The 86,675-nt window shown below is 69.8% G+C and carries 70 protein-coding genes, 1 tRNA gene and 3 pseudogenes (1 of these 74 cut by a window edge); 35 read left to right on the forward strand and 39 right to left on the reverse strand.

What is annotated here, in order from left to right:
- Positions 1-449: the 5' portion of a DUF1990 domain-containing protein gene (locus QWI33_RS07880; protein ID WP_289956527.1), read on the reverse strand. 43 nt of this gene lie to the left of the window's left edge; only the first 449 of its 492 coding nucleotides appear in the window; it begins with the start codon at positions 447-449; the stop codon falls past the left edge of the window.
- Positions 450-451: 2 nt separating this feature from the next.
- Positions 452-976 carry a GNAT family N-acetyltransferase gene (locus QWI33_RS07885; RefSeq protein WP_289956528.1) on the reverse strand — a complete coding sequence of 175 codons (525 nt, stop codon included), beginning with the start codon at positions 974-976 and terminating at the stop codon, positions 452-454.
- 152 nt (positions 977-1,128) lie between these two features.
- Between QWI33_RS07885 and QWI33_RS07890 the strand changes: the two genes are divergently transcribed.
- Both QWI33_RS07890 and QWI33_RS07895 read left to right on the forward strand, forming a co-directional pair.
- Positions 1,129-3,213, forward strand: a complete 2,085-nt coding sequence (locus QWI33_RS07890) for a VWA domain-containing protein (protein WP_289956529.1) — start codon at positions 1,129-1,131, stop codon at positions 3,211-3,213.
- Positions 3,206-4,585 carry an extracellular solute-binding protein gene (locus QWI33_RS07895; RefSeq protein WP_289956530.1) on the forward strand — a complete coding sequence of 460 codons (1,380 nt, stop codon included), beginning with the start codon at positions 3,206-3,208 and terminating at the stop codon, positions 4,583-4,585. Before QWI33_RS07890 ends, QWI33_RS07895 begins: the two co-directional genes overlap by 8 nt.
- On the opposite strand, the gene QWI33_RS07900 is transcribed toward QWI33_RS07895, so the two are convergent.
- On the reverse strand, positions 4,560-5,108 hold the full coding sequence (locus QWI33_RS07900) for a GNAT family N-acetyltransferase (protein WP_289956531.1): 549 nt from the start codon (positions 5,106-5,108) through the stop codon (positions 4,560-4,562). The genes QWI33_RS07895 and QWI33_RS07900 overlap by 26 nt on opposite strands.
- A gap of 177 nt (positions 5,109-5,285) precedes the next feature.
- On the opposite strand from QWI33_RS07900, the gene QWI33_RS07905 reads away from it, so the two are divergent.
- Positions 5,286-6,404, forward strand: coding sequence for a sensor histidine kinase (locus QWI33_RS07905; protein WP_289956532.1), 1,119 nt, complete (start codon positions 5,286-5,288; stop codon positions 6,402-6,404).
- Entirely contained in the window at positions 6,401-7,069 is a 669-nt protein-coding gene (locus tag QWI33_RS07910; protein WP_289956533.1) for a response regulator, read from the forward strand. Before QWI33_RS07905 ends, QWI33_RS07910 begins: the two co-directional genes overlap by 4 nt.
- 5 nt (positions 7,070-7,074) lie before the next feature.
- Here the strand turns inward: QWI33_RS07910 and QWI33_RS07915 are convergent, their stop codons facing one another.
- Positions 7,075-7,779 (reverse strand): class I SAM-dependent methyltransferase, encoded by a 705-nt coding sequence (locus QWI33_RS07915; RefSeq protein WP_289956534.1) that lies wholly within the window; start codon positions 7,777-7,779, stop codon positions 7,075-7,077.
- 174 nt (positions 7,780-7,953) lie between these two features.
- On the opposite strand from QWI33_RS07915, the gene QWI33_RS07920 reads away from it, so the two are divergent.
- Together QWI33_RS07920 and QWI33_RS07925 are read left to right on the forward strand one after the other, a co-directional pair.
- Positions 7,954-9,687 carry an ABC transporter transmembrane domain-containing protein gene (locus QWI33_RS07920; protein WP_289956535.1) on the forward strand — a complete coding sequence of 578 codons (1,734 nt, stop codon included), beginning with the start codon at positions 7,954-7,956 and terminating at the stop codon, positions 9,685-9,687.
- Positions 9,684-11,444, forward strand: coding sequence for an ABC transporter ATP-binding protein (locus tag QWI33_RS07925; RefSeq protein ID WP_289956536.1), 1,761 nt, complete (start codon positions 9,684-9,686; stop codon positions 11,442-11,444). Before QWI33_RS07920 ends, QWI33_RS07925 begins: the two co-directional genes overlap by 4 nt.
- Positions 11,445-11,570: 126 nt before the next feature.
- Here QWI33_RS07925 and QWI33_RS07930 read toward each other — a convergent pair whose 3' ends face one another.
- On the reverse strand, positions 11,571-11,981 hold the full coding sequence (locus tag QWI33_RS07930; protein ID WP_289956537.1) for a hypothetical protein: 411 nt from the start codon (positions 11,979-11,981) through the stop codon (positions 11,571-11,573).
- Between the two features lie 262 nt (positions 11,982-12,243).
- On the opposite strand from QWI33_RS07930, the gene QWI33_RS07935 reads away from it, so the two are divergent.
- On the forward strand, positions 12,244-13,494 hold the full coding sequence (locus QWI33_RS07935) for an endo-1,4-beta-xylanase (RefSeq protein ID WP_289956538.1): 1,251 nt from the start codon (positions 12,244-12,246) through the stop codon (positions 13,492-13,494).
- Positions 13,495-13,558: 64 nt separating this feature from the next.
- Here the strand turns inward: QWI33_RS07935 and QWI33_RS07940 are convergent, their stop codons facing one another.
- On the reverse strand, positions 13,559-13,891 hold the full coding sequence (locus QWI33_RS07940) for a TfoX/Sxy family protein (protein ID WP_289956539.1): 333 nt from the start codon (positions 13,889-13,891) through the stop codon (positions 13,559-13,561).
- A 45-nt stretch (positions 13,892-13,936) separates the two neighbouring features.
- On the reverse strand, positions 13,937-15,847 hold the full coding sequence (locus tag QWI33_RS07945) for a glycoside hydrolase family 127 protein (RefSeq protein WP_289956540.1): 1,911 nt from the start codon (positions 15,845-15,847) through the stop codon (positions 13,937-13,939).
- Positions 15,848-16,155: 308 nt separating this feature from the next.
- On the opposite strand from QWI33_RS07945, the gene QWI33_RS07950 reads away from it, so the two are divergent.
- Positions 16,156-18,240 (forward strand): PhoX family protein, encoded by a 2,085-nt coding sequence (locus QWI33_RS07950; RefSeq protein ID WP_289956542.1) that lies wholly within the window; start codon positions 16,156-16,158, stop codon positions 18,238-18,240.
- Positions 18,241-18,397: 157 nt separating this feature from the next.
- Here the strand turns inward: QWI33_RS07950 and QWI33_RS07955 are convergent.
- From QWI33_RS07955 to QWI33_RS07965, 3 genes and pseudogenes are all read right to left on the reverse strand, one after another.
- Positions 18,398-18,739 (reverse strand): annotated as a pseudogene (locus QWI33_RS07955) (anthrone oxygenase family protein); the annotation flags it as partial.
- A gap of 59 nt (positions 18,740-18,798) precedes the next feature.
- On the reverse strand, positions 18,799-19,362 hold the full coding sequence (locus tag QWI33_RS07960; RefSeq protein WP_289956544.1) for a dihydrofolate reductase family protein: 564 nt from the start codon (positions 19,360-19,362) through the stop codon (positions 18,799-18,801).
- Between the two features lie 5 nt (positions 19,363-19,367).
- Positions 19,368-19,952 (reverse strand): dihydrofolate reductase family protein, encoded by a 585-nt coding sequence (locus tag QWI33_RS07965; protein ID WP_289956546.1) that lies wholly within the window; start codon positions 19,950-19,952, stop codon positions 19,368-19,370.
- Positions 19,953-20,035: 83 nt separating this feature from the next.
- Here QWI33_RS07965 and QWI33_RS07970 point away from each other — a divergent pair, with 83 nt between their 5' ends.
- Complete coding sequence (locus tag QWI33_RS07970) at positions 20,036-20,611, forward strand: TetR/AcrR family transcriptional regulator (protein WP_289956548.1); 576 nt, start codon at positions 20,036-20,038, stop codon at positions 20,609-20,611.
- A gap of 93 nt (positions 20,612-20,704) precedes the next feature.
- Here the strand turns inward: QWI33_RS07970 and QWI33_RS07975 are convergent, their stop codons facing one another.
- The 8 genes from QWI33_RS07975 to QWI33_RS08010 form a co-directional block, all read right to left on the reverse strand.
- Complete coding sequence (locus QWI33_RS07975; RefSeq protein ID WP_289956549.1) at positions 20,705-21,106, reverse strand: hypothetical protein; 402 nt, start codon at positions 21,104-21,106, stop codon at positions 20,705-20,707.
- 191 nt (positions 21,107-21,297) lie between these two features.
- On the reverse strand, positions 21,298-23,355 hold the full coding sequence (locus QWI33_RS07980; RefSeq protein WP_289956550.1) for a hypothetical protein: 2,058 nt from the start codon (positions 23,353-23,355) through the stop codon (positions 21,298-21,300).
- Between the two features lie 54 nt (positions 23,356-23,409).
- Entirely contained in the window at positions 23,410-23,733 is a 324-nt protein-coding gene (locus QWI33_RS07985) for a hypothetical protein (protein WP_289956551.1), read from the reverse strand.
- Positions 23,734-24,090: 357 nt separating this feature from the next.
- Entirely contained in the window at positions 24,091-24,972 is an 882-nt protein-coding gene (locus QWI33_RS07990; protein WP_289956553.1) for a carbohydrate ABC transporter permease, read from the reverse strand.
- The gene (locus tag QWI33_RS07995) at positions 24,969-25,880 is read right to left on the reverse strand and encodes a carbohydrate ABC transporter permease (protein WP_289956555.1); all 912 of its coding nucleotides are present in this window, start codon (positions 25,878-25,880) and stop codon (positions 24,969-24,971) included. Before QWI33_RS07995 ends, QWI33_RS07990 begins: the two co-directional genes overlap by 4 nt.
- Entirely contained in the window at positions 25,877-27,226 is a 1,350-nt protein-coding gene (locus QWI33_RS08000; protein ID WP_289956558.1) for an ABC transporter substrate-binding protein, read from the reverse strand. Before QWI33_RS08000 ends, QWI33_RS07995 begins: the two co-directional genes overlap by 4 nt.
- Positions 27,227-27,282: 56 nt before the next feature.
- Positions 27,283-28,344 (reverse strand): LacI family DNA-binding transcriptional regulator, encoded by a 1,062-nt coding sequence (locus QWI33_RS08005; RefSeq protein ID WP_289956560.1) that lies wholly within the window; start codon positions 28,342-28,344, stop codon positions 27,283-27,285.
- A gap of 88 nt (positions 28,345-28,432) precedes the next feature.
- Entirely contained in the window at positions 28,433-30,454 is a 2,022-nt protein-coding gene (locus tag QWI33_RS08010) for a glycoside hydrolase family 31 protein (protein WP_289956563.1), read from the reverse strand.
- 238 nt (positions 30,455-30,692) lie between these two features.
- On the opposite strand from QWI33_RS08010, the gene QWI33_RS08015 reads away from it, so the two are divergent.
- On the forward strand, positions 30,693-31,058 hold the full coding sequence (locus QWI33_RS08015; protein WP_289956565.1) for a VOC family protein: 366 nt from the start codon (positions 30,693-30,695) through the stop codon (positions 31,056-31,058).
- Positions 31,059-31,091: 33 nt separating this feature from the next.
- Here the strand turns inward: QWI33_RS08015 and QWI33_RS08020 are convergent, their stop codons facing one another.
- From QWI33_RS08020 to QWI33_RS08035, 4 genes are all read right to left on the reverse strand, one after another.
- Entirely contained in the window at positions 31,092-32,099 is a 1,008-nt protein-coding gene (locus tag QWI33_RS08020) for a LacI family DNA-binding transcriptional regulator (RefSeq protein WP_289956567.1), read from the reverse strand.
- A 114-nt stretch (positions 32,100-32,213) separates the two neighbouring features.
- Positions 32,214-35,807, reverse strand: coding sequence for a LamG-like jellyroll fold domain-containing protein (locus QWI33_RS08025; protein WP_289956569.1), 3,594 nt, complete (start codon positions 35,805-35,807; stop codon positions 32,214-32,216).
- 281 nt (positions 35,808-36,088) lie between these two features.
- On the reverse strand, positions 36,089-37,546 hold the full coding sequence (locus QWI33_RS08030) for a family 43 glycosylhydrolase (protein WP_289956571.1): 1,458 nt from the start codon (positions 37,544-37,546) through the stop codon (positions 36,089-36,091).
- A gap of 154 nt (positions 37,547-37,700) precedes the next feature.
- Positions 37,701-38,684 carry an aldo/keto reductase gene (locus QWI33_RS08035; protein WP_289956573.1) on the reverse strand — a complete coding sequence of 328 codons (984 nt, stop codon included), beginning with the start codon at positions 38,682-38,684 and terminating at the stop codon, positions 37,701-37,703.
- 179 nt (positions 38,685-38,863) lie between these two features.
- On the opposite strand from QWI33_RS08035, the gene QWI33_RS08040 reads away from it, so the two are divergent.
- Complete coding sequence (locus QWI33_RS08040; RefSeq protein ID WP_289956575.1) at positions 38,864-39,868, forward strand: TRM11 family methyltransferase; 1,005 nt, start codon at positions 38,864-38,866, stop codon at positions 39,866-39,868.
- A 9-nt stretch (positions 39,869-39,877) separates the two neighbouring features.
- Here QWI33_RS08040 and QWI33_RS08045 read toward each other — a convergent pair whose 3' ends face one another.
- On the reverse strand, positions 39,878-40,516 hold the full coding sequence (locus tag QWI33_RS08045; RefSeq protein WP_289956576.1) for a TetR/AcrR family transcriptional regulator: 639 nt from the start codon (positions 40,514-40,516) through the stop codon (positions 39,878-39,880).
- Positions 40,517-40,596: 80 nt separating this feature from the next.
- On the opposite strand from QWI33_RS08045, the gene QWI33_RS08050 reads away from it, so the two are divergent.
- Positions 40,597-40,974 carry a DUF1761 family protein gene (locus QWI33_RS08050; protein ID WP_289956579.1) on the forward strand — a complete coding sequence of 126 codons (378 nt, stop codon included), beginning with the start codon at positions 40,597-40,599 and terminating at the stop codon, positions 40,972-40,974.
- 14 nt (positions 40,975-40,988) lie between these two features.
- The gene (locus QWI33_RS08055; RefSeq protein ID WP_289956581.1) at positions 40,989-41,285 is read left to right on the forward strand and encodes a DUF1905 domain-containing protein; all 297 of its coding nucleotides are present in this window, start codon (positions 40,989-40,991) and stop codon (positions 41,283-41,285) included.
- Positions 41,286-41,341: 56 nt separating this feature from the next.
- On the opposite strand, the gene QWI33_RS08060 is transcribed toward QWI33_RS08055, so the two are convergent.
- Together QWI33_RS08060 and QWI33_RS08065 are read right to left on the reverse strand one after the other, a co-directional pair.
- Positions 41,342-42,382 carry a hemolysin family protein gene (locus QWI33_RS08060; RefSeq protein WP_289956583.1) on the reverse strand — a complete coding sequence of 347 codons (1,041 nt, stop codon included), beginning with the start codon at positions 42,380-42,382 and terminating at the stop codon, positions 41,342-41,344.
- A complete protein-coding gene (locus QWI33_RS08065; RefSeq protein ID WP_289956585.1) occupies positions 42,379-43,746 on the reverse strand; it encodes a hemolysin family protein in 1,368 nt (455 codons plus the stop codon). Before QWI33_RS08065 ends, QWI33_RS08060 begins: the two co-directional genes overlap by 4 nt.
- Before the next feature lie 200 nt (positions 43,747-43,946).
- On the opposite strand from QWI33_RS08065, the gene QWI33_RS08070 reads away from it, so the two are divergent.
- The 4 genes from QWI33_RS08070 to QWI33_RS08085 all read left to right on the forward strand — a co-directional run bounded on the left by QWI33_RS08070 (position 43,947) and on the right by QWI33_RS08085 (position 47,426).
- Entirely contained in the window at positions 43,947-44,528 is a 582-nt protein-coding gene (locus tag QWI33_RS08070) for a TetR/AcrR family transcriptional regulator (RefSeq protein ID WP_289956587.1), read from the forward strand.
- Positions 44,525-45,691: an FAD-dependent monooxygenase gene (locus QWI33_RS08075; RefSeq protein ID WP_289956589.1), complete on the forward strand. Its 1,167-nt coding sequence runs from the start codon at positions 44,525-44,527 to the stop codon at positions 45,689-45,691. The genes QWI33_RS08070 and QWI33_RS08075 overlap by 4 nt, the downstream gene beginning before the upstream one ends.
- Before the next feature lie 81 nt (positions 45,692-45,772).
- A complete protein-coding gene (locus QWI33_RS08080; protein WP_289956591.1) occupies positions 45,773-46,171 on the forward strand; it encodes a hypothetical protein in 399 nt (132 codons plus the stop codon).
- The gene (locus QWI33_RS08085; protein ID WP_289956593.1) at positions 46,158-47,426 is read left to right on the forward strand and encodes a caspase family protein; all 1,269 of its coding nucleotides are present in this window, start codon (positions 46,158-46,160) and stop codon (positions 47,424-47,426) included. Before QWI33_RS08080 ends, QWI33_RS08085 begins: the two co-directional genes overlap by 14 nt.
- Before the next feature lie 65 nt (positions 47,427-47,491).
- On the opposite strand, the gene QWI33_RS08090 is transcribed toward QWI33_RS08085, so the two are convergent.
- Positions 47,492-47,565: transfer RNA gene (locus QWI33_RS08090), tRNA-Pro, on the reverse strand.
- Between the two features lie 571 nt (positions 47,566-48,136).
- Here QWI33_RS08090 and QWI33_RS08095 point away from each other — a divergent pair.
- The gene (locus tag QWI33_RS08095; protein ID WP_289956597.1) at positions 48,137-48,637 is read left to right on the forward strand and encodes an HAD domain-containing protein; all 501 of its coding nucleotides are present in this window, start codon (positions 48,137-48,139) and stop codon (positions 48,635-48,637) included.
- Positions 48,638-48,671: 34 nt separating this feature from the next.
- Complete coding sequence (locus QWI33_RS08100; RefSeq protein WP_289956599.1) at positions 48,672-48,917, forward strand: hypothetical protein; 246 nt, start codon at positions 48,672-48,674, stop codon at positions 48,915-48,917.
- A 152-nt stretch (positions 48,918-49,069) separates the two neighbouring features.
- Here the strand turns inward: QWI33_RS08100 and QWI33_RS08105 are convergent, their stop codons facing one another.
- Entirely contained in the window at positions 49,070-50,050 is a 981-nt protein-coding gene (locus QWI33_RS08105) for a hypothetical protein (protein ID WP_289956601.1), read from the reverse strand.
- An 85-nt stretch (positions 50,051-50,135) separates the two neighbouring features.
- Positions 50,136-50,751: pseudogene (locus QWI33_RS08110) on the reverse strand (sugar nucleotide-binding protein).
- 163 nt (positions 50,752-50,914) lie between these two features.
- Between QWI33_RS08110 and QWI33_RS08115 the strand changes: the two are divergent.
- Both QWI33_RS08115 and QWI33_RS08120 read left to right on the forward strand, forming a co-directional pair.
- Positions 50,915-51,637 (forward strand): hypothetical protein, encoded by a 723-nt coding sequence (locus QWI33_RS08115; protein WP_289956606.1) that lies wholly within the window; start codon positions 50,915-50,917, stop codon positions 51,635-51,637.
- An 897-nt stretch (positions 51,638-52,534) separates the two neighbouring features.
- On the forward strand, positions 52,535-53,284 hold the full coding sequence (locus QWI33_RS08120; RefSeq protein ID WP_289956608.1) for a GNAT family N-acetyltransferase: 750 nt from the start codon (positions 52,535-52,537) through the stop codon (positions 53,282-53,284).
- A gap of 255 nt (positions 53,285-53,539) precedes the next feature.
- Here the strand turns inward: QWI33_RS08120 and QWI33_RS08125 are convergent, their stop codons facing one another.
- Complete coding sequence (locus QWI33_RS08125; RefSeq protein WP_289956610.1) at positions 53,540-54,289, reverse strand: phosphotransferase; 750 nt, start codon at positions 54,287-54,289, stop codon at positions 53,540-53,542.
- Between the two features lie 682 nt (positions 54,290-54,971).
- Here QWI33_RS08125 and QWI33_RS08130 point away from each other — a divergent pair.
- The 3 genes from QWI33_RS08130 (at position 54,972) to QWI33_RS08140 (ending at position 61,090) form a co-directional block, all read left to right on the forward strand.
- On the forward strand, positions 54,972-56,489 hold the full coding sequence (locus tag QWI33_RS08130; protein ID WP_289956611.1) for a non-reducing end alpha-L-arabinofuranosidase family hydrolase: 1,518 nt from the start codon (positions 54,972-54,974) through the stop codon (positions 56,487-56,489).
- A 406-nt stretch (positions 56,490-56,895) separates the two neighbouring features.
- Positions 56,896-58,275, forward strand: a complete 1,380-nt coding sequence (locus tag QWI33_RS08135) for a glycoside hydrolase family 43 protein (protein ID WP_289956618.1) — start codon at positions 56,896-56,898, stop codon at positions 58,273-58,275.
- Positions 58,276-58,879: 604 nt separating this feature from the next.
- Positions 58,880-61,090, forward strand: coding sequence for a rhamnogalacturonan lyase family protein (locus QWI33_RS08140; protein WP_289956620.1), 2,211 nt, complete (start codon positions 58,880-58,882; stop codon positions 61,088-61,090).
- Between the two features lie 97 nt (positions 61,091-61,187).
- Here the strand turns inward: QWI33_RS08140 and QWI33_RS08145 are convergent, their stop codons facing one another.
- The gene (locus QWI33_RS08145; RefSeq protein WP_289956621.1) at positions 61,188-62,960 is read right to left on the reverse strand and encodes an ABC transporter ATP-binding protein; all 1,773 of its coding nucleotides are present in this window, start codon (positions 62,958-62,960) and stop codon (positions 61,188-61,190) included.
- A 479-nt stretch (positions 62,961-63,439) separates the two neighbouring features.
- Between QWI33_RS08145 and QWI33_RS08150 the strand changes: the two genes are divergently transcribed.
- A complete protein-coding gene (locus tag QWI33_RS08150) occupies positions 63,440-65,479 on the forward strand; it encodes a hypothetical protein (RefSeq protein ID WP_289956623.1) in 2,040 nt (679 codons plus the stop codon).
- Between the two features lie 408 nt (positions 65,480-65,887).
- Here the strand turns inward: QWI33_RS08150 and QWI33_RS08155 are convergent, their stop codons facing one another.
- The 3 genes and pseudogenes from QWI33_RS08155 to QWI33_RS08165 all read right to left on the reverse strand — a co-directional run bounded on the left by QWI33_RS08155 (position 65,888) and on the right by QWI33_RS08165 (position 67,906).
- Complete coding sequence (locus QWI33_RS08155; protein WP_289956625.1) at positions 65,888-66,442, reverse strand: SH3 domain-containing protein; 555 nt, start codon at positions 66,440-66,442, stop codon at positions 65,888-65,890.
- A gap of 85 nt (positions 66,443-66,527) precedes the next feature.
- Positions 66,528-67,097, reverse strand: a complete 570-nt coding sequence (locus tag QWI33_RS08160; protein ID WP_289956627.1) for a permease-like cell division protein FtsX — start codon at positions 67,095-67,097, stop codon at positions 66,528-66,530.
- Positions 67,098-67,463: 366 nt separating this feature from the next.
- Positions 67,464-67,906: pseudogene (locus QWI33_RS08165) on the reverse strand (ASCH domain-containing protein).
- A gap of 163 nt (positions 67,907-68,069) precedes the next feature.
- Here QWI33_RS08165 and QWI33_RS08170 point away from each other — a divergent pair.
- Both QWI33_RS08170 and QWI33_RS08175 read left to right on the forward strand, forming a co-directional pair.
- On the forward strand, positions 68,070-68,432 hold the full coding sequence (locus QWI33_RS08170; RefSeq protein ID WP_289956631.1) for a hypothetical protein: 363 nt from the start codon (positions 68,070-68,072) through the stop codon (positions 68,430-68,432).
- Positions 68,433-68,626: 194 nt separating this feature from the next.
- A complete protein-coding gene (locus tag QWI33_RS08175; protein WP_289956634.1) occupies positions 68,627-69,319 on the forward strand; it encodes a hypothetical protein in 693 nt (230 codons plus the stop codon).
- 93 nt (positions 69,320-69,412) lie between these two features.
- Here the strand turns inward: QWI33_RS08175 and QWI33_RS08180 are convergent, their stop codons facing one another.
- From QWI33_RS08180 to QWI33_RS08190, 3 genes are all read right to left on the reverse strand, one after another.
- Positions 69,413-71,887 carry a tetratricopeptide repeat protein gene (locus QWI33_RS08180; RefSeq protein ID WP_289956636.1) on the reverse strand — a complete coding sequence of 825 codons (2,475 nt, stop codon included), beginning with the start codon at positions 71,885-71,887 and terminating at the stop codon, positions 69,413-69,415.
- Between the two features lie 111 nt (positions 71,888-71,998).
- The gene (locus QWI33_RS08185; protein ID WP_289956637.1) at positions 71,999-72,427 is read right to left on the reverse strand and encodes a GNAT family N-acetyltransferase; all 429 of its coding nucleotides are present in this window, start codon (positions 72,425-72,427) and stop codon (positions 71,999-72,001) included.
- A gap of 75 nt (positions 72,428-72,502) precedes the next feature.
- Positions 72,503-73,702 carry a chymotrypsin family serine protease gene (locus tag QWI33_RS08190; protein ID WP_289956639.1) on the reverse strand — a complete coding sequence of 400 codons (1,200 nt, stop codon included), beginning with the start codon at positions 73,700-73,702 and terminating at the stop codon, positions 72,503-72,505.
- 229 nt (positions 73,703-73,931) lie between these two features.
- Between QWI33_RS08190 and QWI33_RS08195 the strand changes: the two genes are divergently transcribed.
- Positions 73,932-74,738, forward strand: coding sequence for an HAD-IIB family hydrolase (locus QWI33_RS08195; RefSeq protein ID WP_289956641.1), 807 nt, complete (start codon positions 73,932-73,934; stop codon positions 74,736-74,738).
- 308 nt (positions 74,739-75,046) lie between these two features.
- On the forward strand, positions 75,047-76,534 hold the full coding sequence (locus QWI33_RS08200) for a serine/threonine protein kinase (RefSeq protein WP_289956643.1): 1,488 nt from the start codon (positions 75,047-75,049) through the stop codon (positions 76,532-76,534).
- A gap of 3 nt (positions 76,535-76,537) precedes the next feature.
- On the opposite strand, the gene QWI33_RS08205 is transcribed toward QWI33_RS08200, so the two are convergent.
- Positions 76,538-77,377, reverse strand: a complete 840-nt coding sequence (locus QWI33_RS08205; RefSeq protein ID WP_289956645.1) for an FHA domain-containing protein — start codon at positions 77,375-77,377, stop codon at positions 76,538-76,540.
- 169 nt (positions 77,378-77,546) lie between these two features.
- Here QWI33_RS08205 and QWI33_RS08210 point away from each other — a divergent pair, with 169 nt between their 5' ends.
- A complete protein-coding gene (locus QWI33_RS08210) occupies positions 77,547-77,885 on the forward strand; it encodes a hypothetical protein (RefSeq protein ID WP_289956647.1) in 339 nt (112 codons plus the stop codon).
- On the opposite strand, the gene QWI33_RS08215 is transcribed toward QWI33_RS08210, so the two are convergent.
- Positions 77,874-78,752, reverse strand: coding sequence for a phosphotransferase enzyme family protein (locus QWI33_RS08215; protein ID WP_289956648.1), 879 nt, complete (start codon positions 78,750-78,752; stop codon positions 77,874-77,876). The genes QWI33_RS08210 and QWI33_RS08215 overlap by 12 nt on opposite strands.
- A gap of 333 nt (positions 78,753-79,085) precedes the next feature.
- On the opposite strand from QWI33_RS08215, the gene QWI33_RS08220 reads away from it, so the two are divergent.
- From QWI33_RS08220 to QWI33_RS08240, 5 genes are all read left to right on the forward strand, one after another.
- Positions 79,086-82,322 carry a DUF4132 domain-containing protein gene (locus QWI33_RS08220; protein ID WP_289956650.1) on the forward strand — a complete coding sequence of 1,079 codons (3,237 nt, stop codon included), beginning with the start codon at positions 79,086-79,088 and terminating at the stop codon, positions 82,320-82,322.
- A gap of 130 nt (positions 82,323-82,452) precedes the next feature.
- A complete protein-coding gene (locus QWI33_RS08225; protein WP_289956652.1) occupies positions 82,453-82,653 on the forward strand; it encodes a hypothetical protein in 201 nt (66 codons plus the stop codon).
- A 170-nt stretch (positions 82,654-82,823) separates the two neighbouring features.
- Positions 82,824-84,062, forward strand: coding sequence for a D-mannonate dehydratase ManD (gene manD, locus QWI33_RS08230; protein WP_289956654.1), 1,239 nt, complete (start codon positions 82,824-82,826; stop codon positions 84,060-84,062).
- Between the two features lie 157 nt (positions 84,063-84,219).
- Positions 84,220-84,900, forward strand: a complete 681-nt coding sequence (locus QWI33_RS08235; protein WP_289956657.1) for a TetR/AcrR family transcriptional regulator C-terminal domain-containing protein — start codon at positions 84,220-84,222, stop codon at positions 84,898-84,900.
- Positions 84,901-85,005: 105 nt separating this feature from the next.
- Positions 85,006-86,016, forward strand: coding sequence for an NAD(P)-dependent alcohol dehydrogenase (locus tag QWI33_RS08240; protein WP_289956659.1), 1,011 nt, complete (start codon positions 85,006-85,008; stop codon positions 86,014-86,016).
- A gap of 54 nt (positions 86,017-86,070) precedes the next feature.
- Here QWI33_RS08240 and QWI33_RS08245 read toward each other — a convergent pair whose 3' ends face one another.
- Positions 86,071-86,274 (reverse strand): cold-shock protein, encoded by a 204-nt coding sequence (locus QWI33_RS08245; RefSeq protein WP_205324737.1) that lies wholly within the window; start codon positions 86,272-86,274, stop codon positions 86,071-86,073.
- Between the last annotated feature and the right edge of the window lie 401 nt (positions 86,275-86,675).

The following is an 86,675-nucleotide window of genomic DNA, read 5'->3' on the forward strand; positions in this document are numbered from 1 at the left end:
TCGGTGGCACGCGACTGCAGGAACCGCGCGACGGGCGCTCCGAGGCGGGCGGCGGTGCTGCCGGGAACGGAGAAGGACCGCAGTGAGAAGCGGACGCGGTCGTCGATGGCTTCGATGAGGAACCCGGCCTCGCCCCGTTCGGAGTGGCCGGGCATGGAGCCGTAGCCGAACCCGGCGCGCCCGGGCGTCTCCTCGGCCCACACGACCTGGCACGGAATGTGCAGGAGCCCGGCGAAGCGGAGCGTGACCTCGACGCCGGGGGCGGCGCGGGCGGCGGTCGCCTCGGGGTGGAGGCCGCAGCGCTCGTGCAGGCCCCAGGTCATCAGCACCTCGGCGGCCGCCGCGAAGGGCGCGTCGAGGTCGACCGAGCGGTGGAGGTGGCGGTAGCCGTGCGGGAGCGGGCCGGCGCGGGTCGCGCCGATCTCGGGGTAGTTGACTTTGCAGTCCACGGTCAGTCCATCTCGGGGTTGAGGACCTGGAAGAGCAGGTGGTCCTGCCACCTCCCGGCGATCTTGAGGTAGGCGGGGGCCATGCCGATCGGCTCGAAGCCGTTGCGCTGCAAGACCTTCTGGGAAGCGTAATTGTCGATGAGGGTCTCGGCCTGGACGCGGACGAGACGCAGGTCCTCGAACGCGATCCGCTTGGCGAGGCGCACGGCCTCGGTCGCGACGCCGCGCCCGGCCGCGGCCTTCGCCACCCAGTAGCCGGTGCTGCACGAGCGGAAGTACGGGCCGCGCACGATCGAGTTGAGGAAGACCTGGCCAGCGACGCGGCCGTCGTCCTCGATCGCGTAGGCGAGCGCGACGCCCGCGTCGGCGCGGGCGAACGCGGCCTCGATCTCCACCCGCACCCCTGCCGCGGTGAACGACGCCTCGCCGCGGACTGGTTCCCAGGGCGCGAGGTAGTCGCGGCCCTCGCGCCGCAGCGACGCGATCGGCTCCGCGTCCTCGAGTGCGATGGGGCGAATGGTGATCATGCCTTGATTGTGCCGGGTCGCGGGCGCGGCGGGGGTACGGGTGCGAACATCGACCTTCCCCGATGGGAGCGCGGTTGCGGCATACTGTTCTGCATCCTTCCCGGAACCATCCTCGGACGACACTCCCCCGCGACACGGCAACGGAGCCGCCAGTGCCCGCAGCAGAACCCGACCGGACCGAACCCTCCGAAGACGCGAACCCCGACAGCGAAGACGCGCAAGCCGCCTCGCCCCGGAAGGCGCCGCTCGACGAGCCCGCCATAGCGCGCATCGTGGAGGAGGCGCTCGCTTCATGGACGCCGCCGGCCGTCTACTTCAGCGGTGCCGCGGTGACCATCGGCGGCGCACTGGGGATGCTCGTCCAGCTGCTCCTCGGCACGGCCCCGCGGCCGTGGAGCAGCGTGCTGGTCGCCATCGGCATCGGCGTCATCATCCTCCAGCTGCTGTGGACCCGGTTCCAGATCGGCAGGGGCAAGCGCGCCACCGGGTTCGCCGGGTTCACGGCCCTCTCCTTCGCGATCGTGTGCGCCCTGATCCTCGGCTTCGTCCTGCACCCCGTGCTCAACCGGGTCTACGACCGGTACTTCTCGCACTGCGCCGACCCGGTGGAGCTCACGGTGCTCATACCGGCGGACGGCGCGGCCTGGTTCCAGGAGTCGATCGCCGAGTTCAACCGCCGGAACATCGACGGACACCGGTGCCGCAAGACGAACGTGACCGCCTTCAGCGCCTCGTGGCCCGATGTGGAACGGGCGATGGCCCAGGGCTGGAAGCCCGCCGGAGCGGACGACGAGGAGCCGTTCGAGCCGCTGCGCGACGTCGGCCCCCGACCCCACTTCTGGATCGCCGAATCGCAGACCCAGGTCGACCTGGCCTACGGCCTGCTGGACGATTCGGCGGTCAACTACCAGGTCTTCGCCCCCGAGGACACCGCGCCGATCGGCCGGACGCCACTGGTGCTCGCCGTCCCCGACAGCGTGTTCGAACGCGGGTTCAACGATCGCTCCCAGGCCGCCGACCGCCCGCTCCACGAACTCATCACCGAACTCGGCGACGCCTACGGCACCCCCGTGCTCCGATCCGACCCCGCCGTCTCGACCACGGGCCTGCTGTTCCTCCGCGCGCTCTACGGCCCGGACGCCGAGCCCGGCGGCATCGGCGCCCGCATGGAGAACCGGCTCGCCGACGCCGCCGCGGCGACCGGCATCGCCTTGTCCCCCAGCGATACCGCCGTCCTGTGCCAGCTCGCGAAGCAGGGCGCGAACCCCGCGGCGGCGGTGCTCACCACCGAAGCGGCCCTGGCGCGCTACAACACCGGCGGGTCCCTCGGCGACGAGTGCGCGCTCACCGAGAGCCCGCGCTCGGGGCTCGCGCCGATCTACGGCACCGAGCTGGGATCGCTCGACTACCAGGCGGTCGAGCTCGGCTGGAGCGACGACCCGTGGGCGTCCCGGCGCGCCGGCGCCGCCGAGGACCTGCGCGCCTGGCTCGCGGGCGAGGACGACCGCTGGAGCCCGACGGACATGGGCGTGCGCGACGTCCAGTACGACGGCGGCGTCATCGCCGGCGACGTCGCGTTCGACAACGACTTCCCGGTCGAGGCCGACCCGATCAGCGCCGGCGAGTTCCGTGCGCTGGAAGAGGTCTACGGGCACAACCGGGTCCCCACCGACGTGCTGCTCGCCATCGACCGCTCGGCGACGATGGACGAATCCGCGGGCGGCGGCGCGAGCCGGTTCGACCTCGCCGCCGACGGCGCCGCGGCAGCGCTCGACTACCTCGGCGCCGACGACCGCGTGGGACTGTGGACGTTCCCGGCCGACGGGTCGGCCTCGCACACCGAAGTGCTCGGCATCGGGCCCGACCCGGGCGAGGACGTGGCCGCGCGGCTCGACGCCACCGAGGTCAGCCACGGCGTGGACCTCCACCAGACGGTCGTCGACGGCATCGCCGCGCTCGAGGCCGCCCGCGAGGGCGAACGGGTCAGCGCCATGGTGGTCCTCACCGACGGCGCCGACGCCGACACCTCCGCGACCACGGCGGCGGCGGTCCGCGACCAGCTCGCGGACTCGCGGGTCGCGCTGTACCTCATCGCCGTCGGCGACGCCTCGTGCCGCTCGGCCACCTTCAGCGCCCTGGCCGAAGACCCGCGCGTGACCTGCTTCGAAGCCGAGCAGCAGCAGATCACCACCACGTTCGACGGGCTGTTCAACCAGTTGTGGAGCGGCGATGCCTGAGCTCACCAGAAGGCAGGCGGTCAAGCGCGCCTTGATGATCGGGACGGCCGGCGCGATCGCCGGATTCGGGGCCTTCAGCGGCGGCCACCTGTACGGCTCGCGCGAGCCCGCCCGGCCCTGGGAGGACCTCGGCGGCCGGCCCCTGCGCCTGCTGGCCGGCCGCGACGACACCGCGAACGGCCAGCGCCGGCTCCTGGTCGAGCAGTGGAACGCCCGGTACCCGGGCCACCCCGCCGAGATGGTGGAGCTCCCGGGGATCGCCGACCTCCAGTTCAGCGCCATCCACGCCACGCTCCAGTCCGGGAGCGCCGACGTGGACGCCGTGGAGCTCGACGTGCCGTGGATCGCCGAGTTCGCGAAGGCCGGGCACCTGGAAGCGCTCAAGGACGCCGACACGGAGGGGTTCCTGCGGCACCCCTTGGCGACCGGGCGCGTGGACGGCGAACTGTACGCGCTGCCGTTCCACACCAACGTCGGCATGCTCTACTACCGGGAGGGCGCCGACTCCGATTACGCCACCGGCACTTTGAGCGCCACCGAGGCCGCGTCCATCGGCGACTGGAACGGGCTGCGGGAGACCATCGGGTGGATGCTGGAGGCGAACCCGGATTTCGACGGCGGGATCGCGATGCAGCTGGCGCCCTACGAGGGGTTCACCGTGAACGTCTGGGAGTACCTGCTCGCCAGCGGCGTCGCCGTCGACGAGGCGGACGGCATGATCGACTTCGGGGAGCGCTCGGACGCGGCGGGCGTCCTGGAGGAGCTGTCCCGCGACCTGCACGAGGAGGTCCGCGAAGGCGCCCAGGTGATCCTCCAGGAGGCGTTGCAGCACGACGAGGCCGACGCGCTCGCGGCGTTCCAGACCGGGCGGGTGCCGTTCCTGCGGCACTGGCCGCAGGTGATCAGGACCCTGCAGGAGTGCGAACTGGACTTCGCGGTCGGGGTGGTGCCGATGCCGGGCGGCGTGCTCGGCGGCGGGAGCCTCGCGGTGAGCGCGCACTCGACGCGCCGCAACGCCGCCCGGGCGCTGATCGAGTTCCTGACCGGCCCCACGAGCGAGCAGCTGCTGTTCGAGCGCGGCAGTTTCGCGGCGACCCGCCACGAGCCGTACTTCGACGCGATCGCGCAGAACGCGAACGCCGTGCCGCCCTCGGGGGACGCGTGCGAGGCGGCGGCCGGGCCGAGGGTCGAGGCCGACGAGCTCTACGACGCGCTCACCGGCCAAGGGCCGGGGCGCCGGCCCGCGGTCGAGCGGTACACGCAGTTCAGCCGCGCGTTCCGGGACGCGCTCCATCCGGAGCTGGCGAACGACGCCGCTCCCGACCTGCGCGGTCTCGACCGGCGCCTCAAGGACGCGATCGAGGGGAAGTGACGTGCGGCGCGGGCCGCAGGTCGCGCAGGTGCCAGTCGAGGACCCTGCCGTCGGGCTCGCTGCGGCGCTGCAGGAACGCGAAGCCCGCCCGGGCGGCCACGGCCGCCGAGCGGGTGTTCGCCGGCTCGCACCGGATCACCGCCTCCGTGCATCCGATCGCGGCCGCGTACGAGCAGGCGAGGCGCACCGCGCGGGTCGCCAGGCCCCGGCCGCGCCACGGCGCGTAGAGCCCGTACGCCAGGTTGGCCTGGCCCTCCCGCAGGTAGTACTGGCCGGTCTGGACGTCCACGGTCCCGGCGAGCGCCAGCTCGGGCCCCGTGCGGATGCCGAAGGTGTGGAACGGCCCGCCGTCGCGCCACCAGCGGTCGCAGCATTCCAGGTAGTGGCGCAGGCCCTCCGGGGTGGCGGGGTCTCCGCTGAGCCAGCGCACCAGCTCCTCGTCCTCCCCCGCGTAATGGGCCGCGAAGTCGCCGGGTCCGAGAGGGAGGAGCGTGACCGTGCCGTCGGTGAGCGCCTCGTGCATGGCTCAAGCCTCGCGCAGTCCGTGGCCGCCCGCAACGGATTCAATGCAGCACGGACCGGCTGGACGGCGACCTCCGTCGCATCAGAGCGTGACCGACGGATCGTCAGGGCCGACGAAAGTATCGGATAGGGCCGCGGTGCTCGCCGCGAGCGGTGGGGGGCGGATAGGTTCGGGCGCATGAGCGGCGAGAAGACGAGGCGCGGAGCGCGCGGCGTGGCGGTGGACCTGGGCGTGTTCGCCGTCGGCGTGTTCGTCTACCTGTTCATCGCGGGGGAGCGCCTGAACGCCGGAATGCCCTCGCCCCCTTGGCTGTTCGACGTCGACATGGCCTCCGGGCTGCTGGCGCTGCCGTTGCTGTGGCTGCGGCGGCGCTGGCCGGTGCAGGCGGCCGTGCCGCTCGTCCTGGCCTCGACCTACTCCGAGACCATCGCGTTCCCGCTGCTGGTGATGCTGTACGCGGTGGTCGTGCGCCGGCCCCTGCGCACCGCCGCGTGGGTGTACGCGGCCTCGCTCGCGGCGGCGGGCGTCTACATCGTCGTCAGGCCCGATGAGATGCCCCTGGCGGTGTCGATCGGGTTCGGGCTGTCGCTGCACGCGGCGGTCGCCGGATGGGGCCTGTTCTCGCGGTACCGGCGCCAGCTGGAGGCCCGTGCGGCCCAAGCGGAGCAGGACGAGCGCGAGCGGGCCCGCCAGCGGGCGCGCGACGAGCTCGCCCGCGAGCTGCACGACATGCTCGGGCACCGGCTCTCGCTGCTCAGCCTGCACGCGGGCGGCATGGAGTACCGGCCCGACGCCCCGCCCGAGGAGCTGGCCCGCGCGGCCGGGGTCGTGCGCGAGCAGTCCACCCTGGCGATGCGGGACCTGCGGGAGATCATCGCGATCCTGCGCGCCCCGATCGGCGAGCTGCCGCAGCCGCGGATCGCGGACCTGCACGCGCTCGTGGAGGAGGCCCGGCCCGCGATGCGGATCGAACTGGCCGCGGACGTGGACGGCGACGTGCCCGAGCGCTCCGGGCGCACCGCCTACCGGATCGTGCAGGAGGCGCTGACGAACGCCCGCAAGCACGCCGAGGACGCGCCCGTCGAGGTCACTGTGGAGGGACGGGCCGCGGACGGGCTCAGCGTCACCGTGGTGAACGGGCCGGGCCGCGACGGCGGGCCGGCCCCCGCCTCCAGTTCCGGCCACGGCCTCATCGGCCTCGAGGAGCGGGCCGCGCTCGCGGGCGGGCGGCTCGAGTACGGGGCGACGGCCGCTGGCGGATGGCGGGTGCACGCGTGGCTACCCTGGACCGCATGAGCGAGCCGCCCCCCGTGAAGATCCTGGTCGTGGACGACGATCCGCTGGTGCGCGCCGGCCTGCGGATGATCCTCGGCGGCGCCGGGGACCTCGAGGTGGTCGGCGAGGCCGGCAGCGGCTCCGAGGTGCCGGAGCTGGTGGCGCGGCTGCGGCCCGACGTGGTGCTCATGGACCTGCACATGCCGGGCGTGGACGGCCTGACCGCGACCGAGCGGCTGCGGGCCGCGCCGAACGCGCCGGAGGTCCTGGTGCTCACCGCGTTCGAGGCCGACGGCCACGTGCGTCGGGCGCTGCGCGCCGGGGCGGGCGGGTTCCTGCTGAAGGACACGCCGCCGGCCGCGATCGTGGCGGCGGTGCGGCGTGTGGCGGCCGGGGAGCCGGTGCTCTCGCCCGAGGTGACGCGGCGGCTGATCGGCATCGTCGCGGGCGGCGCTCCGGTGGACCGCCGCGGCGAGGCCCGGGAGCGCTTGGGCGCGTTGAACAACCGCGAGACCGAGGTGGCCGTGGAGGTCGGCCGGGGCAGCTCGAACGCGCAGATCGCGGCGGCGCTGCACCTGAGCGTGCCCACGGTGAAGACGCACGTCTCGGCCGCGCTGAGCAAGCTCGGGCTCAACAACCGGGTGCAGCTGGCGCTCCTCGTCCACGACGCGGGGCTCGCGGACTGAGCGGGCTAGGCCCCGAGCGGGCGCCGCAGGCGCATCGCGAGGAACGACGGCCGGGCGCTGAGCTTCGCGAACGCCTCGGGGTCGACGACCTCCAGCTCGGGGACCGGGCGGGGCTCGACCAGCCGCTCGATCGCGAAGCCCGCGGCGAGGAGGTCGCCGGTGAGGGTCTCGATCGTCATGCGCTGGAAGTGGATCGGCGGCAGGTCATCCCGTACGTGCAGGTCGACCCACTCGTCCGAGAAGTACGAGTCGCCGAAGTGCCGCCAGTCGGCGGCCGGGTGCGTGGTCGAGACCAGGAACCGTCCGCCGGGCTTGAGGACGCGGAAGACCTCGGCGAGCAGTGCGGCGCGGTCGCGCAGGTGGTGGATGACGAGGGCGCTGAGCACCATGTCGAACGAGGCGTCCGCGGCGAAGTCGAGCGGCCGCTCCAGGTCGTGCAGGCGCAGGTCGGCGCGGTCGCCGACCAAGGCCTTCGCGTGGGCGACGAGTTCGGCGCTGCCGTCGACGCCCACGACCGTCGCGCCGCGGTCGAGGAGCGCGGCCGCGTAGAGGCCCGCACCGCAGCCGAGGTCGAGGACGCGCCGCCCGCTGACGTCCCCGGCGAGGCCGAGCATCGCGGGCCGGTCGGTGTAGGCGTTGTACGCGCCGGTGGCGGCGTGTTCGGCGAAGGCGTCGCCGAGCGCGCCGTGATAAGCGGTGTCCCGAGGCATCGGCACAGTATCCCCGCGCCGAGGCCGCGGCGCCACTGCTTTCGGTACTGGCGCAAGGGCATCCGAGGACGCGACGAGGAGATCGTCCAACCATTGAAAAAAGAGTGTCGCGGACCCGGGCGCGGCCGGTAGCGTTCACCCGCGCACGACCCCCACACCCGAAGGCAGCTCCAGATGGCACGCTTCACTCCCCCGCGCGACCCGGGCGGGCCCCTCCCGCACCCGAGACCGGCCGTCGCCGTCATCGGCTGGCTCTTCCGGTCCCAGTGGCGGATGCTCGCGATGAGCACGCTCGTGTCGTTCGCGTTCCTCGGCGCCCAGCAGTTCGTGCCCTATGTGGTCGGACGTGCGGTCGACGACGGCCTCGTCGCGGGCGACCGCGCCGCCCTCTACTGGTGGTCCGCGGCGCTCATGGCCTGCATCGGCGTCGCCACCGTCACGGGCGTCGCCAGCTTCTACTACATGATGTACACGGCGATGGACACCGACTTCAGGGTCCAGCGGCGCCTCGTCGACACCGTCGTCGCGGTCGGCTCCCGCATCCGGTCCCGGACCGACGCGGGCGAGCTCGTGGCGATCTCCGCGGCCGACGCGCACGCGCTCAGCTCCGTCTCGATGATGTTCGGCCGCCTGGCCTCCGCGCTCCTCGCGTTCCTGCTCGCACTCTCAATCCTCGCCACCCTCTCGTGGTGGTTCGTGCTCGCCGCCGGCGTCGGCGTCCCGGCCATGTTCCTGCTTCTGCGGCCCCTGTTCCTGCGCCTCGAAGCGCGCGGCCGCGAGTTCCGCGACCGCTTCGGCGAGCAGACCGGCATCGGCACGGACGCCGTCGCAGGCCTGCGGGTGCTGCGCGGCATCGGCGGCGAAGCGCACTTCACCGCCCGCTACAAGACCGCCTCGCAGGCGTCCCGCCGCGCCGGAGTCCGCGTGCGCCGCACGGCGGCCGGGCTCGAGTTCGCGCGCCTCGCACTGCCGGGGACGCTGCTCGTGCTCGTCCTGTGGATGGGCGCGGAGATGACCCTCGACGGCACCATCACCGCCGGCGAGTTCGTGGCCCTCTTCGGGTACCTCGTCGCCCTCACCCGCCCCCTCGGCTACACCATCCAGGGGGTCGACGCCCTGACCCGCGCCATCGTCGCCTCCGGTCGGTTCCAGAAGCTCCAGGACGAGCACCCCGAACCCGAACCCGAGGACGAGCGCCCCTGGCCCGCAGGCGAACCCCTGCACGACCCGGCCAGCGGCACCTCCATCGAGCCGGGCCTGATCACCGGCGTCGTCACCGGTGACGGGAAGGGCGCGACCGAACTCCTCGACCGCCTCGCCGGATACGCCGAGACCGGCGAACCCGCCCGGATCGGCACGACCCCCTTGGGCGCCTTCGGCACCGCCACCGTGCGGCGCCACGTGCACCTCCTCGAAGCCCGCGCACAGCTCTTCAGCGGCCCCCTCCGCGACCAGCTCGACGTGGACGGCCGGCGCACGGACGCCGACATCATGCGGGCCCTCCACACCGCCTCCGCCGTCGACATCGTCGGCGTCGACCCCTCCCTCATCGAGAGCGAGGAGGTCCCGAGCACCGGCTACGACCTCGACACCGTCGCGGGCGAACGCGGCCGCAACTTCTCCGGCGGCGAACGCCAGCGCCTCATCCTCGCCCGCGCGCTCCTCGCCGACCCCGAGATCCTCGTGCTCGACGACCCGGCGAGCGCGTGCGACGCCCAGACCGAGGCCCGCATCGCCGCCCGCCTCGCCCGGCACCGCCGGGGCCGGACCACCGCGATCCTCACGAATTCGCCGCAGCTCCTGGCCGTCTGCGACCGCGTCCAGTTCCTCGCGGGCGCCGAGGCCGTCGCGGGCACGCACGCCGAGCTGCTGCAGCAGGCCGAGTACCGAGAGGCGGTCACCCGATGAGCCGCGCGACCCTCCCCATCGCCGCCCCGGCCGAGACCCGCCGGTACCTGCGGGCCCTGGTCGGACGCCACCGCGTGCGGTTCGGCCTCGTCGTGATCCTCATCGTCGGCGCGGCCCTCGCGGGCATGTCGACGCCGTACGTCGTGGGGCTCATGACCGACGCGTTCGCGGCCTGGGCCCGCGGGGGCGCCGTCGACCCGGGCCCGGACCTGCGGTGGCAGATCCCGCTGATCCTCGCCGCGGTCCTCGCTCAGGCGACCTTGACGTGGGCGTCCTACCGGAACCTCGCGGTGCTCTCGGAGCAGATCGTGGCGGACGTGCGCGAGGAGTTCATGGAGCGGACGCTCGCCCTCCCGCCCGGGCAGGTCGAAGCGGCCGGGACCGGGGAGCTGCTGTCGCGCACCAGCCTCGACGTGGCGCAGGTGCAGCACTCGCTCGTGCAGGCCGCGCCGCAGTTCTTCACCGGGCTGATCACGGTGCTCGTGTACGTGGCCGGGGCGTTCTTCGTCTCGCCGGTGCTCGGCGCGGCGATCCTGGTCGCGGTGCCGCCGATGGTCCTGGTGCTGCGCTGGTACTTCAAGCGGGCGTTCAACGTGTTCCACGACGTGCAGGCCGCGAAGGCCGATCTGACCTCGGCGGTCGCGGAGACCATCGACGGCGTCAAGACCGTCGAAGCGCTCGGCTGGCAGGCGCGGCGGGTCGCCCACACCGACCGCGCGGTGGACCGGCTGTTCGGGGCGCAGACGCGGTCGATGCGCCTGCGCGGCACGCTGTTCCCGGTGCTCGACTTCTCGGCGTTCCTGCCGTGCTTCACCGCGCTCCTGCTCGGCGGGGTGCTCACCGCGACCGGGTACCTGACGATCGCGCAGACCACCACCGTCGTGCTCATCATGCAGCTCGCGGTGGCGCCGGCGATCGAGATGATCCTGTCGCTGGAATGGGTGCAGAACGGCACGGTCTCGCTGGCGCGGCTCATCGGCGTGCGGGGCGGGCAGGCCGCCGGCGGTGACGCGCGGCCGAGCCGCGACGACGACGAGATCATCGCGCTCAAGGGCGTCCGCTTCGGATACGACCCGGAGAAGCCGGTCCTGAAGGACGTGGACTTCGTGCTGCACCGGGGCGAGCGGCTCGCGCTCGTCGGCCCGACCGGCGCCGGCAAGTCCACATTGGCGCGGCTCATGGCGGGCATCCACCAGCCGAACGAGGGCGCGGTCCGCGTCGGCGGGGCCGAGACCCGCGAGATCGACGAGACCCTGTTGCGGCGCTTCGTGATCCTCGCGACGCAGGAGTACCACCTCTTCAACGACTCCCTCGGCTCCAACCTGCGCCTCGGCGCGCCCGGAGCCGATGACGCGCAGCTGCGCGAGGCCCTCACCGTGGTCGGCGCCGGGGACCTGCCGGACCGGCTCGAGGAGGGCCTCGACACCCTGGTCGGCGGCCGGGACCACGCCCTGACCCCGGCCGAAGTGCAGCAGGTCGCGCTCGCCCGCGTCATCCTGGCCGCGCCCGAGGTCATCGTCCTCGACGAGGCCACCTCCATGCTCAGTCCCAACGCCGCCAGCGACATCGAGCAGGGCCTCAACCGCATCCTCGCGGGCCGCACCGTCGTCAGCATCGCCCACCGCCTCAACACCGCCCACGACGCCGACCGCGTCGCGGTCGTCGAGCACGGCCGCATCACCGAACTGGGCTCCCACGACGAACTCATCGCCAGAGGCGGCGCCTATGCGGCCCTGTGGCAGCGCTGGCACGGCTGACCCGCGGTCGCCTCGTGCGCTCGTCCCACGGCTGTCGAACACCGAGCGGGCCGGCCGATCCTCGCGGATCGGCCGGCCCTGGTGCGCGGTGCGCCGAACAGTGCGGAACGGCGCACCGGGATCAGATCAGGATTCGCTGCTGAACCAGTCGGAGCAGTCCCACCCGTTGGCGGAGTCCCAGCAGAGGGACCACCTGATCGTGTGGTTCTCGGGGAAGTCCTTGTTGCAGTAGGTCCAGGCCTTGGCCTTCCCGAGCGAGTTGATGCACTCGCCCGAGCGGTCGCCGTCCTGGTCGTACCAGCGGAACTTGACGCCGTAGCCGTTGGCCACGTTGTCCTTGACCCACAGGTCGTCGCCGTTGGGCTGGAAGCAGCCGTCGACGTTCGGGGTGTAGCGGCGGTCGGTGCAGGAACCGGTCCAGTCGGCGTCCACGGCTTGGTTGATGTCGGAGGCCGAGGCCGGGGAACCGGTCCCCAGCACGGCGAACAGTGAAACGGCGAGTGCGGCCATGACGGCGGCGATTCGCTTTCGCATCATTGCGATCCTCTCTTGACTAAGGCTCCCACTCCGTTCGACTACGGAGCGGGGTGCCGCAGACACGCTGCGCGGCAGGGGGATCCGCGTCACACGACGTTGCCGCACTCTAAACGCGATCAGGCACCTGGGAGGTTGCGCAGGGACCGAAAGTTTCTGGTATCGATCCCACGCCACGGGAGCAGTAAAGAAAGCTCACTTGACGCAGCGCCTCCGGACTGCTGGAATACATGGCATTGAAACTTCCATGGAAAGAAGCCCACAAATGACTGAAACTTTCAGCGACGATCGGATCAGGCAGCACCGGAGCGCCGACGCCCGGGTCACGATCACCCTCGACGGCGAGCCGCTCGCCGGACGCGAGGTCCGGCTCGAGCAGACCCGGCACCGGTTCCTCTTCGGCTGCACCGGGTTCGAACTCATGGACCACGCCAACGGCACCGCCGCCGACCCCGCGGCCGAGGCCAGGAACGCCGAGCTGTGGGAGGGCCTGTTCAACTTCGCCACGCTGCCCTTCTACTGGGGCCGCTTCGAACCCGAGCGCGGCAAGCCCGCCACCGAGCCGCTGCGCAAGGCCGCGCAGTGGTTCACCGACCGCGGCCACCCGGTCAAGGGCCACCCGCTCGCGTGGCACACCGTCAGCGCCGACTGGCTGCTCGACCTCGACAACGAGGAGATCGCCCGCGTCCAGGTCGAGCGCATCAAGCGCGAGGTCGGCGAGTTCGCCGGCGTCATCGACATGTGGGACGTCATCAACGAGGTCGTCATCATGCCGATCTTCGACAAGTACGACAACGGCATCACCCGCATCTGCCGCGACATCGGCCGCATCCCCATGGTGCGCATGGTCTTCGACGCCGCCCGCGAAGCCGGGCCGAACGCGACGCTGCTGCTCAACGACTTCGACATGTCCGCGGCCTACGAGTGCCTCATCGAAGGCGTGCTCGAAGCCGGCGTCAAGATCGACGCGCTCGGCCTCCAGAGCCACATGCACCAGGGCTACTGGGGCGAGGAGAAGACCGAGGCGATCCTGGACCGGTTCTCCCGCTACGGGCTCCCGATCCACTTCACCGAGACCACCATCCTCTCCGGCGAGGTCATGCCGCCCGAGATCGAGGACTTGAACGACCACGTGGTCGACTCCTGGCCCTCGACCCCCGAAGGCGAGGCCCGCCAGGCCGACGAGATCGAACGCCACTACCGGACCCTGCTCGCGCATCCCTCGGTCGAGGCGGTCACCTACTGGGGCATGTTCGACAAGGGCATGTGGCTCGGCGCCCCGGGCGGATTCGTCCGCACCGACGGCACCCCCAAGCCCTCCTACGACCGGCTACACCACCTCGTCAACGAGGAGTGGGGCACCCCCGTCACCACCCTGGCGACCGACGACGAGGGCCGCCTGCACTTCAACGGCTTCCTCGGCGACTACCGCATCACCTGCGCCGACCGCGACGCCGCCTTCAGCCTCGATGAGGCGGGCACTGCGGACCTGACCGTCGCCCTGGACCGACCCTGAACCTCCGGTAGCGGAACGCGGCGGCGGACGGCCTCGAGCGGGCTCCCGCTGCCGTGTTCGGTGATCACTTGCGCGGCAAGGACTCCGCGTAGGCGAGACCGCGTTCGATCCAGGGGCGCAGCTGCTCGTCGGAGGCGCACACCGTCTCGTCGACGCGGATCCAGGTCTTGGAGTCGCGACCGCCCATGACCATCGGCTCGGCGCCGGGCTCCAGGACGAGGTCCGCGAAATCGTCGTGGCCGACGCGGATCATCGCGCCGCCCCCGCCGAGGACGGCTGCCGCCATGTTGCCGTGCGCGAAGAAGCAAGGGCCGCCGAACATGTGCTTCTCGGTCACATAGGGCCGGTTGTCCATGATCTCGCGCACCCGGTCGGCCAGCGCCTTGTCGTATGCCATGCGGCCAGGCTGCCACAGGGCACCGACAAGGCGCCGGTGAACGCCTTACGGCGTCTCGCGGATCCAGACCGCCATGGTGCCCTTGCCGCGGTTGGCCCAGGCGTAGTACGGAACGGTGCGGATCGCGGTCGGCGCGGCCGCCGGGGGCTCGGTGCTGTAGAGGCCGTCCGCGGCGGGGCCGTCGACGAGGCCTTCGGCGATCACCGTGTCCTGGCCGTCCACGTGCTCGGTGCGGAGTTCGCCGCCGCGGGCGACGGCCAGGCGCGGCACGGGGGCCGCGTTGTCGATCTCCTCGACGCAGTGGACGATCGGGCCGCGCTGGATCGCGACCTTGCCGTGGGCGGCGAGGACGCGGGGGTCGGCGCGGACCAGGACGGGGGCCATCGGCAGCGTCAGGTCGACGCGGTCGCCCTCGGTCCAGGTCCGGTCGACGACCGCGTAGCCGTTCTCGGTCCGGTACTCGGCGGGTGCGCCGTTGACCTGCACCGTGGCTCCGGCGGCCCATTCGGGCAGACGCAGCCGCAGTGCCATGGGAAGGGGCGCTTCGGCTTCGGTGACGCGGAGGGTGATGTCGCCGTTCCAGGGGTAGTCGCTCTCCTGGGTCACGGTGATCCGCTTGCCGCCGTGGGTGAGGCGGGCGGCGCCGGTGACGTAGAGGTTGACGTAGAGGCCCTCGGCGTCGCCGACGTAGACGTACTGCTCGAGCGAGGTGAGGAGCCGGGCGAGGTTGGGCGGGCAGCACGCGCAGTCGAACCAGTCGCTGCGTTCGACGGTGCCGTCGCTGGCGAGGGGGTTGCCGTAGAAGTACTCGGTGCCGTCGGCGGAGGCGCCGGCGAGGACCCCGTTGTAGAGGGCGCGTTCGAGGACGTCCACGTACTTGGCCTCGCCGGTGAGGACCATCATGCGGTGGGCCCAGAAGACGAGGCCGATGGCGGCGCAGGTCTCGGCGTAGCCGGTGTGGTCGGGCAGGTCGTAGGGCTTGCCGAAGCCCTCGATGGAGGGGTCGGCGCCGATGCCGCCGGTGACGTAGAGCTTGGTGGTGACCAGGTCGTCCCAGAGGCGTTCGCAGGCGTCGTGCAGGCCCTGGTCGCCGAGTTCGAGGGCGAGGTCGGCCATGGCGCTGTACTGGTACATGGCGCGGACGGCGTGGCCGACGGCCTCGGTCTGCTCGCGCACGGGCGCGTGGGTCTGGTGGTACTCGCGGTCGCGGCGGCTGGTGCGGGCGTAGGCCCCGCCGGGGCTCCAGTGGCCGCCGAAGTAGCCGGTGTCGCCGCGGCGCTCGGCTTCGGCGTCGAAGTAGAAGGGGGCCCGGCCGCGGTTGTCGGTGAGGAGGAGGGCGAGGTCGAGGTAGCGCTGTTCGTTGGTGGCGCGGTGGAGCTTGACGAGGGCGAGTTCGATCTCCTGGTGGCCGTCGTAGCCGCCTTCGCAGGGGCCGCCGGGGCCGAACTCGACGGCGATGAGGTCGGCGTACCGGCGCACGATGCCGAGGAGGGTGGTCTTGCCGGTGGCCTCGTAGTGGGCGACGCCCGCTTCGATGAGGTGCCCGGCGCAGTAGAGCTCGTGGGCGTCGCGCAGGTCGGTGAAGCGCTTCCCGGGCTTGACGGCGGTGAAGTAGCTGTTGAGGTACCCGTCCTCCTGCTGGGCGCCGGCGAGGAGTTCGATCGCCTTGTCAAGGGCGGCATCGAGTTCGGGGTGGTCGCCGTGCGCGAGGACGTTGCTGGCGGCCTCGATCCATTTGGCGACGTCGGACTCCCAGAAGATGGGGAAGCGCTCGCGGTCGTCGCCGTCGTGGCTGCGGGGCTCGAGGAGCAGGGCTTCGAACTGGCCGCCTTCGCGCAGGCGGGCCTCCTGGTGGGGGATGGTGCGGGTGCGCACGGTCTCGCGGCGCGGGGACCAGAACCCGTCGGCGATCGCGACGTCGGCGAGGTGGAGGGAGGTCCGGTGCGGAGCGGGCATGGCGGTTCCTTCTGGCGGGCCGTACGAAAGGGTCGGAAAAGGTTTTCGGTCAGGCTACCCGGGGCGGCCATTTACCGTTACATGGGTCTCATGCTGCGGAACGCCTGGTTTTTCGACGTGCCGCGCCGGCGTTTCCGAAATCAGGTGATGGTGCGCAATCCGAGAGCGCTCCTTCATTTCCCGTTCACTTACGGTTGGCGGGCGGGGTACCCGTGGCGCATAGCCTCCGGAATCGGAACGCGTCGATCCGTCGCCCCGAACCGCGCATCGGCGATCCTGTTCCGGACGTACTGCCATAGGAGTCCCAAATGAATCGTCGTGACGCCGCCCAGCGGCGCAAGCTGCCGCTCCTGTCCGACCACATCGGCGGCCGCTCGCAGCTGACCTGCCTCTACCGCTGCGGCGACGCCTGCAGCCACCCCGTGCCGAACACCTCGGACAACCCCTACATGGGCGACCTCATCGCCGCCGCCGTCTCCCGCCGCTCCATCTTCAAGGCCGGCGTCGTGGTGACCGCGGGCGCCGGCGCCGCGGGGGCGCTCGGCAACACCGCCTACGCCTCCGAGGCCGAGTCCGAGGCCCAGGCCTCCGGGTCCTGGGGCTCGGTGCCGCGCGGCCTGCGCTTCGACCCCGTGGAGCCGAACAGGGACGACGCCGTCACCATCCCCGACGGGTACGGGCAGCAGGTCGTGATCCGATGGGGCGACCCGATCCTGGACGACGCGAACGAGTTCGACCCCGCGGCCCAGACCCCCCAGGACGCGGCCGGCCAGTTCGGCTACAACTGCGACTTCCTGGCCCTGCTCGACCTCCCCGGCGAGCGGCGGAGCAAGGTGCTCGTCGCCAACCACGAGTACACCAGCGAATCGATGATGCACTACGGCTACGACTCGGCCGCCCCCACACGCGAGCAGGTCGAGATCGGCTGGGCCTCGCACGGCCTCTCCGTCGTGGTCCTGGAGGAGGACAAGCACTCCGGCGACCTCACCCCGGTCGTGGGCCACGAGCTCAACCGCCGCATCACCGCCACCTCCGAGTTCGTCCTCTCCGGACCCGCCGCGGGCGGCGACCTGCTGAAGACCACCGCTGACGCCGAGGGCACCCTGGCGCTCGGCACGCTGAACAACTGCGCCGGCGGCGTCACCCCGTGGGGCACCATCCTCTCGGGCGAGGAGAACTTCAACCAGTACTTCGCGAACGCCGGGCAGGTCGCGGACGCGACCGCGAAGGCCCGCCTCGCCCGCTACGGCCTCTCCGGGAACGCCAGCGAGCGCAAGTGGGAGCAGTACGACCCGCGCTTCGACGTGCTCCAGGAGCCCAACGAGCCCAACCGCTTCGGGTGGATCGTCGAGCTCGACCCGTACGACCCCGACTGGACCCCGCGCAAGCGCACCGCCCTGGGCCGCTTCAAGCACGAGGGCGCCGGGCCGCGCGTGGACCGCCAGGGCCGCGTGGTCGTGTACATGGGCGACGACGAGCGCTTCGACTACATGTACAAGTTCGTCTCCAAGCACAAGATGAAGTCCGGCTCCGGCCGCAGCGCGCGCGAGCACAACCGCAAGCTCCTCGACGAGGGCACCCTCTACGTCGCGAAGTTCACCGGCGACAGCCCCGGCGAGATCGACGGCACCGGCGCGCTCCCCGACGACGGCGCCTTCGACGGCTCCGGCGAGTGGATCAAGCTCGCCAGCGGCGACGAGTCCTTCGTGGACGGCATGACCGCCGAAGAGGTGTACGTGTTCACGCGCCTCGCGGGCGACAAGGTCGGCGCGACCAAGATGGACCGCCCCGAGGACGTCGAGGTGAACCCGAAGTCCGGCAAGGTCTACGCGGCCCTCACCAACAACACCCAGCGCGGCACCAGCGGCAAGGCCGCCGCCGACGAGGCCAACCCGCGCAACAGCAACAAGCACGGCCACGTGCTCGAGCTGGAGGAGAAGCACGGCGACGTCACCGCCGTCAAGTTCGGCTGGCGCCTGCTCCTGGTCTGCGGCGACCCCGAGGACCCGAGCACCTACTTCTCGGGCTACCCGAAGGACAAGGTCAGCCCCATCTCCTGCCCGGACAACGTCGCGTTCGACCCGCAGGGCAACCTGTGGATCTCCACCGACGGCAACGCCCTGGGCACCAACGACGGCCTCTTCGGCGTCTCGCTCACCGGTCCCACGCGCGGCCTGACCAAGCAGTTCCTCACCGTGCCGCTCGGCGCCGAGACCTGCGGCCCGGTCGTGCAGGACCGCCACATCCTGGTCGCCGTGCAGCACCCGGGCGAGGTCGACGGCGCCAGCGCCGAGACCCCCGCCTCCCAGTGGCCCGACGGCCCGGACGGGGCCCTCCCCCGCCCGTCCGTGGTGAACGTGGTGAAGGACCGCTTCGGCAGCATCGGCTGCTGAGCGACGCAACGGAAAACGGGGCGGCCAGTAATGGCCGCCCCGTTCTCGCGTTCGCTAAGGAGTTGCGGCCGTGCACGACCAGGGCCCACGCGAGGGCGAGGAGCGACAGGAGCGAGGCCACGCCGCGGACCGTGTTCCAGGCGATCCAGCGCGACTCGATGCTCGCGCGCAGCGCGGCCGGGTCGGTGACGGCGGCCGGGTCGCCCGCGGCTTCGAGGCGCTCGTTCATGGGCACGTTCACCGCCACGGTCCCGATGAACATGACCAGGGCCGACACGAGGGCCAGCAGGATCCACGGGGACGCGGCGCGGTCGCCCGAGAACCAGTCCAGCGCCAGGGCCGCGCCGGTGAACAGCACGGAGCCGAGGAACGCGGTCATGAACCAGCCGTTGAGGATCACCCGGTTGATCTGCTGCATCCCGGTGATCCAGCCGCGGTCGTCGAGGACCTTCAGGCCGGGCATCACCGCGTACGAGAACCCGGTGAAGAGCCCGGCCATGAGGCCGACGCTGAGGGTGGAGGCGAGGAGCGCGAGGAGCTGGAGGAGTTCCAAGGGGGCTAGGCCTTTCGGTAGGTCTGGATCGCCGCACCCGAATCGAAGGTGCGGTTCCCCGTGAGCCTAAAGGTCGTCGGTTCGTAGGCGCCCGCGAACATGGGGATGCCCCCGCCGAAGCGCACCGGGTAGCGCTTGACGACGATCTCGTCGATCTCGTCGATGAGCGCGGCGGCGAGCCGCCCCCCGCCGCAGAGCCAGATGCCGAGGCCCGCTTCGGTTTTCAGGTCGCGGACAAATGCGGCGGGGTCGGAGCCGACGACCTCGACGTGCCCGTTCGGCTCCAGCGTGCGGGAGCAGACGTACTGGCGCAGGTGGGCGTACGGGCTGGGAGTGCCGCCCGCCCGGTAGGTGGCCGCGCCCATGAGCACGGTGTCGTACAGCCGATTCGGGGCGTCGGCGAGGCCGGCGGCCTCGCGGAACGCGGTCGGCACGGTCTCCGGCCGTTCGGCGTTCATCGCGGCGGCGACGTCGAGCTCGATCGGCAGGGCGTCGAACTCCCCGTCGGGGCCCGCGATGCAGCCGTCCAGGGAGGTCCCGATGTAGTAGGTCAGGGATCGGTTCGTCAAGGAGGCTAGGCCTTTCGGTAGGTCTGGATCGTGGCTCCGGACTCGAAGGACCGGTGCTCGGTGAGCGTGAACGGCGTCGGATCATAGGCGCCCGCGAACATGGGGATGCCGCCGCCGAAGAGCACCGGGTAGCGCTTGACGATGATCCGGTCGATCTCGGGGGCCACCGCGGCGGCGAGGTTCGCGCCGCCGCAGAGCCAGATGCCCTTGCCTTCGCGCGCTTTGAGGTCGCGCACGAAGGCGAGCGGGTCCCCGGAGACGAAGTTGACGTCCTTGTCGGTGTCGGCGCCGAGGCTGTCGGTGAAGACGTACTGCTCCATGTGGGCGTACGGGCTCGTGATGCCCATCGCCAGGCCCGGGTCGTAGGTGCGGCGGCCCATGACGAGGGTGTCGAAATGGAGGTTCGGGGCGGCGTCGATCCCGAAGGACTGGCGGGCGAAGCCCGGGAGGGTCTCGGGCCACTCCTGTTTGATCGCCTCGAGGACGTCGGCGAACACCATGAGCGGTTCGACCTCGTCGTTCGGTCCGGCGATGAAGCCGTCGAGCGAGGTGCCGATGTAGTAGGTCAGTTCGCGGTTCTGCTCGCGCATGCACACTCCGTTTGAAGTACTATGAATGAAGTGGTTTGAACTTACCACTACACCCGAAGTGGTGTCAACTCTTGGAGTGGAACATGCGCCAGAACCCGGAGCGCCGGACGGCCTTGATCGACGCGGCCATAGAAGTACTCGCCGACCAGGGGGCGCGCGGCCTCACGTTCCGGGCCGTCGACGGCCAGGCGGGCGTGCCCGTGGGCACCGCGTCGAACTACTTCGCGAACCGCGACGCCCTGCTGACGCAGGCGGGGCAGCGGGTCTTCCAGCGGCTCGACCCGGGCCCGGCGGTGGTGGGCGAGGCGCTCGCGCTGCCGCGCACGCGCGAGTCCGTGGACCGCCTCATGCACGAGATGGTCGAGCGGATCACCGACTTCCGCTCGGGCTACCTGGCGATGCTGGAGCTGCGGCTGGAGGCCACGCGCCGCCCCGAGCTGCGCGAGGTGCTCACCAAGCAGATCCGCGAGAACGTGCAGGAGAACATCGACTTCCACCTCGACTCGGGGATGCCCGGGGACGCGGACACGGTCGTCATGCTCTACCTCTCGCTGAACTGGCTCATCCTGGAGCGGCTGACGCTCCCGGACGTCTTCGGCGAGGACCGTGCGGCGGCGCTCATCTCGGCCGCTGTCGACCAGATCGTGCCGCCGCAGTAGCCCGGCGCCACGACCGCCCCCGCCCGCCCCGCACGCCCGGTCACCTTGGCGTCCGCGGCATCGGATCCGGGACGGCGTCGAGCCCGGCCCCGGTCAGGAGGGCCGCTGCTGCAGCTTGGCCATCGTCTCGCTGATCTGCTGGCTCATCGCCGCGAAGTTGCGCAGCGAGCGGTCCTGCATCTCCGCGAACCGCTCGTTGACCGCGTTCAGGTCCGGCACCGGCTCGTCCGTGGCCGCGTGCTCGCGGTGCTTGTCGAGCGCCTCGTTGACCAGCCGCATGAGCTCGGGGCCGAGGTCGTCGGAACCGTCGCGGATCGCCCTGGCGCTCACCATGAGCTCCGAGAGCCGCCCGTCAGCGCCCACGGTGATGCGGATGCGGCCCTTCTCGTTCTCCACGGTGACCGGCTCGGGCGGGCCGACCTGGGTGCGGGCGGCGGCGCTCAACTCGGCGCGCGCGGCCGCCAACTGCTCGGCGATCTTGTCCTCACTGAACAATTCGGACTCCAGTCTCTCTCTTGCGGTGGAATGGCGATCGACGGTCGGACCTCGCCGACGCTTGCGAGCCGCAGGTCAGCGACCCCGGCGAGCCGCTGCGAGCGGCTGCGCCACAGCCGGAACCGCGGCACGGGGGCTTCGCCGAGGACGGCCCGCGAATGCCGCTTCGGCGACGCGGGCCCTCCGTTCGGCTACGCGTACGGGTCCTCTTCCTCGTCCTCGGGACCGCCGCCCCAGACGTCCTCGTCCTCGGCGATCCAGAACTGGCGCTCCATCTCCTTGTCCTCGCCGCCGGGACGCTGGCCGCCGCCCGCGACGCCGGGGGCCATCATGCCGCCCGCGCCCGCCGCACCGCGACCGCCGGCACCGGCCGCACCGGCACCCGCTCCGCCCGCGCCGAGGGCGCCGCCGAGGCCGCGACCGCCGCCGGCCCCCGAACCGAGGCCGCTGCCCCGGCCGCCCGTGGAACCCGGAGGGGCCCCGCCGCCGCTGGTGCCGCCCAGGCCCTTGCCTCCGAGGCCGCCCGAGGAGCGGCCCGAATCGAGCTTGCGGGGTCCCGTGCCGCCCGAGCCCGGGGTGAGCCCGGTGCCGCGGCCGGAGTCCAGCTTGCGCGGGCCCGAGGAGCGCGGCGGCGTGATGCCGCGCGTCCCGCTCGGTGTCGGCGTGACCATCGGGGGCGGCAGGTGGCTGCTGCCCGGGCCGAGCCCGGAACCGCCGATGCCGCTGGGCGGCAGCGTGGTCGGGCCGCCGCTGGCGAGACCGCCCGAGACGTCGTCAGGGTCGGGGGCCGAGTTCCACGGGTTGTCGTCGAGACCCTCGAGACCCGTGCCGCCCGAGTAGTCGCCCGGCGGGACGCCGCCGCCGTTCGGGCCGAGCCCGTTGGCGCCGCCCAGGGAGTCGAGGCCGCTCCCGCCGCTGTAGCCCGCCGGGAGGTTCCCGCCGCTGCCGGTGAGGTCGTCCGGGTCCGTGGCCTTGAACGGGTTCTCGTCGTTCAGCGAGCTGAGGTCCCCTGAGCCGTTGACGCCGCCCGGCGGCGTACCGCCGTTGAACCCGCTGCCGTTCAAGCCGTTGTCGCCCAGGCCGTTGCCGCCCAGGCCGCTCGAGTCCGGATTGGACCCCAGCGACTGCAGCGTCCCGGGCGGGGCCATGTCGTCCAGCCCCGCGCCCTCCAGGTCGGGCATGCCGCCGCCGTCGCCCGCGTCGAGCTCCGGCGGGTCGAACTTGTCGGTCTCGCCGTCGTTGAACGTGGTCTGCTCGCCCTTGCGCACGTCGGGAGCGATCTCCTGGACGTGGGCCTCGACGTTCGCGTGCCGCTCGGTCACCTCTTCGTTGACGCGGGCGGCCTCCTCCTCGAGCTGGTCGGAACCCTGCGCGCCCAAGGAGATCAGGCGCTCGTCGGCGAACTCGTCGGCCTTCTTGCGGGCCAGCTCCTCGCCCTTGAGACCGTCCACTTCGTACTCGGGGTTGGCGTTGACGTACTCGATCCACCGGTTGTAGGTGGTCTCGCGGCCCTCCTGGACCTCGTCGATCACCGTCGGGTCGAAACCGGCGAGTTCGACCGCCTTCGCGATCTCGTCGTTCTTGTGGATCTCGCAGTTCTTGAAGAACGGCGGCCGGATGTGGATCTGGTGCGAGCCGCAGCTGGTGCCCTGCATGTAGAACTTCGGCGCGGGGTAGACGCACGAGGTCCCGCCCTGCTGCTCGTAGATCTCCGCCTGCTTGTCGTCGAGCAGCTTGACCACGCCGCCCTTGCCGTCCTCGCCCGCGATGTCGCCGCTGACCGTCTTGCAGTTCTTGAGGACGGTCTCGGCCTGCTCCTCGAAGGCGTCGAAGTCGTCGCCCTTCCAGAAGCCCGACAGGGACGCCAGGCCCTCCTTGAGCTTCGGCGCGATCGACGCGAACTGCTCCTGGAACTCGACCCACTCGTCGCGGATCGTGTCGAGCGCGAAGTCCGCCTCGGGCTGCGGCCGGATCGAGGCGACCATGCTCTTGATGGACTTGCCCTCGGGGAGCATCATCGTGCCCTCGCGGGCGGCCTTGAGGCTGTCGATCTGCGCCGCCACGGGCACCGCGGACATGAGCTTCACCCAGGCCGGCTCGGCCGGGTCCTCAGTGGCGTTGGTGCACTCGTCGTGGCTGCACTGCGGGGAGACCTTGAGCGCGTTCTGCGCGGTCGTGAAGTCCGCGCCGCTCTGGCCTTCGGAGAGCTTCCCGTAGTCGGTGCGCTCGAACTGGTCCTCTTCGGACATGGCGGCTACTCGCTCTCTGCCTCAGGGTGGGTGGCGGTCGGGGGGCGCGGCGCGTCAGAGGAGGTCGGCATAGCCGTCCATCTCGCCCGCGGAGGTCGAGTCCGCCTCCTCGGCCAGGTCGGCGGAGTCGTTGAGGGTCTTGATCATCCCGTGCAGGGCCTCGCGGAGGTCCTGCAGGTTGTCCCAAGTGGTCTGGTGGAACGTCTGGTAGTTCGTGCGCGCGGTCGCGGAGGCGTCGAGCTGCCCGAACGCGGGCAGGAGGCCGAGGCGCTGGCCGTGCTCCATCCGGGGAATGAGGGACTCGAGGTGGTCAAGCTGCTCGCGGACGAGGGTGCGGTACTCCTCGAGCGCTTCGGTGTCGATTACTCGTTCGGCCATGAGGTCGCCTATCCGTTGGTGAACGGCGCCCTGACCCGGTGCCGGGACAGCGGATCGGTGAGCGCTCTCTGGGGCGCACACCCGCAGAGAGGGTTCGACTCGACTGGCGCGCGCGAGGAGCGGAGATGGCATCAATGATAAGCACACCTTCCCGAATACCGATGTTCGGCACCGGTCGCACCGAATGTACGTGAACGGATGCATACCAACGGGTTTCAATGTCTTCAGCAGGGTTGAGCTGCGGCGACGCCGAACCGCCGCCCGCCGTGGAGCGGACGGCGGCCCTCGAGTCCACAGAGGTGTGGTCGGATTCGTTACACGAAGTTCACTATTGAACGAGTTCGGTTCACCACTGGTTCACTGCTTCACCGCGCCCGCGACGAGGCCGGACTGCCAGTACCGCTGCAGGAACAGGAAGGCGATCACCAGCGGGACGATCGAGAGCAGCGAACCGGTGACCACCAGCGGGATCAGGTCCCCGCTCGCCCCGCCCGCCGCCGCGGCCTGGCCCTGCCAGCGCGCCAGGCCCACCGTGATCGGGTACAGCTCAGGGTCGTTGAGCATGATCAGCGGCAGGAAGTAGTTGTTCCAGGTGTGCACCAGGGCGAACAGCAGGACCGTCGCGAAGCCCGGTGCGAGGAGGCGCAGCACCACTTGGAAGAAGATCCGCAGCTCGCTCGCGCCGTCGATGCGGGCGGCCTCCAGGAGGCTGTCGGGCACCGCGGCCTCCACGTAGACGCGCATGAGGAGGAGCCCGAACGGGTTCACCAGCGAGGGCAGGATGATCGCCCAGGGCGTGTCCGCCAGGCCGATCTCGCTGAAGACCAGGTAGGTCGGGATCGCGAGCGCGGTGGTGGGGACCATGACCGCGCCGAGCACGATCAGGAACATGGTGCGGTTGCCTTTGAACCGGTACTTGGAGAAGCCGTACCCGGCGAGGGCGGCGAGGAGCGCGCCCCCGCCCGCGGCGGTGACCGCGTACAGGAGCGTGTTCCAGAGCCAGCGGAGGAAGACGCCGTCGTCCTGGGTGAGCGTGAGCTCGATGTTCGCGAGGAGGTGGAAGTCGTCGGAGAACCAGAGCCCGAAAGTGGAGAACAGGTCCTCGCTGGTCTTGCTGGAGGCGACGACGAGCCAGAACAGCGGGAGCAGGAAGTAGGCCGCGGCGGCGAGCATCCCGATGGTGAGGACGGTGCTGCGCCGGGGCTTGCGGCGGCGCGGCTTGATCGCGGTGGTGGTCATCGCCGGCTCCTGCGGTTGGTGGCGAACATGAAGGCGTACGAGCCGACCAGGATGACCAGGCCGAGCACGAACGAGACGGCGGCGGCGTAGTTGTACTCCTGGCCCACGAACGCGAGGTTGTAGGCGTACAGGTTGGGCGTGTAGGCGGCGTCGATCACGGTGGGCGCCAAGGACTGCATGAGCTGCGGCTCGTTGAAGAGCTGGAAGGCGCCGATGATGGAGAAGATCATGCAGACGGCCAGCGCCCCCTTGAGCGCGGGGATCTTGATGCTCCAGGCGGTGCGCCACTGCCCGGCGCCGTCGACGGCGGCGGCCTCGTAGATCTCGGCGGGCACCGAGCGCAGGGCCGCGTAGAGGATGACCATGTTGTAGCCGGTGAACTCCCAGAACACGATGTTGGCGAGGGAGCCGAGCATGAGGTTCGGCCCGAGGAAGTCGGGGGCACTCAGGCCGATCTGCTCGGCGATCTGCGCGAAGGGCCCGAAGTCGGGCCCGTAGAGGAAGCCCCACATGAGGGTCGCGATGACGCCGGGAACGGCGTACGGGACGAAGATGCCGAGCCGGGTGGTGCGCTTGAGGCGGACGAGGCCGGTGTCGAGCGCGAGCGCGAAGGCGAGCGCGGCGACCAGCATGATCGGCACCTGGATGAGGAAGAACAGGCAGACGCGGCCGATGCCGGTCCACAGCTGCTCGTCGCCGAAGGCGCGGGTGTAGTTCTCCAGGCCCACGAAGACGTTGCCGCCCACGAGCTGCTCGCGGAAGAGGCTGAAGTAGGCGGCGTAGAGGAGGGGGACGAGGAACATCAGGAGGAACACGATCATGAACGGGGCCACGAACATGTACCCGGCGAGCGTGCGCCTTCGCGCGCCGGCTTGGCGGCGGGTGCGGGTCTGGGTCGTCGCGGTCATGGCTTCCTCACCGTGAATCCTTGGTACTTCGCGTACTCTTCGATGCGCTCCTGCCACGCCTGCATGGCGGCGACGGCGTCGGCCTTCTCGGCCACGGCCGTGCCGACGGTGGCGGTGAAGTCGGCGAAGACCTTGTCCTGGAACGGGGCCCACTGGAAGTCGGGCGCGACGGTGGTGCCGATCTCGGCGAAGAGGCCGTTCACCTCCTGGCCGCCGTAGAACTCGAGGGGCTGACTTGTGAAGGCGGGGTCCTCGAGGAGCGCCTTGGTCGGCGGGTAGAGGAACTGCTCGTTCGCCATGGTCTCGGTCGACGCCGGGTCGGTGTTGATGAACTGGGCGAAGACGGCGGCGGCGATCGGGTTGCGGGTGGTGGCGAGCACCGCGGAGGTCGAGCCGCCCCAGTTGGAGGAGACCTCTTGTCCCGCATCCCATTGCGGGAGCGGGGCGACGCGCCAGAGTCCGGCGGTGGAGGCCGCGGCGGACTGGAGGAAGGTCGGGGCCCAGGCGGGGGCGATCCAGGTGGCGTACTTGCCTTTGTTGAGGGCCTGGTACCACTGGTCGGTGAAGTCGGCGTCGACCGCGATGAGGTCCTGTTCGGACAGGTCGCCCCAGTACCGGGCGACCTTCTCGGCCTCGGGCGAGGTGAGGTCGACGTTGAGGTCCGGGCCTTCGGAGCCGCCGAACGGATCGGCGCCGGCCTGCCAGAGCATCGCGGCGAAGAACGCGCCCTGCGAGGGCGCGAAGTTCGTCAGGTGCACCTCGGGGTCGGCCTCGCGCAGCCGCTGGGCGGCGGCGGCGAAGTCGTCCCAGGTCGCGGGCACTTCGATGCCGTGCGCGCGGAAGATGTCGTCCCGGTAGAGCATGCCCATGGGGCCGGTGTCCTGCGGGATCGCCCAGACTTCGCCGTTCGCGCCGCTCACCTGCGACCACGCGAACTCGACGAACTGGTCGCCGATCGCGGCGGCGCCGTAGGGGCCGAGGTCGAGCAGGTCTTCGGTGATGACGAACGAAGGGATCATCTGGAACTCGAGCTGGGCCACGTCGGGGGCGCCGTTCCCGGCGCGCAGGGCGGTGCGCAGCTTCGCGTAGTGCGGGTTGCCCTGGCCGGCGTTGACGACGTCGACGGTGATCGCCGGGTAGGCGTCCTGGAAGATCGCCACTTCCTTCTCGATGCCGGGGACCCAGGTCCAGAAGTTCAGTTCCGTGGGCGTCTGCATCGCCTCGTCGATCTGGGCCTGCGTCACGTGCTTCGGCGGGTCGACGGTGTGCCTGCCGCAGGCGGCGAGCGCCAGCGGGCCCGCCAACGCGGCCGTGAGGCCGGTCCTGCGACTGAAGCGGGGATTCATCCGGATCGGTCCTTTCCTGTTGCGCGCCATTGCGAATCAGGATTCGTCCAATGGCTCTACGGCGGGGACAGGGGTGAGGAGGTGGAGCGGGGCGGTGCGGTCGAGGAGCGGACGACGAGTCGGCGGCGCGGTGCGGCCGCCTTCGCCTCGGGTTCGGGGGCGGCGCCGGGCAGGAGCCGCATGAGGACGTCGAGGGCGTGGGTCGCATCGCCTTCGAAGTCCTGCTGGACGGTGGTCAGCGGCGGTGAGAGGTAGGCGGCGGCGGGGATGTCGTCGAAGCCGACGAGCGAGACGTCCTCGGGGACGCGTCGCCCGGCCTCGTGGAGCGCCCGGGCGACGCCGATCGCGGTGTCGTCGTTGGCGCAGAACACGGCCGTGGCCTCGGGCGGGAGGTCGAGGCCGGCGGCGTGGCCGCCGGCGGGGGTCCAGTCGCCCTCCAGGTGCGGGGGCGGTTCGATGCCGCGGGCGCGGTGGGCCTCGGCCCAGCCTTCGAGGCGTTCGCGGGCCTCCCACCAGTCGAGCGGCCCGGCCACGTGCCAGACCCGCTCGTGGCCCAGGTCGAGCAGGTGCTCGACGGCTTCGCGGCAGGACGCGGCGGTGCGGCCGCGGGTGAGGGCGACCCGCTCGGCGGGGAGGTCGCCGGCCTGGCCGAGGCTCACGATCGGCACCCCGGCGTCGGGGCGCACGTGCTGGCCCTCGTCGATGGGCTCGGAGAGGATGACGCCGTCCACGCCTTGGGCGAGCAGCCAGTCGATCGAGTCCTGGATCGCCTCCGGTTGGCCCTCGGGCGTGTTGGCGACCATGAAGGAGAGCCCGGCGGCGCGGGTGGCGCGTTCCAGGGCCACGAGCATGGAGGCCGGGCCGTAGAGGGCGGAGCCGAGCGAGACGACGCCGATGCGCTTGAAGCGGCCGGTGATGAGGGCGCGGGCGGCGGTGTTGGGGCGGAAGCCGAGTTCGGCGGCGGCGGCGAGGACCTTCTCCCGCAATGCCTCGCTCACGTAGCGCTCGTTGTTGACGACGCGGGAGACGGTCTTCTGCGAGACCCCGGCCAGGCGCGCCACATCGGTCATGCCGGGCGGGCGGCGCCGGGCATCGTCGGAGGTCGCATGGGCGGTCATAGGGCTCCAGAATTGAGACTGACTACGTTGTCAGACGTAACCTACGCCTCGCTCCGGAGCCCTGTCAAGCAACGGCCCGATGAGTCGGTCAGATAGTACCGACCAGTGCCGCCAGCGCGCCGTCGCGTGCGAAGACCGGGATCACCTCGATCGGCGCCGCGGCGTCGATCCACCGCCCGCCCGCGTGCACCGCTCCAGAGTGGAGGTCGGTCCAGGACGCGCCCTCGGGCAGGTAGACGCGGCGGCTCGTCGCACCGGCCTCGATCACGGGGGCCACGAGCACGTCGGGGCCGAACATGTACTGGTCGCCCAGGTCCCAGCAGACCGGGTCCTGCGGGAACTCGTGGAACATTCCGCGCATGACCGGCTGCCCGTCGGTGTGGGCCTCGTCCATGAGGCGGCGGGTGTAGGGGCGCAGGGCCTCGCGGAGGCGCACGTAGCGGACCAGGATCTCGTAGACGTCCTCGCCGAAGCTCCACAGCTCGTTGGGAGCGCCGGAGTTGTTGCGCGGCGAGCCGTCGGCGGCCAGGACCCGCTCGCTCGGCTGGCGGTCGCCGTGCATGCGCATGACCGGGCAGAACGCCCCGAACTGGAACCAGCGGACCAGGAGCTCCCGGAAGCCCGGGTCCTCGATGTTCCCGCCGCCGAAACCGCCGATGTCGGTGGTGAACCACGGGATCCCGGCGACCCCCATGTGGACGCCGGCGGTGATCTGGCGGCGGAAGTCGGCCCAGTCGGAGTGGATGTCGCCCGACCACACGAGGGCGCCGTAGCGCTGGCTGCCGGCCCAGGCGCAGCGCACCAGGTTCACGATCTCCTCTTGCCCTGCGGCCCTTTGGCCCTCGAAGCACATGCGGGAGAACGCCTGCGGGTAGACGTTGCCGACCTCGACGTTCGGGCCCGCGTGGTAGCGGTAGTTGTCGAAGTCGTAGACCCCGTACTCCGGTTCGGCCTCGTCGAGCCAGAACAGCTTGATGCCCAGGTCGTGGTAGTTGCGCTTGAGGATCTCCCAGGCCTGCTCGCGGGCACGGGGGTTCGTCGCGTCCAGGAACATGCTCGGCCCCTGGAAGCTCATCTGGACGCCGTGGCCGCGCTCGGTGCGGACGAGGAGGTTCTCCTTCCTGAACGCGGCGAAGTTCTCGGACTCGGTCGAGACCTGCGGCCAGACCGAGACCATGAGTTCGACGCCCATGTCCTGGAGCTCCTTGACCATCGCGGCGGGGTCGGGCCAGAACTCCTCCTCGAAGCGGAAGTCGCCCATCTTGGGCCAGTGGAAGAAGTCCGCGACGATCACGTCGAGCGGCAGGCCGCGGCGCCGGTGCTCGCGGGCGACGTCGAGGAGCTGCTCCTGGTTCCAGTACCGCAGCTTGCACTGCCAGTAGCCGAGCCCGTACTCGGGCATGGCGGGGGCGTGGCCGGTCGCGTTCGCGTAGGCGGCGCTGATCTGCGCGGGTGTCGAGCCGGCGGTGATCCAGTAGTCGAGCTGCCTGGTGGACTCGGCGATCCACTCGGTGCGGTTGGCGGCGAAGGTGGCCGTGCCGATCGCGGGGTTGTGCCAGAAGAACCCGTACCCGGCGCTGGACTGGACGAAGGGGACGCTCGCCTGCGAGTTGCGGTGCGCCAGCTCGAAGGTGGAGCCCTTGACGTCGAGGATGTCCTGCTGGTACTGGCCCATGCCGTACAGCCGCTCCCCCGCCGGGGGCTCGAATGCGGCGCGGAGCCGGTGGGAGCCGCCGGCCAGCGGCCGGAACTCGCGGGCGGTGAGCTTGAGCGCCCCGCCGTCCGGGATCTCGCGCAGCAGGGTGCGGCCCGAGGCGTCGCGGAATTCGAGGGTGCAGCGGTGGACGGCGTACTCGGTCTGCCAGTCCCAGCCGGCCCATGCGCGCATCACGACGGTGATCGCGCCGTTGACGATCGTCGCGGTGTCGCCGTCCACAGTGATCTCGACGTCGACCGGTTCGGGTTCGAGCAGCGCGAAGTCGGTGTCGGCCACGTCCCCCGAGGGGCTGCTGCGCACCCGCAGCGAGTCGCGGCCCCAGGCCTGCACGAGGAGGGTCTCGCCGTCGCCGCGCCAGACGACGGCGTCCGGGGAGGTCTCGAAAGTGTTCATCAGGCGCTCAACTTCCTCGTTGTCGGGCTCGCGCGGGGTTCGGCGCGCCGGACCGGGACCCGAGCCAGCGAACCGGTTCGCTGATGATCATGCCAAGTCGCGGGGCGCGCGTCAAGGCGTCGGGCTCCGCCGCCCGCCGTTTCGCGCAGCGGATGTCGGGGGTGGCCCATAGCATGGCGAAACCGGCCGCGGGTCGACTCCCGCGCCCCGGACATGACCGGCAATGAGGAGGCATGCAGTGTCCGACAAGGTCGAGGGCATCGGTGGAGTGGTCTTCCGGGCGAAGGACCCGCTCGCTCTGGCCCGCTGGTACGAGACGCATCTGGGCGTGGCCAACGGACTGGAGGGCACCGAGGTGTGGCGGCAGCAGGCCGGGCCGACGATCTTCGCCCCGATGACCGAGTTCCACAGGCTCGGCCCGCGCCAGGGCGTGATGCTGAACTTCCGCGTCGGGGACCTCGACCGGTTCCTGGACCGGCTCCGCGCCGAGGGCATCGCGATCGACGACGGCGTCGAGACCGAGGCCGGCGCCGGGCGGTTCGCGTGGATCACCGACCCCGAAGGCAACACGGTCGAGCTGTGGGAGCCCGAAGCCGGCTTGTAAGTGCGAGTGCCCCGCGACGCAGGCGGCGTCCCGTCAGGGCCTGGCCTGCACGCTCGACCTCTGGTCGAGCCGCGGCTCGATGAGCCGCTTTCGCGCCGGAGCCTGCGGGTGGGCGACGCGGTCGCACAGCATCTCCACCGCGGCCTCGGCCACGGCTTCGGGCCGGGATTCGACGGCCGAGAACGACAGGACGTAGAGGCGCGCCAGCTCGGCCGAGTGCAGCGAGACCACGTTCAGGTCCGCGGGGACCTCCAGGCGCAGGTCGCCGAGCACGAACGGCAGCATGGCGACCGCCGCGTCGTTGTGGATGAGCAGGGTCCGCGGCAGCGCCGGGTCCTGCAGCGCGGTGCGCAGCGTCGCGCGCACCTGCTCGGGACCCACGGGCACCGGCACGGGCACGAGCCGCAGCCCCCGGTCGGCCGCGCGGCGCAGCGCCGCCCGCTCGAAGCGGGTCGCGTACGTGGAGCCTGACTCGTACAGCTCCTCGGGCCAGCGCACGAACATGGCGTCCCGGTGGCCGGCGTCGGCCAGGTGGTCCACGAGCAGGTTGGCGGCGGCGGCGAAGTCGAGGTCCACGGCGTCGATGCCGCGCGGGTCCTCGGGGTTGCCGACGAGCACCGCCGGGTAGCCGGAGCGGCTGATCGGCTCCAGGCGCGGGTCGCCGTCGAGCACGTTGAGGAGGATCAGGCCGTCCACCTGGCGGGCCGCGATGACCCGCCGAACGGCTTCGGCCCCATCGGGTTCGGTGAGGAGCATGACGGCGTAGCCGCGCGCTCGCGCGGCGTCCGAGAAGGCCACCAGGTAGGTCGCCAGCGCGGGGCTGAACTCGGCTTCGTGGAAGCGGACGACGACGCCGAAGGTCATGGTGCGGGAGGTCGCGAGGGCGCGGGCGCCGGAGTTGACCGAGTACTCGAGCTTGGCGATGGCCGCTTCGATGCGGGCGCGGGTCTCGGGGGTCACGAACTTGCGTCCTGTCAGGACGGACGAGACGGTGCTGCGCGAGACGCCGGCCTCGCGCGCGACGTCGCCGATCGTCGCCACACCGGCTCCTCTCACTGCGTTCCTTCTCTGGTGCTGTCTGGGCGAGTGTATCGGCTCGCCCGGTCGGGTCGGGGGTGTCGGCGGCGGCCGGGGAGGCCCGGCCGCCGCCGCTCCTCAGTCGAACAGCGGGGTGAGGGTGATCCCGGCGGGGGTCGGCGCGGAATGCGAGCCCCCCCGGTCGCCGGGCCAGGTGTCGGAGCTGTAGCTGACCCCGTCGAACTGCGGTTTCTCCTCGCCGCTCACGCCGATCTCGTTCACCCCCTCCTCGAGTTCGACGACTACGGTGAGCTCCCAGAAGTTGTTCTCGTGGAACGAGTGCGGGAAGATCACGCGGATCGGCTCGGCGCCGTTGACGGAGACGAGCGCGTAGCGGGCCACCGGGTCGGGGTTGTAGTGCGTCGCCGGCGACTGCTCCTCGTTGGAGTAGCGGAAGGTCAGCGCGTAGGTCCCGGCCTCGGGGGCTTCGACGGCGTCGAAGGTGAGCGTGTTGCCGTTGCCGGGTTCGCCGCCGATGCCGGTGACGGCCTGGCCGCCGGAGGCGAGGGACAGGTCCGTGGCGGTGGCGGTGCCGGCGATCGTGCCGTCCTCGGCCTCGTAGGCGACCGGTTCGAGGGCGCCGGAGGGGGCGACGGTGAGCCGGTCGACCTGGAGGTGCTTGGCGCCCTTGACGACGATCTTGTTGACGCCGCCCAGGAGGAAGGCGTTCACGGTGCCGTCCTTGGCGGTGGTGACGCTCTCGCCGTTGACCTCCAGTTGGACCTTGCCCTTGCGGGCGGTGTCGAGGTCCAGGAGGGCCGCGGCGTCGGCGGGCGAGTAGACCCAGAAGGTCGCGGTGGCGCCCTTCGGGACCGAGGCGCCACTGGTGACGCTGTAGACCGGGGCCGCGCCTTGGAGTTCGGCGTACTCGGCCTCGTAGACGTCGGCGGTGTGCTCCGGGTTCGGCAGCGAGAGGTCGATCTTGTCGATGAGCACATCGCCGCTGATCGCGCCGCTGCCGTCGAGGCTCCTGGTGGCCAGGGTGATCTCGTGCTCCCCGGCGGTGAGCTCCACTGTGGTGTCGGTGTGGTCCCAGACGGTCCACTTGTAGCCCAGGGGCAGGAAGACCTCCTGCTCGGCGCCGCCGTCGACGCTGAGGAACATGTTGGTGGGGCCTTGGGCCTGCACCTCGGGGTCGGTGTTGAGCGAGCCCGCGAAGACGGAGAGGTCGTACTCGCCGGTTTCGGGGACGTCCACGGTGAACTTGAGTCCGTTGTCGGTGCCGGTGCGCATCCCGCCGACGTTGTAGCCGCCGGAGGTGTAGAACTTCGCGACGTTCGAGGGCGAGCCCTCCGGGCCGTTGACGTTCAGGCCGGCGCCCTGGAACTCGGCGTCCTCGGCCTCGTAGGAGGCCTCCCAGGCGGTGCGCGGTTCGGCGGCGCTGCCCGAGTTCGCGCCCGGGGTCACGATGACCTCGTAGGAGGATTCGGCGTCGAGTTCGGGCAGGTCGCCCGCGCCGAAGTGCACGGCCGCGTCGGCGGCGGGCGCGTCGAGTTCGGCGATCAACTCCGGTTGGGCGCTGTCGCCGAGCTGGCCGCTCCAGCCGATCTCGCGCACGGCCACATGGACCGTGTCTCCGAAGACGTCGGTGGGGACGTTGCCGAGCCGCAGCGTGTAGTCGCCGCCGGCGCCGCCGAGGAGCACGCGGCTCTGCTTCAGGCCCTCGTCGAGGGTCGCCACGCCCTGGAGGGTGTAGCTCTGACCCGGGTGCGGGGGCGTGACCGCCACGGTCTGGCCGCTCATCTGGCTGTAGGCGTGGAGGAGCCACCACTGGCCGTTGGCGCGGTTGGCCTGCACGGCGGAGTCGGAGAGGTTGCCGTCGATGTTCCAGTACGCGATGTCCCCGTACACCTTCGTGTCCTCGAGCGCGGAGATCCACTGGATCATCTGGCCGGGAACGGAGGTGTGGTAGTTGAAGGCGTACTCGGTGATGTTGATCGGCAGCTGCGTGCCCTCGTGCTCGGTGCCGGCGAAGAGCTCGGCCTCCCAGGCGCGGTACCGGTCCACATTGGTCCGGATTCGCGCGGGGTCGGAGAGCTCGTGCCACACCACGGCGTCGGGGACGGTCCCGGCCTCGACGGTGTGCGCCATGAAGCCCTCGACCTGGTTGTACAGGGTGCTGGTGTTGGGTCCGCCGATGCGGGCGTCCGGCAGCACCTCGTGGATCACGGCGTAGGCGCGGTCCCAGGCCGCGAAGAAGTCGTCCGGGTCGTCGAGCCAGCTCACCCGGTTGTAGCTCCACTCCCCCGTGCCGAACATGTTGCCCTCGGGCTCGTTGTACGGCATGAACACCACATTGGACTGCTGCTCGGCGGGGAGGGTCGCGACCTGCTCGGCCTGCGCCTTCAGCTTCGCCATGTAGAGGTCGAGCTTCTCCTCCGGGGTGTCGCCCGGCCACTGGTACGGGAAGCCGCGGTGGATGTCCGTCGCGTAGATGTAGACGTCGCCGTTGGAGGCCTCGACCAGCGGGCCGAGCACTTCGAGCGCGTCCGCGCCCGGGTGCTGCGGGCCGTCCTGGGCCTTGGTGGCCACCGTCGCGAGGTCGATGCCGTCGATGAGGTTCGCGGACGGCAGCCCCTCGTCGTAGAGGCCGTAGAGCGTGCCGGAGGCGCCGCCGAGGAAGTCGCCGGTGGGGCTGGCGAGGTCCACGTGGATGGCGTTCTCAATCACCTCCACAGTGGCCGAGACGGCGAGGTCGTGGCCGACGACCTCGCCGGACACGGTGAACGTGCCGGGCCTGCCGTACCGCTCGGCCGGGATGTCGTCCCAGGCGATGCCCACGTTGCGGCCGATGCCGTCGCTGAAGGCGGCAGGGGCCGCGGCGGGCAGTGCGGGCGCCTCGCCCACGACGGTGCGGGTCTCGAACGAGTCCTGCTGCAGCCCTTGGATGACGGGCAGCTCGCCGCCGTACAACCCGGCGACCTGCGCCGGGTCGAGGGCGAGGTCGTAGACCTGGAACTCGTCGATCGCGCCGTCGAAGAACGGGTGCCCGGACCAGAACGCCTTGCCGAGGAACCCGGAGGTCGCGCCGTTCGGGTTGTGCATGACCGCGTCGAGGTCGAGCTGCGCCTTCGTACGGCCGACTTCGACGCCGTTGAGGTAGTAGGCGATCGCTTCGCCGTCGATGGCGGTGACCGCCTGGACCCACTCCCCCGCCGGGAGCTTGCCGGTGCCGTCCACGCCGACCTCGGCGCCGCCGTTCACGGGCTTGATCGAGGAGCGGTTCGTGCCGGGGCCCTGGAAGGAGGGGGTCAGGAAGGTGGCGCTGTCCTTGTCCTTGCCGAGGTTGTAGGCCCACTGGAAGTCGGCGCCGCCGTCCCAGCGCAGCCAGGTGGCGATCGTCATCGCACTGCGGCCCTGGAAGAGTCCGTGCGGGACCTCCACATAGGGCGCGGTGGTCGAGCCCGAGGCGCCGCCGGTGAGGTCGAGTGCGGCGGAGCCGTCGGCGCGGCCGGGCACCGAGGGCGCCTGCGCGGCGTTGACGACGGTGCCGTCGAGGCCCGAGGGCGACAGGTCGTCCACGATGCCGTTCGCGACCTGCCCCTCCTCGAACGAGTAGGAGAGGATCAGGTGCTCGTCTAGGGGGTCCGCCGCGGCGGGCACCGCCGCCAGCGGCACGATCGCGAACGCGGCGAGCACGCTCGCCGCTCGCACTGGTGCTCGGGACTTCATGTCGACTCACTCTCGTCGTTGAGAAACCCGCCGGAGGGATCGCAAGCCAGCGAACCGGTTCGCTCAACACCGTACCGAGCCTGAACGCCCGTGGCAAGACTCCGGAGAACCGGTTCGCTAAAAAATTCAAGGCGATCGATGCGACTCCGGGACCGGCCCATTCGGCCCCGAGCGTCGGTGCCGCGCGGCGCGCCCCTGCGCGCTCCGCAACGGCGACAGGCCGGCCGGGACGCGCGAAGTGCCGCGCGTCCCGGCCGGCCGCATGCGGGACCGGTTCCCCGTCAGGTGAGCCGGAACGTCGCCTCCGAGCGCTCCTGCGCGGTCGCGGCCGCCAGGATGTTCGCCAGACCGCCCGAGGCGCGGATGAACCGGCCCGGGAAGTTGTACGACTCGAAGGACTCCGCGGCGGCGTCGGCCAGGCCGTCGCGCTGGAAGAAGCTCGCGTCGGCCTTGAACCCCGCGGAGCCGTCGTCGGCCTCGACCCACAGCTCGTAGTTCCGGTGCCGCAGATACCGGCCCGGGAAGTTCGCCGACTCCAGCGACACGGTCCCCGAACCGGTGCGGCCCGGCACGATCCGGAACTGCGAGTCGGCGAGCATCGCCACCGACGTGCCCGCCCGGACCCGGTAGTCGTAGTGGTTCAGGTAGGCATTGGCCTGCCCGTAGAGCGCGAAGCGGTACGGCGTCGCGCCCGCGGCGACCGGGATGCCGAAGTCCGGCGTGCCGTCCGCGCGCCAGTAGACCTTCTGGATCCTGGTGTGCCGGTTGGGATCGTAGAGCGGATCGCCGCTGATGGCCTTGTAGGGCCGGGCGTGGTAGACGATGATGTCGCTCTGGCCGTCCTCGGAGACGGTGAACGTGTTGTGCCCGGGGCCGTACTGGCTCGTCGCGTCGCTGCTGCGCAGCACCGGCTGGGCGTTCTTGGTCCACGAGGAGGCGCTGAGCAGGTTCGCGCCCGAAGCGGCGGTCAGGAGCCCGACCGCGTAGTTCGCGTCGGTCGCGCTGGCGGAGAACGTCATGAAGATCCGGCCGTTGCGGGCGATGACGGCCGGGCCCTCGTTCACCTTGTGCCCGATGGTCTCCCATGCGAGCGTCGGCTTGCTGATGCGCACCGGCGTGCCGGTGATGGTCCACGGGTTCGTCATCGCGGCCAGGTAGAGGCTGGTGCCCGAGCCGAGTTCGGGGTCGCTCTGGGCCCAGCAGAGGTAGCGGGTCGAGCCCTGGGTGAACGTGGTCGCGTCGAGCGAGAACGAGTCGCGCGGCGTCACGATGCGGCCCTTCTCGGTCCACGTGCCGCTCATCGGGTTCGCGCTCGCGTTCTCCAGCACGTACATGCGGATGGCCCACACGTCGTCGGTGCGCCCGGCGGCGAAGTAGACGTACCACTTGCCGTTGACGAAGTGGATCTCCGGCGCCCAGATGTGGGCGCCCATCTCGCCGCTGGCGTGCTTGGACCAGATGGTGGCCTCAGTGGCGGTCGCGAGGCCCTGGAGCGTGGTCGCGCGGCGCATGACGATGCGGTCGTACGCCGGGACGCTGGCGGTGAAGTAGTAGTACCCGTCGGTGTGGCGCCAGATGTGCGGATCGGCGCGCTGCTGGATGAGCGGGTTGACGTACCGGACGCCGGGGGTGTCGGCGGCCTGGGCCGCGGCGGCGGTGAACCCGACGCCGGCACCGGACGCGGCGGCGACGCCGGCGGCCTGGAAGAGCCGGCGGCGGCTGATCGGCGGGAACTGCATGGCGAACTCCTCGGGGGGCAGGAGACCACATGTTGTGATCGATAACAATACTGCTGCCAGCGTAGGCACGAGCCCCTCGAAAGTCAACGATATCGATCGATTAATATCGACAATTGCGAATGTCCGGTGCCCCCGGGGGAGGCACCGGACACGGCTACCAGCGGTGGTGGACCTGCGCGCGGATCTTCGCGTCGTAGAGGTCGCGCACGGCGGCGAGGGTCGACTCCGGCAGCGGCGCGAGATCGGCCGCGGCGGCGTTCGCCCTGGCCTGCTCGGGGTTCCGCGCCCCCGGGATCACGGTCGAGACGCCCGGCTGCTGGATGAGCCAGCGCAGCGCCGCCTGCGCCGCGGTGGCGCCTTCCGGTGCGAGGTCGGCGAACTCGGCGGCGGCTTCCACACCCGTCGCGTAGTCGACCCCGGAGAACGTCTCGCCCTGGTCGAAGGCCTCGCCGTGCCGGTTGTAGGTGCGGTGGTCGTTCTCGGCGAACACGGTGTCCCGCGTGTACTTGCCCGAGAGGAGCCCCGACGCGAGCGGCACGCGCGCGATGATGCCGACCCCGGCCGCCGCGGCGGCGGGCAGGACCGCTTCGAGGGGCTTGAGCCGGAACGGGTTCAGGATGATCTGCACGCTCGCGGTGCCCGGCCGGGCGATCGCGGTCAGGGCCTCGTCGCAGGTCTCGACGCTCACGCCGTAGGCGGCGATCCGGCCCTCCTCGACGAGGGTGTCGAGCGCGTCGAAGACCGCGTCCGAGGCGTACACGGCGGTCGGCGGGCAGTGGAGCTGGACCAGGTCGAGCCGGTCGACGCCGAGGTTGGCGCGGGACCGGTCGGTCCAGGCGCGGAAGTTGTCGAGGGTGTAGAGCGCGGGGTCGAGGTCCACGCGGCGGCCCATCTTGGTGGCCACCAGGACCTGCGCGTCGGGCCGCTCCTTGAGGAAGCGCCCGATGAGCTGCTCCGAGCGTCCGTCGCCGTACACGTCGGCGGTGTCGAAGAAGGTCACGCCCGCTTCGACGGCCGCGTCGAGGACGGCGAGCGCGTCCTCCTCCCGCACCTCGCCCCAGTCGGCCCCCAGCTGCCAGGTGCCGAGCCCGACCACCGACACCCGCTGGCCGCTCCTGCCGAAAGCTCGCTGCTCCATCGGTCCCCCACATTCGTCGACGCGTATCTCGCGGGGCAAGTCTAGGGAGGCGGCCCGGGTCGCGCCAGGTGGCCTCGGGTCGGTTCCGGAGCGGCATCACCCGGGGAGTGCCGAACCGTGCGCCCGGGGCCGCTGCGCAGCGCGAATGCGCCGCTCAGAGCGCCGGTATAGTTCCCCGGGTGCGCTACTACGTTCAGTTTCCCGCCGGGACCGGAGCATTGGTCGCCGAGTCGATCGGTTCGTACGTCGACCGTCCGGAGGTCGTGTACGCCGACGACAGTTCACTGATCTTCGAGTCGGACACGCCGTACTCGCAGGTGGTGCAGATGCCGTTCGTGAAGAACTCGTTCACGGTGATCGCCGATGTCGTGCGGCGCGATATCGACGCCGGCGTGCTGGAACTGGCGGACAGCCTTCGCTACGACGGGCTCGAGAGCCGCGCGGACACGTTCCGCGTGATGTTCCATGTGGACGGTGCGCTGATCCCGGTGAGCCCGCGGGCCAAGCGCGCGCTCGAGACCGAGATCAGCGAGGCCTCGGGCCAGCGCATGGTCGGGCGGGGCTCGGGCGAGGAGTACTGGGTGGTCGGGAGGACCGACTTCGAGTACCTGATGCTGTGCCGCCGCCATATCCGGAGCAAGCGCGCGGAGAAGGCGGCGGGTGCGATCTCGCACGAATTGTCGTCACTGCTCATCGCGGCTTCGAGGCCGCGCCCCGATGACGTGTTCCTCGATCCGTTCGCCGGTTCGGGCTCGTTCACGAATGCGCGGATGTCGTTCCCGGCGAAGCGGATCGTGTACTCGGATGCGGATCTGGCGCGGCTGCGCGAGGATTTCCCGGCCGCGATCCGCGATTCCCGCGACGTCGAGTTCCTCGCCGATGACGCGTTGGCGCTCGCGTCCTTCAAGGACCATGAAGTGGACGTGATCGTCACCGATCCGCCGTGGGGCGAGCACGAGGAGCTGCCGCTGGCGCTGCCCGAGTTCCTCGGCGCGATGGCGCGGTCGTTCGACCGGGTGCTCGACCCCGGCGGCGGGCGGTTCGTGATCCTGGTCGCGCGGATGGCGGCCGAGGAGGCCGAGAAGGCCTTGGCCGCCAACCGCCTCGTCGTCGGTTCGGTGCACGAGATCCTGGTGAACGGGCACCCCGCCACAGTGCTGGTGGGCGGCCGCGCCGCAGCGTAGGCCCGCCGGCTAGTCGGCCTCAGCCGACCCGTATCGGGCGAGGAAGAGGTCCACGGCGTCGTCGACCGGGGCCTCGGGCGCGTCGGCCGTGTCGCTGCCGGTGAGGAGGCGCCGGTTGAGGGGCGATCCGATCACGAGCCAGGTCAGCTGGTCGGCCGCGGCAAGCGGGTCGCGCAGGCGCAGGAGGCCGCGGTCCTCAAGCGCCGCAAGCGCTTCGGCGAGTGCGCTGATGTTGCGCTCCCAGCTGTGCTCGAGGTAGTCCGCGGCGACTTCGGGGAGCCGCCGGGCCTCGCTGGTGACCAGGCGCCGCATGTTGAGGACGGCGGGGCTGAGGATGCCCGCGCGCATGAGGTTCGCCAGTTCGACGAGTCCTTCGCGCACGTCGCCGCATCGGGCGAGCCGCTCCAGGTGGGGGCGCATGGCGTCGCGTCCGGCGCCGGCCCAGGCGTGCACCACGGCGGCGAAGAGCGCGTCCTTGTTCTGGTGCTCGCGGTAGAGCGAGGCCTTCGAGATCTGGGCGCGGGCGGCGACTTCGTCCATGGTCGTGCCGCCGTAGCCGCGTTCGAGGAACACTTCGCGGGCGGTGGCGACGAGGTCGGCGCCGGTTCGGCCTGGGGGGCGGCCGCGGCGGCGGGTGGGTGCTGGCATGCCTGGATTTTAGTACTTGACCGGACTGAAAACCAGGGCTAGCATTGTTCAGTACCACCGAGTACTTAAAGGGGAATGCCATGGCTCTCGCCGTCGTCATCGCCACCGTCGCCTCATTCGTGTTCAGCGCGGTGCTGTACGGCGCGCCGCCGGTCGCCGCGTACGTCGGGCGGCACAGCCGTCCGCGGCCGGGCGTGCCGGTCGCCGTCCAGATGGGCGCCGTCCTCCTGCGCAGCCTCGTCGCCGCGTGCCTCATCGCGGGCCTCATGCTCGCGGCCGGATGGGGCGGCTTCGGCGCCGGCGCCCTGCTCGGGCTGGCACTGGGCGCACTGCCCGCGGCCATCCTCGCGGGCGCCGTCGTCCACGAGGGCGTCCCGGTCCGGCTCGCCGCGATCCACGCCCTCGACTGGGTCGTGAAACTGACGCTGATCGGCGCGATCGTCGGTCTCGCCGCATGAAAAGGAGCAGCACCATGGATGAAGCACCGCTCGACGGCACCGCCCTCGACATCGAATTCAGCGCCATACTCGGCAAAGTCCGGCCCGGCGACACCTGGACCTGCGTCCGACTCCCCGGATCGGCCGCGGTCTTCGGCACGAGAGGCCTCGTCAAAGTGGCCGGCACCGTCGACGGCGTGCCGTTCCGGGGCGCGTTCATGGCCCTGGGCGACGGCACCCACAAACTCCCCGTCGCCGCCGCGATCCGCAAGCGGATCGGCAAGGGCGACGGCGACACCGTCCAGGTGCACCTCACCCGGCGGCGCAACTGAACGGGGCCCTGCACCCGGACGACTGTCCGGATGCAGGGCCCCGAAGGCGTTGCGGGTCAGGCGCTGGCGGCGTCCTGGACCTCGCCGATGAGCTCCTCGACGATGTCCTCCAGGAACAGCACGCCCGTGGCCGCGCCGTCCGCGCCGGTCACGCGGGCGACGTGGGCGCCCTCGGCGCGGATCTGCGCCAGGCCGTCCTCGAGTTCGGCGGCGCCGGCCACCACGGGCAGCTCGCGCAGCCGCTCAGCGGGGATCGGCGCGTCGAGCTCGTCCGGGCCGGTCAGGTCGAGCACGTCCTTGAGGTGCAGGTACCGGCGCGGCGTCCCTTCGGGATCCTCGATGACATAGCGGGAGAACCCGTTCGCGGAGACCACCCGCTGCACGTCGCGCGGGGTCGGCCGGGCCGGCAGCAGCACGATCTCGGCCAAGGGGACCTCGACGTCGGCCACGGTCTTCTCGGTGAACTCGAACGCGGCGGTCAGCGTTCCCGAGTCGTCCACCAGGGTGCCCTCGCGCTGCGATTCCTCCACAATGGTGGCGACCTCGTCGATCGTGTAGGCGCTCTGGGCCTCGTCCTTCGGCTCGACCCGGAACAACCGCAGCGCGCCGTTCGCGATCGCGTTGAGCGACCAGATGATCGGGCGCACGACCCGGGAGACGAACACCAGCGGCGGGGCCAGGATCAGCGCCGCCCGGTCGGGGACCGAGAACGCGAGGTTCTTCGGGATCATCTCGCCGAAGACCACGTGCAGGAACGTCACCAGCAGCAGCGCCACCGCGAACGCGATTCCGGTGACGGCGGCCGGGGTCAGCCCGGTCCAGCCCAGCGGGTACTCGAGCAGGTGGTGGATGGCCGGTTCGGAGACGTTGAGGATCACCAGGGAGCAGACGGTGATGCCCAGCTGGCTCGTGGCCAGCATGAGCGTCGCGTGCTCCATGGCCCACAGGGTCGTCTTCGCGGCCCTGCTCCCTTCCGCGGCGCGCGGCTCGATCTGCGAGCGGCGCGCGGAGATGACGGCGAACTCCGCGCCGACGAAGAACGCGTTGGCCGCCAAGAGGACGACCAGCCAGATCAGTCCGGGAACGTACTCGCTCATCGGCCGGCCTCCTGCTCGAACGTCTCCATGATGCGCTCACGCGTCCCGCCGAAGGCCGGGTCGGTGGCCTTGTCGTCGGGAAGGTAGCGAAGGCGCTCGATCCGCGAACCGGTCAGCCGGTCCACTCTGAGCCGGCCGCGGTCGATGCGGACCTCCTCGCCCGGCGCGGGGATGCGCTCGAGCGCTTCCAGCACGTAGCCGGCGACGGTCTCGTAGTCCTCGCCTTCGGGGATGCGCACGCCCGCGCGCTCCCACAGCTCGTCGGGGCGCAGCGAGCCCGCGATCAGGATCGAGTCGGCCTGCTTGAGGACCTGGCGCTGGATCTTGTCGTGCTCGTCCTGCACCTCGCCCAGCAGCTCCTCCACGAGGTCCTCGAGGGTGACGATGCCGGCGGTGCCGCCGTGCTCGTCGATGACGACCGCGATCTGGAAGCCCCGGCCGCGCAGTGTGCCGAGCAGCGACCCGACACCGGCGGCCTCGGGGACCTTCAGCGGCTCGGACATCAACTCGCTCACCGGAACCGATCCGCGGCGGTCGAACTCGACGCCGATGGCGGACTTCACGTGGACCACGCCGACGACGTCGTCCACGTCCTCGCCGAGGACCGGGAAGCGCGAGTGGCCCGTCCGGGCCGCCTCGGCGATCACGTCGGCGGCGGTCGCCGTCCGCTCCAAAGTGGTCGTCCGCACGCGCGGGGTCATGACCTCTTCGGCGGTGTGCGTCGAGAACGTCAGCGTCCGCTGTAGGATCGCCGCGTCGTCGCGGTCCAGAGACCCTTCGGTGGCCGAGCGCCGGATCAGGAAGCTGAGCTCCTCGGCGCTGCGCGCCCCGGACAGCTCCTCCTTCGGCTCGATGCCCATCGCGCGGATCGTGCGGTTCGCGGTGCCGTTGAACAGGACCACGAGCGGCTTGAACACCACCGTGAACCCGATCTGGAACGGGACCACGAGCTTCGCGGTCTGCAGCGGCACCGCCAGCGCGAAGTTCTTGGGGACCAGCTCGCCGAGGATCATCGAGAACAGCGTGGCCACGGTGATGGAGACGATCGCGCCGACGGCGGGCACCGCGGTCTCGGAGAGGCCCAGGCCGGTGAGCGGCTCGTGCAGCAGCGAACTGATCGCCGGTTCGAACGTGTAGCCGGCGAGGAGGGTGGTGAGGGTGATGCCCAGTTGGGCCGAGGAGAGGTGGGTGGAGGTGACTTTGAGGGCCTTGATCGTGGGCTGCAGGCCCTTCTCGCCCTGCTCGCGGCGGCGCTCCAGTTCCGGCCGGTCGAGGTTGACCAGGGCGAACTCGGAGGCGACGAACAGGCCGGTGCCGACGGTCAGGATGACACCCGCGAGGATGCCCCAGACTTCCGTGTTCAACGCTCACCTCGCTGCGGCGTAGCGGAGATCGGCGCCTGCCGCTCCGAGGTGAGCCAGGGTTTATGACTGGGTGAATCGTCCATGCCGACGAGGATAGCGGGGCCGGGACCCCGCTGCTCCGCGAAGGTGTCCGGATCACAGCGGGTCGCCTGCGCGCTATGATTGGTCAATCGTCCAATACGATCGACCAAGAGGTGTGCATGGCCGTCCAGACCAACGCCGAACGGGGCCGCGACGTCCGCGCGCGGCTGCTCGCCGCCGCACAGGAGCTCATCGCCGAACTCGGCTGGAACGGCGTCAGCACCCGCGTCCTCGCCGAGCGGGCCGGGGTCCACTCCGGCCTGGTGCACTACCACTTCGCGTCGCTCCAGGCGCTCCTGCGGCAGGCGGCCGTCGAAGCGATGCGCCCCTTGGTCGACGGCACCGCCGCCCTCCTCGCGCAGAGCCCGAGCCCCGCCGACGCCGTCGAATCGCTCCTGGCCGAGATCGACCGGTACACCGGCACCGACCCGGCGTCCCTGGTGTTCATCGAGGCCTACCTCGCCGCCACCCGCGACCCGGACCTGCGCGACCAGATGAGCGGCCTCGTGACCGGCCTCCGCGCCACCCTGGCCGAGGCCCTGACCCGCGCGGGCCACCAGGCGCCCGAAGCGGCCGCGATCACCGTCATGGCCGTCGTCGACGGCTTCCTACTCCACAAAGGACTCGACCCGCAGCTGTCCGCCATGCGGCTCGCACCGATGCTGCGCCGACTCACCGACACGAACGGAGCACCTTCATGAAGGCCCTCATCTGCGGGGCGGGCATCGCCGGCCTCGCCCTCGCCAACCGCCTCCACCACCACGGCTGGGACGTCCACATCGTCGACCACTCCCCCGGCCCCCGCGCCCAGGGCTACATGATCGACTTCTCCGGCCCCGGCTACGAGGCCCTGACCGCCATGGGCCTGCACGAGCGGCTCCGCGAGCACGCCAGCCCCGTCGACGAGTTCCGCTACATCGACGACCGCGGCCGCACCACCGTCGGACTCGACTACGCGCTCTTCGCCAAAGCCCTCAAAGGCGACCTCGTCAGCATCATGCGGCCCGCCCTCGAACAGCTGCTCCGCGAGAGCCTCAGCGACGACATCGACCTGTGCTACCGCACCACCATCGAGCGAATCGACGGCAACCGGGCCCACCTCTCCGACGGCACCGCGATCGACGCCGACCTCATCGCGGGCGCCGACGGCGTCCACTCCCGCGTCCGATCCCTCGCCTTCGGCCCCGACCAGGACTGCCTCCGCCCGCTCGGCATGCACACCGGCGCCTTCGTGTTCACCGACCCCGAAGCGTTCGAACAGGCCCGCGGCCGGTTCCTGCTCACCGAGACCCTCAACCGCCAGATGGGGTTCTACGGCCTCACCGACGACCGCGTCGCCGTCTTCGCCGTGCACCGCACCGATGCGCTCGCCCTGCCCGAGGACCCTCGCGCCGCGCTGCGAGACGCCTACGCAGGCATGGGCGACCTCGCCGAACGCGCACTCGCCCGATGCCCGGCCCCCGACCAGATCTACTACGACCAGGTCGCCCAGACCCACGTGCCGCAATGGAGCGACGGACCGGTGGCCCTGGTCGGCGACGCCGCCTGCGCGGTCTCCCTCATCGCCGGGCAGGGCGCGTCCCTCGGCATCGCCGGCGCCTACCTCCTCGCCGAACGGCTGCACCACACCGCCACCGTCGCCGAAGGCATCGCGGACTACGAACGGCGCTGGCGCCCGATCGCGGCCGAAGTGCAGGCCTCGGCCCGCGACCGCGTCACCGAATGGTTCCTGCCGCGCACCCCCGGCAGGCTGCTGCTGCGCCGCTGGGGCTTCCGCGCGATGCACCTGCCCGGGCTCGACCGCGTCATGGTCGGCTCGCTCCTCCCCAAGAGCCACAAGCCGATCACCGCCCTCGCCGCCTGAGCGGTTCCTCCGTTCCGGTGATACGCGAACGCCCGCCGATCCCGATATCCTGGGAGTTCTGTGCAGCCCAGGAGGTCAGCCATGCAGCGCGTCAACTTCCGCATCACCGTCGACCTCGGCCCCGACGCCGACGACCAGCAGCGCAGCGACGCGGCAGCCGCCCTCCGGAAGATCCTGGTCGCCAAGCAGGTCGGCACCGTCGTCCGCGAGCGCACGGCGTCAGCGGCCGAGGGCGCGAAATCCGCCGACCTGCTCGGCGACGCCGCACTCGTTGCGACAGTGGCGACGTCGACGTTCGCGATCCTCAGGGAGGCCATCCGGGCCTGGGAGCGGCAGCGGACCGGACGCACCGCCAAAGTCACCCTCGGCGATCACTCGCTCGAACTGAACGGCATCACCCAGGAGCAGGCGAAGCAGATCGCCGAGGGATTCTGGAAGCAGGCCTCCGCCCCGGAAGACGCCGGCGATGGGCGCCCGTAGGGCCCTGCTGATCGGCACGGCCGACTACGAGGACGGGCGGCTCCGGCCGCTCAAGGCCCCGCTCAACGACCTCGACGCCCTGTCAGCGGTCCTGGCCGACCCCGAGATCGGCGGCTACGAGGTCGCCGAGCTCCGCGAGCAGCCCGTCCACCTCATCGAACGCGCGGTGCAGAAGTTCCTCGTCCACTCAGAGCCCGACGACGAACTGCTCCTCTACTTCTCCTGCCACGGCCTCAAAGACGACGAGGAACTCCTCTACTTCGCCGGCACCGACACCGAGCCCGAACCCGAGCTCCTCAAGACCCATGCGGTCCCCGCGGTCGACGTCAGCGGATACCTGGAGGCCGCGGAAGCCCGCCGCAAGGTGCTGCTGCTCGACTGCTGCTTCAGCGGGGCGTTCCGGGCCGGCGCCAAGAGCGCGGACCCGCGGCTCGACATCGGCGGGACGTTCACCGAGTCGGGGACCGTGGTGATCAGCGCCAGCGACCGGTTCCAGCAGGCCTTCGAACTGGTCTCGCCGACCGACCCGAAACCGCTGTCGGTGTTCACGGACGCCGCCGTGCGCGGCCTGCGATCCGGTGACGCCGACCTCGACGGCGACGGCTTCGTCTCAGCCGACGACCTGTACAAGTACGTCACCAAGGCGCTGCACGAGGCAGGCTCGGCCCAGCGCCCGACCCGCTCGGTCCTCAGCGGCGTCGGCGACCTCAAGCTCACCCGGCAGCGCAACCCCCCGAAACAAGTGCCCAAGCCGCCGGCACCACCCGCCGCGCCGCGGCCGAAATTCGACGCCGCCGGCCTCCGCCGGGCCCTGCTCGAGGCCCCCGCAACGGTCGAGGTGGTCGTCGACCCCGCCGACGACGACCCGGCCCTCGCGAGGATCGCCAAGAAGCTGCCGCGCACACGCGGCGAGCACCTCATCGGGTACGTCGATCAAGGCTCCTACATGTCGTGGTTCCAGGGCCTCGTACCCACCGGCCGCCGCTACCTCGGCTTCGTGGTGTTCACCGAAAGCGCCGTGCACCTCCCCGGAGGCGAGCGACTGACCTACACCGAGCTCGGCGGCCACGAGATCAGCGCCCAGCGGCAGACCCACATCGGCCACCCGCGCCAAGGCGGCAGCTACGAGACCGTCCACGTCACGCTCCGGCACCCCTACCGCGCCATAGACTTCGGCGGCGGCGACCTGCGCCAGCTCGAAGGACTCGCCGCACTGCTCACCACGCTCGGACGCCTGGCCACCGAAAGCGGCTGACCGGCCCGAGAGAGCGCCACACGCAAAAACACCAGGAACCTCATCAAGGTCCCCGGTGCCCGTTGTCGGGACGACAGGATTTGAACCTGCGACCCCCCGCTCCCAAAGCGGGTGCGCTACCAAGCTGCGCCACGTCCCGATCATCACCGCAAAGCGGCCTCAGCCAGGGTACAGCACCACCACCTCAAAACGCCGCCAGGTATTCGCTCCGCCCCACAGCGCCCACCAGATCCAGGTGCGGACCTGACCTGTGCAAACCCCGCCATCACGACGAGTTCTCCGCAGCCCGGCGCCGGATATCCGGATTCCGCTCCCGCCTCCGATACGACGTCCGATTCGCGACCACCAGCTAAGCGTTCCGGGTGTGATAGCGAGCCAATGACGCTTCGAACTCGCGATTCGCGTCAAAGGGTCCCGCAGCTCATCTCGCCCGCGCTCCGATGGCCCCGATCAATATTGATCCTGGCAGGAATCGTGACCGAGGCAGGCATCGCCAACTCTCACGTCAACAACGCTTCCCAAGCGTGCCGCCATCGCCCGCGCCGAGACATGTCGTACCGGATCGGCGAGCTGCGGAAATAGGACTGCGACCACACGGTGGGAGCACCCGACTCATCGGTCCAGACCCCACAAATGGCGAGGTCGCCTCGAAGCGGGGCTATTTTTAGAGTCCGAGCTTTCGCGCTCACAGCGCGTATGCTGCGCGGGACATGATCGAGTATGCCGAGCAACCTCTCATTTTTCTTGACGTCGATGGGACCGTGATTCCCTTCGGCCAATCGAATGGCAGCACATCGGAAGCGACCGCCACTGAGACGTACCTTGCCGGGATCAACCCGGAGCTGGGGCGCCAGCTGGCCGCACTGACGTGCGAGCTGGTCTGGGCCACGACTTGGGAAGACGAGGCCAACGAGGTACTGGCGCCTCGGCTCGGGCTGCCTCCATTGCGCGTGGTGCACTGGCCAGAACCCTCCGGGGAAGGCGAACGCGAAGACCGGTGGTTCAACCTGCACTGGAAAACACGCACCCTGGTCGCGTGGGCCAACGGTCGCCCGTTCGCCTGGGTCGACGACGAGATCACCGCCGCCGATATCGAATGGATCGCCGCTCATCACCATGGCCACGCCTTGCTGCACCCCGTGGACGGCTTCCTTGGCATCACGCGCCAGGATCTTGAAGCTCTAGGCGCTTGGCTTCGCAGCGTCTCATAGCTGACCAGTCCGACCCAGGGAGTGGTGCGAGCGGATGATGCGGTCGAACCTGCATTGCACCTCGATGCGGCCGCACGTCACCTGTTTCTCGAAGTTCGGCTGGCACCTCATCCACGCGACCCCTGAGTCCGTCGCCTGGTTCAGCGAGGAGGAGGTCTCCGGCATCAAGTGGCTGTCGCTGCCACAACTGCTCGACGAGCCGATCGAGACACTGGACCCACACCTGCACCGCTTCGCCAACAAGCTTTGGGACGCCCTCACACGACAGTCGACCATCTGACGCCTCCCGCTGGTCACCGGCAAGTGGAGCCGGAACGTCCTTGAACCCGAAGCGACAAAACCCCCGACGACGGGCCAGTCCCGTCTCAAGCCAGAGGCCGAATCGAACTCGAAGAATGAGGTCGTTCATGGTTCTGGATGAGCGCTACTGGGTCAGGCCATTTCTGAGCGGCTGGCGTGGTGCTCGGAGACCGGGCAGTAATACAGCTGGAGGGCATATCCGCGCCCGATCGTGACGCCGGTCGGGTTCGCGAGATCGCACCCGGTCGCGGCCTCTTCCACTGGCTGCCAGTACTGTTTCGTGTCCCTGCCGTGCTCGCTGAAGTCGGCGGTGAAGAGCGGCAGCTGCTCGGCACCGCACTCGCATGTCATCGGGTAAGGGTCATAGATGCCCCAGGACATGCCGTGCCCCATGACCTTCCAGCCCGGAGCATTCGCGATGTCGCTCGAGTAGTTGGCGCCGTCACTGGTCGCTGCCTCCCACACGTCGAGGTCGACCTGCAAGTCTTGTGGAAGCACGTGGATGTTGGGGTATTCGGTGACGACTTCGGGGTGGACGATGCAGGGGTTGGGGACGTAGCGCTTCTGACCAAGGTCTGGTTGCGGCACTTCCTTCAGGACCTCGTGGATGTTCTCGGCTCGGCGCCAGGCCACCTGGAATGCGGGGCAGTACGACGTGTCGGTCTCGGTGCCGGTGTGGTTGCGCGGGCACCAGAGGATCTGCAGCAGGTCGTACTTCTCAGGCCAGGGGAGGCCGGGCACGTCGCGGTAGTACAGCTGCGCTACCGGAATCAATGGCGGTGGCGCATCCGGGTCGAAGTCGGCGTTCGCGCCTCGCGCAAGTTCATCTAGGAGGTCACTCAGCGCCTTGCCAGTCGAAGGGTCGTTCTTGAGCATCGAATAACGTGCGTTGAGCGCGGGATCGAACGGTTCAACAAAGAAATCGTCATGCTCGAGCCGGCACACCGGCCAGGGCTCGTCGACCGGCCACAGCAGCGGACCGCCGACCGAGGACTGCCCTATGTCGGGAGCGCCTTCCCGCGGGTGCAGTCGCGTTACCGGCCTGGCGTGTTCGGCGAGCGCTGGTACGGCTTTGAGGATGTCATGCGGGCGTTGGGGCGTAGTGAGCGTCATGAGGCGGTTTTCTCTTTGAGAGGTAGCGGTAGCTCGACGGTACCGGGACGGGGCGACAGAGCGCGGACGCGCCGACGCGTGAGGTTCAGGCTGGCTCAGCCGTGAACGCTTTCGCGCCACGAAGCTCAGTCTGCAGAACGCCTGCGGCTATTGACGAGTCGAGCCGGACCGTCACGCCCGGCACGCCGGCGGCGCGCTTTGAGACCTGCGGCAGGTTCTCGAGGTTGAAGCCGTCCCGCCTCGCGAGGAGGCCGCCAAGCTCATACCTCGAGACCATGTCCGAACCAGCAGCATGGAGCACCCCGGCATACTCCGAGGAACAGAGCTCGAGGAGCGCGGCAGCGAGGTCGGTGACGTGAACGGGGCACCGGAAGTCGTCCGTGAACAAGCCGCACGGCATCGCTGGAGACGTGCACGAACCGCGTACCGGATGCAGCGCATGCGGCGGCGATACCGATCGGGGCGAGTGCCGTTGTCGTCCAGTCGTTCATAACGGCGGCCGTGTTGATGACCGCATCGGGCATGACATCGCCGTTGAGTCGCGCGAACGCGTCGCGGTCACGAACATCGAGCTGCGTCAGGCCGTTCCCTCTCGTGGAGTATGCGGTGCCGGTGACGGCATGGCCGACCTCGCCGGCAAGGTTGACCACCTCGGCGCCGAGGAAACCGGAAGCGCCGATCACCAAGAGACGGAGAGACATCGGCCGAGTCTAGAGACGCGCTCAGTGCTCGACCAGACCAAGGCCCCCGGGCACAGAACCGCTCACGCTCACGATCAGCCATATACTGGCCGCATCCTCCACCCCCACAACTGGAAAGCCACGCCGCGCCCATGACACCCCCCTTCCTCCCACCGTTCCGTCGATGAGGTTCATCGCCGAACATGCCTTTCCCCTGGGGCTGACCCTCACCTGCGCATGCATCGCCCTCGCGCTTGTGCGGATCTTGTTCTCCCCTCGAGAGTCGAAGAAGTTCGTCGCCAACGCCCTGGCGATCGCGTTCGTCTTCCTCGGCACCACGTTCTGGTTCGTGGCCAACCGCGACTACATCCTCGAACACGACACCTCCTTCGCGGACCTCTTCAACGAGGAGCCGCGGACTTCGCTGCCTACCGAGACAGGCCCCGGTGAATGGAAGGCCGCTTTCAGCAGCTTCGCACTGACTTGGACTGAGGAGGGGACGCTTGAAACCGAGCCGCCGAGCGACCTGATCAGCTTCGACCCCGACATCGACGGCTACTACGCCGGCCAAGGAAGCCAGGAAGGCGCTTCACTGTTCGCCGCCATCGGATTCGAAGACGGCGACGTCGCCTGGTTCACCTGCCACGCGCTGGGGATACGCACCAGTGCCGCCGAGGAATTCCTCAACACCTGCTGGACCGCGGCCGCTGTGACCGGCGCCGACCATGCGGCAGGAGCCGAACGTCTCGCATGGGCTCTGAAGCTGACAACTGAGGCCGAGCCTGGCGGAGGGCTCGTCCACGTGCTCGAAACCTACTGCCCGGCACACCTGAATGCGACCTCGCTGAGCTCGACCAGCACCTACCTCAACATGCAGTTCAGCATTACACCCGCGACAGATTGCTAAGGGACGCCAGTATGCCCTTCCGCGCCGTAGCGAGGCAATCGCCGACCAGTCCTCCATCGATGGGCCTCTGCTGTGGACTGAAGGTCAACCCTGGCTGACCTGCGGGCGTTCCCTTGGTGGGGCTGGACGGCGATACAGTCCACCGCCTCCGCTCGAAGACTGAAGCTGTTGCTCTCGTTCATGTGGACGGCCTGCCGCGACTCGACCTTCAACGCGGTCCCCGCTGCCCCGCACGATGAACTCGGGTTGCACCCCGCAATGCACAGATTCACAATCCCGGCATATCCTGCGTTTCCGCGACTGAGGAGCCGCTGGTACAACGGCGATAGCTACTCGACAGTCTTCTCGACCAGGAACTCTCATGTCTACCCTGCCGCGCTGCCGCTGTCCACCTCGACCCTGAACCGCGTGGCGGCACTCATCCGCCGGACCCACCGCCAAGCCATCGGCTCCAGATGGCTAGCTCTCGACCCCGGCACGCCATTGATTGCTGCATGATCTCGCCCGCCTCTATAACGGAGTCGAGCGGCACCTGCCCCCCACCAGGCATGCTTGCCCGGGGCCCGCCGGCACGGTACTGGCCGAGCATCTACTCCTCCGGCTTCACCAGCGAGACTGTCGGCCTGCACGGGGCCCACCAGTCCCCACGGGATCAAGACCGCGGCGAGCGGGAACAGCCTCCGCAACGACAAGGCCACCGCCGCTGATCTCCATCCACACACCGACATCCGGGACAACCCTTAGTCGGGATTCTTAACCTGTGAGCGGGTGCTGCGGGACTGCGGGCGGCTTCTATGTTCTGTTCAGGAGTCGGCGTGGCCTGACTACACGGGCCGAATGTCGTGCCCCGGTTCTCGGGATGAGAAAGTCGTTTTGGCAAGGTGAGAAGATCCGGTCATGTTTGATGATTCGCTGATTGCGCAGGCTCGATCCCTCTGGCAAACGCTCGCAGTGGTGCCCGTGGCGTTCCCATCGGGCTCCGGCGTGCAGGTGGTCGCTTCCCCTGAGTCGCAGATGTGCCCGCCTTCATGGGTTGGGATCGTGGTGTTGGGCAATTCAGCAATCGTTACCGTGCCGACCGAACATGCAGTCGAGCCTGTACAACACGCGCTAAGCCGGATTGCGACTGAGTCACTCACGCGACCCGCGGATCTGAAGACGGTATTGCCGGTCAAGGCGGTGCTGGGGCCGGCAACGCTGGCCTACGTATCGCGGGACTCTCTTGTCCCAGCTCAGCCGGACGTCGCTGTTGAGTGGATTGCTCCTGAGCACCCGGAACTTCAAGCGTTTCTGGAGTCGGTGGGTGGGGAAGACGCGGATGAAAGCGGGATCGGCGAGATCACCTCTCAGGCGTTCGTCGTGCGAGAGCTGGGGAGGATCGTAGCTGCGGCGGGCTACCAGCAGTGGCCTGCTGCGACGGCGCATCTGTGCGTGTTGACCGCCGAATCTGTGCGGGGCCGCGGTTTGGCAAGGCGGGTCGCCGCCGCCGCTGTGGACCATGCGCTCACCGCACGGTTGTTGCCGCAATGGCGGGCACGTCCGGCGACCTCCCGCCGAGTCGCGCGGGCACTCGGCTTCTGGGAAATGGGAACCCAACTGAGCGTCGACTTGGATCTTGCCCGCCTCTTGGAGTCCGACCTGTCCTGATGGTTCAGTTCTCCTTGCCACCCAAGCGTTGCTTCCGTTGAGTGAGAGTCATTTCGCGTCTTGCGGTCTTCCCTGGCAACCGTAGCGGTGCTCGCCTCCGGTTGCACGTGGGACGGTGTGACCCGAGAGAGCACCCGGTCCGGCAGGTCACGCAGGTGATACGCCAGACGTGGGACGTCGTAGCCGGCGTCGACCACGATCGCGATCGGCCGATCACCAGGGGCCAGGCCGTCCGGATTCCTCCGGCACGGAGCGCTAGTCGTTGAGGGCCGCGTCAAGCTCAGAGCGATGATCGCGGACCCATTGCCAGGTCGTGCGGATCCATCCGGGCACGTCCATCTCTACGAGCTTGATCTTGGCCGCATCACCGGCCGAAGCCTCGGCCTCGACCCCACGCCAGCAGCGGTCCTGCCACCACAGCACGGTATCCACTAGGCGAGCGCGCCCGCTGCGGTCCAGGCCGTAGGCGTCGGCGACCAGCCGCATGCGCCGAGCGGTCTCGGGAAGATCAGTGACCAGCGTGCCAAGTCGCAGGTATTGCCAGCAGAGATGAGCGACATCATGAATCCGCTCGCCGGGTGCCGCCGCGTCCCAGTCAATGAACGCCACCGGCAGAGCGCCTGAAGCGTCGTCGGTGTAGATGGTGTTCCGGGGAGCCAGGTCGTTGTGGCAGACCGTTTCGGCGTCACCGCAGAGGTCCGTATCGGCGGTGAGGTCATGGAACTCGCGAACCATGGTGGCCAACCGAATCAGGCTGGCATCGGTTTCGGCATACGGGAAGCGGTCCAGCGCGTAGGGGACGTGGCCGTCGACGAAGGTCAGCATCTCCCGGCCCTGCTCATCGAACCCCAGCAGTCGTGGCGCTCCCTGCCATCCACAACACTCGAAGTGCTCGAGCAGGCGGTGGGTGAACGGCGAGTGCGGGCCGACGGGCCGACGTACGCTGCCGTCCTTCAGCACGACCTTGTTGATAAACCCACCTTCAAGCGGCACCTCATCGACCATCCAGCGAGTTTCCCGTGCCACCAGCACCTACGCAACTGAGATACGGGACAGTCTTTAGCACTCCTTCCGTGAATTGAGAGGTCGGCCGTGGCGACGGTACGGGTGGCGCTATGGAGTGCGAGATTGCCAGGATTCAGAATTTCTGAACCACCGGCCAGACTGCGGCCGGATCGCAGTGATCCGGGCAGGCCTGTAGGTAGACCTCATTGCCAAGGAAGAGGTTGTAGGTGTTGCCCCAGCTGAAGTCCTGCTCCGGCGAGCCTGGATAGACATCGAATTCCCAGTGCTCCGGTACCTGACAGAAGTACACCAGATCGGCTCCGCACCCGCACTGGTAGAACTCGGTCGTGAGGCCGGGGTTCGGCGCGGCAGTTTAACGCCAGGTGCACCAACAAACCTTCGTCGAGCCGTTGACTACACATCGAGATCTCTCTATAGTTCGAATCGCCGGAAAATTCATCAGATGTTTCGGCCCAGACTGCGGCATGTGAGCGATAACAGGCATGCCTCGTGCCTACCCCCGCTAAGGAGCATCCGATGACCCCGGCCGCACCCGACCACCCGACCCCGTCCCGAGGCGTGCCCGCACCCGCAGCGAACACCGCCGACTGACCACCCGTCCCGCCCGTAGCAACAAGACCCGCAACTCCACGACCCGACGAACCTCGACAAGGAGGCCACCATGGCCTGGATGGAAACCCCCAAAAGCCGCAGGCGAATGCTCCTCGGCGGAGCCGGCGTGCTCGCCGGGGCCGCCGCCGCAGCCGCCCTCAACCCGTTCACCGCAGCCCAAGCCCAGCAGACGACCGACCCCACCGCCTGGTACGTCCTGGTCAACCGCGCCAGCGGCAAGGTCCTGGACGTCAGCGGTGTCTCCACCGCCGACGGAGCCCAGCTCCACCAATGGACCCGCACGAACGCCGGCAACCAGCAGTTCCAGTTCGTCGACGCCGGCGGCGGCTACTTCCGGATCAAGGCCCGGCACTCGGGCAAAGTCCTCGACGTGTCCAGCTGGTCCACCGCTGACCATGCCGCCATCCACCAGTGGACCGACCACAACGGCGCCAACCAGCAGTTCCGACTCGCCGACTCCGGCAGCGGCTACGTCCGCCTCATCAACCGCAACAGCAACAAAGCAGTCGAAGTCCAAAACGCCGCCACCAACGACGGCGCCATCGTCGTCCAGTACAGCGACTGGGGCGGGGCCAACCAGCAATGGCAACTCGTCCGCGTCGACAGCGGCAGCGGCGCCTGCGCACTTCCCTCGACCTACAACTGGACCTCCACCGGCCCACTGGCACAACCGAAGGCGGGGTGGGCATCGCTTAAGGACTTTACCGCCGTCGTCCACAACGGCCAGAAGGTCGTCTATGCAACGACGCACGGCGCTTTGCCCTATCCCGACGGCAACTGGGGACTGATGTGCTTCAGCCCCTTCACGAACTGGTCCGACATGGCAACCGCCACCCAGAACACGATGCCCTTCGGTGCCATCGCGCCGACGCTGTTCTACTTCGCCCCGAAGAACATCTGGGTGCTCGCCTACAACGGGGGCGGGCAAGGCACCTTCTCCTACCGCACGTCGAGCGACCCCACCAACCCCAACGGCTGGTCAGCACAGCAGGAGCTGTTCACCGCGACACTTCCCCCCACGGACGACGGGAGACCCCGGGGCGGGTACGACGTGTCCCTCATCGGCGACGACACGAACATGTACATGTTCTTCGTCGACGGCGAAGGCGGTGCCTACCGGGCCAGCATGCCACTCGGGAACTTCCCGGCCAGTTTCGATTCGTCGTACACGAAGATCCTGAGCGACACGGCACTCAACCTGTTCGAGGCGGTCGAGGTCTACAAGGTCCAGGGGCAGAATCAGTACCTGATGATCGTCGAGGCCCAGAACTACACAGGGTTCGGTCGCTACTTCCGCTCGTTCACTGCCACCAGCCTCGATGGCGAATGGACACCCCAGGCCGGGGCCCAGACCGTGGACAGCCCCTTCGCCGGGAGTGCCAACAGCGGCGCGACCTGGACCCGGGACATCAGCCACGGCGATCTGGTGCGCACCAACCCCGACCAGACCAAGACCATCGACCCCTGCAACCTGCAGTTCCTCTACCAGGGGCGCGACCCCGGCACTGACGGCGGGGAGTACGGCACGCTGCCTTACCGGCCGGGTCTGCTGACCCTGCAGCGCTAGCGGCACAACACAGGTCCGGCTCGGATGTTGGCAATGGGACCGGAGCCAGTCAACGCGATCGACGGCACCCCAGCGTCGGTCGCCGCAATGAATCTTGGAATGCCAAAGACGTACGGATGGTCGCGGAACCGACCGACGAGGGCTTCGGCCGTTCCTTCACGGTCGCCGAGACTTGCCTGCCCGCTGAACTCCGACCCGAAGAAGGATCCGGGCGGGCTCGGCCTTGCACCGAGCCCGCCGTGCCCCGACCCCATCGGTCGCCGTTGAGTCGGGCCGGCTTTATATCGAAGTTCTTGACTTTATAGATATGTATCGTCACACTGGATAGCAGTGCTCATGTTATCGGTCACCACGACTGCCAACGCATCTTTCGTCTTGCGCCCTCACCGCAGAAAGGCACTGCACAATGCCCTCACGTCGCACGCTCCTCACCACTGCGATGGCTTCGGCTGTCGCCGGCGCCATCGGCGCGCCGAACGCCGCGCACGCCCAGACCTACGCGGCCTACGCGATGGCCTACTTCAAAGAGTCGCCGGACATGACCGACGACAGCTACGCCCTGCACCTCGCCGTCAGCCGCGACGGCCTGGACTGGACGCCGCTCAACCAGAACGCCCCGGTCGCCACGCCCACTGCGGGGATGCAGGGCCTGCGAGACCCGTTCCTCCTGCGCAAGCAGGACGGCACCTTCACCGTCCTCGCCACCGACCTCAAAGGACGCGTTTTCAACCTCAACAACCAGTACATCCACGTCTGGGATTCGCCCGATCTTCGCAGCTTCACCGGCTACCGGCGAGTCCGCCTGCACAATCTGGCCACGCACTCGTGGGCTCCGACCGCCTTCTGGGACCCGAGCCGCAACCGCTACGCCGTCGTCTACTCCGCATTCAACGGCACCCGCGACGTCTTCATGGTCAACTACACGACCGACTTCGTGAACATGGGCGCCGCGCAGGTCTTCTTCGACCCCGGCTTCAACATCCTCGACGGCGACGTCCTCGTTCACAACGGCGCGTTCTATCTGGCCTACAAGAACATGGCCAACGGCAACCTCTACATCTCCCGATCCGCCACAGGCCAACCGAACACCTTCACCACCCTCACCAGCGGGGTGCGCCAAGGCAGCGCGATCGAAGCCCCGATCCTCGTCAAGGCCAACGGCGCCAACACGTTCTGGCTCTGGGGCGACTCCTTCCAGCCCGACAACGCAGTCTTCTACGCCTGGCGCTCGACCGACATCAACGGCAATTCCTGGACCGCCCTCAACCAGCGCGACTACACCGCGCCCCTCAGCAGCAAGCACGCAGGGATACTCCCGATCACCGAGGCCGAACGGGCCGCGCTCGTGAGCCGTTGGGGCGCACCGCAATGGAACCGTCTCAAGTCCTACAACTTCCCGGGCCGGTTCGTGCGCCACGCAGACAGCGTCGCCCGGATCGACCCGTTCCCGATGGAACCGCCGGCCGACCAGCAGTGGCGGCTGCGCCCGGGCCTGGCCGACCCCGCCGGGGTCTCGTTCGAGTCGGTGAACTACCCCGGCCGGTTCCTGCGCCACTCCGGCTACGCGATCCGCCTGGACGCCAACGACAACACGACGCAGTTCGCGGCCGACGCCACCTTCACCCGGACGGCGGGCCTGGCCGACGTCGCTTGGACCTCGTTCCGGTCCTACAACGTCCCGGACCGGTACCTGCGCCATTCGGGTTACGTCCTGCGGATCGACCCGATCACGGCGTCCTCTTCCGCGACCGACCGGCAGGACGCGACCTTCAAGATCACCTACTAGGACCGTAATGCCGACCGCGTTCCGCCGCACAGCTCTGGGATTGAGCTCGATCCTCCTGTGACGGTCACCGACGCCGGCTACTCCCCCACGCGGTCCGCCGCGGCCGTCGCGCCGCGACGAGCATGACCCGCCTTCCCCCCGCCTGCACCTTTAGGAGCTGCACACGCGACCGGCACTCAGCACGGCGCCCGCCGAAGCGTGGTGCGGGGACGACCACCGGTCGCCCATGTACATGTGGACGGTCCCGCCTGCACGCTGCAGTGCGAACACGAAGGTGCACTGCGGCTGAACAGGCCCGCGTCCCGCCAACGAGTAGGAAAATTTTTGGTTCAAGCCTTCGGCTCACCTATCAGTGAAGTTATCGCTCACCTTAATTAAGTCGCGTCGTCCAACCATTGTTGAACGCTCCCATGGACTTGCATCGAAATTGAAGCTTGTCTATACTTTACTCTATAATTGAATCGATTCATTTTTTCAAGTCTCGATGCGGCGCACCGTGAACTTCCGGCATGCCCGCGGTGCCGCCCGCTCCTCCGCCGATCTCGGCGGATCCACCCTCACCAGTACACGCGGAGCAATCATGCGTAAAACCCGTAATCGACGGGTGCGAAGCCTGTCCATCCTCGCGGTGGTCAGCCTCGCGGCCGTCGCCATACCGACGGCGGCGAACCTCACCGCCCAAGCCGCCACCACCAGGTACGAAGCAGAGAACGCCCCGGCCACGTGCGCCGGCGCGATTGAATCGAATCATTCCGGCTTCTCCGGCGCCGGGTTCTGCAACTCGGACAACGCCGTCGGCGCCTCGGCCCAGTTCACCGTCAACGCCCCGAGCGCGGGCTCGGTCACCCTGGGGGTCCGGTACGCCCACGGCGGCACCGACACCCGCTCGGCCGACATCGTCGTCAACGGCGCAACCGTGCAAGCGGCCAGCTCGTTCGCCGCGACCGGGGCCTGGACCACGTGGTCGACCAAGACGGTCACCATCCCGGTCAACGCCGGCAGCAACACCGTCCGGCTCGTCGCCTCCACGGCGGCGGGGCTGGCGAACATCGACTTCGTCGAGATCACCGACGGCGACCCGCCCCAGGGCGGGGACGGCCGGTACGAGGTCGAGGCGCTGACGCGCGGGGTCACCGTGGTGCCCTCGGGCAGCGGGCGCCTCGTGTCCTGGCGGCTGCTCGGCACGGACGCCGAGAACACGGCGTTCAACGTCTACCGCGACGGGACGAAGGTGAACGCCTCCCCCCTGACCGGGGCGACGAACTACCTCGACACCGGCGGCTCCTCCAGCTCGCAGTACACGGTCCGCACGGTCGTGAACGGCGCCGAAGGCCCCGCGGCGGGCGTGGAGGCCCGGTTCAACTCCAGCGGCTACCTCGACATCCCGATCCAGCGGCCCTCCAGTAGCGGGTTCACCTACGCGGCCAACGACGCCAGCGTCGGCGACCTGGACGGCGACGGGGACTACGAGTACATCGTCATGTGGTACCCCTCCAATGCCAAGGACAACTCGCAGGCGGGCGTCACCGGCAACACCATCATCGACGCCTACCAGCTCGACGGCACCCGCCTCTGGCGTATCGACCTGGGCCGCAACATCCGCTCCGGCGCGCACTACACCCAGTTCCAGGTGTTCGACTACGACGGCGACGGCAAGGCCGAGATCGCGATGAAGACCGCCGACGGGACCCGGGACGGCCGGGGCACCGTCATCGGCTCCGCCAGCGCCGACCACCGCAACGGCGACGGGTACGTGCTCGCCGGACCGGAGTTCTTGACGATCTTCAACGGTCAGACCGGCGCCGCCATGGACACGGTCAACTACAACCCGCCGCGCGGCAACGTGTCCTCCTGGGGCGACAGCTACGGGAACCGGGTCGACCGGTTCCTGGCAGGCACGGCCTATCTGGACGGTGAGACCCCGTCGATGATCTTCGCCCGCGGCTACTACACGCGCAGCGTGATCTGGGCCGTGGACTGGAATGGCACGGACCTGACCACCCGCTGGACGTTCGACTCGAATTCCGCGGGCAGCCAGTACGCGGGCCAGGGCGCGCACAGCCTCTCCGTCGCCGACATGAACGGCGACGGCAACCAGGACGTCGTCTACGGCGCCATGGCCGTCGGCTCGAACGGGCAGCCGCTGTGGAACACCAGGTTCGGCCACGGCGACGCGCTTCACGTCTCGGACTTCGTTCCCAGCCGTGCCGGCCAGGAGGTGTTCATGGTGCATGAGAGCGGCAGCCAGCCGTCCTCGCACTTGAACGGCTCGAACGGCTCCATCCTGTTCCAGACCAGTCCGAACGGTGACAACGGGCGCGGCGTCGCCGCGAACATCCTGGCGAGCAACCCGGGCGCCGAGTACTGGTCCCTGGCTCCCAGCGGCCTGCGCAACGCCTCCGGTTCCAACATCGGGGCGCAGCCCGCCTCGGCGAACTTCTTGTCCTGGTGGGACGGGGACGGGGAGCGCGAGCTCCTGAACGGCACCCAGATCACCAACTACCCGTCCGGAACGCTGCTGAACGGTTCGGGGGTGGCGTCCGGCAACGGTACGAAGTCCACGCCTGCGCTGTCTGCAGACCTGTTCGGGGACTGGCGGGAGGAGGTCATCTGGCGCACGAGCGACAGTTCCGCGCTGCGGATCTACGCGACTCCGCATCAGACGAACCTGCGCATCGCCACGCTGATGCACGACGTCCAGTACCGGGTCGCGATCGCCTGGCAGAACACGGCTTACAACCAGCCGCCGCACCCGAGCTTCTACATCGGCAGCGACAAGACCAGTTACCCCTGGCCCGACGTCCACACCCCGTAAGCACCGCGCGCCTCCGGTTCGGGCGATAGCGCGCCCGGAGGCCTGAACCGCGTCGAGGCGGACCCTGTGAGGGTCCGCCTCGGCCTGCTTCTGCCCGTCAGTGCTTGCCGGTCTGGGTCAGGTGCATATCGGCGTATCGGCCCGAGGCCCCGAGCAGTTCCTCGTGGGTGCCCTGCTCCACGATGCGTCCCTTGTCGAGCACGACGATGCGGTCGGCTTGGCGGATGGTGGAGAGCCGGTGCGCGACGATGAGGGAGGTGCGGTTCCGCATGAGACGGTTGAGTGCCTCTTTGACCAGCTCCTCGGCCGCCGGGTCGAGCGCCGAGGTCGCCTCGTCGAGCAGGAGGATGCGCGGGTTGCGGACGAGCGCCCGGGCGATCGCGAGCCGCTGGCGCTGACCGCCCGACAAGCGCGCGCCGCGCTCCCCGACCACCGTGTCGAGGCCGTCGGGGAGCTCCTGCACGAACTGCCAGGCGTTGGCGTCGCGAAGTGCGCGGGCGATCCGCTCCTCGTCGGCGTCTCGCATGCCGTAGGCCACGTTCTCGCGGATGGTGCCTTCGAACAGGACCGATTCCTGCGGTACCACGGAGATGAACCGGCGCGCCGTGCGCAGATCGAGCCGCTGCATGTCGACGCCGTCGAGCAGGATGCGGCCCGATGCGGGTCGCACGAACCCCAGCACGAGGTTGAGCAGCGTCGACTTCCCCGAACCCGACGGCCCGACGAACGCGACCGTGGTTCCCGGTTCGATCTCGAGCGAGACTTCCTGCACCGCATCGGATTCGGCGTCCGGGTAGCGGTGCGAGACGCTCTCGAGGGCCAGGCGGCCCTCCACGGCGTCGACTTGCTGCTTACCGGCGTTCTGCTCGATGTCGGGCTCTTCCAGCACCTCCGCGATCGAGCGGACCGACTCCAGCCCGCGCGCTCCGACCGGAATCAGCATCATCAGCTGCGTGAGCCCTTGGGTCAGCAGCGCGAAGTAGGTCGACAGCAGCACCACTTCGCCAGCCGTGATCGGCAGGATCCCGGTGAGCGCGAACGTCGCCGCAAGCACGAGGCAGCCGACGCCCAGCAGCTGCATGGTGACCCACGAAATGGAGGCCACGTGGCCGTTGAGCATGTCCAGGTGCAGGCCGGCGTGCCGCACGTTCGCCGCGCTGCTGGCCACCCGCGAGACCGCCGTCTGCTCCAGGCCGTGCGCCCGGGTGACCGGCATGAGCGAGGCCATCTCGCCGACCCTCGCCGCCAGCGACTCCATCTCCCGCCGGAACTGCTCGTTGCGGGCACGGGAGCGGCGGCGCAGGCCGGCGCGCAGCCCGATCGCGATGGGTACGGCGAGGGCGTACACGGGCAGGAACTGGGGAACGGTTATCGCGGTCATGCTGAGGGCGCCGATGAGCACCATGGTCGCCGACAGGAGCGGATGCGTGACCTGCTGGAGCATGAGCTCGACGTTCTCGACGTCCCGCACCAGCTTCGTCTGCACGATCGAGGAGCTCACCCGGGTGTGGTAGCCGATCGACAGGCTCTGCAGCCGGGCGGCCAGGGCGTTGCGGAGGTCGGCGCCGGTATCGCGCACCACCGTCATGAAGTTGCGGGTGTAGATGATGTGGTTGGGGTAGTTCTGCACCAGCAGGAGCACCGCGAGGGCGAGCCACCCCAGGACCGCCGTGACCGAGCCGTCGGCGACGACGAGGTCGATGATCGCGGCTGTCACCACGGGCAGGAACCACAGTGGAATCTCTTTGACGGTGAACGCGGCGACAGCCAGGAGCATGCGCCATGGGCGGCGCATGAGCAGGCGGAACACCGATCGCGCGGCTTGGGAGCCGCTCAGGGGAGACCGTTCGGCAAACGCTTGCAGTGACATTCGTCGATAATACGCTCGGTAGGCGCCGCATGTCTCTGGGGTGGCTGTCTTGGCCCAGCCGGGATGCTCGTCGAAGGCCGCCCACAGGTTGCCTTCGCGCGCCAAGCGACGCGGCGCAAGATGGTGGAGCCCCAGGGCGCCGCTCTGCCGGTTTCCCGCCGGTATGCCGCCTTGAATACCACCGCAACCCGGGGCACAGTGGACGGGGTGCCCGGCCGGCGAGCTCCCATCGGCCGCAGGCGACCAGTCTCCTACAGAACGGGCACACATGCGGTCGCGCCCCGGCGATCGTCGGCGCCCGGGTCGATGCCCTGGCCCTGAACGGACTCCGAGCCGGTCGCCTCCATCTCGGCCTCTGACGAGGGATCCCCTTGTCCCCCACAGCGGTCGAGGCTTCCAACCGATCCGCTGAAACAGACCGCATCCATGGCGTCGCGCCCGGGGCGCCGCCGCACACCACCACCGGAAGGTCGAAACTCATGACGAACCACGACGACTTCTCGTCGCATCCCAAGCCATCGCGCGGCGCTGTGCGCCGTCGCCGACTGCTCGCCTCCGCAGCGGGAGGCACCGCCGTGCTCGTCACGGCCGTCGTCACCGTCATGACCGCAGGTCTCGCCACAGCAGCGGCACCCACGAGCGGCCAAGAGGTCACCGACCAGCCTGCCGCCCTTGACACTTCTGGCCAGGCTCCGGAGACGGTCCTGCTGCCGACCGGCGACCGGGTCCGGATGCGACCGGACGGCACGATCGGGCTCCTGCCCGCCGAAGGCCGCGACGACATCGGGTTCCACGCGGTCACGGCCGCGGACGGCAGCGGCGACACGATCATCGTCCCGCAAGACAAGTCCGACGAAATCCTTTCGGGTACCGAGGACTCCCGCCGGTACAACGTCACCCAGCTCATCGCGGACGGCAACACCGACGCCGCCGACGTGGAGGCGTCCCAGCTGGAGTCTTACGCGGGCCTGCCACCGACGACCGACGACGCCGGTGCCGAAGCCGCTCAGACGCTCACCGTCGCCATCAAGGACCGCTCCGGCGACGTCCCCGCCTCCAGCCACGTGACCTGGTTCGACACCGCCGACCCCGACCACAACGGGTCACTCGAGTTCGACGCCGGCGGCATCGCCTCCGCCGACCTCACGCCCGGCGCCTACCTCCTCACCTACTCGTTCGGGAACGACTCCACCGACACCGAGCCTGGGGAGGAGATCCATGGCATCAGCCATGTCGTGATCGAGGACCAGAGCACGGGCCTCGTTCTCGACGGCGCCGAGGCCCAGCCCGTCACGGTCGAGGTCGAGCGTTCCGATGCGACACTGGCCAACGACGTCCTCGCGTTGGCCGCCCTCGCCCCCGACGGTTCGAGCGTCGGGTTGACCAGCTTCGGGAGCGACGCCACCAACCGCTACCTCATGCCCGAAACCGACCTGCCCGGGTACGACCTCGGCTTCCGGTACCAGCAGACGCTGACCGGCACCAAAGGCGGGCCGTACGAGTACAACCTCGCGTTCGCCCAGCACGGCATTCCCGATGACACCGCCTTCCGCGTCGCCGACGACGACCTCGCGGCGGTCGAGACCGAGTACCGCGGCTTCGGCAAGGCCGTGGACGGCTTCACCTGCAAGAGCGGCGACCACGCCGTCGCATCCATCGGGATGGGCGTCTGCTTCCTGACTCCTACGTCGTTCCCCTCCGAGCGCCTCGAGCTCTTCACCGCCGATCCCGCGATCAGCTGGAGCAACCGGGTCGAAGGCGGTCGGTACGACGCGGACGACAACCTGTCGGACGGCTTCCGCGAGGAGGCGGACCTCGTCTTCGAACCCGGCGAGACCGAGCGGACGTTCCCGCACGGCCCCTTGGCGGCCGGCGGGAGCGCGATGTTCCTCTACAACGAGGACGGCGTCACCCATACGGAGAACTTCGCCAACCTGGGCACCAGTGTCAACGGCGAGAAGGTGCACCTGCTCGGGTACACCGGCGATGCGACCCTGCTCCGAGATGGACTCCAGGTCGACCGGATCACCGGCATCGACCCGTCATTCGGCTTCGGCTTCGACCTCACCGAGCCCGCCGCTGGCCGCTACACGCTTGCCGTCGACGGGACGCGTGGAACCGCGATCGGACCGTTCGCCACCACCTCCGCTGTCGCATGGACCTTCGACCTCGATCCGACCTCGGTCGGCCCTGAGGGCCAGGTCCTGATCCTTCCGGCGGTCGGCGTCACCGCGGAGGGCATCGACGGCGGCTGGGCCGAGGACCGCGACCAGGAGCTCACCCTCGAACTGGTGGACGGCGAGGGCAAGGCCGTGGCGGCAGAGGAGATGACCTTCGAGGTGTCCTACAACGACGGACGGACCTGGAAGTCGGTCGACGTCGACCAGGACGGCAGCACCGCCACCGTCGAGCTCGACCACCCCTGGTACACCCGGTACGTCTCGACCCGGACCACCGCTACCGACGCCTCGGGCACCGAGGTCACCCAGACCACTATCCGCTCCTACGGGCTCCGCTGAACGCAAGGCGATGAGCGCCCTGCATGCCAAGACCGACAAGGGGATCCGGAAGCGCTCATCGTCGAACCGTTGCGCCAAGACGCAAAGCACGAAGCGATAGAGAAGCCCCGGTAATCCTGCACGCGGGGATCACCGGGGCTTGGCGGCGGAGGATACGGGATTTGAACCCATCACCGGGTATCACCCGAAACCCGCATAGCGCGTGTTTCGGCTGGCATGCAAGGCGTGTGGGTCACCCGCGTGCGGATGGGTTCGCCAAACGTCTTGTAGCCGAAGGACGCTGGGAGATCGTCGAGCCGTTGACGCTCCGCACAGAGCGGTGGTCACCCAGGCTGATGACCGGCCGTATTCTGCGCGACCGTGTTCGTGCTGCACAGCGAAGTCGACTGGCGGCACCTGCCGCCCGGCTCAGCCCAGGGCCACGTGGAGGGTCACGGCGTCCCCGTCCAGTTCCACCAGGTGCGCCACGAATCCTCCGGCCTCGGGCGCCGGCGGTTCCGCTCCCGCTTCGGCGCATGAGAGACCCCCGCCGCCATCGCCACGTATCTGCAAGGTGCATCCGGGCTCGTACAGCAGGCCGCCGCCTCCGCCCAGGCCGTCCGGGTTGGTCAGGTCCACTTTGACGCCGCCTGCTTCGACGGCGGCGTCCACCGTCCACTGGCCGTCGTCCCCCTCGAGAGGGAACTCGACCGAACCGGAGAATTGCACCTCGCACTCGCCGTCGCCGCACGACTCGTAGTCGGCGTTGTCCGGCTCTGGAGCTTCGGTGGTCGGTGCAGCGGGGGAAGCGGTAGCTTCGGGGCTCGGGGAGGCGGACTCGCTCGTGGTGGCGGCGGCGCCGGGGCTCGAGGCTGCAGCGCCGGTGTCCGGCTCGGTCCCGGTGCCGCACCCGGCCGCGGTAAGGATCACGAGAAGCGCCCCGATTGCCTTGTGCCGTTTGAGGAAAGCTCGCGAAGTCGTCATGCGCTGATTCTAAGGGCGACCCAAAAGAGGCTCCCCTCAGCGGACGGCATCGAGGCCCGGCCCAACTCGAGCTACCCGGTGAGTCTCAGAGGTCGTACCCGAAATTGATACAGGCCTGCTCGATCTCATAGAGAATCGATTCGGTGTCACCCTCGGCAGGGCCGATCCCCTTATCCTCGAACTCAATGCAGGCCGGTTCCCAGTACCGAAAGACGGCCACGAGATCGCTGATCTCGTAGATGCCCTCCATATCCTCGAATTCTTGAACGAATTCTTCAGACCGGTCGCTGTCGGTCAGTTTGATTTGGAAGGCGGACGGCATACTGTCAGCGCCCGCGCCATCCACAAGGTCAGGATGGTCTGCGAAGGTGTCCTGGAACTTCTCCCAAGCTTCCTCCTGAGACTCGAACTCAACCTGCTCGGTCAGCGGATCTTCTTGGATCGCCGATTCGATCTGGTCCCGGACGTCGTCCTCGATGTCGCTGTCAAGATAGATGATCACATGATCGTCGGCTTGAAATTCATGGGTCGCGGTCTTCTCTCCGCGGAAGAGAAAGTACACGAGCGTCCCCGCAATCGCGACCCCCACGCATAGGGCCGCAATCGCAATTTTTCGGCCGAAGGGCTGCTTCGCAGTTTCAGGGTTCGGAGGCATGACTGCAGAATACTGAGCAACCGCAAGCCCCAGGGCGTGGCGGAACCCGTCGATGTCGGCCGAATCGCGATGCCGTTGAAGAGCGAGGGTCCGGTGTGGTCGCGGGCATTATGCCTGGTCGCCTTCGCGAGACTGCCCACATGCCGGCGCCGAAGGCTCGCTGGGAAGGGCGACCGCGGAACCGTGACGGCTTCGGCAAGGGCCTGCGAATCAAGCAACGACCCGCGGCGGGATACCGGCGGAATACCGGCAGTCCCGACAAGTTTTAGGCTTGAGGGCCTAGTACTGCTGCGGCACTTCAGGGTTCGTGCCGGGAGTCCAAGGTCGAGGGTGACTTTCCGGATAGGTCCACTGGGGCCACACCGTCTAGCGCAGGTCGGACACCAGCCGGAACCGTTGCAGCACCGTCAACGTCGCGTCGTCGACGGTGAACTCCGGATCGTCCAGCGCCTCCCGCATCTCCTTGCCATGCCAGAACGACTCGTGGTTCGCGCGCCATGAGGCGATGCTGCGGTCGCCTTCGCCCTCGTCGATGACGTGCTCGAGGTCGACCGCCGACAGCGGCACGACCCGCACTTCGGTGGTCTCGATGACCGCGACGGGCCGTTCGCCGGAGTCAATGACGACCGCACGATCGCCGACCTTGGGAAGGGCCTCGCCCTCGTGCTCGTAGTCGATCACCAGACCGGTCGTGGAGGTCTTGGCGTGAGGATCGCCGCCACCAACTGGTCCCGCAGCGGGCCGGGGAACGCGAACTCGGACCTCGGCAACGCAGCGATCTCGGCAGGGGTTGGAACGCTCGTAGACATGCGCCCCACGGTATCCCCGTCGAGCGGATCGCTTGAAAGGGCCCAGCCGATCGGCCAGGCCCCGACCGAGCTCAGTAACCCGTGCAGCGAGGTTCGTCCCCCTCTTGCGGGCGTCCGGCCGTCGACCGCCGGTGCAGCTTCCGGGTGCGGCAGTGACCCGGCCATGGCGGCCATCGCGCTAACTCTCGCCGTGGACGCCGGGTCGGTCTTGCTCGCACCCACGGGCGTGAACCCACCTGCGAACGACCTACGGCACAGGGCTCAGGCGAAGCCAGCGTTGTCGAGTGAACAACTGGTAGAAGGCCTGCAAGACGTTACCGTTTGGTTCAACAAGGAAACGGACCGTTTGATCGGGCTCGACCTCGAAGTGCAGCGAGCGGCTTCCGGTCCAATCGATGCGAGCCCGTATGTCATGCGCTCCCGCGGATACCGGGAGGTCGAGCTCTTCGCCGACCTTGATGGCGCCGCGTTCACTACCGTCAATCTCGATGATGTAAGTGCGGGTAGAGTCCCGAAATCGTCCTGAGGGGCGAGCGATCTGAACGGCAGAGGACATGCCTTTGAGGATCTCACAAGTCCGTGTCCGCGTGTTCGCAGCGAACGTCTCGTGCGCTGCGATTGCCCCTGTTTCTACACCCATCACCCCAGCTCCAAGCCCGCTCAGGCCACGGCGGATGCGAGAATGGCCGCAACACCTGCCCCGAGCCCCGGACCCACGACATGAAACCAGGATCCCGATCCCAGATCGCCGTCCACGACCGGCTGCGACCGCATGACCTGGCGCTCTTCGCCGTCTCGCTGGCACTCATAGCCGCCCTGCCGTGGATGCTGATGAGCGCCGGGAGCGAACCCGTCGAGTACCGCGACCAGCGCACGGGGAGCCAGACGACCGTGCCTGCCTGGGCCGGCATCCTCTGGTTCGTCATCCCGTTCCTGGTATGGCCTTCGATGAAGGCCTGGAACCTCATCAGGAAGCCCGCCGCGGCGACGCTCGGCCCGGGCGGCATCCGCCTGTACCGCGAGGTCGGCGGCCTGTACGCACGCGACAATGGCAAGAAGGTCAACCTCGGATGGGATGAGGTGCAGCGGATCGTCCTGTGGCGCAAGCGCACCCGCTGGCTCTGGTTCATCCCGGGATGGACCGCGCAGGTCGGGGTCGAGAAGCCCGACGACTGGTATCAGGTCAGCCGGCCCGAACCGACTGAGCAGGAGCGCAAGAGCCGCGGCCACCGCAACGACGGTTCTCCGATCCGCTTGGGCGCCATGCTTTCTTCGCGGAGCGTCCGGCTCGGCCCGGTCGCGTTCAAGCGCCTCGCCGAAGCCGTCGCGACGTATGCGCCCCAGGTCGAGATCGTCGACGAGCGCGTCTACGGCAAGCGCGAAGTCATCGGCCCCAGCAGGACGGCCCACTGACGCCCTAAAATGCATCTGCGTCCGGGGACCACCGGTTCGCTTCGGTCGATGGTCCGCCACGTGAACTCGGGCTCGCGGTCGAGGCCGGCTTGGTCAGCCCTCGGCACTGCTCGGACTGCTGCGGCGTTGCTCGATGTCCTCCAGCTCCGCAGCGGCTGCCGCCGCCTCCGGCACATCGCAGTCCTCGAAGCCCTTGACCGCGCGCCGCAGATGTCCTGCTGCGACCGGCATCTCGCCTCGGCGGCGGTGGGCGTCGGCGAGACCGTGGTGGGCTCGCGCGAGCTCGTAGACGTCCTCATGGGACTCGGCGAGTGCCGCCGCCAGCGTATGCTGGCGGATCGCTTCGTCAGCGCCGCCCGATGCGGTGAGCGCTCGACCGAGACCGTTCCTGGCCATGCGCTCGAACGCCAGATACGCCATCTCCTCCGCCTGCTCGACGGCCCGGCTGAAGTAGGTCACGGCCTCAGCGGCCCGGTCCAGGCGCAGCAGGTCCTCGCCGACTTCAATGAGCGTCCCGGTGAACCCGCCCAGAAGGCCGGCCTCGCGGCAGCGCTCGAGGCAGGCGGTGTGCATCTGCAGTGCCTCGGCGGGATCGCCGTGCTCGCGGACGAAGTTCCCGCGGTAGAACTCGACCCGGATGCGGTTGTAGCCGTCCGCGGGCTCCAGGCGCCGCTCCGCCGCATCGAGGTGGCGTTCGGCGTCGGCCAGCCGCCCGAGCCGCAGCAGCGGGAAGACCGTGTTCACGTTGATGTGGACGATCGCCCTGGTGCCGTCGTCGGCGTCGGCTTCGGCCAGCGCGAGCGCGGACCGGTACACGTCGAGGGCTTCCGTGAACCTTCCGGACTGCTCATGCTGGACGCCTATGCTCCTGAGCGCCAGTGCCGCCCCGCCGTTGTCACCGAGTTTTCGGTTGAGCGCTGCGACGTTCTCGAGGCAGCTGATCGCCTCGCGATGGCGGCTCGCGTACATCAGGTGCCGTCCTCGGTCGGCCAGGCTGTGCGCTTCCTTCTGCTCGTCTTCGAGCCTCCGGGCGATGTCCAGGGCGACGCGGTTGACTGTCAGATGCTGGTCGATGCCGCGCTCGTACATCCTGAACGCGCTGAACGCGTTGGCGAGGTGCCAGGCCGATTCGAGATGCCCGGTGCGCTCCGCTTCGAAAACGGCGGCTGCCAGATTGCCGCGTTCGGACTGGAACCATGCGACGGCGTCCTCCTGCCCGGTGAAGGTCCGCAGTCCGATGTCGTGCTTCGTCGCCTCGATCGTCAGCATCCGCTGGTGCTGCGAAGGCACCTGGATCGCGGCTTGATAGGAGCAGTGCAGGTAGACCGCGAGCAGACGGGTGAACGCCCCGTCCAGGTCCTCTCGGGTCTCCTCCAGTTCCGCGAGCTTGGTCGCGAAGAGACGCACCAGGTCGTGCAGGCGGTACCGCCCCGGGGAGCGGGATTCGGCCAGGTGGACGTCGACCAGCGATTCCAGCATCGCAGCCGCGTCGTCATGTTCGCAGAGCGCGGCCGCGGCGTAGGCGTCCACGTCGTCTCCGGGGACCAGGCTGAGCCGCCGGAGCAGGCGCTGGTGGGCCGGGTCGAGCTCGAGATAGGAGGCGCGGAGTGCCGCGGTCACTCCTCCGTGCCCCATGTCGAGTTCGTCGAGCAGCCGGTTCTCGGGGTCGAGCCGGGCCAGCAGGTCCTCGGCCCGCCAATGGGGACGGCTGCGCAGCCGGGCCGCCGCCAGGCCCAGGGCCAAGGGAAGCCGACCGCAGCGTTCGGCGATCGCGACCGCCTCGTCATCGGTGATGCGGCCGGCGCCGGTGCCGAGCATCGCCACGGCCTCGCGGATCGACGGGGGCTCGAGGAGTACGACGTGGGCGCTGGCCAGTCGCGACAGGTCGCGTCGGCTCGTCGTCAGGACGAGGCTGGCCGAGGTGCCCGGCATGAGCGATTCGAGTTGCTCGGCGCCGGTGGCGTTGTCGAACACCAGCAGCACGCGGCGGTCGGCGATGGCGCTGCGGTAGCAGGCGGCGAGTTCGCCGAGATCGGTGGGGAGGTGGCGCTCGTCGACGCCGAGGCGGCCCAGCACCCGTGTCAGCACCGACGCCGGGTCCGGGCGCGGCCCGGCTGAGTCAGCGAATCCGTGGAGGTCCACGAACACCTGGCCGTCGGGGTACTTGGAGGCGAGCGCGTGCGCTGCTCCCACCGCCAACGACGTCTTCCCGACTCCGGCCATGCCGTGCACGGCGACGATCGCGGCGCCGTCGCCGACCGCATCGATGATCGCGTCCAGCTGCGCTTCCCGACCGGGGAGCCCGGCCGGCAGCCTGGGCAGCTCGCGAGGCGCCGCCGCAATGGAACTCGAGATCCCGGCGAGCGCTGTCCCGCCGCGCTCATCCGGGGTCAGGGCCTCGATGAGCAGGCGCAGCGTCCGCGGTTGCGGCCGCACTCTCCCGGACTCGATGTCGCGGATCGTGCGGACCCCCACGGCCGCTTTGGAAGCCAGTTCCTCCTGCGTCATCATCGCGCGCAGCCGGAGTGCCCGGAGGCCTGTGCTGTCATCGAGCGTGCGATCCGGCATCCCGCAATGATAGGTCGACGCGGTCGGCGATCGGTTGACCGTGGACGGCAGGTCATCGTCTGCGGCACCGGCCTCTGCAGGCAGCTCCGAGCCGCGACCTGTGACGGGAGGCTAGTCGAGTTCCCGCGCGAAGTGGAAAGCCATGATGGTCAACCGCTCCCGCATGTAGAAGCGGTGCGCGTCGCGCCGGTGGGTGCCGGAATCCAGATGCATCGCAGTGCAGCCGAGTTCACGCGCTCGCTCCTCCAGGTACTCCAGCAGAGCGCGGCCGACCCCGGTCGAACGCGCCTCGGAAGCCGTGACCAGGTCGTCTACGTACAGCATCCGACGCCGATTGGTGTTCGCCACTGTGCGCCAGCCCGCCACCCCCACACAGCGGCCCTCCGTATACGCCGCAGTGAATCGGAGTCCCTGCGCGTGCCCCTCGTCGTACACGGCCAGGAAGTCGTCGGCACCCAGATCCGGGCGCAGTTCCCGGAGGACGGGCAGCAGCTCAGCGGTGAGCCGGGCGTCCCCAGGCTCGATGTCGACGATCTCCATTGCGGCATTGTACGAAGGCCCGCCTTGCGAAGGAGCGGCCCACGCGCACTGCGCGGTGTCGGTACGCTCCCGGGCCTACTTGAGCATGACGCTCACGTCGAGCGCCTGCGGGAGGAGGTCGGCTCTCGTGAAGACGCTCTTGCCGTAGCAGAGCCCGACATGTGAGCCGTAGGCCTGGTTGTTCCACGACCAGCCGGCGCCGGAATCGCCGGAATCGGTGTTGACACCGTCCATGCGGACCAGGCCTTCGGTGAGGTACCCCTGGAGCGTGCAGGACCACAAGACGTCCTCCACGTCGAGGCTGCAGTCGCGTTCGTTCGTGGCCCGGCCGAAGACGCAGATGGTCTCGCCCACGGTGAACTCCCACCACGGCTCCACTGACAGGGTGTCGCGCTTGACGTACGGCGCGGCGTAGAAGCGCGCCACGTCAATGGTCGAGGTGGTGTGCCATTCGACGTCGCCGTAGAACCCCCGGTGCTCGGCCTCCAGTTCCAGTTTCGCGAAGCCGTAGCCCGGTTTCCCCGCCTGGTCGAGGCCGGTGCAATGGCCGGCCGAGCTGACGCCGGTAGTCCCCTGGGGGTCGACGACGGTCCATCCGATCGTGCACCACAGTGCTCCGTCCTTATAGGCCGCCATGCCGCCGTAGGCGTACTGGGCGGTGTTGCCGAGCGAGTCGACGACGGTCAGCGCGACGCCTCGCCGGAACTCCTCGGAGAGGCGTTCGCGGATGGCCTCGGGGTCGGAGGGCAGGCCGGGCTGGGCGGCGAGGTCGACGGTGATCGTGCCGTTCGTGATGTCGGCCCCGCTGGAGAGGTCCGCGTAGCCGAGCCCGATCAGCTCGCGGTTGAGCCGGTCGTTGCGGTCTTGGAGTTCGAGGTACGAGAACGGCTGGCGGTCGGCGATGGTCACGTCCAGGCCGCTCGCCTCGACCACGCTTCGGACGAACTCGTCGGCTTCGCCTTTGATGTAGAGCGTCGGCGTGCCGCCGGGCCGCTCCGACAGGGCGGTGCCGACGAACACGTCCAAGCGCTCGGGTGCGATCTGGGACGCGATGTCGTCTATGACTTCGGTGACCCGGTACTGCGCCTCGGCCTGCGCCAGGGTCCATCCGTGGGCCGCTGCGGTGCGGGCGAGGTCGTCCCGGAGTCCTTCTTCGGGGGTCTGGTAGCCGTCTTCGGGGTCGTCCGCTCGGGCGGTGCCGACCGCCGGCGATGCCAGCAGGAGGAGTGGCGCGGCGAGCGCGGCGAGGATGCGCCGAGAGAGTGTGAACTGCATGGGGTGCATCCGATCTGCTCTTCATCGAGAAGAGGCGGATTGACGAGGGTCGGGCTGACGCCAGGCACGCTGACCTGTATGGAATGACGCTACCAACATTGCGTGCGACGCAGGGTCCATGCCGGTTCGGGCGACGGAGCGCGGGTCGGCGTCACGGGATCCGGCGTCCCCGATCACCACTGACGTTGATCGGACCCGCACCCGCTTCGCGCCCTGCGAGACTGGCTCGGTGAACCCGCCCCGCGTCATCGCCACGGATCTGGACGGCACCCTCCTCGCTCCCGGGCGTGTCCTCACCGAACGATCCCGCCTCGCGCTGCGAGCCGCACGGGCCCAGGCGATCGCCGTGGTCGCGGTGACGGCCCGCCCGCCCCGCGTCTTCGACGAGTGGCCCGAACTCGCCGCCTGCCTCGACGCCGCGATCTGCGCGAACGGGGCGGTGGTCTACGACCCCGTCCGCCTCGAGATCGAAACCGCCCGCACCATCGAACCCGAAACCGCTGCGGCCGTGGCGAAGACGCTCCGCGCCGCCCTGCCGGGCAGCCGGGTCGCGGTCGAGACCGGCTTCGAGGTCGTCGCCGAGCCCGGGTACCGCAAAGTGGACACCGTCGGTGACAAGCGCGTCTTCGCCGACACCTTCGACGACGTCTTCACCACCGCCCGCGGCATCGTGAAACTCCTGGTCCATGACGCGGACCGCCGTGCCGACGCGATGCTCGCCGCCGCCCGCGCCGTCGCCCTCCTTGGCGTCCACCTCTCCCACTCGGGAGGCGCAGGGCTGCTGGAGATCACCGCCGCCGACGTCTCGAAAGCCACCGCGCTCGCCGCCTGGTGCGCCGCACGCGGCATCGGTCCGGCCGACGTGGCCGCCTTCGGCGACATGCCCAACGACGTCCCGATGCTCCGCTGGGCGGGCCGTTCCTTCGCCGTCGCCGGCGCACATCCGGAGGCGGCCGCCGCCGCCTCGGACCGGTGCGGGTCGAATGTCGAGGACGGCGTCGCCCGCGTGATCGAAGCGTTCCTCACCGCCGGGTGACGTCGTCCTCGAAAGCGAGTCCTTGGCGGCGTTCGTGAACACCGTGGCGACGGGCCCGCGGTGCATCGAGAGGTTCGGAGCCCCGCTACCAGCTGCGGAGATCGCCGTGGTGGGAAAGCCGCCGTGGTACGAGGCCCTCCAGGAGATCGGCATGGTCGACGCGCGGCTGCCCTGAGGCCGTCGACCGGGCCGCGGGCGCGCTTGCCTCCTCCTCGGTCGTTTGATTACATTTGACCTTGCTTCGGGGGGAAGCGGCCGCGCCCGCCTTCGGCGCTGCCCCGCGTTCCTCGGCTACCAAGGGTTCCTCGATGGATGACACGACCGACCCGAACCACCTGCACGGCGACGAGTTGGCACGGCTGCTTCCGGGCTTCCGGCTCGACCCCGAACCGGTCAGCTCGACCGGCATGAGCCAGGTCTTCCTCGCCACCGACATGAAGCTGCACCACCGCAAGGTCGCAGTCAAGGTCATGGCGGGCTACCTTTCGGCGCACCCGGGGTACCGCAAGCGGTTCCTCCGCGAGATCCAGCTCATGGCGAGCCTGGAGCATCCGAACATCATGTACGTGATCACCGCGGCCACGGCCCAGGACCGCATGCTCTACCTGGTCATGCCCCGCGCCGAAGGCGACCTGCGGGACCTGCTCACCCGCGGCCCGCTCGACCTGGCCGGGACGGTCGACACCGTCGTCCAGGTCGCGAAGGCGCTCGACTTCGCCCACGACCACGGCGTGGTCCACCGCGACGTGAAGCCCGGGAACATCCTCTTCGGACACGAAGGGCACGTCTACCTGAGCGATTTCGGGGTCGCGAAGGATCAGTTCGGCGAGGACCTCACCGCGTTCGGCGAGACGATCGGCACGCGCCGCTACACGGCCCCCGAGGTCTTCAGCAGCGCCGCAGCGGACCGGACCGGTCCCGAACCCGATGCGACCGCCAGGATGCTGCCGGCCACCCCGCAGGAACGCGCGGGCGACGTCTACTCGCTCGGTGCACTGCTCCACCACTGCGTGACCGGCCGCAGGCCCTTCGACCACCTCGACGACAGCGCCGCCGAAAGCGCGCAGCGCCGCGGCGAACTCACCCCGGTGAGCGAGCTGCGACCCCAGCTGCCCGCGACGCTCGATGCGGTGGTGGCGAAGGCGATGCACCTCGATCCGGACCGGCGCTACCGCACGTGCGGGGAGCTTGCGGCCGCGCTGTCACTGGCCGTCGGCCTCACCGAGGCCGGATCGGCGCTGCCGATCCTGAAGGACCTCCAGCAGCGGATCGGCTCGGTCGCAGCGGAACCGAGCCCGGTTCCCGCGGCCGCCCCGTCGCCGCGGTCGCGCTGGACGGGCGCGCTCGTCCCGGTGGTCTCGCTGCTCCTGGTGGCGGGGGTGCTGCTGTACACGGCGTTCGGGCCCGGCGCCGACGACGCCCACGGCACGGGCGGAGAGCCCACCGAGAGCGGGTCGCCCTCTCCCGACCCGACCGTGGTGCCCGTGACCGGCGAGGACCGGGTGGAGCGGCTCCCGGTGGAGGGCGAGTGCCTGGACGGCGCCCTCGAAGACGAGTACGTCGTCGTCTCCTGCGACTCCGAGCAGGCCACCGAGTACGTGTACGAGGTCGCGGTCTTTCCGGAGGACCCGAACCCTTCGCAGCCGGCCCACAACGACGCCTCCTGGATCGTCTGCGGGAGCGACGGCGTGACCGACTTCGACTACCGCTGGAGCGATTCGGCCTACGAGACCGGTGAGCCCTGGGACCCCGAGACCGGACTGCTCTACTTCATCATCTGCACCAGCGACGTGTGAGGGTCACTCCTCCCCGAGGCCGAGCCGCTCCAGGTCCTCCGGCACCAGCGTGGTGCTCTGGAGCAGCGCCCTGATCAGGTTGTCGTTCAAGGCGTTCCCGAGCGGTTCGCCGAGCGCCTCGTCGCGCAGCAGCCCTTCCACGCGGGGACGGTAGTCCGGGTGGGACAGGCGCTCGCGCACCCCGGCGACGATGCGCGCGGCGGTGCCCTCGTTCCAGTTCCGCTCGCTCGCGAGCGGGGAGCGCCGCATGTCGTCGGCGACCTGGCGCCAGGCCACCGGCTGCGGGCGCGGCAGCCCCTGGAGGTACCGCTGGGCCAGTGAGGCGAGCACCAGCCGCTCGACCCTGCCCAGCGGGTGCTCCAGCGGCGGCACGGTCTCGTCGTCGGTGCGCACGTCGCCGGGCGCCCGTCTGCCGCCGATGAGCCGGATCTCCAAGCAGTGCACCGCTTCCGAGAGGTCGCCGATGTACACGGGCGTGTAGGCGTCCTGGATCGGCCGCTCCTGGCCCGAGAGCAGCATCGCGTCGCCGGGGAAGAGCATCGGCAGCCTGCCCTCGTTGCGCATCGTCCACTCCCTGCCATGGCAGACGAGCCGCCCGTGGATCCGGCTGATGTGCTTGTCCTTGACGCCGAGTGGAATGTTGACGTTCGCCTCGTCGCGTCCGAAGAGGATCTCGAACGGGCGCGGCGGCACCGCCCACCCGACCTCCGCGCTGAGCGCGAACACGGTGCCCGGCGGCGCGGGCGGCAGCGGGTCCGCGCCCTCGGGCGCCTCCGGGACGCCTGCGGCGAGGCTGCGCACCCACCGCGGCAGGATCTGCGGAGGAAAGGCGGTCGTGCTCATCTCGAATGGTCCTCTCTGGCGACGATGCTCCAGAACCCGATTATGTGCGCCCCCGCCCGGGACCCCTCTCGCCGCACGGACCGGCGCGGGAGTCCATCCGGGACCGGTCTCGTCTCGGCGCTCCTACCCTGAAGGCCCGCAAGGGACACGCAGAGAGGGGCTGGTTCCGATGTTCGAGTTCTCGATCCTCGTGTTCGGCTGCTCGGCGGTGATCGGGCTGCTCTACACCGGCTTCCGGGCGCACCTGGCCGGCCTCCTCGCCGGTGCGCTGACGGGAGGGGTCACGGCGTGGATCGCCCTCGCCGCCGACGCCGAGAACGGCAGCGCACTGGCACGGGGCGCGCTGGCGGCCTTGATCGGGTTGCAGGTCGTCGCCTGGGGCACCCAGCGGCGGCTCCGCGCGGCAGCACTCCGCAAAGAGGCGAGGGAACTCGAGCGCAATCGGGCACTCGCCCGGCGGTATCGACGCACCGATGAGGAGTGGAGCCGATACCGGTCACCCGACTGACCGGCGCGCGTCTTCGAGGCCTTTCTCGTTCTCCGCGTGGTCGGCGATGCCGGTGAGGTCGCGGGCGGCGATGCGGCGGGCGAAGTAGTCGGCTTGGACGGCCCATCGGAAGCGCAGGAGGGTGGTCAGGCCGCGTTCGACTTCGGCGCGCGCGAGAACGCCTTGGGCGAGGTAGGCCTCGATCAGGGGGTCGGCGTCGTCGGGGCCTCCGACGTACATCACGGCGGAGGCGAGGTCGTACAGGTAGGGGCCGGGCATGGCGGTGGACCAGTCGATGAGTCCGCAAGTGCCGGTGCCCTGGTCGAGGCGTAATGCTTCAGGCGCAGGGTCGGTGTGGAGGGGTCCCCAGGTCAAGGTCGCGGGGTCGAGGTCGTCGAGGGCGGTGAGGGCGGCAGTGACGGCGGGGCGGACCCAGTCGCGGACGTCCAGGTGCTCGGCCTCCGGATCGACCCAGTGGAAGGAGTCGGCGGAAGGGATGCCGGCGCCGCGAAGCGCCGCATGGGCGCGGGCGAGGGTGGTGCCGATGATGCGCTGCTGCGCCGGACCGTCACCGGTGACGGGTTCGCCGGGAACCCAGGCCAGCAGCGCGAGCATCATGCCCTCGACGGTCACGGCGAGGCGACCGTCGCGGCTGCGCTCAGGTGCTCCGGTCGGAAGGTCGGGCCGGTCGAGCACGGCCGCTGCGGCGAGGCCGCTGGTGTAGTCGAAGACCGTGTCCGGAGCGACGGCTTTGGCGACCCAGCGACGCGGGCCCGCGGTGACGAACCAAGTACCGGAGTTCATGCCCCCGTGATGCGGCACAATCTGAGCATTGTGGAGTCGCCAGTGTTCGGCGAGGCAGGTGCGCAGGAGATCGTCGCTGATCATGCGCCACAGTCAACCACCGGCTCAGTGAGCGGGCAACGGCTTATCGAGCCCGCTGGCGGAAGGACTCATGGGCCTCACGCGCCGTCGACCGGGAGGCCGCCGACGTGTTCGCGCACCACCTGCCGCAGGCGCGCGAGTGCGCCTGATTCAACCGCAGCGCGCTCATCCGCGGCGTCGAATACCTGGGGCGCACCGCCGGGATCGACCAGAGCATCGCCATCCGGTGCGGCCTGCCGACCGTGCAGGCGCTCGCTGCGGGTCCGATGAGTCCGGCGGGGTGTCGCTCCCTGACTCTATGATCTTGGGGAACCTGCCGCCGCGCGAAGGACCGAGATGACCGAATACGTTGCAGTGCAGGAAGATCGACTGGAACTTCCGGCCGAATGGACGGAGTGGGTCCTGCCGCGGCGCGGGCATGGAACGGTCATTCCGGTCGAGCCGGACACCGCGGCGTCCGAGAAGGCCGCCGCCGCGGTCGAGGCGAGGCGCGAGGACGTCATCGCCGCGCTTGCAAGCGCCGAGTGTGATCCGGAGCTGTCGCGGGCCGGCCTGGCCCACCTCGGCGGCGAGCCGAACCCGACCGGCGCCGCCGCGGTGCTCACTCTGCTCCGGTTCGTCGAGCCCTTCCGGGGCTCGATGTTCCAGACGGGCGGCGAACGCGCCGTGGCCAACCGCGAGCTGTTCGCCGCGGTGGCCGCCGACTTCGGCCTGCCGTTCGCCGTGAGCACCGGCATCGAGGACCTCTCCATCGCGTTCCGGTGGGGCGTCCCGACGAGCGGGGGCCCGGCGGACATGCCCGCCTTGGTGGTCGGCGACGCGTCGAATATGAAGTGGATGGTCTGGTCGGACCGGGAAGGCGTCCTTCCGTTCGCCCGCGGGCTGATCGCCGCCGCGGGCGACGACGAGTACCGGCGCGTCGTGGAGTCCGCCGCCGGCCACCGCGCCACTGCGCTCAGGCGCGTCGCCGCGGCGATCCTGCTCCCCGGGGAGCGCGACTGGGTGGCGGACGCGTGCGACGCACGCGACGCCTACCGCGGCGACCCCTACATCGAGGAGCTCGTCTGGTCGATCGTGGCCGATGCGGACCAGCTGAAGCGATTGGGGCTCCCCCGGCTCGCTCCCAGCCTGGTCCGGCACCGCCTCGTGGCCGAGCTCGTGCGCAACCTCGGCGTCGACGCCCTCCCGGTCCTCGCCAAGTCCCTCGACCACAAGAGCCTCGACAACGCCCAGCGCACCTTGCTGTTCCAGGCGATCGCGCTCTTGCCCAGCGACGACGCCGCGAACCTCCTCGTGGGACGCGCCGCCGAACCGGGCGCGCTCGCCGCCGTCAAACCCGCCGCCGCCCGCTTCCCCCACCGCTTCGCGCGCGCGGTCGCCGCCGGCGCCGCCGTCATCGCTCCCGCCGAACGGGTCCGCCTCGCCGGAGCCCTCCGTCAGGAGGCGGTCCCGCTCGAGACCGTCCTGAAGGGACTGAATGAGACCGACAGGGCCGCGATCGAAACGCTGCTCGCCGAGGCCTCGCCGGAGATCGCCGCGCCCGACCAGCTCCCCGAGGTCTTTCGCACGCCGCCGTGGGCCGGGCACCGGCGGCGCCGGGCCGCCGAGCCGGTCCCCGGCCTCACCGCCCCTGCCGGTTTCGAGCTTCACTGGGGCCCAGGTGAACGCGAGGCCGCCCTGGCCCTGGAGCCCGGCTTCGCCGAGTGGGACGAGACCGAGTTCTGGACCTCGGACAGCGAGACCGGCCTGGGCTTCGCCGACCGGCTCCGCGGCCGCCTCGCCCGCGGCGGCGATCCCGAAGCGGTGCTCGGGAAACTGCGTGAGAGCCCGAAGCACGCGAGCGCCCTCGTCCCCATTCGCAGCGCCGAAGCCGCCGCCCTCGCCGCGGACTGGTTCGCCCGCCTCAAGTCCGGGCGCGTCCACGCGGCCGACTGGCTCGACCGCCACGGCGAGCACGCCGTGCGCTACCTCGTCCCCTGCGCGCTCGGCGACGACAAGCGCCTGCGCGACGGCGGCGAAGCCGCCCTGCGGTACCTGGCCCGTCGTCTCGGCGACCAGGCCGTGCTCGACGCGGCCGCTGCCTTCGGACCCGACGCCCTCGCCCGCGTCATGTCGCTGCTCGCCACCGACGCGCGCGTCCCCCTCTCCGGGTCCGTGAAGCCGGGCGACTGGGCCGATCCCGGCATGCTGCCGCCGGTCATGCTGCGCGGCAGCGAGACCGCGCTCCCCGTCGTCGCGGTGCGGCACCTCATCAGCGCGCTCGCCCTGTGGTCCCCGCGCCTGCCGTTCCCCGGCGTCGACGACTTCGCCGCCCACTGCGACCCCGGCCCGCTCCAGCGGTTCTCGCTCGCCCTGTTCGACCTGTGGCTGCGCTCCGACGCCCCCAGCAAGGACTCCTGGGCCGTCGACCAACTCGGCGCCTTCGGGAACGACGACACCGTCGCCGTCCTCGGCCCCCTCGTGGCCCAATGGCCCGGCCGCAGCCAGAACGACCGCGCGCACACCGGCCTCGAAGTCCTCGCCCACATCGGCACCGACGCCGCGTTCACGGCCCTGCGCGACATCTCGCGGGCCTTCAAGTTCGGCAACACCGTCACCGAACGCGCCCGCGAACTCGCCGAACGGATCGCCACCGCCCGCGGCCTCACCTTCGAGGCGCTCGCCGACCGCCTCACGCCCGACCACGGTGCGGGCGAGGTCGTCTCGTTCGACTACGGCCCCAGGCGCTTCCATCTCGCCTTCGACCGGCTCCTCACCCCGCACCTCACCGACGACGCCGGCAAGCCCCGCAAGGCCCTCCCCAAACCCGGCGTCCGGGACGACGCGGACGCCGCCAAAGCGTCCATCGCCCGCTGCAAGGCGCTCGTCAAGGCAGTTGAGGACACCGCTCACACCCAGGTTGAACTCCTCTGCGCCGCAATGCTGAACGGCCGCGTCTTCACCCTCGGCGACCTCCGCGTCCTCGACGCCCACCCCATCGGCGGGGTCTTCACCCGCCGCCTCGCCTGGTTCAGCCGCGGCGCCGGATTCCGCATCGCCGAGGACGGCGGCTTCGCCGACGTCGAGGACCGCGAGTTCCAGCCCGACCCGGACGCGATCCGCCTCGCCCACCCCGCCCTCCTGCGCGACGAGACCCCCGCCTGGATCGCCCTGTTCGCCGACTACGAGCTCCTCCAGCCTTTCGACCAGCTCGCGCGCCCCCGGCTCCACTTCACCGAGGAGGAACTCGAAACCGGCCGCCTCCGCCGCTTCGACGGCCTCCAGTGCGGCTACGCCGACCTCGGCGAACGCATCGGCTGGACCCACACGCTGCTCACTCCGGGACCCGACCTCGCCTGGGGCTGGCGGCTACAGCAGCCGCTCCCCGGCGGATGGCTGCTCGCCGAGGCCTCCCCCGAACCCGACAAGCACCGCCCCGAACCCGACCTCGTCCACACCGTGACCCGCGTACGGCTCCAAACCAACCGCAACCGCAGACCCGAGCACGCCCGCCCGCTTCCCGGCCGCGAGGTCGACCCCGTGGCCGCCTCCGAGCTCCTCGCCCGGCTCACCGGCGCCCATCCGAGCGACTAGCGGCAGCGCTGCCCGCCCCTAACTCCCCGCCCGTTCAGGTGACACGGCGGGACGCGGCCTCGAGCGTCGGACCCGCAGGGAATACTGAACGCGGCATCACGAACTTCGTCCCCGATCGAAAAGAGCACCGATGACCGCAGCGCACACCACCGAGACCTCGGCCGTCAGCGAAAGCGACGCCGAAACGACCGCCGTCGAAGCCCCGCTGTTCCTCGCCCCGCCCCCTTCCGAGAAGGCCAGCGCCCGCGCCGCGCTCCTCGCCGAGGCCCGTGAGGCCGCCAACGACAACCGCAGCGCCGCACCCGTCCTGCGGTTCTCCGCCGGCGGCTGACCCTCACGTCCGGTCCCGGCATGCGGCCCGGCTACAGTTCGTCGAAGCCGCACGGCGAGCGTTTTCACGCTGCCGCTCCCCTCTGGACGACGTCTCCGCGCAGGGCCTGAACACGCCGCGCCGCTGCGGGCTCCGCGCCACGGCGTCGTCGCATGGGAAGGAACGATCTGATGATCATCGACAGAGCCGAAGTCGTCGTCACCAGCCCCGATCGGAACTTTGTCACTCTCAAGCTCACCACCGACGACGGCCTCACGGGCCTCGGCGACGCGACCTTGAACGGCCGCGAACTCGCCGTCGTCGCCTACCTCAAGGACCACGTCGTCCCGCTCCTGCTGGGCCGCGACGCCCACCGCATCGAGGACACCTGGCAGTTCCTCTACCGGTCCGCGTACTGGCGGCGGGGCCCGGTCACGATGGCCGCGATCGCCGCGGTCGACATGGCGCTGTGGGACATCAAGGGCAAGGCCGCAGGGCTCCCCGTCTACCAGCTCCTCGGCGGCGCCTCGCGCACGGGCCTCCTCGCCTACGGCCACGCCTCCGGCAAGACCACCGAGGAGCTCTTCGACTCCATCCGCTCCCATCAGGAGCAGGGCTACCGGGCGATCCGCGTGCAGACCGGCGTCCCCGGCCTGAAGTCCATCTACGGGATCGCGTCGAACGCCACCTATGAAGCGATGCAGGGCGTCCGCTACGACCACGAGCCCGCTCAGCGCGGCGCACTGCCCAATGAGGAGGACTGGGACACCCGCTCGTACCTGCGGCACGTCCCCACCGTCTTCGAGGCGGTCCGGAACGAGTTCGGTCCGGAGCTGCCGCTGCTGCACGACGCGCACCACCGGCTCACGCCGATCCAGGCCGCGCAGCTGGGGAAGTCCCTCGAGCCGTACGACCTGTTCTGGCTCGAGGACGTCACGCCGGCCGAGAACCAGGAGGCCCTGCGCCTGGTCCGGCAGCACACCACCACGCCGCTGGCGATCGGCGAGATCTTCAACAGCGTGTGGGACTACCAGCAGATCATCCGCGAGCAGCTGATCGACTACGTGCGCTCGGCCGTGACCCACACCGGCGGCATCAGCCACCTCCGGAAGGTCCTCGACTACGCCGCGCAGTACCAGGTCAAGTCGGGCATGCACGGTCCCACGGACATCTCGCCGGTCGGCATGGCCGCCGCGATGCACCTGGGCCTGAGCATCCACAACTTCGGCATCCAGGAGTACATGCGGCACGGCGCCAAGACCGACGAGGTCTTCCAGCAGTCCTTCACCTGGTCCGACGGGTACCTCCACCCCGGCGACCAGCCGGGTCTCGGCGTCGGGCTCGACGCCGACGAGGCGGGCAAGTACCCGTACGTGCAGGCGTACCTGCCGTACAACCGCCTCGCGGACGGCACGGTCCACGACTGGTGAGGACCGCGCGCAGCGCTCGGACCGTTCGCTCTCGGAAGCGGCGCTTCCGATGGCGGTGCGGGGCCGCCGCCGCGCGATGCCCGCGTTCCGCGGCCGCGGGCGCCGGACGCTCCCGGGACTTACGTTGTACGGTACGTTCGCCGGGAAGGGGTGGACTATGGCTGGCAAGCGTGCGCCTGGACCGCAGGGCGGGTTGAGCCGGGAGCGGGTGCTGCGGAGTGCGGTGGCGATCGCCGACGAGCGCGGCCTGGCGGCGCTGACGATGCGCAGCCTGGCCGAGACGCTCGGGGTCGAGGCGATGTCGCTGTACCACCATGTGGCCAACAAGGAGGCGGTGCTCGACGGGCTGGTCGAGGTCGTCATGGCCGAGATCGAGGCGGCCGTGGGCGGCCTCGTTGCGCCGGAGCCCGAGGACGACTGGAAGACGGCGATGCGGATGCGGGTGCTCGCGGCCCGCGAGGTGCTGGTCGGCCATCCGTGGGCGCCGCGGGTGTTCGAGACGCGGACCGGCACGAGCCTGCCGGTGGCGCGGTACTTCGACGGGGTGCTCGGTCTGATGCGGCGCGGCGGGTTCAGCTACGAGCTGGGCCACCGCGCCTTGCACGCCTTGGGGAGTCGGGCGCTGGGGTTCTCGCAGGAGTTGTTCGAGCCTGACGGGGTGGAGGCCCCCGAGGAGGCGGTGGCGGCGATGGCCGAGCAGGTCCCGCACCTGGTGGCGATGATCGCGGACGCGTCGCACGGCGGCGCGCTGCTGGGCTGGTGCGACTACCAGGCCGAGTTCGAATTCGGTCTGGATCTGATTCTGGACGGCCTGGAGCGGTTGCGTTCGGAGGCCTAGAGACCGACGTTGTCCCTGTTCGCACGGTGGGCACCGCACCGCCCTTGACAGACTTACAACGTAAGCCTAAGGTGACTTACAACGTAAGACTGCGAAGGAGTCGCCATGAGGGCCATCGTCCAGGACCGCTACGGGCCGCCCGGGGAAGTGCTCGAGCTCAAGGAGATCGAACGGCCGGCTCCCGGCCCGGGCGAGGTGCTCGTCCGCGTGCGGGCCAGCAGCGTCAACACCCCGGACTGGATCGCGGTCACCGGCGTCCCCTACGCGCTGCGGCTGCAGGGCCGCGTGCGACGGGCTGCGAACGTGGTGCGCGGCAGCGATGTCGCCGGGATCGTGGAGGCGGTCGGCGCTGGGGTGGACTTCGGCGTCGGCGACCGGGTGTTCGGATCGCTGTGGACGAGCAGGTTCGTGACCGCCGGCGCGTTCGCCGAGTTCACCGCCGTCCCCGCGGAGCGGCTCGCGCCGATCCCGGCCGGAGTGGGGTTCGAGGAGGCGGCGGCCTCGGTCATGTCGGGCGTGACCGCGCTGTGCGCCATGCGGGACACCGTCGACGTCCGAGAAGGCATGAAGGTGCTCGTGAACGGTGCGTCAGGCGGCGTGGGGACCTTCGCGGTCCAGCTCGCCGCGCACTTCGGCGCGGAGGTCACCGGCGTCTGCGGGACATCGAACCTCGACATGGTGCGCGGACTCGGCGCCCGCCACGTCATCGACTACACCCGCACCGACTTCACCGAGGGGAGCGAGCGCTACGACGTCATCCTCGACAACGTCCTGAACCACCCGCCGAGCCGCACGGCCCGCGCGCTGGCCCCGGACGGCGTGCTCATCCCCAACAGCATCGGGAACGGCGGCGGCCTGCTCGCCGGGCTCGGGCGCATGGCCCGCGCCAGATTCCTGGGCGCGGCGGGCCGGGTCGACGTGCGCTTCTCCCCCTCAGAGGCGAGCCGCGAGAACCTCACGGCCGTAAGCGAACTGCTGGCCTCGGGCGCGATCAGAGCGGTGATCGACCGGTCGTACCCGCTGGAGGAGACGGCGCAGGCCGTGGCTCATATGCTCGGCCACCACGCCCGCGGCAACATCGTGATCAGCGTGCCGGAAGGACCCCAGGCACCATGAAAGCCGCTGTCCTTCAAAGAAGGGCAGCGGCTTCGTGTTTAAGAGCTGTGGAGGCTAGAGCGCGCGCAGGTTAGCGGCCTGCGGACCCTTGTTGCCCTGCTCGATGTCGAACTCGACGCGCTGGTTCTCTTCGAGCGACTTGTAGCCGTTGCCGGTGATCGCGGAGAAGTGAACGAAGATGTCGGGGCCGTCGCCCTCCGGAGCGATGAAGCCGAAGCCCTTCTCCGAGTTGAACCACTTAACGGTGCCTTGCGCCATGCTTAAATATCCTTGGTGTTGATGCTCAGACCGACGGTTGCAGTGCGGGTTTTGACGCCCGGAGTGCTCTACCGCCATGCGGTCTGATATTGCCGCCATTGCTGGCGCTTCACCACTTCGATTCGCATTGCTTTGAACCGACGTGACACATGGACCCTACAGCACTCCCGCCCGATTGCACCGGGCCCGCGTGGAAATTCTTCTCGCATTTGACTGTTTGCCCCTGAATGTCCCGTGATTTTGCGCAGATTGGTGCCGAAGGTCATGAGTCACGGGGGTCGTTTCGCACCTCGGCGGCCGCGAAATCGATGAGTGAGCGGCGCCTCGGTCTTGCAGAAAAAGGGCCGGGGCCCCACGCCGGGGGCGGGGGGCAGGGCCGGGCGGCGGCCCCGGGGGGGGTG

The sequence above is a fragment of the Glycomyces tritici genome, assembly GCF_030403505.1.

What these genes read in the sequence shown, in the direction of transcription:
- QWI33_RS08220 (WP_289956650.1), top strand. Translation starts at nt 79,086, where the DNA reads ATGACCGAATACGTTGCAGTGCAGGAAGATCGACTGGAACTTCCGGCC.
- QWI33_RS07900 (WP_289956531.1), bottom strand. Translation starts at nt 5,108, where the DNA reads ATGCACGAGGCGCTCACCGACGGCACGGTCACGCTCCTCCCTCTCGGA.
- QWI33_RS08170 (WP_289956631.1), top strand. Translation starts at nt 68,070, where the DNA reads ATGGCGGCCATCGCGCTAACTCTCGCCGTGGACGCCGGGTCGGTCTTG.
- QWI33_RS07895 (WP_289956530.1), top strand. Translation starts at nt 3,206, where the DNA reads ATGCCTGAGCTCACCAGAAGGCAGGCGGTCAAGCGCGCCTTGATGATC.
- QWI33_RS08045 (WP_289956576.1), bottom strand. Translation starts at nt 40,516, where the DNA reads ATGCCAGCACCCACCCGCCGCCGCGGCCGCCCCCCAGGCCGAACCGGC.
- QWI33_RS08210 (WP_289956647.1), top strand. Translation starts at nt 77,547, where the DNA reads ATGTTCGAGTTCTCGATCCTCGTGTTCGGCTGCTCGGCGGTGATCGGG.
- QWI33_RS08160 (WP_289956627.1), bottom strand. Translation starts at nt 67,097, where the DNA reads ATGCCTCCGAACCCTGAAACTGCGAAGCAGCCCTTCGGCCGAAAAATT.
- QWI33_RS08095 (WP_289956597.1), top strand. Translation starts at nt 48,137, where the DNA reads ATGATCGAGTATGCCGAGCAACCTCTCATTTTTCTTGACGTCGATGGG.
- QWI33_RS08245 (WP_205324737.1), bottom strand. Translation starts at nt 86,274, where the DNA reads ATGGCGCAAGGCACCGTTAAGTGGTTCAACTCGGAGAAGGGCTTCGGC.
- QWI33_RS08205 (WP_289956645.1), bottom strand. Translation starts at nt 77,377, where the DNA reads ATGAGCACGACCGCCTTTCCTCCGCAGATCCTGCCGCGGTGGGTGCGC.
- QWI33_RS08080 (WP_289956591.1), top strand. Translation starts at nt 45,773, where the DNA reads ATGCAGCGCGTCAACTTCCGCATCACCGTCGACCTCGGCCCCGACGCC.
- QWI33_RS07935 (WP_289956538.1), top strand. Translation starts at nt 12,244, where the DNA reads ATGACTGAAACTTTCAGCGACGATCGGATCAGGCAGCACCGGAGCGCC.
- QWI33_RS08085 (WP_289956593.1), top strand. Translation starts at nt 46,158, where the DNA reads ATGGGCGCCCGTAGGGCCCTGCTGATCGGCACGGCCGACTACGAGGAC.
- QWI33_RS08240 (WP_289956659.1), top strand. Translation starts at nt 85,006, where the DNA reads ATGAGGGCCATCGTCCAGGACCGCTACGGGCCGCCCGGGGAAGTGCTC.
- QWI33_RS07985 (WP_289956551.1), bottom strand. Translation starts at nt 23,733, where the DNA reads ATGGCCGAACGAGTAATCGACACCGAAGCGCTCGAGGAGTACCGCACC.
- QWI33_RS07905 (WP_289956532.1), top strand. Translation starts at nt 5,286, where the DNA reads ATGAGCGGCGAGAAGACGAGGCGCGGAGCGCGCGGCGTGGCGGTGGAC.
- QWI33_RS08175 (WP_289956634.1), top strand. Translation starts at nt 68,627, where the DNA reads ATGAAACCAGGATCCCGATCCCAGATCGCCGTCCACGACCGGCTGCGA.
- QWI33_RS08145 (WP_289956621.1), bottom strand. Translation starts at nt 62,960, where the DNA reads ATGTCACTGCAAGCGTTTGCCGAACGGTCTCCCCTGAGCGGCTCCCAA.
- QWI33_RS07965 (WP_289956546.1), bottom strand. Translation starts at nt 19,952, where the DNA reads ATGCGCGAGCAGAACCGCGAACTGACCTACTACATCGGCACCTCGCTC.
- QWI33_RS07930 (WP_289956537.1), bottom strand. Translation starts at nt 11,981, where the DNA reads ATGATGCGAAAGCGAATCGCCGCCGTCATGGCCGCACTCGCCGTTTCA.
- QWI33_RS08005 (WP_289956560.1), bottom strand. Translation starts at nt 28,344, where the DNA reads ATGACCGCCCATGCGACCTCCGACGATGCCCGGCGCCGCCCGCCCGGC.
- QWI33_RS08200 (WP_289956643.1), top strand. Translation starts at nt 75,047, where the DNA reads ATGGATGACACGACCGACCCGAACCACCTGCACGGCGACGAGTTGGCA.
- QWI33_RS08190 (WP_289956639.1), bottom strand. Translation starts at nt 73,702, where the DNA reads ATGCAGTTCACACTCTCTCGGCGCATCCTCGCCGCGCTCGCCGCGCCA.
- QWI33_RS07940 (WP_289956539.1), bottom strand. Translation starts at nt 13,891, where the DNA reads ATGGCATACGACAAGGCGCTGGCCGACCGGGTGCGCGAGATCATGGAC.
- QWI33_RS08105 (WP_289956601.1), bottom strand. Translation starts at nt 50,050, where the DNA reads ATGACGCTCACTACGCCCCAACGCCCGCATGACATCCTCAAAGCCGTA.
- QWI33_RS08155 (WP_289956625.1), bottom strand. Translation starts at nt 66,442, where the DNA reads ATGACGACTTCGCGAGCTTTCCTCAAACGGCACAAGGCAATCGGGGCG.
- QWI33_RS08180 (WP_289956636.1), bottom strand. Translation starts at nt 71,887, where the DNA reads ATGCCGGATCGCACGCTCGATGACAGCACAGGCCTCCGGGCACTCCGG.
- QWI33_RS07915 (WP_289956534.1), bottom strand. Translation starts at nt 7,779, where the DNA reads ATGCCTCGGGACACCGCTTATCACGGCGCGCTCGGCGACGCCTTCGCC.
- QWI33_RS08125 (WP_289956610.1), bottom strand. Translation starts at nt 54,289, where the DNA reads ATGGTCGATGAGGTGCCGCTTGAAGGTGGGTTTATCAACAAGGTCGTG.
- QWI33_RS08100 (WP_289956599.1), top strand. Translation starts at nt 48,672, where the DNA reads ATGATGCGGTCGAACCTGCATTGCACCTCGATGCGGCCGCACGTCACC.
- QWI33_RS08135 (WP_289956618.1), top strand. Translation starts at nt 56,896, where the DNA reads ATGCCCTCACGTCGCACGCTCCTCACCACTGCGATGGCTTCGGCTGTC.
- QWI33_RS08130 (WP_289956611.1), top strand. Translation starts at nt 54,972, where the DNA reads ATGGCCTGGATGGAAACCCCCAAAAGCCGCAGGCGAATGCTCCTCGGC.
- QWI33_RS07945 (WP_289956540.1), bottom strand. Translation starts at nt 15,847, where the DNA reads ATGCCCGCTCCGCACCGGACCTCCCTCCACCTCGCCGACGTCGCGATC.
- manD (WP_289956654.1), top strand. Translation starts at nt 82,824, where the DNA reads ATGATCATCGACAGAGCCGAAGTCGTCGTCACCAGCCCCGATCGGAAC.
- QWI33_RS07970 (WP_289956548.1), top strand. Translation starts at nt 20,036, where the DNA reads ATGCGCCAGAACCCGGAGCGCCGGACGGCCTTGATCGACGCGGCCATA.
- QWI33_RS07950 (WP_289956542.1), top strand. Translation starts at nt 16,156, where the DNA reads ATGAATCGTCGTGACGCCGCCCAGCGGCGCAAGCTGCCGCTCCTGTCC.
- QWI33_RS08120 (WP_289956608.1), top strand. Translation starts at nt 52,535, where the DNA reads ATGTTTGATGATTCGCTGATTGCGCAGGCTCGATCCCTCTGGCAAACG.
- QWI33_RS08010 (WP_289956563.1), bottom strand. Translation starts at nt 30,454, where the DNA reads ATGAACACTTTCGAGACCTCCCCGGACGCCGTCGTCTGGCGCGGCGAC.
- QWI33_RS08055 (WP_289956581.1), top strand. Translation starts at nt 40,989, where the DNA reads ATGGATGAAGCACCGCTCGACGGCACCGCCCTCGACATCGAATTCAGC.
- QWI33_RS08060 (WP_289956583.1), bottom strand. Translation starts at nt 42,382, where the DNA reads ATGAGCGAGTACGTTCCCGGACTGATCTGGCTGGTCGTCCTCTTGGCG.
- QWI33_RS08000 (WP_289956558.1), bottom strand. Translation starts at nt 27,226, where the DNA reads ATGAATCCCCGCTTCAGTCGCAGGACCGGCCTCACGGCCGCGTTGGCG.
- QWI33_RS08235 (WP_289956657.1), top strand. Translation starts at nt 84,220, where the DNA reads ATGGCTGGCAAGCGTGCGCCTGGACCGCAGGGCGGGTTGAGCCGGGAG.
- QWI33_RS08150 (WP_289956623.1), top strand. Translation starts at nt 63,440, where the DNA reads ATGACGAACCACGACGACTTCTCGTCGCATCCCAAGCCATCGCGCGGC.
- QWI33_RS08035 (WP_289956573.1), bottom strand. Translation starts at nt 38,684, where the DNA reads ATGGAGCAGCGAGCTTTCGGCAGGAGCGGCCAGCGGGTGTCGGTGGTC.
- QWI33_RS07885 (WP_289956528.1), bottom strand. Translation starts at nt 976, where the DNA reads ATGATCACCATTCGCCCCATCGCACTCGAGGACGCGGAGCCGATCGCG.
- QWI33_RS08185 (WP_289956637.1), bottom strand. Translation starts at nt 72,427, where the DNA reads ATGGAGATCGTCGACATCGAGCCTGGGGACGCCCGGCTCACCGCTGAG.
- QWI33_RS07925 (WP_289956536.1), top strand. Translation starts at nt 9,684, where the DNA reads ATGAGCCGCGCGACCCTCCCCATCGCCGCCCCGGCCGAGACCCGCCGG.
- QWI33_RS08030 (WP_289956571.1), bottom strand. Translation starts at nt 37,546, where the DNA reads ATGCAGTTCCCGCCGATCAGCCGCCGCCGGCTCTTCCAGGCCGCCGGC.
- QWI33_RS08215 (WP_289956648.1), bottom strand. Translation starts at nt 78,752, where the DNA reads ATGATCAGCGACGATCTCCTGCGCACCTGCCTCGCCGAACACTGGCGA.
- QWI33_RS08225 (WP_289956652.1), top strand. Translation starts at nt 82,453, where the DNA reads ATGACCGCAGCGCACACCACCGAGACCTCGGCCGTCAGCGAAAGCGAC.
- QWI33_RS07980 (WP_289956550.1), bottom strand. Translation starts at nt 23,355, where the DNA reads ATGTCCGAAGAGGACCAGTTCGAGCGCACCGACTACGGGAAGCTCTCC.
- QWI33_RS08070 (WP_289956587.1), top strand. Translation starts at nt 43,947, where the DNA reads ATGGCCGTCCAGACCAACGCCGAACGGGGCCGCGACGTCCGCGCGCGG.
- QWI33_RS08075 (WP_289956589.1), top strand. Translation starts at nt 44,525, where the DNA reads ATGAAGGCCCTCATCTGCGGGGCGGGCATCGCCGGCCTCGCCCTCGCC.
- QWI33_RS08050 (WP_289956579.1), top strand. Translation starts at nt 40,597, where the DNA reads ATGGCTCTCGCCGTCGTCATCGCCACCGTCGCCTCATTCGTGTTCAGC.
- QWI33_RS07910 (WP_289956533.1), top strand. Translation starts at nt 6,401, where the DNA reads ATGAGCGAGCCGCCCCCCGTGAAGATCCTGGTCGTGGACGACGATCCG.
- QWI33_RS07920 (WP_289956535.1), top strand. Translation starts at nt 7,954, where the DNA reads ATGGCACGCTTCACTCCCCCGCGCGACCCGGGCGGGCCCCTCCCGCAC.
- QWI33_RS07995 (WP_289956555.1), bottom strand. Translation starts at nt 25,880, where the DNA reads ATGACCGCGACGACCCAGACCCGCACCCGCCGCCAAGCCGGCGCGCGA.
- QWI33_RS07990 (WP_289956553.1), bottom strand. Translation starts at nt 24,972, where the DNA reads ATGACCACCACCGCGATCAAGCCGCGCCGCCGCAAGCCCCGGCGCAGC.
- QWI33_RS08025 (WP_289956569.1), bottom strand. Translation starts at nt 35,807, where the DNA reads ATGAAGTCCCGAGCACCAGTGCGAGCGGCGAGCGTGCTCGCCGCGTTC.
- QWI33_RS08115 (WP_289956606.1), top strand. Translation starts at nt 50,915, where the DNA reads ATGAGGTTCATCGCCGAACATGCCTTTCCCCTGGGGCTGACCCTCACC.